This window comes from Streptomyces sp. NPDC094448 (genome assembly GCF_044763775.1).
In the GTDB taxonomy this organism is placed as follows: Bacteria; Actinomycetota; Actinomycetes; order Streptomycetales; family Streptomycetaceae; genus Streptomyces.
This window is the reverse complement of record NZ_JBIWGU010000007.1, coordinates 1-115,343: the sequence shown is the minus strand read 5'-3', so window position 1 is coordinate 115,343 and position 115,343 is coordinate 1. Positions and strand designations below refer to the sequence as shown.

General features: G+C 71.9%; 82 protein-coding genes, 1 tRNA gene and 1 pseudogene (1 of these 84 running past the window's edge). 37 read left to right on the top strand and 47 right to left on the bottom strand.

Translation table 11 applies throughout. From position 1 onward, the window contains the following. The 4 genes from iolD to ACIQ9E_RS15275 all read left to right on the top strand — a co-directional run. On the top strand, positions 1-1,648 hold the 3' portion of the coding sequence (iolD, locus tag ACIQ9E_RS15290) for a 3D-(3,5/4)-trihydroxycyclohexane-1,2-dione acylhydrolase (decyclizing) (RefSeq protein WP_403707002.1). 245 nt of this gene lie to the left of the window's left edge; 1,648 of the gene's 1,893 nt are visible here — the last part of the coding sequence; the start codon falls outside the window, past its left edge; its stop codon occupies positions 1,646-1,648. A gap of 88 nt (positions 1,649-1,736) precedes the next feature. Continuing rightward, a complete protein-coding gene (locus ACIQ9E_RS15285; RefSeq protein ID WP_403707000.1) occupies positions 1,737-3,239 on the top strand; it encodes a CoA-acylating methylmalonate-semialdehyde dehydrogenase in 1,503 nt (500 codons plus the stop codon). Between the two features lie 373 nt (positions 3,240-3,612). Further along, the gene (locus ACIQ9E_RS15280) at positions 3,613-6,495 is read left to right on the top strand and encodes an alpha/beta fold hydrolase (protein ID WP_403706998.1); all 2,883 of its coding nucleotides are present in this window, start codon (positions 3,613-3,615) and stop codon (positions 6,493-6,495) included. After that, positions 6,492-7,358, top strand: coding sequence for an ABC transporter permease (locus ACIQ9E_RS15275; RefSeq protein WP_403706997.1), 867 nt, complete (start codon positions 6,492-6,494; stop codon positions 7,356-7,358). Before ACIQ9E_RS15280 ends, ACIQ9E_RS15275 begins: the two co-directional genes overlap by 4 nt. Before the next feature lie 36 nt (positions 7,359-7,394). On the opposite strand, the gene ACIQ9E_RS15270 is transcribed toward ACIQ9E_RS15275, so the two are convergent. Both ACIQ9E_RS15270 and ACIQ9E_RS15265 read right to left on the bottom strand, forming a co-directional pair. Next, positions 7,395-8,267 carry a DNA-binding response regulator gene (locus ACIQ9E_RS15270; protein ID WP_403706995.1) on the bottom strand — a complete coding sequence of 291 codons (873 nt, stop codon included), beginning with the start codon at positions 8,265-8,267 and terminating at the stop codon, positions 7,395-7,397. Positions 8,268-8,547: 280 nt separating this feature from the next. Continuing rightward, entirely contained in the window at positions 8,548-9,345 is a 798-nt protein-coding gene (locus ACIQ9E_RS15265) for a class I SAM-dependent methyltransferase family protein (RefSeq protein WP_403706993.1), read from the bottom strand. Positions 9,346-9,996: 651 nt separating this feature from the next. On the opposite strand from ACIQ9E_RS15265, the gene ACIQ9E_RS15260 reads away from it, so the two are divergent. The 6 genes from ACIQ9E_RS15260 (at position 9,997) to ACIQ9E_RS15235 (ending at position 16,646) form a co-directional block, all read left to right on the top strand. Then, the gene (locus ACIQ9E_RS15260) at positions 9,997-10,518 is read left to right on the top strand and encodes a hypothetical protein (RefSeq protein WP_403706991.1); all 522 of its coding nucleotides are present in this window, start codon (positions 9,997-9,999) and stop codon (positions 10,516-10,518) included. Positions 10,519-10,571: 53 nt separating this feature from the next. After that, complete coding sequence (locus ACIQ9E_RS15255; protein WP_403706989.1) at positions 10,572-12,068, top strand: sensor histidine kinase; 1,497 nt, start codon at positions 10,572-10,574, stop codon at positions 12,066-12,068. Beyond that, positions 11,971-12,630: a response regulator transcription factor gene (locus ACIQ9E_RS15250; RefSeq protein WP_403706987.1), complete on the top strand. Its 660-nt coding sequence runs from the start codon at positions 11,971-11,973 to the stop codon at positions 12,628-12,630. Before ACIQ9E_RS15255 ends, ACIQ9E_RS15250 begins: the two co-directional genes overlap by 98 nt. A gap of 485 nt (positions 12,631-13,115) precedes the next feature. Next, positions 13,116-13,718, top strand: coding sequence for a carbonic anhydrase (locus ACIQ9E_RS15245; RefSeq protein WP_403706985.1), 603 nt, complete (start codon positions 13,116-13,118; stop codon positions 13,716-13,718). Between the two features lie 250 nt (positions 13,719-13,968). Further along, positions 13,969-16,122 (top strand): SulP family inorganic anion transporter, encoded by a 2,154-nt coding sequence (locus ACIQ9E_RS15240; RefSeq protein WP_403707402.1) that lies wholly within the window; start codon positions 13,969-13,971, stop codon positions 16,120-16,122. Further along, positions 16,119-16,646 (top strand): hypothetical protein, encoded by a 528-nt coding sequence (locus tag ACIQ9E_RS15235; protein WP_403706983.1) that lies wholly within the window; start codon positions 16,119-16,121, stop codon positions 16,644-16,646. Before ACIQ9E_RS15240 ends, ACIQ9E_RS15235 begins: the two co-directional genes overlap by 4 nt. A 173-nt stretch (positions 16,647-16,819) precedes the next feature. On the opposite strand, the gene ACIQ9E_RS15230 is transcribed toward ACIQ9E_RS15235, so the two are convergent. Next, complete coding sequence (locus ACIQ9E_RS15230; RefSeq protein ID WP_403706982.1) at positions 16,820-16,987, bottom strand: hypothetical protein; 168 nt, start codon at positions 16,985-16,987, stop codon at positions 16,820-16,822. Positions 16,988-17,228: 241 nt separating this feature from the next. On the opposite strand from ACIQ9E_RS15230, the gene ACIQ9E_RS15225 reads away from it, so the two are divergent. Both ACIQ9E_RS15225 and ACIQ9E_RS15220 read left to right on the top strand, forming a co-directional pair. Beyond that, complete coding sequence (locus ACIQ9E_RS15225; protein WP_403706980.1) at positions 17,229-18,407, top strand: sensor domain-containing protein; 1,179 nt, start codon at positions 17,229-17,231, stop codon at positions 18,405-18,407. Next, a complete protein-coding gene (locus ACIQ9E_RS15220) occupies positions 18,395-19,057 on the top strand; it encodes a response regulator (protein WP_403706978.1) in 663 nt (220 codons plus the stop codon). The genes ACIQ9E_RS15225 and ACIQ9E_RS15220 overlap by 13 nt, the downstream gene beginning before the upstream one ends. Positions 19,058-19,328: 271 nt before the next feature. Here the strand turns inward: ACIQ9E_RS15220 and ACIQ9E_RS15215 are convergent, their stop codons facing one another. After that, positions 19,329-21,884: an ABC transporter permease gene (locus ACIQ9E_RS15215; protein ID WP_403706976.1), complete on the bottom strand. Its 2,556-nt coding sequence runs from the start codon at positions 21,882-21,884 to the stop codon at positions 19,329-19,331. Continuing rightward, positions 21,881-22,810: an ABC transporter ATP-binding protein gene (locus ACIQ9E_RS15210; protein WP_403706974.1), complete on the bottom strand. Its 930-nt coding sequence runs from the start codon at positions 22,808-22,810 to the stop codon at positions 21,881-21,883. Before ACIQ9E_RS15210 ends, ACIQ9E_RS15215 begins: the two co-directional genes overlap by 4 nt. A 242-nt stretch (positions 22,811-23,052) precedes the next feature. On the opposite strand from ACIQ9E_RS15210, the gene ACIQ9E_RS15205 reads away from it, so the two are divergent. Beyond that, on the top strand, positions 23,053-23,625 hold the full coding sequence (locus ACIQ9E_RS15205) for an SgcJ/EcaC family oxidoreductase (protein ID WP_403706972.1): 573 nt from the start codon (positions 23,053-23,055) through the stop codon (positions 23,623-23,625). 21 nt (positions 23,626-23,646) lie between these two features. On the opposite strand, the gene ACIQ9E_RS15200 is transcribed toward ACIQ9E_RS15205, so the two are convergent. Further along, positions 23,647-24,819, bottom strand: a complete 1,173-nt coding sequence (locus ACIQ9E_RS15200) for a hypothetical protein (RefSeq protein WP_403706970.1) — start codon at positions 24,817-24,819, stop codon at positions 23,647-23,649. A 466-nt stretch (positions 24,820-25,285) separates the two neighbouring features. Here ACIQ9E_RS15200 and ACIQ9E_RS15195 point away from each other — a divergent pair, with 466 nt between their 5' ends. The 3 genes and pseudogenes from ACIQ9E_RS15195 (at position 25,286) to ACIQ9E_RS15185 (ending at position 28,594) form a co-directional block, all read left to right on the top strand. Further along, complete coding sequence (locus ACIQ9E_RS15195) at positions 25,286-26,191, top strand: NADP-dependent oxidoreductase (protein ID WP_403706968.1); 906 nt, start codon at positions 25,286-25,288, stop codon at positions 26,189-26,191. 79 nt (positions 26,192-26,270) lie between these two features. After that, positions 26,271-26,966 (top strand): annotated as a pseudogene (locus tag ACIQ9E_RS15190) (response regulator transcription factor); the annotation flags it as partial. Between the two features lie 227 nt (positions 26,967-27,193). Next, complete coding sequence (locus ACIQ9E_RS15185) at positions 27,194-28,594, top strand: ATP-binding protein (protein ID WP_403707400.1); 1,401 nt, start codon at positions 27,194-27,196, stop codon at positions 28,592-28,594. On the opposite strand, the gene ACIQ9E_RS15180 is transcribed toward ACIQ9E_RS15185, so the two are convergent. Beyond that, on the bottom strand, positions 28,557-29,063 hold the full coding sequence (locus tag ACIQ9E_RS15180; RefSeq protein WP_403706966.1) for an SgcJ/EcaC family oxidoreductase: 507 nt from the start codon (positions 29,061-29,063) through the stop codon (positions 28,557-28,559). The two genes, ACIQ9E_RS15185 and ACIQ9E_RS15180, sit on opposite strands and share 38 nt — an antisense overlap. 261 nt (positions 29,064-29,324) lie before the next feature. After that, positions 29,325-30,974: a DHA2 family efflux MFS transporter permease subunit gene (locus tag ACIQ9E_RS15175; protein WP_403706965.1), complete on the bottom strand. Its 1,650-nt coding sequence runs from the start codon at positions 30,972-30,974 to the stop codon at positions 29,325-29,327. Positions 30,975-31,414: 440 nt separating this feature from the next. On the opposite strand from ACIQ9E_RS15175, the gene ACIQ9E_RS15170 reads away from it, so the two are divergent. Next, entirely contained in the window at positions 31,415-32,947 is a 1,533-nt protein-coding gene (locus ACIQ9E_RS15170; protein ID WP_403706963.1) for a right-handed parallel beta-helix repeat-containing protein, read from the top strand. Positions 32,948-33,034: 87 nt separating this feature from the next. Here ACIQ9E_RS15170 and ACIQ9E_RS15165 read toward each other — a convergent pair whose 3' ends face one another. Together ACIQ9E_RS15165 and ACIQ9E_RS15160 are read right to left on the bottom strand one after the other, a co-directional pair. Further along, positions 33,035-34,267: a right-handed parallel beta-helix repeat-containing protein gene (locus ACIQ9E_RS15165; protein WP_403706961.1), complete on the bottom strand. Its 1,233-nt coding sequence runs from the start codon at positions 34,265-34,267 to the stop codon at positions 33,035-33,037. A 907-nt stretch (positions 34,268-35,174) separates the two neighbouring features. Beyond that, positions 35,175-35,247: transfer RNA gene (locus ACIQ9E_RS15160), tRNA-Arg, on the bottom strand. 313 nt (positions 35,248-35,560) lie between these two features. Between ACIQ9E_RS15160 and ACIQ9E_RS15155 the strand changes: the two genes are divergently transcribed. The 8 genes from ACIQ9E_RS15155 (at position 35,561) to ACIQ9E_RS15120 (ending at position 45,909) form a co-directional block, all read left to right on the top strand. Beyond that, on the top strand, positions 35,561-37,144 hold the full coding sequence (locus ACIQ9E_RS15155) for a dynamin family protein (protein WP_403706959.1): 1,584 nt from the start codon (positions 35,561-35,563) through the stop codon (positions 37,142-37,144). Positions 37,145-37,315: 171 nt separating this feature from the next. Then, positions 37,316-39,013 carry a GTPase gene (locus ACIQ9E_RS15150; RefSeq protein ID WP_403707398.1) on the top strand — a complete coding sequence of 566 codons (1,698 nt, stop codon included), beginning with the start codon at positions 37,316-37,318 and terminating at the stop codon, positions 39,011-39,013. Positions 39,014-39,179: 166 nt separating this feature from the next. Then, complete coding sequence (locus tag ACIQ9E_RS15145; RefSeq protein WP_403706957.1) at positions 39,180-39,677, top strand: single-stranded DNA-binding protein; 498 nt, start codon at positions 39,180-39,182, stop codon at positions 39,675-39,677. A gap of 685 nt (positions 39,678-40,362) precedes the next feature. After that, positions 40,363-41,763: an LAETG motif-containing sortase-dependent surface protein gene (locus ACIQ9E_RS15140; protein ID WP_403706955.1), complete on the top strand. Its 1,401-nt coding sequence runs from the start codon at positions 40,363-40,365 to the stop codon at positions 41,761-41,763. Positions 41,764-42,039: 276 nt separating this feature from the next. Continuing rightward, entirely contained in the window at positions 42,040-43,704 is a 1,665-nt protein-coding gene (gene ettA / locus ACIQ9E_RS15135) for an energy-dependent translational throttle protein EttA (protein ID WP_403706953.1), read from the top strand. Positions 43,705-43,839: 135 nt separating this feature from the next. Then, a complete protein-coding gene (locus tag ACIQ9E_RS15130; RefSeq protein ID WP_403706951.1) occupies positions 43,840-44,280 on the top strand; it encodes an acyl-CoA thioesterase in 441 nt (146 codons plus the stop codon). Continuing rightward, positions 44,277-44,978, top strand: a complete 702-nt coding sequence (locus tag ACIQ9E_RS15125; protein WP_403706949.1) for a hypothetical protein — start codon at positions 44,277-44,279, stop codon at positions 44,976-44,978. Before ACIQ9E_RS15130 ends, ACIQ9E_RS15125 begins: the two co-directional genes overlap by 4 nt. Before the next feature lie 157 nt (positions 44,979-45,135). Further along, positions 45,136-45,909: an IclR family transcriptional regulator gene (locus ACIQ9E_RS15120; protein WP_403706947.1), complete on the top strand. Its 774-nt coding sequence runs from the start codon at positions 45,136-45,138 to the stop codon at positions 45,907-45,909. A gap of 221 nt (positions 45,910-46,130) precedes the next feature. On the opposite strand, the gene ACIQ9E_RS15115 is transcribed toward ACIQ9E_RS15120, so the two are convergent. After that, a complete protein-coding gene (locus ACIQ9E_RS15115; protein ID WP_403706945.1) occupies positions 46,131-46,535 on the bottom strand; it encodes a globin in 405 nt (134 codons plus the stop codon). A 111-nt stretch (positions 46,536-46,646) separates the two neighbouring features. On the opposite strand from ACIQ9E_RS15115, the gene ACIQ9E_RS15110 reads away from it, so the two are divergent. Then, complete coding sequence (locus ACIQ9E_RS15110) at positions 46,647-47,654, top strand: methyltransferase domain-containing protein (protein WP_403706943.1); 1,008 nt, start codon at positions 46,647-46,649, stop codon at positions 47,652-47,654. Between the two features lie 181 nt (positions 47,655-47,835). On the opposite strand, the gene ACIQ9E_RS15105 is transcribed toward ACIQ9E_RS15110, so the two are convergent. The 14 genes from ACIQ9E_RS15105 to ACIQ9E_RS15040 all read right to left on the bottom strand — a co-directional run bounded on the left by ACIQ9E_RS15105 (position 47,836) and on the right by ACIQ9E_RS15040 (position 67,901). Continuing rightward, the gene (locus tag ACIQ9E_RS15105) at positions 47,836-49,257 is read right to left on the bottom strand and encodes an FHA domain-containing protein (protein WP_403706941.1); all 1,422 of its coding nucleotides are present in this window, start codon (positions 49,255-49,257) and stop codon (positions 47,836-47,838) included. Positions 49,258-49,326: 69 nt separating this feature from the next. After that, positions 49,327-50,685 (bottom strand): VWA domain-containing protein, encoded by a 1,359-nt coding sequence (locus tag ACIQ9E_RS15100; protein WP_403706939.1) that lies wholly within the window; start codon positions 50,683-50,685, stop codon positions 49,327-49,329. Positions 50,686-50,832: 147 nt separating this feature from the next. Further along, on the bottom strand, positions 50,833-52,602 hold the full coding sequence (locus ACIQ9E_RS15095) for a protein phosphatase 2C domain-containing protein (RefSeq protein ID WP_403706937.1): 1,770 nt from the start codon (positions 52,600-52,602) through the stop codon (positions 50,833-50,835). Positions 52,603-52,605: 3 nt separating this feature from the next. Beyond that, positions 52,606-55,293, bottom strand: a complete 2,688-nt coding sequence (locus ACIQ9E_RS15090) for a tetratricopeptide repeat protein (RefSeq protein ID WP_403706935.1) — start codon at positions 55,291-55,293, stop codon at positions 52,606-52,608. Next, a complete protein-coding gene (locus ACIQ9E_RS15085; RefSeq protein WP_403706933.1) occupies positions 55,290-56,648 on the bottom strand; it encodes a hypothetical protein in 1,359 nt (452 codons plus the stop codon). Before ACIQ9E_RS15085 ends, ACIQ9E_RS15090 begins: the two co-directional genes overlap by 4 nt. 27 nt (positions 56,649-56,675) lie before the next feature. Then, the gene (locus ACIQ9E_RS15080) at positions 56,676-57,725 is read right to left on the bottom strand and encodes a glutamate ABC transporter substrate-binding protein (RefSeq protein WP_403706931.1); all 1,050 of its coding nucleotides are present in this window, start codon (positions 57,723-57,725) and stop codon (positions 56,676-56,678) included. A gap of 11 nt (positions 57,726-57,736) precedes the next feature. Further along, positions 57,737-59,185, bottom strand: coding sequence for a hypothetical protein (locus ACIQ9E_RS15075; protein WP_403706929.1), 1,449 nt, complete (start codon positions 59,183-59,185; stop codon positions 57,737-57,739). Between the two features lie 488 nt (positions 59,186-59,673). Then, entirely contained in the window at positions 59,674-60,663 is a 990-nt protein-coding gene (locus tag ACIQ9E_RS15070) for an N-acetylglucosamine kinase (protein WP_403706927.1), read from the bottom strand. Beyond that, positions 60,654-61,919 carry a 6-phospho-beta-glucosidase gene (locus ACIQ9E_RS15065; RefSeq protein WP_403706925.1) on the bottom strand — a complete coding sequence of 422 codons (1,266 nt, stop codon included), beginning with the start codon at positions 61,917-61,919 and terminating at the stop codon, positions 60,654-60,656. The genes ACIQ9E_RS15070 and ACIQ9E_RS15065 overlap by 10 nt, the downstream gene beginning before the upstream one ends. Before the next feature lie 7 nt (positions 61,920-61,926). Beyond that, on the bottom strand, positions 61,927-62,805 hold the full coding sequence (locus ACIQ9E_RS15060) for a carbohydrate ABC transporter permease (RefSeq protein ID WP_403706923.1): 879 nt from the start codon (positions 62,803-62,805) through the stop codon (positions 61,927-61,929). 1 nt (position 62,806) lies between these two features. After that, positions 62,807-63,748 carry a carbohydrate ABC transporter permease gene (locus ACIQ9E_RS15055; RefSeq protein WP_403706921.1) on the bottom strand — a complete coding sequence of 314 codons (942 nt, stop codon included), beginning with the start codon at positions 63,746-63,748 and terminating at the stop codon, positions 62,807-62,809. A 17-nt stretch (positions 63,749-63,765) separates the two neighbouring features. Further along, positions 63,766-65,136, bottom strand: coding sequence for an ABC transporter substrate-binding protein (locus ACIQ9E_RS15050; RefSeq protein ID WP_403706919.1), 1,371 nt, complete (start codon positions 65,134-65,136; stop codon positions 63,766-63,768). A gap of 145 nt (positions 65,137-65,281) precedes the next feature. Beyond that, a complete protein-coding gene (locus tag ACIQ9E_RS15045) occupies positions 65,282-66,445 on the bottom strand; it encodes an ROK family protein (protein WP_403706917.1) in 1,164 nt (387 codons plus the stop codon). 346 nt (positions 66,446-66,791) lie between these two features. After that, on the bottom strand, positions 66,792-67,901 hold the full coding sequence (locus ACIQ9E_RS15040) for a mechanosensitive ion channel family protein (protein ID WP_403706915.1): 1,110 nt from the start codon (positions 67,899-67,901) through the stop codon (positions 66,792-66,794). A 295-nt stretch (positions 67,902-68,196) separates the two neighbouring features. Between ACIQ9E_RS15040 and ACIQ9E_RS15035 the strand changes: the two genes are divergently transcribed. After that, positions 68,197-68,733, top strand: a complete 537-nt coding sequence (locus ACIQ9E_RS15035) for an HNH endonuclease (protein WP_006349270.1) — start codon at positions 68,197-68,199, stop codon at positions 68,731-68,733. A gap of 77 nt (positions 68,734-68,810) precedes the next feature. Here ACIQ9E_RS15035 and ACIQ9E_RS15030 read toward each other — a convergent pair whose 3' ends face one another. Further along, positions 68,811-71,888, bottom strand: coding sequence for a beta-N-acetylglucosaminidase domain-containing protein (locus ACIQ9E_RS15030; RefSeq protein WP_403707396.1), 3,078 nt, complete (start codon positions 71,886-71,888; stop codon positions 68,811-68,813). Between the two features lie 418 nt (positions 71,889-72,306). On the opposite strand from ACIQ9E_RS15030, the gene ACIQ9E_RS15025 reads away from it, so the two are divergent. After that, positions 72,307-72,570, top strand: a complete 264-nt coding sequence (locus ACIQ9E_RS15025; protein ID WP_403706913.1) for a hypothetical protein — start codon at positions 72,307-72,309, stop codon at positions 72,568-72,570. 80 nt (positions 72,571-72,650) lie between these two features. Then, complete coding sequence (locus ACIQ9E_RS15020; RefSeq protein WP_006349274.1) at positions 72,651-72,896, top strand: hypothetical protein; 246 nt, start codon at positions 72,651-72,653, stop codon at positions 72,894-72,896. A gap of 92 nt (positions 72,897-72,988) precedes the next feature. On the opposite strand, the gene ACIQ9E_RS15015 is transcribed toward ACIQ9E_RS15020, so the two are convergent. Continuing rightward, on the bottom strand, positions 72,989-73,513 hold the full coding sequence (locus ACIQ9E_RS15015) for a MarR family winged helix-turn-helix transcriptional regulator (protein ID WP_403706911.1): 525 nt from the start codon (positions 73,511-73,513) through the stop codon (positions 72,989-72,991). Positions 73,514-73,676: 163 nt separating this feature from the next. Here ACIQ9E_RS15015 and ACIQ9E_RS15010 point away from each other — a divergent pair, with 163 nt between their 5' ends. Further along, positions 73,677-74,648 carry an EamA family transporter gene (locus ACIQ9E_RS15010; RefSeq protein WP_403706909.1) on the top strand — a complete coding sequence of 324 codons (972 nt, stop codon included), beginning with the start codon at positions 73,677-73,679 and terminating at the stop codon, positions 74,646-74,648. Here ACIQ9E_RS15010 and ACIQ9E_RS15005 read toward each other — a convergent pair. From ACIQ9E_RS15005 to pepN (ACIQ9E_RS14985), 5 genes are all read right to left on the bottom strand, one after another. After that, a complete protein-coding gene (locus ACIQ9E_RS15005) occupies positions 74,645-75,337 on the bottom strand; it encodes a GTP-binding protein (protein ID WP_403706907.1) in 693 nt (230 codons plus the stop codon). The genes ACIQ9E_RS15010 and ACIQ9E_RS15005 overlap by 4 nt on opposite strands. After that, positions 75,318-75,674 carry a DUF742 domain-containing protein gene (locus tag ACIQ9E_RS15000; RefSeq protein WP_403706905.1) on the bottom strand — a complete coding sequence of 119 codons (357 nt, stop codon included), beginning with the start codon at positions 75,672-75,674 and terminating at the stop codon, positions 75,318-75,320. The genes ACIQ9E_RS15005 and ACIQ9E_RS15000 overlap by 20 nt, the downstream gene beginning before the upstream one ends. Beyond that, positions 75,671-76,084, bottom strand: coding sequence for a roadblock/LC7 domain-containing protein (locus ACIQ9E_RS14995; RefSeq protein ID WP_040916308.1), 414 nt, complete (start codon positions 76,082-76,084; stop codon positions 75,671-75,673). Before ACIQ9E_RS14995 ends, ACIQ9E_RS15000 begins: the two co-directional genes overlap by 4 nt. Beyond that, positions 76,081-77,655: a sensor histidine kinase gene (locus ACIQ9E_RS14990; RefSeq protein ID WP_403707394.1), complete on the bottom strand. Its 1,575-nt coding sequence runs from the start codon at positions 77,653-77,655 to the stop codon at positions 76,081-76,083. The genes ACIQ9E_RS14995 and ACIQ9E_RS14990 overlap by 4 nt, the downstream gene beginning before the upstream one ends. A gap of 836 nt (positions 77,656-78,491) precedes the next feature. Further along, on the bottom strand, positions 78,492-81,071 hold the full coding sequence (pepN, locus tag ACIQ9E_RS14985) for an aminopeptidase N (protein ID WP_403706903.1): 2,580 nt from the start codon (positions 81,069-81,071) through the stop codon (positions 78,492-78,494). Between the two features lie 177 nt (positions 81,072-81,248). On the opposite strand from pepN (ACIQ9E_RS14985), the gene ACIQ9E_RS14980 reads away from it, so the two are divergent. Both ACIQ9E_RS14980 and ACIQ9E_RS14975 read left to right on the top strand, forming a co-directional pair. Next, positions 81,249-81,785, top strand: coding sequence for a DUF1203 domain-containing protein (locus tag ACIQ9E_RS14980; protein ID WP_403706901.1), 537 nt, complete (start codon positions 81,249-81,251; stop codon positions 81,783-81,785). A 188-nt stretch (positions 81,786-81,973) separates the two neighbouring features. Continuing rightward, positions 81,974-83,176, top strand: coding sequence for an MFS transporter (locus ACIQ9E_RS14975; RefSeq protein WP_403706899.1), 1,203 nt, complete (start codon positions 81,974-81,976; stop codon positions 83,174-83,176). 381 nt (positions 83,177-83,557) lie between these two features. Here the strand turns inward: ACIQ9E_RS14975 and ACIQ9E_RS14970 are convergent, their stop codons facing one another. From ACIQ9E_RS14970 to pepN (ACIQ9E_RS14955), 4 genes are all read right to left on the bottom strand, one after another. Further along, complete coding sequence (locus ACIQ9E_RS14970) at positions 83,558-84,592, bottom strand: aspartate-semialdehyde dehydrogenase (RefSeq protein ID WP_403706897.1); 1,035 nt, start codon at positions 84,590-84,592, stop codon at positions 83,558-83,560. Positions 84,593-84,950: 358 nt separating this feature from the next. Further along, a complete protein-coding gene (locus ACIQ9E_RS14965; RefSeq protein WP_403706895.1) occupies positions 84,951-88,289 on the bottom strand; it encodes a S8 family serine peptidase in 3,339 nt (1,112 codons plus the stop codon). A gap of 540 nt (positions 88,290-88,829) precedes the next feature. Then, positions 88,830-89,864: a hypothetical protein gene (locus tag ACIQ9E_RS14960; RefSeq protein WP_403706893.1), complete on the bottom strand. Its 1,035-nt coding sequence runs from the start codon at positions 89,862-89,864 to the stop codon at positions 88,830-88,832. Between the two features lie 576 nt (positions 89,865-90,440). Further along, positions 90,441-93,026: an aminopeptidase N gene (gene pepN, locus ACIQ9E_RS14955; protein WP_403706891.1), complete on the bottom strand. Its 2,586-nt coding sequence runs from the start codon at positions 93,024-93,026 to the stop codon at positions 90,441-90,443. 136 nt (positions 93,027-93,162) lie between these two features. Here pepN (ACIQ9E_RS14955) and ACIQ9E_RS14950 point away from each other — a divergent pair, with 136 nt between their 5' ends. After that, positions 93,163-93,804, top strand: a complete 642-nt coding sequence (locus tag ACIQ9E_RS14950) for a DsbA family protein (protein WP_403706889.1) — start codon at positions 93,163-93,165, stop codon at positions 93,802-93,804. A 216-nt stretch (positions 93,805-94,020) separates the two neighbouring features. Here ACIQ9E_RS14950 and ACIQ9E_RS14945 read toward each other — a convergent pair whose 3' ends face one another. The 3 genes from ACIQ9E_RS14945 to ACIQ9E_RS14935 form a co-directional block, all read right to left on the bottom strand. Beyond that, positions 94,021-94,656, bottom strand: coding sequence for a superoxide dismutase (locus ACIQ9E_RS14945; RefSeq protein WP_403706887.1), 636 nt, complete (start codon positions 94,654-94,656; stop codon positions 94,021-94,023). Between the two features lie 156 nt (positions 94,657-94,812). Then, complete coding sequence (locus tag ACIQ9E_RS14940) at positions 94,813-95,817, bottom strand: NAD(P)-dependent oxidoreductase (protein WP_403706885.1); 1,005 nt, start codon at positions 95,815-95,817, stop codon at positions 94,813-94,815. A 193-nt stretch (positions 95,818-96,010) separates the two neighbouring features. After that, positions 96,011-97,435, bottom strand: coding sequence for an amino acid permease (locus ACIQ9E_RS14935; protein ID WP_403706883.1), 1,425 nt, complete (start codon positions 97,433-97,435; stop codon positions 96,011-96,013). A 542-nt stretch (positions 97,436-97,977) separates the two neighbouring features. Here ACIQ9E_RS14935 and ACIQ9E_RS14930 point away from each other — a divergent pair. From ACIQ9E_RS14930 to ACIQ9E_RS14920, 3 genes are all read left to right on the top strand, one after another. After that, on the top strand, positions 97,978-98,562 hold the full coding sequence (locus ACIQ9E_RS14930; RefSeq protein ID WP_403706881.1) for a biotin transporter BioY: 585 nt from the start codon (positions 97,978-97,980) through the stop codon (positions 98,560-98,562). A gap of 144 nt (positions 98,563-98,706) precedes the next feature. Beyond that, on the top strand, positions 98,707-99,195 hold the full coding sequence (locus ACIQ9E_RS14925) for a ribose-5-phosphate isomerase (protein ID WP_403706879.1): 489 nt from the start codon (positions 98,707-98,709) through the stop codon (positions 99,193-99,195). Between the two features lie 86 nt (positions 99,196-99,281). Further along, positions 99,282-100,106, top strand: a complete 825-nt coding sequence (locus ACIQ9E_RS14920) for an Fpg/Nei family DNA glycosylase (RefSeq protein ID WP_403706877.1) — start codon at positions 99,282-99,284, stop codon at positions 100,104-100,106. Between the two features lie 40 nt (positions 100,107-100,146). Here ACIQ9E_RS14920 and ACIQ9E_RS14915 read toward each other — a convergent pair whose 3' ends face one another. Further along, the gene (locus ACIQ9E_RS14915; protein ID WP_403706875.1) at positions 100,147-101,370 is read right to left on the bottom strand and encodes a GNAT family N-acetyltransferase; all 1,224 of its coding nucleotides are present in this window, start codon (positions 101,368-101,370) and stop codon (positions 100,147-100,149) included. 239 nt (positions 101,371-101,609) lie between these two features. Here ACIQ9E_RS14915 and ACIQ9E_RS14910 point away from each other — a divergent pair, with 239 nt between their 5' ends. After that, the gene (locus ACIQ9E_RS14910; RefSeq protein ID WP_403706873.1) at positions 101,610-102,716 is read left to right on the top strand and encodes a PP2C family protein-serine/threonine phosphatase; all 1,107 of its coding nucleotides are present in this window, start codon (positions 101,610-101,612) and stop codon (positions 102,714-102,716) included. Between the two features lie 339 nt (positions 102,717-103,055). Here ACIQ9E_RS14910 and ACIQ9E_RS14905 read toward each other — a convergent pair whose 3' ends face one another. The 7 genes from ACIQ9E_RS14905 to ACIQ9E_RS14875 all read right to left on the bottom strand — a co-directional run. Further along, positions 103,056-104,165 (bottom strand): prephenate dehydrogenase, encoded by a 1,110-nt coding sequence (locus tag ACIQ9E_RS14905; protein ID WP_403706871.1) that lies wholly within the window; start codon positions 104,163-104,165, stop codon positions 103,056-103,058. Positions 104,166-104,224: 59 nt separating this feature from the next. Continuing rightward, positions 104,225-105,457, bottom strand: a complete 1,233-nt coding sequence (locus ACIQ9E_RS14900) for a PLP-dependent aminotransferase family protein (RefSeq protein ID WP_403707392.1) — start codon at positions 105,455-105,457, stop codon at positions 104,225-104,227. Between the two features lie 110 nt (positions 105,458-105,567). After that, entirely contained in the window at positions 105,568-106,743 is a 1,176-nt protein-coding gene (locus ACIQ9E_RS14895) for an alpha-hydroxy acid oxidase (RefSeq protein ID WP_403706869.1), read from the bottom strand. After that, a complete protein-coding gene (gene hppD / locus ACIQ9E_RS14890) occupies positions 106,740-107,888 on the bottom strand; it encodes a 4-hydroxyphenylpyruvate dioxygenase (protein ID WP_403706867.1) in 1,149 nt (382 codons plus the stop codon). The genes ACIQ9E_RS14895 and hppD overlap by 4 nt, the downstream gene beginning before the upstream one ends. 151 nt (positions 107,889-108,039) lie before the next feature. Beyond that, the gene (locus ACIQ9E_RS14885) at positions 108,040-108,981 is read right to left on the bottom strand and encodes a TauD/TfdA family dioxygenase (RefSeq protein ID WP_403706865.1); all 942 of its coding nucleotides are present in this window, start codon (positions 108,979-108,981) and stop codon (positions 108,040-108,042) included. Positions 108,982-109,083: 102 nt separating this feature from the next. Beyond that, positions 109,084-109,893: an alpha/beta fold hydrolase gene (locus ACIQ9E_RS14880; protein WP_403706863.1), complete on the bottom strand. Its 810-nt coding sequence runs from the start codon at positions 109,891-109,893 to the stop codon at positions 109,084-109,086. A 74-nt stretch (positions 109,894-109,967) separates the two neighbouring features. Beyond that, positions 109,968-115,343, bottom strand: a 5,376-nt coding sequence (locus ACIQ9E_RS14875) for an amino acid adenylation domain-containing protein (RefSeq protein ID WP_403706861.1), incomplete at its 5' end; no start/stop codon positions are given.

The following is a 115,343-nucleotide window of genomic DNA, read 5'->3' as shown; positions in this document are numbered from 1 at the left end:
GCGCAGGCTCTCCGCGCACGCCGTCACCACCTCCATCGGCCCGGGTGCCACCAATCTCGTCACCGGCGCCGCGCTCGCCACGGTCAACCGGCTGCCGGTCCTGCTGCTGCCCGGTGACACCTTCGCCGGCCGGCCCGCCGATCCGGTGCTCCAGCAGCTCGAAGTCCCGTACGCGGGTGATGTGTCGGTCAACGATGCGCTGCGGCCCGTCTCCCGGTGGTTCGACCGGATCACCCGCCCGGAGGCACTGATTCCGGCTGCGCTGGCGGCCGTCCGGGTCCTTGCCGACCCCGCCGAAACCGGTGCCGTGACGCTGGCGCTGCCCCAGGACGTCCAGGCGGAGGCGTACGACTGGCCGGAGGAGTTCCTCGCCGAACGCGTCTGGCGGGTGGCCCGTCCGCGCCCCGACCGCCGGGCCCTCGCGGAGGCCGCGCACACGGTTGCGGCGGCCCGCCGGCCGCTGCTCGTCGCGGGCGGCGGCGTCCACCACTCCGAGGCGGAGGAGGCCCTGCGCACCTTCGCCGACGCCACCGGGATCCCCGTCGCCACCACCCAGGCGGGGAAGGGCGCACTGCCGTACGACCACCCCTGCGAGGTGGGCGGAATCGGCCATACCGGTACCGCGACGGCCGATGAACTGGCCCGTACCGCCGATCTCGTCATCGGCGTCGGTACCCGCTGGTCCGATTTCACCACCGCCTCCTCCACCCTCTTCCAGAATCCGGCCGTCCGTTTCCTCAATATCAATGTGACCTCCTTCGACGCCCACAAGCTGGCCGGGCTCTCGGTCGTCGCGGATGCGCGGGCCGGACTGGAGGAGCTGACGGACGCGCTGGCGGCGGCCGGCGGACACCGGGTCCCGGAGGCGTACGCCAGCGGCTACGGGGAGCGCAAAGCGGACTGGGAGCGCTTGGTGGACGGCGCGTACACCCCCGCCGATTCCGGCGCGCGCCCCACCCAGCCCCAGGTGCTCGGCGCCCTGGACGCGCTGGTCACCGGGGACGACATCCTGATCAACGCGGCCGGTTCGCTCCCCGGCGATCTGCACAAGCTCTGGCGGGCGCGCTCCGCCGACCAGTACCACGTGGAGTACGGCTACTCCTGCATGGGCTACGAGATCCCCGCCGCCATCGGCGTCGCACTGGCGGCCCCCGGGCGGCCCGTCTGGGCCCTCGTCGGCGACGGTACGTATCTGATGAACCCCACCGAGATCGTCACCGCCGTCCAGGAGAACGTCCCGATCAAGGTGATCATCCTTCAGAACCACGGCTATGCGTCGATCGGCGGCCTTTCGGAATCCGTCGGCGCCGAGCGGTTCGGTACGGCCTACCGGCACCGCGCGGCCGACGGTACGTACACGGGCGGCCCGCTCCCGGTCGACCTGGCGGCCAACGCGGCCTCCCTCGGCCTCCGGGTGATCCGCGCCCGTACCGTACGTGACCTGCGGGAAGCCCTGGCCGAAGCCCGCTGGTCGGACGTGCCCACAGGTGTCTACGTGGAGACCGAAACGGCAGACACTGTGTCGGGCGCGCCCCCGGCGCAGGCGTGGTGGGATGTTCCTGTGGCGGAGACGGCGACCCGTCCCTCCGCGATCAGGGCGCGGGAGGAGTACGAACGGCGGATCGCCGCCCGGCGCCGCCATCTGTGATCCGGCGGCGCCTGCCGCCCGGTCCGCCCGGTGACCCCCGCCCGGCCCTCCGCCGGAACGTCCGCAGCTTGTGAAGGAGCCTCTCGCGATGACGAAGACCGTCAACCACTGGATCGGTGGCAAGACCGTCGAAGGCGCGTCCGGCAACTGGGGCGAGGTCACGGACCCCGCGACCGGTGCCGTGACCACCAGGGTGGCGCTGGCCTCGGCCGACGAGGTCGGGGCCGCCGTCGCCACGGCCAAGGAGGCGTTTCGGAGCTGGGGCACCTCGTCGCTGGCGGCGCGGACCGCGGTCCTCTTCCGCTACCGGGCGCTGCTGGACGCCCGCCGTGACGACATCGCGGCGCTGATCACCGCCGAACACGGCAAGGTGCACTCGGACGCGCTCGGAGAGGTGGCGCGCGGACTGGAGATCGTCGAACTGGCCTGCGGGATCACCACCCAGCTCAAGGGCGAGCTGTCGACCCAGGTCTCCAGCCGGGTCGATGTCGCCGCGATCCGCCAGCCGCTGGGGGTCGTCGCGGGTATCACCCCGTTCAACTTCCCGGCGATGGTGCCGATGTGGATGTTCCCGCTCGCCGTCGCCTGCGGGAACACCTTCGTCCTGAAGCCCAGTGAGAAGGACCCCTCGGCCGCGAACTTCCTCGCCGAGCTGGCCTCGGAGGCGGGGCTGCCCGACGGTGTGCTCAATGTGGTCCACGGCGACAAGGTCGCGGTGGACGCGCTGCTGGAGCACCCCGATGTGGCCGCGGTCTCCTTCGTCGGCTCCACCCCCATCGCCCGCTATATCCACACCACCGCGTCCGCCAACGGCAAGCGCGTCCAGGCGCTCGGCGGCGCCAAGAACCACATGCTGGTCCTGCCCGACGCGGATCTGGACGCGGCCGCCGACGCCGCGGTCTCGGCGGCGTACGGCTCCGCGGGCGAACGGTGCATGGCGATCTCCGCCGTCGTCGCCCTCGACTCCGTCGCCGACGACCTCGTGGAGAAGATCCGCGAGCGCGCCGCGAAGATCACCATCGGCCCCGGTACGGACCCCGCGTCCGAAATGGGCCCCCTGATCACCCGCGCCCACCGCGACAAGGTCGCCTCCTATGTGACCGGGGCGGCGGCCCAGGGCGCCGAGGTCGTCCTCGACGGCACCGGCTACACGGTCGAAGGCTACGAGAACGGGCACTGGATCGGGCTCTCCCTCCTCGACCGGGTCTCCACCGCCTCCGACGCCTACCGCGACGAGATCTTCGGCCCGGTGCTCTGCGTGCTGCGGGTCGCGACGTACGAGGAGGGCGTGGCGCTGATCAACGCCTCGCCGTACGGCAACGGCACCGCGATCTTCACCCGGGACGGCGGCGCGGCCCGCCGCTTCCAGCTGGAGGCCGAAGCCGGCATGGTCGGCGTGAACGTCCCGATCCCGGTCCCCGTCGGCTACCACTCCTTCGGCGGCTGGAAGGACTCCCTCTTCGGCGACCACCACATCTACGGCAACGACGGCGTGCACTTCTACACCCGCGGCAAGGTCGTCACGACCCGCTGGCCCGACCCCTCGGAGCCGCACGCGGGCGTCGACCTGGGATTCCCCCGCAACCACTGATCCCGGCCCCTGCTGATGTCGACGACCGCTGCTCCCGGGCGCGCAGTTCCCCATCGGGGCCGCCCGGACAGCAGCTCCCGGACGTCGTCGCAGAGCCTGCGGAAGACCTGCTGGATGCATCTGTCCACGGTCGTACGGCACTTCACCGGGATCCGGTCGCACCACCGGTGCTCCCGGGGTGCAGGAGTGCTGCCGTGCCGCATGGTGCACCAGCGGGTGGGTAAGGTCGCCGGGTTGCTGTCATCAGGGGTGATCCTCCGGGCGCGTACCACGGGCGGTGTACGGGGCGGGCGGCGGCTACCTCCGGGGGAGTGCGCGGGATTCCCCCTGGGGTCGCCGGTCGGGCGCGGCCGGTCCGCCTTAGGGTTTTCCCATGAAGATCCGACTTCCCCGGCCTCGCTCGCGCGGCCGGTGGCTCGCGGGCGCCACGGCCCTCGTCGCCCTCGCGGGCGGGGGCACCTGGGCGGTCGCCGCCGACGATCCGGGACCGGCCGTGCACCGCGAGGACGCGATGCGGCCGATGCCCGGGGCCCAGATCGACACCTCCTACTTCGTCGCCGGGGACCGGGACGCCCCCCGGCCCGCCGTGCTGCTCGGCCATGGTTTCGGCGGCAGCAAGGACGACGTCAGGAAGCAGGCGGAGGGGTTGGCCCGGGACGGCTACGCCGTGCTCACCTGGTCCGCCCGGGGGTTCGGGAAGTCGACCGGGCGGATCGGGCTCAACGACCCCGCCCACGAGGTGAAGGACGTCTCTCGGCTCCTCGACTGGCTGGCGGCGCGCCCCGAGGTCCGGAAGGACGCGGCGGGCGACCCCCGGGTGGGTGTCGCCGGTGCGTCGTACGGCGGTGCGGTCGCCCTGCTGGCCGCCGGGTACGACCGCCGGGTCGACGCCATCGCGCCCGCGATCACCTACTGGAACCTTGCGGACTCCCTCTTCCCCGGCGGCGTCTTCAAGAAGCTGTGGGCCGGGATCTTCTTCTCCACCGGATCCGCGACGGCACCGGGCACTGCGCCCGTGCCCGATACGGACGCCCCGGGGCGCCCGCCGGGCGGGAGCGGCCCCGCCGCCGCGGGCTGCGGACGGTTCCAGCCGGAGCTGTGCGCCATGTACGAGCGGGTCGCGGTCTCCGGGCAGCCCGACGCCGCGGCCCGGCAGCTGCTGGAGGCCCGCAGCCCGTCCGCCGTCGGCAAGCGGATCACCGTTCCGACCCTTGTCGTCCAGGGACAGTCCGACTCCCTCTTCCCCCTCGGCCAGGCCGATGCCATGGCCCGCCAGATCCGGGCCAACGGCGCCCCCGTCGCCGTCGACTGGATCAGCGGCGGCCACGACGGCGGCGACTCCGAGAGCGACCGGATCGGACAGCGCGTCACCTCCTGGTTCGACCACTATCTGAAGGACGACAAGGGCGCGGGGACCGGGCCCGCGTTCCGGGTCAGCCGCACCGGCGGGCTCGACTCCACCGACGGCGCCGCCCGGCTGCGCGGGGCGACCGCGGACAGCTACCCCGGACTCGCCGCGGGAGCGCGCCCGGTCACGCTCTCCGGACGGCCCCAGACCTTCGGCAATCCTGCGGGCGGCACCCCGCCCGCCATTTCGGCCGTCCCCGGACTGAGCGGGGGACTGGGCCAGTTCTCCTCCTTCGGCATCGGTCTCGGTCTCGACTTCCCCGGACAGCGCGCCCGCTTCGAATCGGCGCCGCTGGACCGGGCCCTCCAGATCACCGGATCGCCCGTCGTCCGGCTCCGGGTCACGTCCTCCACGGGGGAGGCCGTCCTCTTCGGCAAGGTGTACGACGTCGGGCCCGACGGCCGCAGCCAGGTCCTCCCCGCCCAGCTGGTCGCTCCCGTCCGGGTCGAGGGCGCCGAGCGGGGCAAGGAGGTCCGCCTGACCCTCCCCGCCGTGGACCACCGGGTCGACGCCGGGCACCGGCTGCGGCTGGTGCTCTCCGCCACCGACCTCGGCTACGCCTCCCCGACCGCCCCCGCCACCTACACCGTCGCCCTCACCGGCACCGGCACCGGCACCGAGACCGGACCTGGCACGGGCGCCGAATCCGCCTCCGGCACCGGCAACACGGCCGGGACCGGGGCACCGACCGGTCAGGCGGCCGGGAGCGCGACCGGGACCGGCAAGGCGACCGCGGCGGGCACCGGCACCGGCAAGGCAGCCGCGACCGCGGGCACCCTGATCGTCCCGACCGCGCCCGGTATCCGCACCCAGGCCGCGGGTCTGCCCTGGTGGACCTGGGGCCTGCCGGCCGCGGCCGCCCTGATCGCCGCGGGCCTGCTGCTCACCGCCCGCCGCCGTACCGCGGCGCCCGCACCCGACCCCGCCCTCGCCGATGTGCCGCTGGAGATCACCGGCCTCACCAAGCGGTACGCCGGAGCGGCCGACCGCTATGCCGTACGGGAACTCTCCTTCCGGGTCGAGAAGGGCCAGGTACTCGGTCTGCTCGGGCCGAACGGCGCCGGCAAGACCACCACCCTCCGGATGCTGATGGGCCTCATCCGCCCCGACGAGGGCGAGATCAGGGTCTTCGGCCACGCCATCCGCCCCGGCGCGCCCGTACTCTCCCGGGTCGGCGCCTTCGTCGAAGGAGCCGGCTTCCTCCCGCATCTGTCGGGCCGGGAGAACCTGGAGCTGTACTGGCAGGCCACCGGACGCCCCGCCGGAGACGCCCATCTGGAAGAGGCACTGGAGATCGCGGGCCTCGGTGATGCCCTGGCCCGCGCGGTGCGCACGTACTCCCAGGGCATGCGCCAGCGGCTCGCCATCGCCCAGGCCATGCTCGGCCTCCCGGATCTGCTGATCCTCGACGAGCCGACCAACGGTCTCGACCCGCCGCAGATCCGCGAAATGCGCGAGGTGATGATCCGGTACGCGGCCGGTGGCCGCACGGTGATCGTCTCCAGTCACCTCCTCTCCGAGGTGGAGCAGTCGTGTACCCATCTGGTGGTCATGGACCGGGGCCGGCTGGTGCAGGCCGGTCCGGTCTCCGAGATCACCGGTGGCAGTGACACCCTCCTCGTCACCACCGCGGTGCCGCTGCCCGATCCGGTCGTCGACAAGATCGGTGCCCTCCCGGGCATCGGGTCGGCCCACCGCGTCGACGAGGGGCTCCTCGTCCGGCTCGCCGGTGCCACCTCGAACGAGCTGATCGCCGAACTCGTCCGACTGGATGTGCCGCTGACCGGAGCCGGCCCCTACCGCCGCCTCGAAGACGCCTTCCTCACCCTGATCGGAGGGTCCGCATGAGCGGCCTCGCCCCGTCCACCGCGGCGGCGCCCGGCTACCGGCCCCGGAGCACCCTGCCGCTGCGCGTCGAGGCGGTACGCCAGCTGAAGCGCCGGCGGACGATGGTGATGGCGGCGGTGCTCGCCGCACTGCCGCTGATCCTCGTGGCCGCTTTCGCCATCGGAGGCAGTCCGGACGGCGGTGAGAACGACCGGATCACGCTGATGGACACCGCCACCGCGTCGAGCGCCAACTTCGCGGCCACCTGTCTCTTTGTCTCGGCGGGCTTTCTGCTGGTGATCCCGGTGGCGCTGTTCCACGGGGACACCGTTGCCTCCGAGGCGGGCTGGTCCTCCCTCCGCTATCTGCTGGCCGCACCCGTACCCCGGGCCAGGCTGCTCTGGTCCAAGCTCGCCGTGGCCCTCGGCTTCAGCGCGGCGGCGATCGTGCTGCTGCCGGTGATCGCCCTGGCCGTCGGGACCGTCGCCTATGGCTGGGGTCCGCTGAAGCTGCCCACCGGCGGCTCCCTGGACGCCGCCGACACCCTGCCACGGCTGGGGCTCGTCGTTCTCTTCATCTGCCTCTCTCAACTGGTCACCGCCGGACTGGCGTTCTGGCTCTCCACCAAGACCGACGCCCCGCTGGGCGCGGTCGGCGGAGCGGTCGGGCTGACGATCGTCGGCAATGTGCTGGACGCGGTCACCGCACTGGGCGACTGGCGGGAGATCCTCCCCGCGCACTGGCAGTTCGCGTGGATCGACGCCCTCCAGCCGCAGTTGGAGTGGGGCGGCATGGTGAAGGGCACCGCTGTGTCCGTCTCCTATGCCCTGGTGCTGTTCGCGCTCGCCTTCCGGGCCTTCGCCCGCAAGGACATCGTGTCCTGAGCCGGCCGGACCAGGGCCCAGGCGCCCGCCCGGCCGTCAGATCCAGCCGCGGCGGGCCGCCTCCACTCCCGCCCGGAAGCGGCTCGTCGTGCCGAGGGCAGCCATCAGCTCGCCCACCCGGCGGCTGTAGGTCCGCCCGGACATATTCAGCCGGGCCGCCGCCGCGTCGTCCGTCAACCCGGCCAGTATCGCGTCGAGCACCGGCCCCAGATGAGGCGGCGGCCCAGTCGGCAGCAGTCGTTGGACCGGATCCTCGCCGGTCTCCCACCAGGCCTGATGGGTTCTGACGAGGGCCTGGACCACCACCGGGTCCCGGATCAGCAGCACACCGCTGTCATCGGAGCCGGAGCCGGAGCCGGAGCCGGAGCCGGGACCGGAGCCGGAGCCGGGACCGGAGTTGGAACCAGGACCGGAGTCGGGGTCCGGGGCGAGGCCGGGGCCGGGGGCGAGTCCGAAGCCGATCGGCACGGCGGCGACCGAGCGGTCCGCGACGATTATCTTGAACGGGACGGACTCGGTGACCCTGGCCTCACCGAGACAGCGCCACGGCTCCCGCAACTGACAGAGCCCGTCCCGGGGGGCGATCCGGCGGATCCGGGTCGGGTGCCCGGAAGGCGCGCATCCGGGCGCTCCGCTTCTCAGGAAGGACTCGGGAATCCCCTGACCGAGCGCCGCGGCCGGATCGTCGAAACTGAGCAGCTCGTGCCGGGCCGACCCGACCAGGCTCACCAGCGCGGCTCTGATCCGGCTCACCCCCCGGATCCGCTGCAACTGCTCGACCTCGAAGTCGGCATGGTCCACCGGAAGGGAGTACTGGGTGCGCTGCGCGGGCAGGCCGCCCGGCCCGCGCACAGCGGACCGCGACACCTCCCGGCCGGGCGCGGAGCCCGGAACGACCGCCACCGCCATGGCTCATCATCCCCCGCCATTTCTCCGCCGTGGACTCGTCCCCTCGAATCCACGGACACTCCATGTACGCACACGATCTCACTCCGTGACAAGATCCCATGGGGAGTCTGGCGAGTCCTTGCCATTCGGGTGGATTCGCCCACCACGGTGGGAACCATGAGTGGCAATGCCTACGATGCCGGAACCTCTCCGCTGTGGCTGTGGCTGTGGCTGTGGCTGTGGCTGTGGCCGTGCCCGCCGCCGTGAGCCGTCGGTGACTCCGCCGTCGCCGCGCTCCCGGTCACCGCCGTGCTGTGGTGACGGTGAACAGCCCCACCGTCTCCCGCGTGCTCGTGACGCCGGAGTACCCCGCATCCCGCGCCCACCGCTCCGCCAGCTCCACGGAACGGCATTTCATCACCCACGGCACCCCGTCCCGGTTGGGCAGGACCCCGGCGATGAACTCCAGTTGCGGATGCCGGGTCTGGGTGGTGAAGACCAGTACCCCGCCCGGCGCCAGCAGCGCCCGCAGCCGCTCGACGGAAGCGGCGATCACCGCGTCGTCCAGCAGCAGTTCGTAGAGCCCGGACACGACAATCACGTCCGGCGCGGTCCCGTCGGCGAGCGGCGCCGGGTCCAGGGCGTCGCCGCGGGCGAAAGTGATGCCCGCCAACCCCCTCTCACGTGCCTGTTGTTCCCCCTCGGAGAGTCCCGCCGGATCGAGATCGCGGCACTCGACCCCGACCGTCCCGGCCGGGTGCTCCTCGACGAGATCCTGGAGATAGCGGCCCGGCCCCGACGCGATATCGAGGACCACGGCCCGGCCGCCCCGGTCGGCGATCTCCTTGCGCAGGACGTCCTTGAGCAGCTCCCGGCGAGCGCGGATGGCCCGCCAGCCGATGGCGTTCAGATAGCAGCGGTCGATGATCCGGCCGATTCCGAGGCTGCCCCGCGCCTTGTTCACGTACACGTAGTCCAGCATCGATCCGCTGTCGAAGCCGTGCCGGTAGCCGATGCGGATGCCTTCGCTCAGTCGCCCGACACTGCCCATCAGCAGGCGCATGGCCGCCCACTGAACGCTCTTCAGTCGATTCGTCATGGCCCAAGCGTCGGGCGGCCCGGGACCGCCGGACATCCGTACGGCTACTCGGCCGCGCGGTGAATGAATGCTCATCCATTCACCTGAGTAGGCCGCTGCGTGCTGCCGCCTGATGCCTGCCGGCTGCGGGTGAAGGCGCCGGGCGAGCCTCCCGGTGCGGACCCCGGCCGGGCGGTTCCCGACTTTGCCTCCCCTTGAATCATCGGGCGCTCCACGCCGTATCTCCCGACGACCGTGATCACAACTGACAAGGGGCTGAGGAATGTACGGCTTCGCAGGTCTGCCCGGCCCGTCACACCCATCACGCCCGTCACGCCCGTCCGGTCTGTTCGGTCTGCCAGGTCCGTCCGGTGTGTTCCGTGTATCCGGCTGGTCCGGCTGGTTCGGTGTGTCCGGCCCTTCGGGTCCGTCCGGGCCCTCGCGACCGGCGGGGTGGTGCTCGTGAGACGGCTGTGGAACCGGGTACGGCGACGGGGGCGGTCGTCGCCCGCCGGAACACCCCGTCCGGCTCCGTCCGCACTCCTCCCCGGCCCCGCACCCCGGTCCGTCCCGAGGGGCCCGAGCCCGGCCCCGGAGCCCCGGAGTCCGGTCATGGATGAGAATGCTCTCCTCTTTCACTCGCCTGTTCGATCAGGCACTCAGACTCTCCGCATGAGACTGAGGCGAGCGAATCTGGTGATCACCGCGGTGGCGGCGTTCGCGGGTGCCGGACTGATGGCCGGCCGGGTACTGACCAGCGAGCCCGAACCCCTGGACCTGGGCCCCGTGGTGATCGTCGAACGGTCCGGCGGCCTCGCCCCCGGCACCGGGGAGCCGCTGCCACCGGCGACCTCGCGCCCGCCGCGGACCGGCACCGGCGAGTCCGGCCCGTCAGCGGCCCGGAAACCGCGCCCCGCAGCCTCGGCCCCCGCGTCCACCGGCTCCCCCTCGCACCCCGCGCCGTCAAACGCTTCGCAGCAGCAGCCCCAGCGGACCTCCCCACCGCCGCGGAACCCGGGCGGCAGGCCCGTACCGCCCCTTCCACCGCCGCGCAGCGACGACGGATCCGGCCGCCCGCTGCCGACTGGCGGAGAGAGCGACGACGAGGAGAGCGACGGCGGGGAGAGCGACGGCGACGGTGACGCCGACCGGGGCGGCGGCCCGTCCGGTGACGACGAAGACGGGGCGGACTAGTGCGCCGGCGGCGCCGGCGGACGGCCAGCGCCCGCTCCCGCATCGTCGGCTGGATGATGCTGCTCGTCGGCGCGGCCCTCGCCGCGCCCGTCGTCGGCATCACCGTGGTCTGGCAGGCCCAGCTCGACGACCAGGTCGAAGCACGGCTCACTTGGGAGGCCAACCGGCTGCGGACCTTCGCCCAGACCCGTGTCCAGCCCGACGGGCGGCCCTACACCGACGGCGCCGCGCTGCTCAAGGAGTTCCTGCGGGAGAACATCCCCAACCGCGACGAGACGTTCTTCAGCATCGTCGACGGCCGGGCCGACCTGCGCAGCGCCGCCGAACCGCCGGTCCGGCTCGACCGGGACCCGGTGGCCGTCGCCGTACTCGCATCCGAGAAGTGGCGCGGCGAGACCGCCGTGGGCTGGCTGGACTCCTCCGTCGGCAAGGTGCGCTACGGAGTGGTGCCCGTGCGGGTCGCCGGGGATCCGAGGGACGTACGGCTGGTGGTACTGGAGTTCCGCGACCGGCAACTCCGCGAGGAGCGCCAGGTGGCCAGGATGCTGCTGGCCACCGGCTTCGGCGCCCTGGTCTGCGCCGGGCTGGCGAGCTGGCTGGTGGCCGGCCGGATCCTGGCGCCGGTCCGCCTGGTGCGCCAGACCGCCGCCGCGATCGGCGAATCCGATCTGACCCGGCGGCTCGACGTCCGCGGGGACGACGACGTCGCCGCACTCGCCCACACCTTCAACCACATGCTCGACCGGCTGGAACGGGCCTTCACCACCCAGCGGCGCTTCCTGGACGAGGTCGGACACGAGCTGCGCACCCCCATCACCGTCGTCCGGGGCCATCTCGAACTCATGGGCAACGACAGTGGCGACTGGGCCGTCGAAGGAGACGGCACCCGGGCCCTGGTCGTCGACGAACTCGACCGGATGAGCCGCATCGTGGACGATCTGCTGCTCCTCGCCCGAGCCGAACGGCCGGACTTCCTCGCGGTCGGCGAGACCCATCTGACCGATCTCATCGTCGACGTGGTCGCCAAGGCCCGAGCCCTCGGCAACCGGCACTGGCGGGTCGCCGCGGTCTCCGAGGCCACCGTCCTCGTCGACGGCCAGCGGCTCACCCAGGGCCTGATCCAACTGGCCGCCAACGCGGTCCTGCACACCCTCGACGGCGATCTCATCGAGATGGGCTCGGCGGTGCACGACGGACGGATCCTGCTCTGGGTCCGCGATACCGGCCCCGGCGTCGGCCCCGTGGACCGGGAGCGGATCTTCGGCCGGTTCGTCCAGGCCGGACGGGGCGCGTCACCGGCCCGGGCCGGTACCGGAATCGGGCTGGGGCTGGCCATCGTCCGTGAGATCGCCCAGGCACACGGCGGTACGGCATGGGTCGAGGACGCCGAGACCGGCGGCGCCCGCTTCGTACTGGACCTGCCCGCGCATTTCTCCTGGCAGAAGGGACATCATGCAACGGATACTGATAGCGGAGGACGAAGCCGGAATCGCCTCCTTCGTCGAAAAGGGGCTCCGGAGCAACGGGTTTGTGACGGCAGTCGTCGGTGACGGGCTCTCGGCCTACGAACACGCCAGGGCCGGGGACTGCGATCTGATGATCCTGGACCTCGGCCTTCCGGCGGTCGACGGGCTGACCGTCCTGCGCAAGCTGCGCGAACTGCGCGTAACGCTGCCGGTGGTGATCCTGACCGCCAGGGACAGCGTGTCGGACGTGGTCGCCGGGCTCGAAGGCGGCGCCGACGACTACCTCTCCAAACCCTTCGCCTTCGAGGAACTGCTCGCCCGGGTGAAACTGCGGCTGCGCGGCGACGGCGGCCCGGAGGCGTCCGTGCTGCGCGTCGGGGACCTCGTCCTCGATCTGCGGACCCGGCGGGTGCACGTCGAGGGCCGGGTGGCCGAACTGTCGGCACGGGAGTTCTCGCTGGCCGAGGTGTTCCTGCGCAACCCCGACCAGGTGCTGACGAGGGAACAGCTGCTCAGCCGCGTCTGGGGGTTCGACTACGACCCCGGGTCCAATATCGTCGATGTGTACGTCCGGTATCTGCGGCGCAAACTCGGCCCCGACCGGGTGGAGACCGTCCGCGGGGTGGGCTACCGCCTCCGGGCGTGACGCGCGGCCCCGTCGCCCCTTCGTGCCGTGCCTCCGCTCTCTCGTGGCCGTGCCTCCGCCCTCTCGTGCCGTGCCTCCGCCCTCTCGTGCCGTGCCTTCGCGCTGCCGGATGCAGAGCGGAGGCGTAACCGTGGCGGACCGACCCGCCGCGGGCCCCGTGCCCCTGTCCCGGCCGTACCGCGACTCCCGGCGCTTCGAGGCCCAGCCGCCCCACGGCCCGGCGACGTGCACCCCGACATCGTTGTCAGGGGCTCGCTGCCGCGGTGAGAACTCTCTCACTCGGATCTCACGGATGGTTCATCGCGTGGGCCCATGCTTCACGGCCAAGACATCCCCCGGATGTTGCAGCTGTCCCAGCCGCCCCGTACGTCCCGCGCCAGGCACGTGCCGACCCCTCGCACGGGCCGGCGGGCCGCGGACGGCGGCCGGTCCTCCTCTTCCCCCCGCGCCCCGCGGCGCGGGAGGCACCCCCCAAGGAGCGTGACATGAAGCGACTGCTCACCAATGCCCGGAACTTCCGCCACCGCATCGCCCCCGAGAGCGAGACCTTCCGCAGGTTCGCGGCCGGACAGACACCCGGCACCCTCTTCATCAGCTGCTCGGACTCCCGGGTCATCCCCGCACTGATCACCGGTGCCGTTCCGGGCGAGGTCTTCGAACTGCGCAACGCGGGCAACATCATTCCGCCGTACGAGGCCAAGCGGGAGTGCGCGGAGGCCGCGACCATCGAGTACGCGGTCGAAGTCCTCAAGGTCCACGACATCGTGGTCTGCGGCCACTCCCACTGCGGTGCCGTCGGCGCCCTCGCCAACGACCAGGATCTGACCGGACTGCCCGGCGTGGCGCAGTGGGTGGCCTTCGCCCGCCCCGCCCTGGCCCCGGTGCTCGGCACCCCGCCGGACGACGCCACCCTCGCCCGCTATGTCCAGCTGCATGTGACGGCCCAGTTGGCGACCCTCCGCGGCTATCCCGCCGTACGCGCCGCGCTGGACGCCGGCCGGCTGAAGCTGCACGGCTGGTACTACCGCGTCGACACCGCCGAAGTCCTCGAACTCGACGAGACACAGGGCGTGTTCCACCGCAACTGACACCTCCTCCGGGCCGAGCCCACGCCGAGCCCACCCGGACCCCCCACCCCCCACTCGCACCGGACCGCCGGACGCGACCCCACCGGACCCCCTCCCGGCGCGGTACCGGCCCCGATGCGGCGAAAGGAAACCAGTGTCCACTGATGGAGTACGTCCCGGTGCGGGACGCCATGCGCGAAGGAGCGGCGGCCGCCCGGCGGCGGGTTCACCGACGGCCTCCACGGGCTCCGGTTCCCTCGGCGCCGACCTGATGGCCTCGGTCGTCGTCTTCCTCGTCGCCCTGCCCCTGTGCATCGGTGTCGCGGCGGCGTCGGGCGTCCCCGTCGCCCTGGGCATCATCACCGGCATCGTCGGCGGTCTGGTCGTCGGCTTCCTGCCCGGCAGCAGCCTTCAGGTGAGCGGTCCGGCCGCCGGACTCGCCGTACTGTGCCTGGAGTTCACCACCGAGCACGGCGTCGGTCTCCTCGGACCCGTCGTCATGGTCAGCGGCATCCTCCAGATGATCCTGGGCACGCTGAAGATGGGCCGGATCTTCCAGTCGATCTCCCTCTCCGTGGTGCAGGGCATGCTGGCGGGGATCGGGGTGCCCCTGATCCTGAGCCAGATGTACGCGTTGGTGGACTCGAAGCAGCACGGTACGGCCCCGAAGAACGTCATGGGCCTCCCCGACCTGGTCAAGGACGTCCTGGGCGATCCTCAGCAGAGTGCCGCCCTGCTGCTCGGGGTGATGGCGGTGGTGATCTGCTTCCTCTGGTACAAGGTGCCGAAGCCGGTCGGCAAGGTGCCCGCGCCGCTGGTCGCGGTGGTGCTGGGCTGCGTGGTCGCCGCCATGCCCGGCTTCGAGGTCAAGAAGGTCGCCTTCGGCAATATGCTGGGCGCGGTCAACATCCCCGGTTTCGGCGATATCTCGGGACTCGCCGATCCCAAGGTGCTGATGATGGTGGTCACCTTCACGATCATCGCCTCGGCCGAGAGCCTGTTCAGCGCCGCCGCCGTCGACCGGATGCACACCGGCCCGCGCACCCACTACAACAAGGAACTGTTCGCCCAGGGCGTGGGCAACACGGTCTCCGGAGCACTGGGCGCGATGCCGCTCACCGCGGTCATCGTCCGCAGCGCGGCCAACGTCGGCGCGGGCGCCAGAACCAAGATCTCCCGCATTCTGCACGGCGTCTGGCTGCTGGGCTTCGGTCTGCTGCTGCCGGGACTGCTCGGACTGATCCCGGTCTCCGTCCTCGCGGGCGTCCTGCTCCACGCCGGCTGGAAGCTCTTCAACCCGCCGTCCTTTGTGAAGATGTGGAAGAAGGACCGCGGCGAGGGGCTCGTCATGTTCGTCACGACCGGGGCGATCGTGGCGACGGACCTCCTCGACGGAGTGCTCGGCGGGCTGGCGGTCGCGGTGGTCCTGACCGCGCTGCGGATGTCCCATATGACCATCCGTACGGTCCGGAACGGCGACACCGCCACACTGGAACTCAAGGGCAACGCCACCTTCCTGCGGCTGCCCAAGCTGATCGACGCGCTGGAGACCCTCGCGGGCAGTGCCCCCGGCCGCGAGCGGGTCGTCGTCGACGGGCGCGGGATCTCGCATCTGGACATGGCCTGTCAGGCCCAGCTCGAAGAGTGGGTGGACCAGCGGCGCAAGGCCGGGGGCGGCGAGGTGGAGCTGCTGCTGCCGGGCTCGGACGCCACGCCGGAGGGAGCCGGGGAGAGGATCCCGGTGGGCGTCACGGCGGCGGCCTCCCCGCCGGGGCTCTCCGAGGGGCTCGCGGCGGACGGTCCGGGCCGCTCACGGCGGTCCGAAGCGGCCCCGCAGCAACCGCAACGGCCCCAAGAGTCGCAGTACCCGCAGGACCCGCAGTACTCGCAGCCGGAGACGTACCGGCCGTACGCGCCGCAGCCGGGGTTCTCGTTCCAGCACACGATGGGCCAGGGGTACGCCCACGGCGCCGCTGCCCACGGGGCGCAGCACACCCGTCACCACTACCCGTACCTCCACGGCGCTTACAGCGGAACCGGACCGTCCTACGGACGCGGTTCCGGCCCCGGCCCGCGCTCCCAGGTCCATCTGCCGCACCCGGCACACCAGATCCACGAGTCCGATCAGCACCAGCACCAGCACCAGCACCAGCAGGGCCACCAGTCCCATCAGGGGCACCAGGGCGGTCAACCGGGCCGGCAGCCCCAGCAGCCCCAGCAGCCTCCGCAAGGACCGCAAGGACCTCAGGAGTACGCGTACGGACGACCGTTCGGCGGGCCCGGGTACCCGCCGCAGCCGGAAACCCCCGACGGCTCCGCGCAGCCCCCACAGGGCTACGGCCCGACCGGCGAGACCACCCCCGGCTACTGGGGCCCGGAGGACGACCGGGCCGTCCAGGCCTATGGCGAAGGGACACGGCGATGAAACGGCCCCTACGGCCCCGACGGCCCCTGAGGACCGTGCTGGCCGACGCGCTGCATCTGCGCGAGCGGAAGGAACACGGCGACGGCCGGCGCTACGGCCACCGGCAGCCCGCCACGGGCCGCGGCACCGGCGCCCGTCCCCCGCGCTGCGGTAGCGAACCCTGCGGTCTCGACCCGCTGTGGACCGCGGAGTACGGCGGCGTACGGGCGGACCGGCGCCGGATCGACTACCGGACGCCGGCGGGAGACGACCCGTGCCCCGGGACCGGAGCCGCCGCTTCCGGCAGGCCGGGGGAGGACTGCGGCGGGCCGGGGGAGGACACGCTCTTCCTCTTCCTGAAGTCGCTGCACCGGTTCCTCACGGCTCCCCAGGACGCGGCCACGGCGGGTACCGCCCTGCCGGGACCGTCGTCCGCGGCCGGAACCACGGCGGCCGCGGAGCGCCCGGACCATCGGGCGGCGCCTCCGGAGCACCGGACGGCACCGGGCCGTACCGGCCGGTCCCCGTACGACGGCACGCCATAGGCCGTCTCCGGCGGGAGCCCCCGCACGTCGTCCACGGCGCTCACCGTTCCCCGGGTCCGTGGACGGCCTTCAGGGCCCTGAGCGGTGACGCGCTTCCCCACTGGGCCCTGGAGAGCCCCTTCCGCTGTCCCCGTGCAGCGAAGGGGCTCTCTGCCGTCCGGTCCGGACCCGGCCTAACGCTTCTTCGCCGAGCGGGTCAGATAGAGCGCGACGCCCGACAGCACCATGACCGCCGCCGCGGCGATGTCCACAGCCGCCTGGGCCGGGCCCTCGAGGACGAAGTCGTTGACAAACCCGGCGGCAAGCGAGGCGGAGAGCAGGAACCAGAGCACGGGCTTCATCGGGATCGGGGACCTTCTTCCGTTCGGTAGGAGTCAAGCGGTATGCGGTGCGCGGTGCGCGGTATGCGGAGGCGTCAAGCGGTACACGGTGCGGCAGGTGCGACCGGGGCCGGTGACACCCACGATGCCTCCCCGCCCCGCTCCGGCGCGAACCGGCAGACCCCCCGCCCCGTGGTGGAGCCCGCTCCACCACCCGCCGCGGCCCCCGGGTCCGGCCGGCCCGTCGTTTACGCTGGTCGGCGTGGAGGAAACGGTGGGCCGGGCGTTCCGGGCGACGATCCGGCTGGGCCGTACGGCCCTGCTGGCGTACGCCACGATCTTCTACGGCGTCCTGCTGATCTTCACGGCCGTCGCCACCGCCCTGGTGGTCGGCGCGGGCGCCCTGCCCGAGACCGTCCTCTTCCAGCGCCGCGTCGCCGACTACAAGCGGAAGCTGATCGAGCGGTCGACCGGGGAACCGGTCGCGGAGGCGTACCTCCCGGTCACCGGCCCGCTCGGTGAGCGACTGCGCACCGTCGTCAAGGATCCCAGCACCCTGCGGGATCTGCGCTGGCTCCTGGTCCATGCCGTCTTCGGCTGGGCACTGTTCATCGTCCTGATCTTCGTCTGGTACTTCGGGCTGATGATCGACGGTTTCTGGAGCGGCACCCTCGGCCGCCGGGCCCGGGTCCTCCCGCTCCTCGAACGCCTCGCCGACTTCGACGACTCCTGGTCCCGCACCCTGCTCGAACCGACCCCCGGGGCCCATCGCAACGCCGTGCTCGCGCAGCGCGTGGCGCAGCTGACCGAGACCCGTGCCGGCGCGGTCGCCGCGCACGGCGCCGAACTGCGCCGTATCGAACGCGATCTGCACGACGGCGCCCAGGCCAGGCTGGTCGCGCTGTCGATGCGCGTCGGTATGGCCCGCAGGGCGTACGAAACCAACCCCGAGCTGGCCCGTAAGCTCCTCGACGATGCCCAGGACCAGGCCGAGGAGGCACTGGCCGAGCTGCGGCACGTGGTCCGGGGCATCCACCCGCCGATCCTGACCGACCGCGGGCTGGTGGGTGCGGTCCATGCCCTCGCCGCGGGCAGCGGGCTCGTGGTGACGGTCGCCGTCGACGGTCTCGACGCGCACGGTGACGCCGGTTCCCGGGCGCCCGCCGCCGTCGAGGCCGCCGCGTACTTCGTCGTCGCCGAGGCCCTGACCAACGCCGCCAAGCACAGCGGATCGGCCTCGGCGGCCGTCCGGCTCGCCCGGATCCCGCGCGGTCTGGCCGTCTCGGTGAGCGACGAGGGCACCGGGGGCGCGGACGAGTCGGGCGGCAGCGGACTGGCCGGTATCCGCCGCCGGGTCGCCGCGCTGGACGGGACCGTGGACATGACCAGCCCCGCCGGGGGCCCGACCGTGATCGAAGTGGAGCTGCCGTGCGTGTGGTGATCGCCGAGGACAATGCGCTGTTGCGGGAGGGCCTCGTCCTGCTGCTGACGTCCGCCGGGCACGAGGTCGCCGCCGTCGCGTCGACCGGCCCCGAGATCCTGCCCGCGCTCCGCGAGCACCGCCCCGACGTGGCGGTGCTCGATGTCCGGATGCCGCCCGGCTTCCGGGACGAGGGCCTGCGGGCCGCACTCACCGCGCGCCGCGAGATCCCCGGTCTGCCGGTGCTGGTGCTTTCGCAGTACGTGGAGGAGACGTACGCCGCCGAACTCCTCGGCGACGGCGCGGCCGGTGTCGGCTATCTCCTCAAGGACCGGATCGGCCGGGTCGACGAGTTCCTGGACGCCCTCGAGCGGGTCGCGGCCGGGGGTATGGCGCTGGACCCCGAGGTTGTCGCGGAGCTGATGAACCGCCGCCGGGACGATCCCCTCGACTCGCTGACCCCGCGCGAGCGGGAGGTACTCCAGCTGATGGCGGAGGGCCGGGACAACACGACCATCGCCACGCTGCTGACGGTCACCGAGCGTTCGGTGAGCAAACACATCGGCAATGTGTTCCTGAAGCTGGGGCTGTCGCCGCAGAACGACAGCGGGCACCGCCGGGTGCTGGCGGTGCTGGCGTATCTGAACTCGCCTTCGACGGCGCGGTCCTGAGCCTGTCCTGAACCGGCTGCGAAAAGGGGGCGGGGGCCGTGGCTGCGGCCCCCGCCTCCTGGTTTCCGGCGGTACGGATGTCCGCCAGGCCCAAGGCCGTCGCCCCGCCGGCAGACGGATCGGCGGGGCGACGGGGATCGGGGTCCCGGGCCCGGCGCGCGCTGGACCCGCGGGCTCCGGTTCCGGTTCCGGCTCCGGTTCCGGTTCCGGGCTCCGGTTCCGGTTCAGGGTTCTGATTCGGTCGCGGGCGCGGTCGCGGGCGCGGTCCGACTCAGTCCCGTACGCCCGCAGCCGCCACCGGCTCCGCCCGCAGCGCCGACCGGGTCGGCAGGCTGGTCGAGAACCAGCCCAGCAGGGCGACGGCACCGGCCACCGCGAGCCACACCACCGGCTCCACATGCGGTACGGGCCGCCCCGTCAGCGCCAGCGCGCTCCCCACCATCGGCGGCAGGGCGATCAGCGTGCCCAGCGCCAGCGCCGTGAGGACGACCACCCACGACTCCATGAACATCATCCGCCGGGTCTGCCGGGCGGTGGTGCCGATGAGCCGGAGCATCGCGAACTCCCTGCTCCGCGACGTCACCGTCATGACCAGCGTGTTCACCACCGCGATCAGGACATAGAGCAGCAGGGCCCCGTTGGCGATCAGACTCGTCCACGACTGATCGGCGTACGCGCCCTCCTGCGCCGCGGCGTAGTCGTCCGGGGACACCACCGCCAGCGTCGGCGTCCGCCCGGCCAGTTCACCGAGGGACGCGCCCGCCTTCGCCGGGCCGCCCGCCCGCTCATCGGCGGTCACCAGCAGGGCACTGTTCAGCCCGCTCGTGGTGTGCCGGATCAGCAGTTGGTGGGGGAGGGTGACTTCGCCGAAGCCCAGCCCGTTCCCGTAGACCGCGATCACCTTCAGCTTCTTCCGTACACCGTCCCCGAGGTGGAGATCGGCGGTGTCCCCGACATCGAGCCCCGCGGTGCCCGCGGCCATCCGGCTCAGGGCGACGGTGTCCCCGGTGAGACCGGTCAGACCGCCTTCCCGCACATCGAGGTCGAGCGCCTGCCCGAGCCCCGCCGGGTCGATGCCCTGGGCGCTGAAGGTCTCGGCCCGCGGCTTACCGGCCTCGTCGTAGTTGAGCAGCACCTGCGAGCGGGCGACAGGGGTAGCCGCGGTGATCCCGGGCAGGGCCCGTACGGCCTCGGTCAGTTCGGGCGACAGGCCCGTGCCGGGACCGCCACTGGTGAGGACCCAGTCCGCCACGACCCCTTCCGCCGTCTGCCGCTTCGCCTCCTCCTGGCCGGTGGTCAGCAGGGAGATCTGGAGCAGTGCCATCGCGGCCCCGAGCGCCAGCGGCACCACGGCACCGCTCAGCCGGCGGGAGTTGGCGGCGCTGTTCGCCGCGGCGAGATAGCCGCTGACGCGGGACCGGGAGAGCAGCGGACCGAGCAGCCGCGCCACCGCCTTCACCAGCACCGGGCCGATCAGCGCGGCTCCGACCATCAGCACCAGCAGCGCGCTGCCCGCCCCGGCGAGCGCGGCCTGCCCGGGGATCAGCAGGGGCAGTACGACGGCGGCGACCAGGCCCAGCGCGATCAGCACCAGACCGGAGAGCAGCCGGCCGCGGCCCAGCGCCGCCGGTTCGACCTGCGATTCGCCCAGCGCGTCCACCGGCCGGATCCGGGCCACCCGCCGGGCCGCGAGATATCCGGCGAGCCGGCCGCCGAGGACGCACAGTACGACGGAGGCGACGGCGGGCAGCGGATTGCGGGCCAGACCGAAGTCGGCGGGCAACGAGCCGGCCTCGGCGAAAGCGGCCCGCAGCCAGTCGGCGACGAGGAAGCCCTGGACGGCGCCGAGCAGCGAGCCGACCACCGACACCAGCAGTGTCTCGGCGCCGATCAGTTTGTGGATCTGGCGGGGCGTGGCGGCGATCGCGCGCAGCATCGCCAGTTCGCGGCGGCGCTGCTGGATGCCCAGGCCCAGGGTGGAGAAGACGACGAAGACGACGACGGCCAGCGCCGTACCGCCGAAGGCCGCGGAGAGTCCGACGAGGAATCCGCGCGACTGTCCGACGTCGAGGAACTCGACATCACCGACCTCACGCCCGGTGTGGACGTCCGTGCCGGGCACGGCCTTCGCGATCCGGTCCGCGAGCGCCGACGCGTCCGTACCGGGTTCGGCGAACACGCCGACGGCGGTCAGCCGGTCCGGGTGGGGCGAGAGTTCCGCGGCCCGCGCGTCCGTGAAGAAGACGGACACCTGCCGGCCGACGGGGCCGACGATGCCCGTGATCTCGTACGGTGCCGGGGTCGTGCCGACGGCGAGCCGGATCCGGTCCCCGACCTTCAGGCCCGCCGCGCGGGCCAGGTCCGCGTCGACGACGGCCTCCCGGCCGGTGCGCGGCGGCTCGCCCGCCGTCAGCTCGAAGGGGGCGAGGGCGGCGGACGACCAGCCGTGCCCGTACAGCGGATCACCGAGGTCGAGCGGGTGTCCCTGCCGGTCGGCGGCGCTCAGCGCGATCGTGCGCTCCCCGACCGCGCTCCGGACGCCCGGGACCTTCGCGATCCGGTCCGTCACCGTCGCCGACAGCCCCGCCCGCTCCGGGTAGACGGGGTCGAAGTCCTCGGCGACGGGCTTGGACTGCTCGCCGCCGACCACGACGGTCGCCCCGGCGTAGCGCTGCGGTTCGACGCCCGAGGTGAGCCCGGACACCAGCAGCACCCCGCAGGCGGTGATGACGGCGGATCCGAAGAACAGGGCGACGAAGGCGGCGACGAAACCGCCCTTGCGGTGTTTGATCGTGCTCCAGGCGATATCGAACACGGCGCGTCTCACCGGTCCCCGAGGTGGGTCATCCGGTCGGCGATCTGCTCGGCGCTCGGCCGGTGCAGGGCACCCGCGGGCCTGCCGTCGGCGAGGAAGACCACGGAGTCGGCGTACGACGCGGCCACCGGGTCGTGGGTGACCATCAGAACCGTCTGCCCGGTGTCGTCCACGATCTGCCGGAAGAGCTTCAGCACTTCCTTTCCGGTACGGGAGTCGAGGGCGCCGGTCGGCTCGTCCGCGAGGACCGCGTCGGGGCGGGTGACCAGGGCGCGGGCGATCGCGACCCGCTGCTGCTGGCCGCCGGAGAGCTGGGCGGGGCGGCGGTCGGCGTACCGGTCCATGCCGACCCGCCGGAGCACCTCGGCCAGCCAGGCGTCGTCGACGCGGGTGCCCGCGAGCCGGGGGACCAGGGTCACGTTCTGCCGGACCGACAGGGCCGCCATCAGGTTGTAGGCCTGGAAGACGTAGCCGATGCGCTCGCGGCGGACCGTGGTGAGTGCGGCCTCCTTCAGCCCGGAGAGTTCGGTGTCCCCGAGGTGGACCCGACCGCTGGTGGGGCGGTCGAGCCCGGCGAGGCAGTGGAGGAAGGTGCTCTTGCCGGAGCCGGAGGGGCCCATGACGGCGGTGAAGGTGCCGCGGGGGATGGACACGGAGATGTTGTCGAGGGCGGTGACCGTGTTCGCGCCGGTGCCGTAGGTCTTGGTCACCGACTCCAGGCGGAGGGCGGCGGGGGCGGTGTCGGTACGGGCTCCGCGGTACCGGCCGGGAGCCGTCTCCGTACCCGGACGGGCGGTTTCGTACGGGGCGGGAGGTGTCCCGTACTCCGTGCCCCGGTGTCCCGCGGCATGGCGGTCCGGATACGCCTCCGTGCCCGGGTGCGCACCCGGATATGCGCTCTGGTGAGCGTCCTGCGCGGGGTGCCAAGGCGATGTCATCTGTCCTGCTCTCTCGTGTCCGTCTGCGAGAGCAAGTCAACCGAGGGGCGGGGGGCCGCCACGAGCGGTCCTGCCGGTGTCTTCGTGGTGGAGCCTGCTCCACCATCGGCCCGGGGAAGGGCCGGGGGCAAAGGGCGGTATTGACCTCAAGCAATATTGAGGTTGCACGCTGTATCCGTCGCGGTCACCCGGCCGCGGCGGACACCGCGCACGGTCGCGCACGGTTGTGAAGGAGCCCCGCCATGAAGCCTCAGGTTGCTCAGGTTGCTCGGACTGCCCAGGTCGCCCAGGTCGCCCAGGTCGCTCAGGTTGCTCAGGTTGCTCAGGTCGCCGGAGTCGAGGTCCCGCAGGAGGATGTGGACGCGATCGTCGCGCTCGTCGCCCGGGTGGAATACGCCCAGCAGAACGCGCTCCCGGAGGTGTTCCTGAGCCCGTTCCGGCCCGACGCCTTCTGGACCACGGCGCACGGGAAACGGCTCACCGGGGCCGACGAGATCGGCGCCTTCACCCGTCAGGTACTGCCCGCCACCGCCGACCACGAGATCACCGCCTCGTACGCGGCCGAGCACATCCTCTTCATCCGCCCCGACATCGCCGCCGTCAAGGTCCGCCAGCGGCCGGTCACCCGGGACGGGGAGGCGCTCGACGAGGTGTTCCGGGGCCATGCGGACCCGTCCGCGCTGGTGGCCGAGCGGCCCGACGCGGTGCCCGGCACCCCGCTGTACGTCCTGGCCAAGGACGACGGCGAGTGGAGGATCGCGGCGGCGCAGAACACCAAGGTCATCGACCCGGAGACACTGGCAGCTCCGGCCTGACCCGGGTACGGGGTTCCCGGGTCAGCGCACCCCGGTCGCGGAGAGGATCTGCGGGTCGTAGCCGTTGCCCGACAGTACGGTGGCGGGCTCGCCCTGGCCGGCGGGCAGCTCGACCAGGGCGTTGACGCTGCCGCGCTGGTCGACCCGGCGGAACGACCCGCCGCCCAGCAGGACGTCGGTGTCCGAACCGGCCGTGAACGCGACGGTCCGCTCCCCGCCCGGGGTCGACACCCGGTGGTCGCGGGTGAGGGTGCACATCACCAGGGAGCCGCCGGACTCCAGGCGGAACACCGGCAGTCCGGCATCCGTGGCCCGATAGGTGTAGTCGCGGCGCAGCCCGTCGCCGGAGAGCCCCACGGCGTACGACCGCAGTCCGGTGGTGAACGGGCCCGACGCGAACTCCCGGTCGGCGGCGACGGCGGCCGGGGACGGCTCGCCGGGGACGGTGGTGGTCAGGGACGCGGCGAGGGTGTCGCACACCCGGCGGTCGGCGGCCGCCGACCCCGACATCCGGATGGCGCCCGCGGCGGCGCGGTCCAGCGCCGGCAGCATTGCGGTCCCCGGCCGGACGACGTCCTGGGGGTACCTGGTGTCCGGGAGGGGGGCGGCGAACTCCTCGTACCGGACCGACGGCGGCAGTGGCGGCGCGGGTTCGGGCCCGGTCAGCGCCGAACCCCCGACGGCCGCCCGCCACGGGCTGCCGGGCCGTTCCTGCACGAAGTAGTGGACCTCCGCCGTACGGTCCGTCTCCCGCCCCTCCCGCTTGCTGAACGACGCGAACCAGCGGGGGTACCCCTCGCCGTTCCGCGTGTCGGGTATCAGGAACGTCGGATTGCGGTAGCCCGCGAGCGGCAGCGCGGTACCCGACTTCCGGGCGACCGCGTACTGCGCGAGGGACTCGGCGAGCAGCGGACCGGTCTGGACCATGCGGATCGACGCGTCGTCGAGGGCCGCGTCCGCGGCCGCCTTGGTGTCCGCATAGTCCTGGAAGATCTCCCGGGCCTCCTGGGACCGGAGCACCATCGGCCCCGGGGCGGTGGGCGACGGGGAACCGGACCCGCCGGAGCCCGCGGAGCCGCCGGACACGGCCGCAGCGGAACAGCCCGTCGCCAGTGCCGTCAGCAGTACGAGACCGGCTGTCCCGAGCCGGGCGAAGGGGCGTATCACAGCGTCGTGCCTCCGGGTCGTGTACATCGCCCCTTCAGCGTAGGCGAGCCGCCCCCGGGGCCGGACCTCGCCGCCCGCGGCAGGGGCCGGGGGCCGGTCCGCCCTCGGCACGACAGCTCGCCGCCCGCTCGGTACGACAGCTCGCTACCCGCTCGGCGCGGAACCGCCGTCCACCGGGAGACGGGGGCCGGGACCGGGACCGGGGCCGGAACCGCCGTCCACACGGGGACCGGGACGGGGGCCGGCCCCGGCGCCCACATGGGGACCGCGCCCCCCTCGGAATCGGTACGCGCACTCGGCCCCGTGCTCACCTCGGAGCCGGTACGCACACCCCGCCGCCTCCCGCCCCCGTCTCCCCGTGAACCGTGTCCCCCTTTGGAGTGCCGAAGACCGGGCCCCGGGCGTGCTCCGCCCACCGGACCCCGTCCCCGGCCTACTCTGGCCAGCCGGTGACCGGCATGCCACGGCCGGCTGGAGAGGGCGAGGACCTGCGATGAAGGCCATCCAGTTCGAAGAGTTCGGCGGTCCGGAAGTGCTGGAGCCGACCGAGCGCGAGGTGCCCGAGCCCGGTTCCGGGCAGGTACGGCTGCGGATCGTCGCGGCCGGGGTCAACCCCATCGACTACAAGATCCGCAGCGGTTCGTTCCAGAGCGTCTTCCCCACCCTGCTCCCTTCTGTCCCGGGAGTCGAGGCCGCGGGTGTCGTGGACGCGGTCGGTGCCGATGTCCGCCATCTCGCCGTCGGCGACGAGGCGTTCGGTTTCACCGACACCGGCGCCTACGCCGAGTACGCCCTCGCCTCCGTGGTCGTGGCGAAGCCGCCGGAGCTGTCCTTCGAGGAGGCCGCCGCGCTCACCATCGCCGCCGAGACCGCGCAGCGCACGCTCGATGTGCTGGAAGTCTCCGCCGGGGAGACCGTGCTGATCCACGGCGCGGCCGGGGGCGTCGGTACCGCCGCCGTCCAGCTGGCGCTCGCCCGGGGCGCCCATGTGATCGGTACGGCGTCCCCGGCCCGCCACTCCGCACTCCGCGCCCTCGGGGTCACCCCCGTCGCCTACGGGGACGGACTGGTCGCCCGGGTCCGCGAGGTCGCCCCGGACGGGGTGGACGCCGTTCTCGACGCCGCAGGCAAGGGCGCTCTGCCCGACTCCATCGAGCTGCGGGGCGGTACGGTCGACCGGATCGTCACCATCGCCGACCCGGCGGCCGCCGACTACGGCGTCCCCTACTCCTCGGCGGCCGTCCGCGACCGTGACCAGCTCGCCGCGCACGCCGTCCTCGCCGCCGAGGGGCGGCTGCGGATCCCGGTCGCGGAGGTCTTCCCGCTTACGGACGCGGGGCGGGCCCAGTACGCCAGCGAACACGGCCACGCCCCGGGGAAGCTGATCCTCAAGCCCTGAGGGCCCCGGCCAACGGCCCATCGGCGCCCGCCACTCCGCCGTACCCCGCCCGCACATTAGTGTGCCCCTCGTGCATGTATTGCGGGTACTGCTGGTGGAAGACGACGAGCCGGTCGCGGAGTCGCTGCGACGCGGCCTGCTCCGCTACGGCTTCACCGTGAACTGGGCCACCACGGGCACGGCGGCGCTGGCCGTCACCGACCCCTACGACCTCGTCCTGCTGGACCTCGGCCTGCCCGATACCGACGGGCTCGACGTCTGCCGGGCGCTGCGCCGCCGCGGCGACGTACCGATCATCGTGATCAGTGCCCGCAGCGACGAGACGGACCGGGTGGTCGGCCTGGAGATCGGCGCGGACGACTATGTGTCCAAACCCTTCGGGGTACGGGAGGTGATCGCCAGGATCCGTGCGGTGATGCGGCGGGTCCGGCCCGCGCAGCAGGTGTACGGCGGACCTGACCGCTACGGCTCGCGGCTGCTGGTCGACCGCAAGGCGGCGCGCGTCCGGCTGGACGGCGCGGAGGTGGCGCTCACGCCCAAGGAGTACGACCTGCTGGCCTTCCTCACGGAGGAGCCGGGAGCGCTGATGTCGCGCGAGCAGATCATGGAGGCGGTCTGGGACGCCAACTGGTTCGGCCCGACCAAGACGCTGGACGTCCATGTGGCGGCGCTCCGCCGGAAACTGGCGGGCGCGGTGGTGATCGAAACGGTGCGCGGGGTCGGCTTCCGCCTCGTCGTCACGGACCCGGTCCCTGGTACGGACCCGGGCGCAGGCACGGTCCCGGGCCCGAGGACGTACCCGGGCCCGGCCCCGGACACAGACACGGCCCCGGACAAAGACACGTACACGTACACAGACACAGACACAGACACAGATACGAACCCGGACACTGCCCCGCACCCGCCACACCCCGCGCACCCCGCACGCCCCGCATGACGCATCACCCCCTGCGTGACGACGGCCCGCCCTCCGGTATCGCCGCCCGTGGCCGCCGGAGCGGTATGCTCCGGCGCCTGATCGTCAGCTATGTGCTGCTCGTCGGGGTGGCGCTGGCGGCGTTCACCGTGCCCGTGGCCTTCACCCTGACCACCCAGCTCCGTAACGACACGGAGGACTCGGTCCGCCGCGAGGCCACCACGATGGCCCTGCTCCTCGGCGGTGACGCGCCCGCGCGGCAGGCGCTGGACCGGGTCGCGGATGCCTACGCCGACGAGACGCCCGGGGTGGTCGAGGCGGTCTGGGCCGACGGAACGGCCGTACCGTCGCTGGGAAGGCCCGCCCGCCCGGACGATTCGGCCTTCCTGCTCGCCCTGCGCGACGGCCGGACCACCGTCGACTGGGGCGAACAGCCGGTCTGGGGGCCGGAGCTGGCCATCACCGTGCCCGCGCGGGCGCAGACCGGGGACCGCGCGATCGTCGGGGCGCTGCGGATCCGGTACGCCACGGACGACCTCAGCGACCGGCTCTGGAAGGTCTGGGGCTTCCGCGCCGTCCTCGCGGTCGGGGTCCTCGCCATCGCCGCGGGCCTGGGCGCGATCGCAGCCCGGCTGCTCACCAAGCCGCTGCGCCAGCTCAACGACATGGCGAGCAGGTTCAGCGACGGCGATCTGACGGCCCGCTCGCCCATCACGGGCCCGCGGGAGACCAGGACCCTGGCCCGCACCCTCAACCAGGGCGCGGAACGCCTCGACACCCTCGTCGCCGCGCAGCGCATCTTCGTCGCCGACGCCTCGCATCAGCTGCGCACCCCGCTGACGGCGCTGCGTCTCTCCCTCGACAACATCGCGGACGGCGTCGACGACGAGTTCGTCCGTGAGGATGTGGAGCAGGCGACCGCCGAGGTGGTCCGGATGAGCCGGCTGGTCAGCGGACTGCTGGTACTGGCCAGGGCGGAGGCCAAGGTGTCGACGCCGGAGCCGGTGCCGCTGCGCGAACTCGTCGCGGAGCGGCTGAGCGTCTGGCGCCCGGCCGCCGACGAGCGCCGGGTCAGGATCGTCCTCACCGGTGACGTGGACGACCGCCTGTACGTCCTCGCCGGCCCCGGCAATCTCGACCAGGTCCTCGACAACGTGCTCTCCAACGCCTTGGAGGTGTCACCCGACGGCGGCACCATCACCATCCGGCTGACGGCCGCCCCCGACGGCGACGAAGCCGTCCTGGAAGTCCTCGACCAGGGCCCGGGTATGTCCGCGGCCGAGCAGTTCCGCGCCTTCGACCGCTTCTGGCGCGGCCAGGGGCTCACCGGCCGCTCCGGTACGGGCCTCGGCCTCGCCGTCGTCCGGCGGCTGGTGACGGACGACGGCGGTACGGTCGGCCTGGGCGACGCCCCCGGGAGCGGCCTCCGGGTCCGGATCGGCCTGCGGATCAGCCGTCGGCCGGGAGCACCGAGGAGTGGTGGTTGACGATCAGCCATTTCCCGCCGCGCTTCTCGTACGCGTAGGTGTAACGGGCCACGACCTGCGACACCTTGCCCGTCGCGGGGTCCGTCAGATGGAACCGGTACAGGCCCGCGTCCACGGCCGAGTCCCGGTCCAGCACGTTGATCACCGTACGTATCTTCTCGCCCCGCGGCTTCTTGGCCAGGAAGTGTTCGAAGTAGTCGACGATTCCCGCCCGGTCGGTCCGGATCTGCGGCGAGACCGTCGGCAGCAGAACGGCGTCCGCCGCGTACCGGTCCGCGACGATCCGCGCGTCCCGGGTCTGGAGAGCCGCGTTCCACTGCCCGAACAGCGCCGCGATCTCCCGTTCGGCGGGCTTCCCCGGACGCTCGTCGTCGTCCCCGGCGCGGGCGACACCGGCTCCGGCGGCGACGGTGAGGGCAACGGCCGCGGTAGTGGCGACGACAGCGCGGGCACGGAAGGTTCGCTTCATCGAGTCTCCTGCTCGGTGGGGGGTGGGTGCTGCGGATCACCCCACGATCGCGCCCGCCGCATTAACGCCCGCCCAGCATCCGGGCAGCACCCGCCCAAGCCCCGGCCAAGTTCTCCGTCCCGGGCCGAAGCCGCCCCCGCGGCTTCAGGTTCCGTGGCCTCTCGGGTCCTGCGGTCTGGCAGGTTCCGTGGCCTCTCGGGTCCTGCGGTCTCGCAGGTTCCGCGGCCTCTCGGATCCCGCGGCTTCAGGTCCCGCGGCCTCTCAGGTCCCGAGGCCCGCGGGCTCCGGCCGCCCGGCGCCCTCCCCGCCCTCCCCGCCCTCCCCGGTACGCGGTTCGAGCCCCCCGGCGCCCGGTTCCGGCTCCCGTTCCGCGCGGGCCGGCAGCAGGGCCACCACCAGTACGGCGGTCGCGGCCGCGAGCCCCGCGCAGATCAGCGCAACGGTCGACATGCCCGCGGCGAAGGCGCCCCGGGCCGCGGCGGCCACCGCGGCACCCTGCTGCTCCACCGGCAGTTTCTCCGCGATCCGGAGCGCACCCGCCAGATGGTCCCCGGCCACCGTGCGGGCCGCCTCGGGCAGTGCAGGAGGCAGTTCCTCCGAAACCTCCCGCCGGTAGGTGGAGTTGAGGGCGCTGCCGAGTACCGCGACACCGACCGAAGCGCCGATCTGGCGCATGGAGTTGGCGAGGGCCGACCCGGCGCCGACCTGATGGGCGGGCAGCGAGCCGAGGATCGCCTCCAGGGCGGTCGGCATGGTGAACCCGAGGGCCGTGCCCATGACGGCGAGCGCGGTGCCGGTGACGGCGTAGTCGGTATCGGCGTCGACCGTGGCCAGCAGGAGCAGACCAGCGGTCCAGAGGACCATTCCGGTGGCGACGATCGCCTTCGTACCGAACCGGCCGGCGAGTGGGCCGCCGACCGCGGCGGCGACGATCAGGGTCCCGATCATCGGCAGCAGATGGAGCCCGGTCGCCATGGCGTCCTTGCCCTGCACCTGCTGGAGGAACTGCGGTACGGCGAACAGCACACCGAACAGGATGAACATCACCGCCGAGATCGCCACGCTCGACCAGGTGAACCGGGCGTTGCGGAAGAACCCGAGGTCGACCAGCGGATGAGTGGCCCGCCGCAGCCGTACCAGCAGTGCCGCGAGCAGGGCGAGTCCGCCGACGGCGGTGACCAGGACGACCGGGTCCGACCAGCCCCGGTTCGGCACTTCGATCACCCCGTAGACGAACGCGGACACGCCCGCCAGGGACAGCGCGGCACCGATCAGGTCGAGCCGTGGGGCGTGCGGATCCCGGGTCTCGGGCACGAGGAGCAGGATGCCGACGACGGCGACGACCACCACCGGAACGTTGATCAGGAAGATCGACCCCCACCAGAAGTTGCTGAGCAGCCACCCCCCGGCCAGCGGGCCCAGCGGCAGACCGAGCGCGAAACCCGCCGTCGCGACGGCCATCGCCTTGGAGCGTTCCTCCGGCGGGAACATCAGCGGCACGATCGACAGCGCGAGGGGAGTGATCGCGGCGGCCCCGGCGCCCATGACGGCCCGCGCCAGGATCAGGCCCTCGGGACTGTCGACACCCATGACCATGGCGGAGCCGATCCCGAACAGCAGCAGCCCGCCGACGAGGACGAGCCGTCGGCCGATCCGGTCGCCGAGTACGCCGAGGGGCAGGAGGAGCCCGGCGAAGGGGAGGGTGTAGCCGTCGGTGAACCACTGGAGTTCGGTGGTGGTGGCCTCCAGTTCGGTGGCCAGGGTGGGCAGGGCGACGGTCAGGATCGTGGCGTCGAGCCCGACGACCAGCAGGCCGAGTACCGGGGCCGCCAGGGCGAGCAGGCGCCGTCGTGCGAGGCCTTGGCCGGCGGTGGACGGATTGTGCGGTGCGGTGGTGCCGGATGGTGCCATCGGTGTGCTCCTCAGCAAGGAACGGACAGCGGACGAGGTACGGCCCGAGCGAACGGACGGCCTGCAACGGCACCCCACCCGGAACACTCCCGGGCCACCCGGATACACCCCCCATGGGTATATGCCGTCCGCGAAGTGAAGCGCATCTCGGCGCCCGCCGCAAAGGCTGCACCGGTCTCCGTTGTCATCTTCGTTAACGCTGCTCTGACCTGCGCAGATACATCCGGACTCCCGGATTCCGACCCTGGTCCCGCCCTGCACACCGCTCGGCTCCAACTTCTCCACCCGCAGTCCGACTTCTCCAACTCCTTCTCCAGCTCCTTCTCCAACTCCGCTGCGACACAGGGGAATTACGTGGTGATACCCGTTACCCGTCCTATGATCGCGCTGTCGAAGTCCGATTCAGAGCTGATTCATTCGAACGACGGAAAGGTTCACCTGTGCAGATTGCGGCTCAGCCCGGAGTGTTCAACGTCCGCGATTACGGTGCCACCGGAAACGGCACGACGATCGACACCACTGCTATGCAGTCCGCTTTCGACGCCGCCCGGCAGGCCGGCGGTGGAACAGTGGTCATCCCCGCCGGGACCTATGCCGTTGACAACTTCCTCGTGGTGTTCGGAAACACCACGATCTCCGCCTACGGGGCCACCGTCCGCTCGGTAGCCACGACGCGCGGGGTGCTGAGAAACTTTCTGACCGATGACAGCTTCCCCGGCTATGAGGGAAACTCGGGGATCACCGTCGAGGGCGGTATCTGGGACGGCAACGCGGCGCACGCGGGTGTGGGTACGGTCACCGGTACCACCAACGTCATGGCCTTCATCCACGCCCGGGACATCACGGTACGGGACGTGGTGATCCGCAATATCTCCTCCGCCCACGGGGTCGAGTTCAACGCGATCGACGGCGGCCGGATCCTCAACTCCCGCTTCGAGGGCTTCAAGGACAACTCGGTCGCGCAGGACCGGGGCTTCTCGGAGTCCGTCCAGATCGACATCGCCCGCTCCGGCAGCTCCTCGATCCCCCAGCACGGCCTGACGACCTGCCGGAACATCCTGGTCCAGGGCTGCTACTTCGGCCCCTCCAGCCGTCTGCCCGCGGCCGGACGGGCCATCGGCAGCCACACTTCGGACATCGACCGCACCTACGACAACATCCAGATCCTCGGCTGCCGTATCGAGGGCGCCACCCGGGAAGGCGTCCACGCCTTCTGCTGGCGCAACTCCGTCATCGCGGACAACGTCATCACCGGCACCGGACAGACGGCGATCCTGCTCACGGTCGCCGCCCCCGACCAGCGTACGAACTCCCATTCCATCGTGGTCAAGGGAAACGTCGTGACGGACTGCGCGGTCTCGGGAATCCGGGTCGCCGGGAACTCCGCAAACCGCATCACGGGCGCCGTCGTCTCCGGAAACACCGTGCGCAATATCTCCGGGAACGGCATCCATATCGCGGATGCGCCGGGGGCGATCGTCAGCGCGAACCATGTCGATACCACCGTGAGCACCGGGATCTACGCGGTGGATTCCGACGGTGTCTCCATCAACGGCAACACCACTCTCGCGACGGGCTCCAACGGTATCAATATCGCCGGCTGTCAAGGGGCGATCGCCTCCGGGAACACCGTACGGGAGACGAAGTCGAACCACGGAATCTACGTCGGTGACGGAGCACGGGCCGCCGCCGATGTACTGATTTCAGGAAACACCGTTCGCGCAGCGTCTGTCGCGGGGATCCGGGTGGCGGGCTCGGCCACGGACTGCACAGTCACCGGAAACCGGGTGAAGGGCATGACGGCGGCCCAGTTCGGCATCACGCTCAACGGGGCCGTCACCCGTGCGGCGATCGTCGGAAACGACCTCTCCGGAAACAGCTGGCCCGCCGCGAACGCGATCGTCCCGTCCACGGCGCTCCCGCGGGTGGACTGGTCCGGCGGTACGACCCTGCCGGGCCACAACCTGGTCTGAGTCCCGCGCGGCCCGGGGGCGCCCGCCCTGCTGTTACGCCCGACACGAACGCTGTGCCGGGCGTAACAGTCCCCTCTCTCTTATACGTCAGGGGGCGCAGACGACCCCTGAGCACTGCCCGGCCTGTGAATTGCCACTGGCCAGATTGCCGCCGCCGTCGATGTTCCCCGGGTCGGCGAAGATGCCCCAGCCGTTGTTGCCGCGGGCGGTGTTGGCCTGGATGGTGTGAGCGGACTTGGAGACCGCGATACCGCCGCCCTTGTTGGTGTTGGTGGTGTTGCGGATCAGCTTGTTGCCCGCCCCGGCGGCCGCGTCCCCGGTGACGTAGATGCCGCGTGCGTTGTTGGCGTTGGCCTGGTTGAGCTGGAGGTCGTTCCGGAGTGAGCCGCCCAGGCTGATCCCGTCTCCGGTGGTGCTGCTCGCGTTGTTCGAGTGGATCACGTTGCTGTCGGAGAAGCTCAGCTCGATCCCGCCGGTGTTCCCCCGGACGTCGTTGCCGTTGACCGTGTTGCTGTGGGCCGACTGGAGGACGATTCCGCTGTCGCCGGCGCCCTGGAGGGTATTGGAGAGGACCCGGTTCCCCGAGGAGTCCGAGACGATCAGCCCGGCGTCCGCGCTCCGGGCCGACGAGTTGCCCTGGACGAGGTTGCCGTTCGAGCCGACCCGCAGAGTGATTGCCGCATCGCCGCTGGTGCCGACGGTGTTGGTCAGCAGGGTATTGGCGCGTGAGCCCTCCAGGATCAGCCCGACGCCGCCGCTGCCGCTGATCCCATTGCCCTCGATATGGTTGCTCGCGGAGTTCTGGAGGTAGACACCCTCGCCCTGGTTGCCACTGATCGTATTGCCGGTGATCACATTGCCGTTCGAGGCCGCGGTGATCGCAATACCCCGGTGCGACTGGCGGTCGACGAGGTTGTTGCGCACACGGTTGTTGGTGTGAGCGTTGGTGAGCCCGATACCGGTGAATTCGTTGCTCTGTACGGCGATCTTCTCGACGATATTGCCGGTGGTGCCCGCGTTGAGCTGTACCCCGTGATCGAACTGCTGCACCCGGCCCTGAGTGACGCTGCCATTGGTGATCACAGCGTTCGCGAACCCGTTGTTCCGGATCCCGACGCCCAGACCGACGCCGTCAATGGTGTGTCCATTGAGGTCGATGGTGATACCGCTGCCGCCGACGATCAGGCCGTCGCCGGGACAATTGAGCAGATCGGCGTGGAGGACGACGCTGGTCGTCACCGTCTGCCCGCAGGTCAGATGTGCTGCCTGCGCCGTCTGCGCAGGCGCCGTCACACCCAACAGCGCTGCCGCTCCCACCACGGCCAACGACCTTGAGCAAATCGTCCTGGAAAGGCGGATCATGCCGAGACTCCTTCTGTCATGGCATTGCACACCGGCCTCCCGGACCCGGACGGGCCCTTGAGGATTGCGGCGGAACGGGGACGACGGCCCGCCTCCAGGACAGGGTCAAGGGAAAACCCTCAGAAGACTATGAGGTGGCAAAGAATGACTCAAGCCGGGTGCAGGTTGACCGAATCACCGGAACATCCGATCGCCCACGCCCCCCGTGTTGTTGCTTCCTGCCCCCTTTGGATCTTCTGGAAATCCTGCATTCCCGGCGAGACCGACAGCGGCAGGCAGGGGGACAGGGGCCGCCGAGCAGGCTCCGGCCAGGCAGCCCGTCCATCTGCCCGGACCGCGTCTCGCCCTGCGGGAGTTGAGCCCCTGCGACGTGGACGGAGTGTTCGCGGTCTACGGCAGCCCGGCGGCCACCCGCCACCTCGGCTTTGAGCCCCGCACCCGCGACCAGGTGGCCGCGATCGTGGAGCGGTCCATCGCTTCGGCGACGGTGAACCCGCGCCGACACGCTCGGCCTCCACCGGATCCGGGCCGCCCGGTCGCCGCTCAACGCCGCCGGTGCCGCGACGATGGCCGCCGCCGGAATGGTGGAGGAGGGCCGGATCCGTGAGCATGTCCACAAGGCAGGGGAATGGCGGGATTCCATCGTCCACGGGATCCTCGACCGGGAAGGGCGACAGGCTCGCACGGAGTAGCCGGCACCCTCTCAGGGGCGCCCCCGGGCTCTCCCCGGCCCACGCCGTATGCGTCCGCCGACGGCCGGACCAGACACCCGGCGCGCGGCAGGCCAAGGAGCTTGGCCTGAGCACGCCGGGCAGGTGGCCATGCGAAGGCCCCACCGGCATTCGCGCCGGTGAGGCTGCGTAAGCGCCCCCGGCAGGACTCGAACCTGCGGCCAAGCGCTTAGAAGGCGCCTGCTCTATCCACTGAGCTACGGGGGCCGGATCGTGGTGGCCGCGGAGAAACGGAGTGTGAGAGTCCGTGGCCGTGCCGGGGACAAGGATAAAGCTCCCGTTGCCTTGACCCCGTTGCTTCGCCTGCGTGGCTCGATGTGGAGGTTCGGTGAAGCGAACCGATAATCGCAGGCAGGTGCGATTCCCGCAGCGCTTTTCCCGCCTCCGGTCGAGCATGTTGTGCACTCGTTATACCTGCGCCGCACTCATCCCCTCTGTCCGCTCTGTCTGACCGGCGCGCAGACATGCCCATACGCTTCAAAATGGCTGAAAAATTGGGCATTCTTCACATGTGGTGACCTTGGATGCACGGCCTCAGTTGATCAATGCTCTGACCGCCCTTCGGGACCGGGTCGCCGCCGTGCGTCTGCCGCTGCCGCTGGCCGGGGCGCCCCGGGCCCGGCAGACGCGCGGAGAACTGCTTGCGCAACTCGACGACTATCTCGTACCGCGGCTCAAGGACCCGGGCGCCCCGCTGCTCGCCGTGGTCGGCGGGTCGACCGGGGCCGGGAAGTCGACGCTGGTGAATTCGCTGGTCGGGCGACGGGTCAGCGAGGCCGGGGTACTGCGGCCGACCACCAGGACACCGGTGCTCGTCTGCCATCCCGACGATCACCACTGGTTCAGCGGGACCCGGGTACTGCCCCGGCTCACCCGGGTCTGGCTGCCCCACCAGGAGGAGAACGAGGGCACAGCGGCCGCCGGACGGGCCGAGCTGCGGGTGGAGAAGGCGTCCGGGCTGCCCCGCGGGCTGGCCCTGCTCGACGCACCCGATATCGACTCCCTGGTGGTCGACAACCGGCTGCTGGCCGCCGAGCTGATCTGCGCGGCCGACGTATGGGTCATGGTCACCACCGCGTCGCGCTACGCCGACGCCGTGCCCTGGCATCTGCTCCGTACCGCCAAGGAGTACGACGCCACCCTGATCACCGTTCTCGACCGGGTCCCGCACCAGGTGATCGACGAGGTCTCACGGCAGTACGCGGCCCTGCTGACCAAGGCCGGACTGGGAGACGTGCCCCGGTTCACCATCCCCGAGCTGCCCGAATCCGCGGGCGGCGGCAGAGGGCTGCTGCCGAGGACCGCGGTCGCGCCGCTGTACGCCTGGCTCGCCCATCGCGTCGAGGACCCGGCCGCCCGTCAGCAGGCGCTCGGCCGGACCGCGACCGGGGTGATCGACTCCCTCCGGGCGCGGATGCCCGAGCTGGCGTCCGCCGTCGCCGGGCAGTACGCCGCTTCCGTACGGCTGATGGGCGCTGTCGAGGGGGCGTACGAGCGGGAGCGCGCCCGCCTCGACAAGCAGCTGGCCGCCGGGTCCGTACTCGCCGGCGACGCCCGGACCCGGTGGCGCGGCTTCCCCCGCGACAGCACCGCCGGTGAACTGCTGGACGCCCTGACCGGCAGCCTGTCCGCGCTGGTGCAATGCTCCGTGGCCGCCGCCGACGAGCGGGTACGGGAGGTCTGGCGCCGTGACCCCGCGGCGGCCGGGGTCGCCGCCGCACGCCCCGACCCGGAGGCCGCCGAGCGGCTGGGGATCGCCGTCCGGCGGTGGCGGCGGGAGCTGGAGGAACTGGCGGAGGAGGAGGTACAGGGCGTCGACCGGACCCCCGCACCCGACCCCGAGACGGTGGCCGCCCTGGTCGCCGCCGCCCTGCTCGGCGGGCGCCGGGCCCGATCCGCCGGTGAACGCCTCGCCGAACGGATCGGCGCCATGACCGCGCTCCGGCTCCGCGACCGGGGCGGCGAACTCCTGGGCGCGGCCATCGGCTCCGTACTCGACGGGGAACGCGACCGCCGCCTCGCACCGCTCGACGCCCTCGACATCTCCCCGGAACCGCAGGCCGAACTGATCGCCGCGCTGTCCCTACTACAGAAGGTGAGATGAGGCGTGGAGAACGACGAGCGGCGCTGGGACGACGGGCTCATCGCCCGCCGCGCGAACCAGGATCCCCGCCGGGAGACCGGCAAGAGGCAGGAGGAGAGGGGAAGGGAAGCGACGGGGCCGGAGGCGGAAAGCGAGGCGGAGCGACGGGAAGACCTCGCGGACGACGGGGAGATGACGGAGATGGAGTACGGCGGCGGGCTGCGCCACCGGCTCGACGCCCTCCGCGAACTCGTCGGACTCTCCCGCACCCGCCTCGACGACGACGCCCTCACCGAAGCCGGACGGGTTCTCGGCGAGGCCGCCACCCGCCGCCGGCTCTCCGCCCGGCACACCGTCGTCGCCATCGCGGGCGCCACCGGAAGCGGCAAGTCCACCCTCTTCAACGCCCTGGCGCAGGTCCCGCTCTCCGAGACCGGGCTGCGCCGCCCCACCACCTCGGCACCGATCGCCTGCGCCTGGTCGGAAGGGGCCGCGGGGCTGCTCGACCGGCTGGCGATTCCGCCCCGGCTGCGGCGCCGGCCCCTCGCGGGCGGGGCGGAAGAACTCTCCGGGCTGGTCCTCGTCGACCTCCCCGACCACGATTCGGCGCTGCGCAAGCACCGGGACCAGGTCGACCGGGTCCTCGCCCTCGTCGACGCCGTTATCTGGGTGGTCGACCCGGAGAAGTACGCCGACGCCGCCCTGCACGAACGCTACTTGCGGCCCCTCGCCGGGCACGCAGAGGTCACCTTCGTCGTCCTCAACCAGATCGACCGGCTGCCCCCCGACGCCGCCGACCAGGTCCTGGACGATCTGCGGCGGCTGCTCGACGAGGACGGCATGGCCCTGGGCGAACACGGCGACCCGGGCGCCACCGTCCTCCCCGTCTCCGCCCTCACCGGTACAGGCCTCGGGGAACTGCGGGAACTGCTCGGCGCCTTCGTACGGGACCGTACCGCGGCCGCGCGCAGGCTCTCCGCCGATGTGGACGCCGCCGCCCACGGGCTGCGCGGCGCCTATGTGGCCACCGGCCGTACGGGACTCGACGAACGCGCCCGTGAGGAGTTCGCCGACCGGCTCGCGGAGGCCGTCGGCGCCGACGCGGCGGGCGAGGCAGCCGAACGCGAGTGGCGCCGGCACGCCGGCCGCGCCTGCGGTACGCCCTGGCTGCGGCTGTGGCGTTGGTACGAGCGCAAGCGCATGCCCGGGGAGGCACGGCCCGCGGCCGGCACGCCCGCCGAGGAGGAGCTGACGGCGCGCCAGCGCGTGGAGCATGCGGTGCGTACGGTCGCCGACGAGGCCGCGTCGGGACTGCCCGCGCCCTGGGCCCAGGCCGTGCGGGAAGCGGCGGTACGGGGTTCGGACGGGCTGCCGGAAGCCCTCGACGAACTGGCCGTCAGGGAGGAGGCGGAGACCGGGAGGCGGCCGCTGCGCCCGGCCTGGTGGCCCGCGGCCGTACTGGCCCAGGCGTCGATGACGCTGGTGCAGATCTACGGCGGGCTGTGGCTGGTGGGGCAGATCGTGGGGGTGTTCCAGCCGGGATTGGTCCAACCGGCGCTGCTGATGCTCGCCGGGATCGTCGGCGGGCCGCTGGTGGAGTGGGCGTGTACGGCCGTGGTACGGGGCCCCGCGCGACGGTACGGGCAGGATGCGCGGCGCAGATTGCGGGAGGCGGCCGCGGGGTGCGGGCGGGCGATGGTGCTCGACCCCGTCGCGGGCGAGCTGATGCGCTATCGGGAGGTACGGGAGCAGTACGCGGCCGTTGCGGGCAGTACCACCCGTACGGCGCTGGGCGGTTCACGCGGAACCGGTGGCGGCCGGGGCGGGCGGGGGAGCGGGGGCGGGGGAGTTGTTCTGGGGGTGACGGGCTTTTCCACAAACGGCCGCTAGTCCACAGGGCCCGGCGGGGAATTCCCCCAAGGCCCAGCATGGGGTTCCGGCGCCGGGAGCGCCGGAACCGGCCGCGGCGGCGGAGCCCGGCCGGTGCGGGGCGGGTGGGCCGAAGGGGCTCGGCCGGGAATTGGGCCCGAGGGGGTCCGGAGGGGGAGTGGACGTCATGAGTGAGACGACGGTGACGCTGGTGGGCAACGCGGCGACGGGCGTGGAGTACCGGGAGACGGTCAACGGCCCGGTGGCGCGGTTCCGGATGGCGGTGACCCCACGGCGCTGGGACCGGCTGCGCAGTGTCTGGACGGACGGGCCCACGAGTTTCTACACGGTCTTCGCCTGGCGCGGGCTCGCGGCCAATGTGTCGGGTTCGGTATCGGTGGGCGATCCCCTGCTGGTCCACGGACGGCTGCGGGTGCGGGAGGTCGAGAGGAAGGGTGAGGAAGGGGGTGCCGCGGGACCCGTTGCCACTGCGGGACCCGGTGGCGCGGCGGGACCCGTTGGTGCCCGGGAGGCCGAGTCCGGGAGGGCGGGGGATCCGGGGCGCCGGGTCTTCGTCGACATCGACGCGATCGCGGTGGGACACGACCTCAACCGGGGTACGTCGGCGTTCCGCCGGGCCATCCGGCCCGTCACGGGGGCGGGCGCCCCGGCGGCCGGGTCCTGAGCGGGGGAGGGGGCACAAGCCCGCCCACCGGGCCGGTACGGCTTCCGCATCCTGAGACCGCTGCCGTCTGCGGGCGGGACGAGGTCCCCTCACCACCCCCCGGCGGGACGAGGCCCCCTCACCGCCCCCGGCGGGACCAGGCGTCCTCACCGATCGCGGAGGTCCGGTGACCGGCAGCCGCCGAAGGTTGCATTTTCTCTGCAACCCCCGTTCCCGGGTATGCCTTCACACCGTCTCCGGAAGTTCTCCGGGCGATTCACCGGACCTTCCCTGCGCATCCTTCCCATGTTTGTCCAATGGTGTTGCGAAAGCTGCGATTGCCGCACTGACCTGCGTGTTTAAGGCCAAGTGCACTCCGTTCAAGCCATTCTGGCGCAGGAGATTTGTCGATAAGGAAGGGGGTGGGGTGGTTGGTGCGGCCATCGGTGATAACGATTCCGATTCGGAATGGTTGTATGACGGTACGGCGGGGGATGCCGCTGCTTCGGCGTCCATAGGATTCCCCCGTACTCACGGGGCACTTGAGTCTGTAGGCGAGGCGCACTCCCCACACGCATCGTGCGCATCATGCAACGAGCCTCGCCCGGAGGGGATTTCTGTGTTTGCACTGTTCTCTGCGTCGTCCGCGCCGTCTGCGTCCGGTGGGCGCGGGCGGTCCGCCGCTCGCCGGGCCGCGGCCGCCGCCGTGGTGACGGGCCTGGTCGCGACCGGTGCTCTCACCGGTGCCGGTGCGGCCGCCGCCACCGACGGCGTCCAGCACGGGGGCGGCGCGGTCGCCACCCTGTCCGGGCTGAAGGTCTACGACACTGCTCTGCTGCACACACCGGGCGAGGCGCCGTTCAAGATGCCGGCCGGCCTCTTCGAGCTGACCGGCGACGGCGGCGGCACGCTGAAGACGTACTGCATCGACCTCCACAACCCGACCGAGGACGGCACGAAGTACCGGGAGACCCCCTGGGACGAGAGTGTCCTCAACAAGAACCCGAACGCGGGCAAGATCCGCTGGATTCTCCAGAACTCCTTCCCGCAGGTCGACGATCTGACGGCGCTGGCGCAGAAGGCCGGGGCCAAGCCCGGGTCGCTCACCGAGAAGACCGCGGCCGCGGGCACTCAGGTCGCCATCTGGCGCTACTCGGACAAGGCCGATGTCACCGCCGCCGACCCGAACGCGGAGCTGCTCGCCGACTACCTGGAGAAGGAGGCGACGGCGCTGGAGGAGCCCAAGGCTTCCCTCGCGTTCACCCCGCTCGCCGTCTCCGGGAAGCCCGGCACCCGCATCGGCCCGGTGACCGTCACCACCAATGCCGCGAAGGCGGCGCTGCAGCTGTCGCCCGACGCCGCCGGTATCGGCGTCAAGGTCGTGGACGAGGCGGGGAAGCCGCTGGACAGCGCCGTCGACCAGCAGAAGGTGTACTTCGAGGTTCCCGCCGACGCCCCCGACGGCACGGCGAAGCTGAACGCGAGCGCCGGCACCACTGTTCCGGTCGGCCGCGTCTTCGCCCCCCTCGAAGGCACCAGCCAGACGATGATCCTGGCCGGCTCCAGCAAGTCCGACGTCACCGCGGTGGCCGCCGCGAGCTGGGCCAGGACCGGCCCCGTCCCGGCCGTCACCTTCAAGGAGAACTGCGACAAGAACGGCGTCGACGTCACCGCGACCAACAAGGGCGACTCCCCGTTCACCTTCACCCTCGCGGGCGCGGAGCACACCGTCCCCGCGGGCGGCTCCAAGACGGTGACCGTGCCGGTCGAAGAGGACCAGGCGTACGACATCACCATCACCGGCCCGGACGGGTTCAAGGAGAACTTCAAGGGCGTCCTGGACTGCAAGCCGGCCGGCAAGCCGACCCCGAAGCCGTCGTCCGAGCCGACCCCGAACACCGCAGGCGGCACCAGCACCGGGGGCACCACGGGCACGACCGGCTCCACCACCACCGGCACCACCGGCTCGTCGACCGGCGGCGACCTGGCCGCGACCGGCGGCTCCAGCGCCACCCCGATGATCGCCGGGATCGCCGTCGCGCTGGTCGCGCTCGGCGGAGGCGCGGTCTTCTTCCTCCGCAAGAAGAAGGCGGCCGCCGGAGAGTAGTCGCCCTTGAGCGCGGAGTGAATCCGCGCCGGTCCGGAGAGGGCCCGTGAGTACACGGGCTCCTCTCCGGCCCCACGGCCCCGAGGAGCCTCACGGCAGCTCGGGGCCGTCCGCATTGCCGGCCCGGCGCCCCGAACCGTGGGCGGGCCGCCGGGCGAGGGCCCTGGGCGGACGGGCGGGCCGGGCGGCCGGGGCTGCCGGTTTCCGCCACGGCAGCGCGGTACGGCAAGATGGGGTGTATCTCTGCCCACCCACTTATCTGCCGGACGGTTTCTCTTGGCTGAGTACATCTACACGATGCGCAAGACGCGCAAGGCGCACGGCGACAAGGTCATCCTCGATGACGTGACGCTGAGCTTCCTGCCCGGCGCCAAGATCGGTGTGGTCGGCCCGAACGGTGCCGGTAAGTCCACCGTCCTGAAGATCATGGCCGGTCTGGAGCAGCCGTCCAACGGCGACGCCTTCCTGTCGCCCGGATACACCGTCGGCATCCTGCTCCAGGAGCCGCCGCTCGACGAGTCCAAGACCGTTCTGCAGAACGTCGAGGACGGCGTCGCGGAGATCAAGGGCAAGCTCAACCGGTTCAACGAGATCGCCGAGCAGATGGCGACCGAGTACACCGACGAGCTGATGGAGGAGATGGGCAAGCTCCAGGAGGACCTCGACCACGCCAACGCGTGGGACCTCGACGCCCAGCTGGAGCAGGCCATGGACGCCCTCGGCTGCCCCCCCGGGGACTGGCCGGTCACCAACCTCTCCGGTGGTGAGAAGCGCCGCGTCGCGCTCTGCAAGCTGCTGCTGGAAGCCCCCGACCTGCTGCTCCTCGACGAGCCCACCAACCACCTCGACGCCGAGTCGGTGCAGTGGCTGGAGCAGCACCTCGCCAAGTACGCGGGCACCGTCGTCGCCATCACCCACGACCGGTACTTCCTCGACAACGTCGCGGGCTGGATCCTGGAACTCGACCGCGGCCGCGCCATCGGCTACGAGGGCAACTACTCCACCTACCTGGAGACCAAGCAGACCCGTCTCAAGGTCGAGGGCCAGAAGGACGCCAAGCGCGCCAAGCGGCTCAAGGAAGAGCTGGAGTGGGTCCGCTCCAACGCCAAGGGCCGGCAGGCCAAGTCCAAGGCCAGGCTCGCCCGGTACGAGGAGATGGCGGCCGAGGCCGACAAGATGCGCAAGCTGGACTTCGAGGAGATCCAGATCCCGCCGGGCCCCCGGCTGGGCAGCGTCGTCGTCGAGGTCAACAACCTCTCCAAGGGCTTCGGCGAGAAGCTGCTGATCGACGACCTCAGCTTCACCCTGCCCCGGAACGGCATCGTCGGCGTCATCGGCCCGAACGGCGCCGGCAAGACGACCCTGTTCAAGATGCTCCAGGGCTTCGAGGAGCCGGACGCCGGCACCATCAAGGTCGGCGAGACCGTCAAGATCAGCTACGTCGATCAGTCCCGGTCGAACATCGACCCCAAGAAGACCCTGTGGGCCGTGGTCTCGGACGAACTCGACTACATCAACGTCGGCCAGGTCGAGATGCCCTCCCGGGCCTATGTCTCCGCCTTCGGTTTCAAGGGCCCCGACCAGCAGAAGCCCGCCGGCGTCCTCTCCGGCGGTGAGCGCAACCGCCTCAACCTGGCGCTCACCCTCAAGCAGGGCGGCAATCTGCTGCTTCTCGACGAGCCGACCAACGACCTCGACGTCGAGACCCTGTCCTCCCTGGAGAACGCGCTGCTGGAGTTCCCCGGCTGCGCCGTGGTCGTCTCCCACGACCGCTGGTTCCTCGACCGGGTCGCCACCCACATCCTCGCCTACGAGGGCGAGTCCAAGTGGTTCTGGTTCGAGGGCAACTTCGAGTCGTACGAGAAGAACAAGGTCGAGCGCCTCGGCGCGGACGCGGCCCGCCCGCACCGCGCCACCTACAAGAAGCTCACCCGGGGCTGAGGCGCCCCAGGGCCGCCCGGGACGCCGGGCGGCCCGCTCCGGGAGCCGCGGCCGCGTGACCGTTCCGGTCCGCACGGCCGCGGCTCCGTGAGTACAGAGAGCACGAGCAGACAGAGAAAGCGGGAACCGTCACCCATGGCCCGGCACATCTACCGCTGTCCCCTCCGCTGGTCCGACATGGACGCCTTCGGGCATGTCAACAACGTCGTCTTCCTCCGCTATCTGGAAGAGGCGCGGATCGACTTCATGTTCCGGCTCCGGCCCGGCGACGGCTCCCCCTCCTTCTCCGGGGGTTCGGTGGTGGCCCGCCACGAGATCGACTACGTGCGGCCGCTGGTCCACCGGCACGAACCGGTGACCGTCGAATCCTGGGTGACCCGGATCGGCGCCGCGTCCCTGACCATCGCCTACGAGGTCAAGGACGCCGAAGGCGCCTCCCAGGTCTATGTCCGCGCCTCGACGGTCGTCGTCCCCTACGACCTCGAAGCCGGCCGGCCCCGCCGGATCAGCGCCGAGGAACGCGCCCACCTCCAGCAGTATCTGGAAGGGGCCGACGAAGGCGCACTGGTCGCATGAGCGTGTCCGTGCAGAGCCTGAACCTCGCCGATGCCCGGGAGGCGGACGACCTCACCGCCTTCCTCGCCCGGCTGCTCCATTACGACCGGGCCGCCGCCGTCCGGGTCCAGGCCGGTGTACCCGGCGGCAGCCCGCAGCCCCATCTCGCGGTCTTCGGCCGCCCGCCGTCCTTCGAGGTACTCGCGGTCCGCACCGCCCGGCTCGGTTCCCCGGCCGCCCTCGACACCACTGTCTCCGCCGGTGAACTACTCGACGGTATCGACGGCTCCCGCTTCACCCTGCCCGCACCCGTCACCGGCCCGCCGTGGACCGGGGTGCTGCCGCCCCGCGGCGGCTGGAGCGAACTGCCCGGCCTTCCCGCGGTCGCCGATATGCGGGCCGTCGTCGCCGCCGCCGTCGCCGAGTTCCGCCGCCGCGACGAGCAACTGCCCCCCGAGCACCGCAACCGCGCCGAGCGCGACCGCATCGGGCGCGAGATCTGGTCCCGGGAGCTGCCCGGAGTACGGCTGCCGCTGCGCGCCGTGCACGCTGCGCACTCCCTCGGCTTCCTGCGCCCCGGCGCCCCCGTGGCGCTGCTGGCCGCCCCCGGTTCCTGGCTTCGCCTCCGTACCCCCTTCGGTTCCGTCGCGCTCCGCGCGGGCGGGCCCGGCGGCCCCGGTCTGGGGGCACTCGGCCTCACCCCGACCCGAAGCGGTTGAGCCCGGCGCGCGGGGGCAGATGCGCCGTACGGAGCCGCCGCGCCGTGTCCGGCGGGGCGCCCGGCGCAGGTCCGGGGCGTACGGAACGGCAGCAGGGCGCGTACGGCGACGGCGCGCCCGGCGGGACGAGCCCAGGGGGCACGGGGGTGGACGAAGGATGACGACGACGGACCGGGGCGCCGCCGCGGTGCAGTCCGTGGACCGGGCGGTGAGCGTCCTGGAGAGCCTGGCCCGGCACGGCGAGGCCGGAGTCACCGAGATCGCCGATGAGCTGGGGGTCCATAAGTCGACCGCCTTCCGTCTCCTCGGCGCCCTGGAGAACCGGGGCCTGGTGACCCAGGCGCGGGAACGCGGCAAGTACAGCCTCGGCGCGGGCCTGCTCCGGCTCGCGGGCGCGGCCGCCGGACGCCTCGATATCGCCCAGGAGTCCGCCCCGCTCTGCCGGGCACTGGCCGATGAGATCGGGGACACGGTCAATGTGGCGGTCCTCGACGACGACGCGGCCGTCAACGTCGCCCAGGCCAGGGGCGCCGCGTCGGTGACCTCGTACAACTGGATAGGCCGCCGCACCCCGCTGCACGCCACCTCCAGCGGCAAGGTGCTGCTCGCCCATGCGCCCGCCGCGGTCAGGGAGCGGGTGTTCGCCGCCGGGCCGACCGCCTACACACCGCAGACCGTCACCGCGCCCGCCCTGCTCGCGCGGCTGCTCGACGAGACCGTCGAACGGGGGTACGCGGTCGCCGTCGAGGAGTTGGAGACCGGTCTCAACGCGGTGGCCGCGCCGGTACGGTGCCACGACGGGACGGTCGCGGGCGCGCTGAGCGTCTCCGGCCCCGCCTACCGGCTCCGGACCGAACTGCTGCCGGAGATCGCGGAACGGGTGGTCGCCGTCGCCGCCCTGCTCTCCCGGCGACTGGGATACCCGGGCTGACCGCACCGCCGTTCCACCGCCCCGGTCACCATCCGGACCCGGGGCTACCGTCCGGGCCCGCCCCCGCTCCGGTCATACCTGTGGTCACGCCCGTGGACGGCTCGCGGGACCGGGCCCCTCCGACGCCGTCCTTCCGGCCCCCGTACCGCCGGTGCCCGCCCGGTGACCCGTGGTGGCCGGTGCGTGCGGTGCGCCCTCACGGGACCGGGCCGGGGCCCCTGTCAGCCTTCGGAGTTGATCATCGAGGCGGCGGCGTACGTCATGTAGTTCCAGAGCTGCGTCTCGTGCTCCGGCGCCAGCTCCAGCTCCTCCACCGCCACCCGCATATGCCGCAGCCAGGCGTCGTGCGCCGCCCGGTCGACCCGGAACGGCACATGCCGCATCCGCAGCCGCGGATGGCCGCGGTTCTCGCTGTAAGTACGGGGCCCGCCCCAGTACTGCATCAGGAAGAGCGTGAACCGCTCCTCGGCCGGGCCGAGATCCTCCTCCGGATACATCGGCCGCAGCAGCGGATCGTCCGCGACACCCTCGTAGAAGCGGTGAACCAGACGGCGGAAGGTCGGCTCGCCGCCCACCTGCTCGTAGAAGGTCTGTTCCTGAAGGGTGCCCCGCGGAATCTCGTTCACCCGTCCATCGTCTCAGATGACCGGGACCAGGACCGGGGTCCTAGGACCCGTCCAGGGCCCGCCCGGCCGTGGTGCTCGCGTCGGGACCGGCCGCGCAGCACAGTGGAGGGCATGGGGACCCTTCCGCAGCGGTACACCGAGCCCGCCGACGAAGCCCGCCGCGCGCTGGTGGACGCGATCGTCGCCGACGGCGGGCTGACGGACCCCGCATGGCGGCTGGCCTTCGAGGAGGTGCCCCGGCATCTGTTCGTCCCGTACTACTACGTCCCGGTGCCCGCGCGCCCCGGCCGCCCCGGCGGCTGGGAGCGGCTGTGGGGAGAGGATCCCGACCCCGTACGCCGGGAGCGCTGGCTGCGCGGTGCCTATACGGACGGACCGCTGGCCACCCGGGTCCGCGACGGCGCGCTGCTCTCCTCCAGCAGCCAGCCGTCGCTGATGGCACGGATGCTGGACGCGCTGGAGGTGCGGTACGGGGACCGGGTGCTGGAGATCGGCGCGGGCAGCGGCTACAACGCGGCCCTGCTCTGCCACCGGCTCGGTGCCGCCCGGGTCACCACCGTCGATCTCGACCCGGAGATCACCGAATCCGCCCGGACCCATCTGGCGGCGGCGGGCTACCGGCCCGCGGTGGTGACCGGCGACGGGACCCGGGGGGTGCCGGGGCGGGCGCCCTTCGACCGGATCGTGGCCACCTGCACGCTGCCCGTGATTCCCCACGACTGGCTCGCCCAGTGCCGGCCGGACGCCCGGATCATCGCCCCCGTCTCCACCGGCCTGGTCGTCCTGCGGGTGCGCGACGATGCCCGGGGCCGGTTCGCGGAGGGCCGTTTCCTGCGCACCCCGGCCTTCTTCGTCCCCCTGCGGGGCGCGGGCGGTGCCCCGGTGCTGCGGCCCAGGGGCCTGCCCCGCCCCGCGGTCGAGAACGAACTGTTCCGCTTCCTGCTGGCGCTGACGGCGGGCAGTCTCGACCCGCACGAGGCGCTGTCCCTCTGGCAGCGCGAGCGCCGGCCGCGCCGCGACCGGTTCGGGATCACGGTCGGCGAACGCCTCCAGTGGGCCTGGCTGGACGACCCCGCGGGCCCGTACGTCTGGCCCCTCGGGGAGGGCACGACCGGCTGAGCCGCAGATCGCCGGATACCGGCCGATACGGACAGATGCGGAACACTGCCGTCCTGTACGCGCCCGATGCGAGTCCGGTACGTGTCCTACGTGTCCGGTGCGCGCCCGATGCGAGTCCGGTACGGGACGGATCCGGCCGCGCGGGACGGCCCACGTCCGTCCCGCAACGCCCGGTCGCGGCTCAGCCCTGGTGGATGGTGATCGTCGTCCAGGCCCCGACATGGACCCGGTCGCCGTCGCTCAGCGGTACGGGGACATACGGCTGTATCGGTTCCTCGGCACCATTGAGCGTGGTGCCGTTGGTGGAGTTCTGGTCGACGACCGCCCAGGAACCGTCGGACTGCTGCACCAGCACGGCGTGCTTGTGCGAGACGCCCGGGTCCTCCGGCGGCACCGACAGGTCGATATCGGGGGATTCGCCGGTCGACTGGCGGCGCCGTCCGATGGTGATCTGGTTCCCGGTCAGCGGCAGACGCTGCTCGGGGGAGTACGCGGGCAGATTGAGGCTCCCGGCGTCCGGGCCGCTGCGCTGCATCATCGCCATGAAGTAGTCGCGGTCCGGACCGATGACCGCGGTCCAGGTGCCGGGCGCGGTGTAGCCGCCGGACGCGGTGGGCGGCGACTGGTGCTGCCCGGGTCCGGGGCCGCCCGGTCCGGGGGCCGGGGCGCCGCCGGACGCACCCGGGTGGCCGGGGATCGGCCCGCCGGGACCCTGCGGGCCGCCGTAGGGAGGCGGCGCCGGGGGCTGGTACGAGCCCGGCGGGGGGCCCTGCGGCGCGGGCGACGGCGGGCTCAGCGGCCAGTCGTCGACGGGCGGCGCACCCGCGCCGGGTGCCGCGGACCCCGTCCCGGGCGGGGGCGACTGCTGCGCCGGGGGCTGCTGGACCTGCGGGAAACCGGACGGCGGACCGGCTTGACCGCCGGACCCCGGGAAACCGGACGGCGGACCGGCAGGACCCCCGGGCCCCGGGAAACCGCGCGGATCGGGACCGCCGGGGAACGGCGGCTGCTGGGCACCCGGGAAACCGGGCGGCGCCTGGTGGCCGTGGCCCGGCGCCTCCTGGAGCGGTTCCGCGGGGCGGTTGAGCTGCGACGGACGCGAACTCTGGTAGTCGAAGGGGTCGTGGCCGCCGCCGGGGCCCTGCGGGCCGGGACTGCCCGGCCCCTGCGGGCCGCCCCCGGGACCGCCGGGGAAGCCCGGGATTCCGGCCGAACCGGGCGCTTGAGGCCCGCCGGGGCCCGGCTGCGGAGGTCCGGGCTGGTTGGTGAACCCCGCGGGGAGGTTCAGGCCGGGCCGCGGCCCGGTCGCCACCGGGGTGTACGAGGTCGCCGTGTTGGTCAGGAAGTTGTAGCGGCATTCCTCGCAGAAAGGCGCGTTGGCCTCACGGGGCGTACGGCACTGGGGGCACAGCTCGGCGTGCGCGGTGGCGTTCGGATCGCCGGGGCCCGCGAAGCTGCCGCCGGGGCCGGGGAATCCGTACCCCGGGGGCGGCGGAGGGGGCACCGCGCCCCCCGTGGGAGCGCCGGGGCCGGCCATACGGTGGCCACAGACCTCGCACCAGTCGTCGGAACCCGACTGGTGTCCGTTCGGGCAGGTCGGCATGGAGGCGCCTCCCCCTCTCCTGTCCGGCCCGCGGGCCGCTGCTTCATCCGTCGTGGCGGTGGTACGCGGCTATTTCTTGACGCGGACCGTTTTCGTCGAGCGCGTTTCGAGGGTCATCTCGTCGGCGTCGGCGACCTTTGCTTTCAGTCGCACAGTACCCGTCGCCGCATCGACCACGTCCACCACCTTCGAAAGGAGTTTCGCAGTGTCCGCGTTTCCGGACGCCTCGGCCAACTGGACGGCACGCCCCAGTTTCGCCGTCGCGCCGTCGATATCTCCCGACTTGCGGGCATCCAGCCCCTGCTGGATGACCTGGGCCAGTTCGGCCTGCCCCGTGTAGTGGGCGACTTGCGGGTTGATCGCGGTGGACGACGCCAGATCGTCCGTCCACACGGCCCGGACCAGCCCCTGGGAGAGGACCTGCGGGGTGCCGCCGTCGCCCGCCGGGACGATCAGCGAGACCCGGGCCGCCAGCATCTCCTGCCCGATACCTGCCTCGGGGACCCGTACACAGAGGTGGTAGTCGCGCGATTCGTCGCCCCAGGAGCCGGTGGGATAGTCCCCGGCCCGCGGGCCCGCCTCGGTGCGCCGGGCGGTGAGGTCCTCCACCGTCGGCGCCACCTGCTTGACGAAGGCGAACTCGACCCCGACGGGCGTCCACACCCGCAGGGAGACGTCCGCGACCTCCTTGCCCATCGCGTTCTCCATCATGGCGGTGAAGTCGGCCGCGAGATGGGCGGGGTCGGCGACGATGTCCGCCGTACCGAGGAGGGCGGAGGCGATACCGGTGACCTCCTTCACCTCCCAGTCGGTGCCCACGCCCCGGGCGTCGCAGGTGAACCGTGCCGCCACCGACTCCAGCGCCCCGTGCAGTTCGGCCGGGGACTCGTGTTCGTTCCGGCCGTCGGTGAGCAGGATGCCGTGGCGTATTCGGGCCCCGGCACCGGCGAACAGTTCGTCCGCGAGCCGCAGCCAGGTGCCGATCGCCGTACCGCCGCCCGCGGACAGCCTCCGCAGCGCGTTACGGGCATCGGCCCGGGTACCCGGCCCGGCGACCGCGAGACCGCCGCTCTCCGGATAGACCTGCCGGGCGATATGCGTTCCGGCGACGACGGCGAACTCGGTACCGTCCCGCAGGGTGTCGATCGCGGCGGCCGTGGCGTCGCGCGCGTTCCGCATCTTCTGCGGCGGATAGTCCATCGAGCCCGAACAGTCGACCATGATCACAACAGCGGCGGACGGCGCGGAGACGGGGATACCGGCCGGTGACGCCGAGACCCCCGACAGCGGCGCGCCGCCACTGGTGCCACCACCGGTCGAAGTGACCGTGACGATCGCACTGACCTCGCGGCCGCCCTCGGGGAGGAACTCGTTCTGGTAGACGTCGACGGAGAATCCGGGCACTCGCGATTTGGCGAAATTGGCCATCGGGGCGGCTCCTTGGGCGCACTCCAACACGGAACGGACGGATCGGACGGTGTGGCGGGGCCGACGACGGTGGCTCCGTCGAGAAAGGGGGGCGGCGGTCGCCCGGCAGTCACAACCGCGGACGCACCGGTGCGCACACGGATGCACTCAGGACCGGCCACCTCCCTGGCGTCCCACGGCGAACGGCAGGACCGCCACCGTCACATTGTCGTGGCCGCCGCCGTCGAGGGCGTGCCCGACCAGGGCCCGGGCGCTGCGCAGCGGCCACCGGGCGGCATCGGACGGCATGGCTCCGGCCATCTCCTCCGGTGTCTCGGCGTAGTTCCACAGACCGTCCGTGCAGACCACGACCACGCCGGACCGGTCGGGCTGGAACACGGCCGTGTGCGGATCCAGTTCGTACGCGTCGGCGCCCAGCCAGCCGGTGATCGCGTGGGCACGCTCGTCCGCGTACGCCTCCGCCTCGGTCATCAGGCCCGCCGCCACCATCTGGGCCGCCCATGAATCGTCCTCGGTGAGCCGGGCCGCGGGGCCCGAGCGGTCGTCGGGCACCCAGTAGACCCGGCTGTCGCCGACCCAGCCGACGATCAGCAGCCCGCTCGCCGAGACCGCGCCGACGATGGTGCACGCGGGGGCGTTCTGCTGGGGGTGGGTGTGGTGTCCGGCGGCGTCACGGCCCGCGCCCGGGGCGGCGAGCGCGTTCACGGCGGCCGCGGCGGCGACGATGGCGTCCCGCATGGCCTGCTGGGGATGCGTACCTCGCGGCAGCGAGTCCACCAGCACATCGCAGGCAGTCCGGGCGGCGGCCTGTGACGCCTCGTCGGGCCGGGTGGCCGAGGAGACGCCGTCGCAGACGATCGCGACGACCGCGGGCGAACCGTCCGGCAGGGCGGTGGCCGAGACGGCGAACGCGTCCTCGTTGCGGTGGTGCCGCAGTCCGCGGTCGCTGACCGCGGCGACCGTGTCCAGCTCCTCTTCCATATGGTCCCGTTCACGCGGCTGGGCGTGGCCGCAGTTCTCGCAGTAGCCGTCGGTGTCCACCCGTCCGGCGCGGCACGCCACGCACAGCTTGCCGCCGTTGCCGCCGCCGCCGCCGCTGCCGCTGCCGCTGCCGGGGGCGGGGGTCCGGGGATCCGGGGCGGCCCCGGGCCCCTCCCGTCCCGGACCCTGCTCCCCGGGTGCCGCACCCTGCGGAGCGGGCGGCCCCGCCGGGACCTGCGGCGCGGGCCGCTGGAGCGCGAAGTCCCCGGATTCCGCGGGGTCTCCGGCGGTCCCGGCGGTCCCGGCGGTCCGGGTGGTTTCCGTGTTTCCGGCGTTCGCCGGGTTGCCGGCGCTTGCGGTGTTTCCGGTGTTCACGGCGGTCCCGGCGTCCGGCGCGTCCACGGCGGACGGCCCGAGACGGGCCGTACCGGTGGTGTACGCCGTCACTCCCGCGGGCCTTTCGGACACCTCGGTCAGCGGGGTGTGCCCGGTCGCGGACGGCCCGAAGGACGGCTCCGTACGGGAATGCCCCACGCCCGCACCGGAGGCGGCGGCCCGCTGGTCGTGCCGGACGCCCGGGGCGGGGGAGCGGGCCCCGGCGGGCGCCGGGCCGCCCGGATCGGCGAGGGCCGAGATCCGGGAGCGCGGCTGCTCCTGCGCCCCGCCCGCCCCGGGCTCACCCGGACGAGCGACCCGGGGCGGACCCGGCGGTACGCCCGGCACCGGTGGTACGGGCGGAGCCGGTACGGCGGACGGCGGCGGAAGCGGTGTACCGATGGCGAGGGTCGGACGGTCGGCGGAGGGCGGCGGCACCGCCCCTCCGAAGGCCGGGAGCCCGGTTCCGCACCGGCCGCAGAAGCGGTCGTCGGACTCCACCGGCTCGCCGCAGCCGGGGCAGAAGGCGCCCCCGGCCTGCTGGAAGTTCTGCGACGGCATTGATCACACCCACGTCCGGGGGCGGAAGCGGTTGGCACGCTCCACCAGGTCCATGCGCTCCTCGCCCCGCTGGGCGAGCCGGGCGAGTACCCGGTAGGAGCGTTCCAGCCCGAAGCGGAGGCCCCGTTCGTCGAGGGGGCTGCCGAGCAGCGCACGGGATGCGCCGCCGGACGGAGCCGAACCCGCGGCGCCCGACCGGGCGGGCGGTGCTCCGGGACTACCGGAGAGTACCCAGTCCAGGGCCGTGCCGAGTACCTCGGTGGTGAGCAACTCCCGCCGGACCGCGTCCAGACCGAACTCCCGCAACGCCGTCACCTGCTCCGAGGCGGCCGTCAGATCGGCCGTCAGCTCCTCCTGCGGAAGGCGGCGGCGCAGCCGCGCCCGGACGGCGGCGACTCGCGCCGCGGTGTAGTGGATCGACGACTCCGGCACCGATTCCAGGGTCCGTACGGCACCGGCCCGGTCCCCGGCGGCGAGCTGCACCCGTGCCAGGCCGAACGCGGCACTGACATAGCCGGGATCGGTCGCCCACACCAGACGGTAGTACTCGGCGGCGTTGTCGAGCTGGCCGAGGACCTCGGCGCAGATGCCGAGGGCCAGTTTGGGTGCGGGCTCGCCGGGAAACGCGTCGTACACCGCGTCGAAGGAGAGCGCAGCCGTCTCCTTGTCGCCCGTCACCAGGGACGCCAGGCCGCGGTACCAGATGACCCGCCAGTCGTCGCCGAAGCGCTGCTCCAGCCGTTCGAGGACGGTGACCGCGGTCGCCCGGTCGCCCATGTCCAGCCGGGCCCGCACCTCCCGCAGTCCGGTCTCGCACGAGGCGGCGGGCGCGGTCGCCAGGGCGGCGATCAGTTCGGCGGGGGCCGCGGTGAGCAGCCCGGCGAGGAAACCGGCGTTGGGGTCGTTCTGGTCGACCCGGGGGACCGGCAGGGCCAGCGCCACCGCCGCGGTGTCCAGCGGGAGGAGATGCGGGGCGGGCCGGCCCGGCGGCCCGGCCGCGCCCGGCCCCGGTGCGCCGCCGCCCGGACCCTGGAGGGCGGGCGGGCCGGACGCCTGCGCCGGGATCGTCAGCCGGGCCCCGGTCGGCGCGGGCCTGCGGCCCCCCGCCGAGAGGCCCAGGAACCCGCGGGGCGCCGGTCGGGCGCCCAACCGGGAGACGTCGTCGGGGGATTCGGCGAAGATCTGGGCGTCCGTGACCTTCACCTCGGGCCCGAACAGGGTGGAGAGCGCCGGACGCGGCCGCCCGGTCTGGATGGCCACCACCTCCCTCAGCACACCCGTCAGCTGCTCCGCCATCTCCTCGGCCGAGGCGAACCGCCGGGCCGGATCCGGGTCGGTCGCCCGCACCAGCAGCCGGTAGAAGGATTCGTAGGTACGGAAGACCTCGACCTTCTCCGGATCGGGCAGGGAGTCCGCGTACACGTTGGTGTAGCCGGTGAAGTCGATGGTCAGCACGGCGAGGGTACGGGCGACCGTGTACAGGTCGGAGGCGACGGAGGGGCCGACCTCGGGCACCTCGGGGGCCTGGTAGCCGACGGTGCCGTAGATCGCCGACTCGTCGTCGTCCATCCGGCGGACCGCGCCCATGTCGATGAGCTTCAACTGGTCGTGCTGCTGGATGGCGTTGTCGACCTTGAAGTCGCAGTAGAGCAGATTGCGGCTGTGGAGATGGCCTAGGGCCTCCAGCGCCTCGATACCGTACGCGCAGGCCTGTTCGACCGGCAGCGGATCGCGGCGCCCGCCCGGGTCCCGCCGGGCGTTGGCGATCTCCTTGAGGGATTTGCCGCCGACGTACTCCATGACGATGTAGCCGTCGAGGGATCCGGTGCGCTGGTCGAGGTGCTCGACGAAGTTGTAGATGCGGACGATGTTGGCGTGTTCGATCTCGGCGAGGAAGCGCCGCTCGGAGATCGCCACCTCCATGGCGTCCTGGTCGCCCGTGTCGAGCAGGCCCTTGAGCACCACCCAGCGGTCGGCGACGGCGCGGTCGATGGCGAGATAGATCCACCCCAGGCCGCCGTGGGCGAGGCAGCCCACGACCTCGTACTGGCCGCGGACGATATCGCCCGGCTGGAGTTTGGGGACGAAGGAGTACGGATGGCCGCAGGAGGTGCAGAAGCCTTCCGTACGCCCGGGGCGGTCGCCGCGGGACCGGCCCACGGGGGCGCCGCAGTCCGAGCGGGAGCAGAACCGCTTGCGCTCCGGCACCTCGGGCTCGGCCATCACCGCGGACCGCGGTTCGGGCCGCGGCACCTCGGGAACGGACACCAGACCGGCACCCAGCCGGTTGCGGGCGGAGCCCCGGGTGGCGGAGCCGCTGGAGCGGACCGACACCGATCGCAGCGACGTACTCGACGTACTCGTCCCCGAGAGGGAGCGGGAGAGCCGCCCCGAGACCGACCGTTTCGATACGGAGGAGCGCGCCGACCGGGAGGAGCGCGCGGAACGCGCGGACCTGGCCGACCGGCCGGACCGCCCCGACCCCCCGGAGTGCACCGCCCCCTTGGCACCCGCGGCGGCGGACGCGCCGTCCGGGCGGGCGCTGCTCCGGCCGGGCGCCACGACGGGCGCCAGACCGCAGGTGTCGCAGTAGAGTTCGCCGCCGCCGACGTCGTCGTAGCGCCCCTCGCAGCCGGGCCGCTGGCAGGCCCCCGGGGCCGCGCCCGCTCCGCCGTTGCCGTTTCCGCTCACGCGTCCCCCCTGCGGTCGGCGGAGCCGGTCCCTCCGGGCTCCGTTGGCGTCAGCGCCTCCGCCGCGGCCCGCTGATAGCGCAGCACCGCCTGCTCGGCGACCCGCAGATCACAGGGCGCGCTCCACAGCATCCGGCGGGCCGCGTCGTACCGTTCGATCAGCACCGGGTCCTCCGCGAGCCCGTGCCGTGCCGTCTTCGCCCGGTAGGCGTCGAGCCGGCCGCGCAGCTCGGCCCGGACCGCGAGCGGGGCGGTCACCGCCGTCAGCGATTCGCGGGCCCGCTGCAGTTCTTCCTCCGCCTCCTGCTCCAGGGACTCCAGCAGGGGCGAGAGCCGGTGCCACTGGGAGTGTCTGCGGTACTCGGCGGCGGTGGCCAGCCGCTCCTGGAGTGCGGTCGGCGGCCCGCTGACCGCCGGCACCTCACTGGCCGCGATCTTCGCCAGCACTTCGCCGCGGGCCGTCCGCGCCTCACTCAGGGTGCGGTCGGCCCTGGACAGCATGGACCGCAGTTTGATCAGCCGCTCCTCCGAGTCCTGACGGACCCCGAGCACCGCTTCGATCTCCCGGCGGACGTCCTCCAGACCCCGGGCCGCCCGGTCGTAGCGGTCGGTGTCGGGGCGTCCACCGCCGGGCGCCGAACTCCCCCTCGCGGGCCGCCAGAACGCCAGCGGGTCGGAGATCACCTGGGCCCGCAGGGTGGTCAGCTCATGGGTGATCGACTCCAGGTCGTCGCCCGACGGATGCTCCCCGGGGCGCACCCCGACGGAGTGCGCCAGGGTACGGGTGCGCTGGAGTTCGGCGGAGAGCAGGTCGATCCGGGCGGGCAGGGCCGACCAGACCGCGTCCGCCGTCACCACCATGTCGAGGGAGTCCGCGTACAACTCGTTCATCCGGTCCACCAGCTCTTCGAGGGTGAAACGCTCGGAGAGCTTCGCGGGGCCGGTGACCGACAGTGCCGCGGGCCCGTTCGCCGCACCGGTCGTGGCCGGGTTCGCCACGGTTACGCTGGGGCCGCGCAGCCGCTCGGTCAGCTCCGCGAGATCCTCCCGGCTGGACCAGCGCCGCCGGGCCCTGATGTCCCGGATCCCGGCCAGCGCGGCCGTATAGGCGTCGAAGTAGCCCCAGAGCAGGGCTATCGACTGCTCGGCCGCGGCCCACCGGTCCCGGGTCACCCCGGTCAGTTCGGCGCCTTCGAGCAGCCGGCGTCCGGCATGGTCCTGGAGGGCGAGCAGGGACGATTCGATCGCCTCGTGCTCGGCGCCGAGCCGGGCCAGGGCGCGGTCGATCTCGTCCCGGTCCATCACCGGCCCCGAAGGGCCGCCCCCCGGGCCGGAAAGGGATCCAGCGACGCCCATCCATCACCTCTTTCGTCTCTGCCGGGGTCAGCCGGTGCGGTACTTGGGAGCGGGCGGCCCGGATATCTCGGGCAGATCGGCCTTCAGCCACTTCTGGTAGGCGAGGGCCCATTCCCCCTTGCGGTACTCCTCCAGTACGTGGTTGATCCGGCGCACCAGATCGTCCTTGCCGAGCTTGGTGGCCACGCCGTAGTACTCGGTGGTGAACGGTCTGCCGCCCTTCAGCGCCACCGCCGGGTCCTGGGCGGCCTGGCCGGCGGCGAGGGCGTTGTCCGTGAGGACCGCGTCGACGAGCCCCTGCTGGAGCCGGACGAGACAGTCGAGCTGATTGGGGACGGTCAGGATGTCCTCGTCGTCCGGGCGGCCGTCGCCCGGGTCCTTGAAGACCGCGCCGTATGCGTTCTTCTCCAGCGCCTCATAGGCCGTGGACCCCTCCGCCGAGCAGACCCGCTTGCCCTTGAGGCTGGCGTTGTACCCGGTGATGGGGGAGTTCTTGGAGGCGAGGATCTGCTGCCCGGCCTGGAAGTAGGCGGTGGAGAAGGCGACCTGCCGGATCCGGGCGCAATTGATGGTCATCGTGCGGACCACGATGTCCACCGTGCCGTTGTTCAGGGCGGGTATCCGCTGGTTGGTGGGGATGGCCCGGAAGACCACGGCGTTCTTCCTGCTGCCGAAGATGTTCACCGCGATCGCCCGCGCCAGGTCGATGTCGAAGCCCGTGATGGCCCCGGTCTCCGGATCGCGGTAGCCCCAGCGGTAGCTGTTCTGGTCGACGCCGACGATCAGATGGCCGCGCTTCTTGATGGCGTCGATGGTCGGGCCGTCGGCGGCGGACGGCGGCAGCGAGGCCTCGGGGGACTCGCACGGCTCGGCGGTGGCCGGGGCCACCCGGGTCACCCCGCCCGCCGGATCCGCCGTGTCCGGAGCGGCGATCGCGCTCCCCGCGTCCCGGGACAGCGGGATCAGCACCCCGGCAACCAGGGCACAGACGGCGGCCATCGCGGCCACCCCGCCCCAGCCCCGGGCGGTGGGACGCCGCACCGTGGCAGCGGTCCCGTCCCCGCCGGAATCGTTCATCACGCCCCCTCTCACCGGTACTCCGACAGTCTGCGGTTGATCCCGAGGACCGCGCCGAGCGCGGCCAGCACCCCGAGTGCGGCAGCGCCCACGGGCAGCAGTCCGAAGGCGCCCCGGCCGTTCTCCGCGGCCCGGGTGAACTCCCGCTGCTCGTGCGCCAGGGCCCGGTCCAGCGCGGCGTCCACCTCGTCGAACGACTCGCCCGTCGACTCCTCGGCGCCGATGACCTTCTTCAGCGCGCCCTCGTAGTCACCGGCCCGGTCGGTCCGGCCGGCCTGCTCGTGCCGGCTCTGCCAGGTGTCGAGGCTCTTGGCGGCCGCGTCCAGCGGGGCGCTGCCCCGGGCGTCGTCGGCCAGCCGGTGGGCCCGCCCGAGCGCGTCGGCCAGACCGCCCATGTTCTCCCGGTACTCCGTCTCGTACTTGTCGTTCTTGCCGTCGTCGGTGAGGACCGCGCCCCGGGCGACCAGGACGAGGTTCTCGTTGGCGCGGGCCTTCAGCGAACTGATCCGCGCCTCGTTGAGCGCCCGCAGGGAGTTCTGCCCGCTGGTACGCGCCTCGCCGAGCTGCGACGAGGCCACCGTGTGCGCGGCGACGAGCCACAGCAGCAGAACCGTGGACGCGGCCGTGGCGGCCAGCAGCCCCTGGCTGAAGACCCGGTTCGTACGGAGGTAGTTGCGCCGCTGGGCCACCCCGAGGGCGCCGAGCGCGACGACCCCGGCGAGGAGGGCGAACAGCGGCCAGGCGGTGGCGTCCTCGTCGTCGCGGTCCAGCCGCGCCGTCTCCGCGTCGTACAACTTCTGGGCGGCGGGGAGCAGGACCTTCGTCATCCGCTCGTTGGCGAAGCGCAGATAGGCGCCGCCCAGCGGCTTCCCCTGGCGGTTGTAGGCCCGGGCGGTCTCCACATAGCCCGTATAGACCGGGAGCTGTTCGTTGAGCCTGCGGATCTGGCGGCCCGACTCGCTGCCGGCTTCCGTGTGCGTGGCGGCCTTGACCAGCAGCCGGGACGCGAGGGCGATGTCCTTCTCGTACCGCACCCGGACGGCACGCGGCTCCGCGGCGGCGCCCGCGAGGAAGCCGCTGGACGCGGCGGTGTCGGCATCGGCGAGAGAACGGTAGACCAGGGCGGCGTCGGCGCTCAGCGGCTGACTGCGGCTGACCACGTCGCCGGCCGCGGCAGCCCGGTCGGACACCTCCACCGCGGTGACCGCTCCGAAGGCGATCACCAGGGCGGCCAGCACCGCGCCGACGATCCGCAGCTTCCCCGGCTCGGTCGTCGCCGCCGCGCGCAGCCGCGCCATCGCCTCCGCGGCGCCCACCGGTCCCGTGACCAGCCCGCCGTCGGGGCCCGGCCGGGAATCCGGCACCGGGCCCGATGGAACGGATCCGACGGATCCGGCAGGTCCGGATCCGGGCGCGGGAGCCGACGGGTGCGCGGTGCGCACGTTCGGCGGGTGTGTCACGTGACCTCCCCCTCGGTCGCCGACGGCGTCCCGCCCCCCCCCCGGCGGGTGGGGCCGACCCCCATGGCGAGAAGTATGGCGGCGATGGCCGCTGCGCACAGCAGCCTTGACTCGATCTTGCACCGGAGCCGCTCCCGGCCTTCCAGCCCACCGGAGCCGCTCCCGGGCCTTCCCTCCCAACCGGGCGCATCCTCGACCGGCCGCTTTTCTCACCGGCCGCATTCTCGACCGGCCGCTTTTCTCACCGGACGTACTCGCGGGCCGGACGGCCCGCCGGCCGCCCCCCCCCGCGCCGTATCTCATCGTGTATACGCACACGGTCGGCCCCCGGTTCCCTCTCCCCGGCCCCGGCGCGGGAAATGGCGACACCACGCCAACGGTGTTTCAACCCCGCACTCCCCACCCGGCGGCCGCAGCCCTGTCACCACCCCGGACGACGAGGAACGACGCGAGGGGTCCCGGAAGCTCCCGGGACCCCGGCGCGCTCCTCACACCCCGTAATGCCCGCGGATCCGCGCCCCCGCCTCCGGCGGCGCCCCCACCCCGTCCAGCCCCAGCAGGACCGCCCCCAGCACCGGCGGCGCCGTAAGCCAGCGCAGCCCCGCCTTCGGCGCCCTCACCGCCAGCGATTCGGCGATCCGGGCCTCCAGTTCGGGATGCCGGGCCGCGAGCACACTCCCGCCCAGCACCACCGGCACCTCGTCGTCCAGCAGCCCCAGCCGCTCCAGCGTCACCGCGGCCATCGTGACCACCTCGTCCGCGAGCCGCTGGACCAGCCCCATGGCCACCGGGTCCCCCTGCGCACTGGTCGCGAAGAGGACCGGGGTCAGCTCGTGCACCCGAGCGTACGGAATCGTCCGCCGGTGCAGCGCTTCGATCAGCGCCGCCATCGAGCCGAGCCCGAAGTGCTCCGGCAGCGTCCTGGCCAGCGCCGTAAACATGCCCCTGCCGTCCTCCGCGCGCGCGGCGTTCCACAGGGACTCCTCGGCGAGACCGAGCCCCCCGCCCCAGTCGCCGGAGATCTTGCCGATGGCGGGGAAGCGGGCGGTCCGCCCGTCCGGGAGCATGCCGACGCAGTTGATGCCCGCGCCGCAGACGACGGCGACGCCCCGCGGCTCGTCCACCGCGGCCCGCAGCAGCGCGAACGTATCGTTGCGCACCACCGTGGTGCGCCCCCAGCCCCGGGCGTGCAGCGCGGCCGTCAGCTCCGCTTCCTCCACCGGCAGATCGGCGTTGGCGAGACACGCCGAGACCTGCTCGACCCGGTCGACGGGCCGGCCCGCGGTGGCCGCCGCCTCCCGCGCCGCCGCCACGGTGCCCGCCAGGGCCTCCACAGCTGCGGCGACGCCGACCTTCGGCGGCTGGAAGCCCACCGCCGCCCGGGCCGATCCGAGCACCGAACCGTCCGCTCCCACGAAGACGGCGTCGGTCTTGCTGTTCCCCGCGTCGATCGCGAGGACCGCTGCGGTCACGCCCACGCCAGATGCTCCCGGTTGTGCGCGATCAGCTTGTCGGTGAGCTGCTCGGCGTAGGTGTACTGGCCGATCAGCGGATGCGCGAGCAGGGCCCGGAACACCCGCTCCCGGCCACCGCGCAGCGCCGCGTCCAGCGCGAGGTCCTCGTACGCCGTCACATTCGCGATCAGACCCGCGTACAGCGGATCGATCCGCGGCACCGGCAGTGGCGCGGCCCCCTTGGCCCCGACGGCTGCCTGTACCTCGACGACCGCGTCGTCCGGCAGGAACGGCAGCGTCCCGTTGTTGGTGGTGTTGACGACCTGGTACGGGCTGCCCGCGCCGCCCAGCAGCGCGGCGGCCAGATCGACCGCCGCCTCCGAGTAGTAGGCGCCGCCGCGCTTGGAGAGCAGTTCCGGCTTGGTGTCCAGCGACGGATCCCCGTACATCGTCAGCAGCTGCCGTTCCATCTCGGCGACCTCGGCGGCCCGGGACGGCTTGGTCCGCAGCTCCTCGACGACCTCGTCGTGGGCGTAGAAGTAGCGCAGATAGTACGAGGGGACCGTGCCGAGCCGGTCCAGCAGCGCCCGCGGCAGCCGCAGATCACCGGCAATCGCCTCGCCGTGGGCGGCGATCAGCTCCGGCAGCCGGTCCTCGCCGTCGGGACCGCCGATCCGGACCCCGGTCTCCCAGGTCAGATGGTTGAGCCCGATATGGTCGAGATGGACCTCGGAGGGCGTTACATCCAGCAGTTTCGCGAACTTGCGCTGGAATCCGATGGCGACGTTGCAGAGTCCGACGGCCTTGTGCCCGGCCGTCAGCAGCGCCCGGGTGACGATCCCCACGGGGTTGGTGAAGTCGATGATCCACGCGTCCGGATTGGTCCGGCGGACCCGCTCCGCGATATCGAGGACGACGGGCACGGTGCGCAGTGCCTTCGCCAGTCCGCCCGCGCCCGTGGTCTCCTGGCCGACGCAGCCGCACTCCAGCGGCCAGGTCTCGTCCCGGAGCCGGGCCTCCTGTCCGCCGATCCGCAGCTGGAGCAGTACGGCGTCGGCGCCTTCGACGCCCGCGTCCAGATCCGCGGTGGTGGTGATCCGCCCGCTGTGCCCCTGCTTGGCGAAGATCCGCCGGGCCAGTCCGCCCACCAGCTCCAGACGGTCCGCCGCCGGGTCGACGAGGACCAGTTCGCTGATCGGGAGGGTGTCCCGCAGCCGGGCGAATCCGTCGATCAGCTCCGGTGTGTAGGTGGATCCGCCACCCACGACTGCCAGTTTCATACGTTTCCTAGCCCTTCACTCCGGTCAGTGTGACTCCCTCGACGAACGCCCGCTGGGCGAAGAAGAAGACGAGGATCACGGGTGCCATGACCAGCACGGTTGCGGCCATGGTCAGATTCCAGTCGGTATGGTGTGCGCCCTTGAACGATTCGAGGCCGTAGCTGAGAGTCCAGGCGGCCGGGTTCTCGGAGGCGTAGATCTGGGGGCCGAAGTAGTCGTTCCAGGCGTAGAAGAACTGGAACAGCGCTACGGCCGCGATACCGGGCTTCGCCATCGGCAGGACCACCCTGAGCAGGGTCCGCACCTCGCCGCAGCCGTCGACCCGTGCCGCGTCCAGATACTCGTCGGGGACGGTCAGCAGGAACTGCCGCAGCAGGAAGACGGAGAAGGCGTCACCGAACGCCATCGGGACGATCAGCGGCCACAGAGTGCCCGCCAGATCCATCTCCTTCGCCCAGAACAGATACATCGGAATGATGATCACCTGTGGCGGCAGCATCATCATGGAGATCACCAGCATCATCGCGAGCCGCCGCCCGCGGAACCGGAACTTGGCCAGTGCGTAGGCGACCGGGATCGACGACACCACGGTCAGTACGGTGCCCAGCCCGGCGTAGAGCAGGGTGTTGCGCCACCAGGTGAGGAAGCCGGGCGTGTCGAGGACCCGGGTGTAGTTCTCCCACTGCCAGGTGCGCGGGACCAGGTCCCGGGTCAGTGCCTGCTGGTCGCTCATCAGCGAGGTCAGCAGGACGAAGACGAACGGCAGGACGAAGAAGAGCGCGGCGGCGACGGCGAGCGCGTGGACGCCTATCCAGTGGAGCACGGCACGGCGGCGGGCCGCGCGGGCGGCTGTTGTAGCTTGTCCGCCCCGGTGAGTGGCTGCCATCTCAGTCACCCGGCCCGATCAGTCCGCTGCTGCGGCGCATCAGCACCACAGTGAAAAGCATCGACAGTGCGAACAGGACGAGCGCGACGACGGCGGCCGAACCGTAGTCGAACCGCTGGAAGCCGATGTCGTAGACGAGCTGGGGGAGGGTGAGCGTGGACTTCTCGGGATAGCCGGGCTCGAACTGCTGCCCGCTGCCGCCGATGATCCCGGACGCGACCTTCCCGGCCACCAGCGGCTGCGTGTAGTACTGCATCGTCTGGATGACCCCGGTGACCACGGCGAACAGCACGATCGGGGAGATATGCGGCAGGGTGATATGACGGAACCTGCCGAAGGCCGAGGCGCCGTCCAGTTCGGCCGCCTCGTACTGCTCCTTGGGTACGTCCAGCAGCGCCGCCATGAAGATCACCATCAGATCGCCGATGCCCCAGAGCGCCAGCGCGGTGAGCGCGGGCCGGGACCAGTCGGGGTCGGTGAACCAGCCGGGGGCGGGCAGGCCCAGGGATTCCAGGACGGAATTCACCGGACCCGTACCGGGGTTGAGCAGAAAGACGAACGCCAGCGTCGCGGCGACGGGCGGGGCGAGATGGGGAAGATAGAAGAGGGTACGGAAGACTCCGCCGCCGCTTTTGATCCGGATCACCAGCAGTCCGACGCCCAGCCCGAACACCACCCGGCAGCCGACCATGACGACGACCAGCCAGAGCGTATTCCGCAGCGCGGGCCAGAACAGCCGGTATTCGGTGAAAACGTAGGTCCAGTTCTCCACTCCGTTGGGGACGGGCGGGCGGAATCCGTCGTACTTCATAAAGGAGAAGTAGACGGTCGAGACCAGCGGATAGGCGAAGAACAGCCCGAAGCCGATCAGCCAGGGCGACAGGAAGGCGACAGTGCGGAGCGCCGATCTACGGCGCTTCGAACGCAGGGTGCAGGTGGTCATCCGGGCCCGGTCCGCCGCTACTTCTGCTTCTCGATATCGGCGTCGATCTGCCGGGCCGTCTCCGCCAGACCGGCCCGCAGATCCTTCACCTTCCCGGATTCGTAGCGGTAGCCGAGGTCCTGGAGGGTGACCTGGTAGGCGCCGCCGTCGACCTGCGCGGGCGTGGTGTTCGACTTCGGGTGCTTCGCTATGTCGATGAACGTCCTGAACCTCGGGTCGAAGCGGAGGCCGGGGGATTCCAGGGCCTCGACGGTGGAGGGGATATTGCGGATCCCGTTGGCGAAGGCGACCACCGCGGCGGTGTCCGTGGTCATGTACTTCACCAGTTCCCAGGCCGCGTTCTGCTTTTTGCTGGTGGCTGCGATGCCCATGATCGTGCCGGAGAGGTAGCCCATTCCGTAGTCGGCGGCCAGTTCGTCGGCGACCGGCAGCGGAGCCGTACCGATCTCGAAGTCGACACCGGCGTCCTCGGCCATGCCGAGCCGCCATTCGCCGTCGAGCTGCATGGCGACGCGCCCGGTGTGGAAGGGGTGTTCGGCACCCCATTCGTCACCGAAGGTATTGCGGTACTTCTCCAGTTTCGCGAATCCGCCGAGGGAGTCCACCAGCCGCTTCTGGAAGGTCATCATCTTCGTGAAGGCGGGGTCCTTGGCGACGTTCGACTTCCCGTCGGCGTCGAAGTAGGTCGGGGACCACTGGGCGGCGTAGTGCATCGACGTGGTCTCGTAACCGTGGTAGTTCGGCATAAAACCGAGCTGCTCGTAGCCGTCGCCGCGGTGCCGGGTCAGTTTCTTCGCTATCTGCTCGAACTCGCTCCAGGTCTTCGGCGGCGCGGTGATCCCGGCCTTCCTGAACGCGTCCTTGTTGTAGTAGAGGCCGTAGGCGTCGTTGAGCAGCGGCAGGGCGCACTGGTTGCCGTCGAACCGGGTGTAGTCGAGGAGCGGCTGGTGGAACACCTTCGCCGCATCGATTCCCGCCTTCTTCAGAAATGGACCGAGGTCGACGAGGGCGCCCGTGTCGCAGAACTTCCCGACGCTGTCGGTGGTGAAGGACGCGATCACATCCGGCGCCTGGGAGCCGCCCGCCCGCAGCGCCTGCTGGATCTTCGCGTCCGTCATGTTCTTGACGGTCTTCACCGTGATGTTGGGGTGTCTGTCCTCGAAGCGCTTCACATGGTCCTCGATGGCCTTGACCTCGGCGGGTGCCGACCAGCCGTGCCAGAGGGTGAGGGCGGCCTTCGCCCGGGGGTCGTCATCCGCCGCGGAGTCGTTCGATCCGGTACAGCCCGCGGTGAGCAGGGCCAGGGCCGCGGCCAGGGCGAGGAGGGCGGTACCCCTGCCGCGAGAGCTGTGGAGGGAGTGGCTGGTGGTTTTGTCCGTACGGAACATGGCGGTGTCTCCTTGGGGCGGTCGGCCTGAACAAGGGGGGTCGGGCTGTCCGTGGGGAGAGGGGGAGAGGGTACGGAGACGGGGATGGGGATGGGCCGGATCGGGCGGACGGGTTCGGTGGGGCTTCGGTGGGCTTTGGCGGGCGTCAGCGGGCCGAGGTGTCGAAGACGTCGTCGCGGGTGGCCGCCAGCGCGCTCTCCAGCGCCCCGCGCAGCACGGGCCGTTCGGGTACGGCGGTCATGACCAGCTTCGGCCGGGGCGCGGCCAGTTCGGTCAGCTCCGCCTGGACCCGGGCGCGCAGCGGTTCGCCGCCTGCGGTGATGGCTTCGCCGGCCAGGACGACCAGCTCGGGGTCGAGGACGGCGACGACGGAGGCGAGACCGGTGGCCAGGGCGGTGGCGTAGGTCTCCAGCAGGGCGCGGTAGGGGCCGTCCTCCGCCGCGCCCGCGCGTGCCACCAACTGGGGGGCGACCTCGGTGTAGTGGCCGCCGCCGACGGGCGGGACACCGAGCTTGCGCGCCAGTTTCGGCAGCTCCTGGGCACCGGCCAGCTCCTGGAAACCGCCGCTGTTGGCCCGGGTGACCTGCCGGATCAGGGGCGTGCCGGGAACCGGGAGGAAGCCGACCTCTCCCGCGCCGCCGGTGAATCCCCGGTGCAGCCTCCCGCCGATGACCAGGGCGCCGCCGAGGCCCTCCTCGTTCCACAGCAGGACGAAGTCGTCGTGGCCCCGGGCCGCGCCCAGCCGCTGTTCGGCGACCGCGACGAGATTGACGTCGTTCTCCAGCTCGAAGGGCATCGGCAGCGCGGCGGCCAGTTCGTCGAGGAGGGTCGTGGAGTGCCAGCCGGGCAGATGGGAGGCGTACCGCAGCTGCCCGGTGGACGGGTCGAAGGCGCCCGGGGTGCCGATGACGAGCCGGTGGACATCGGAGCGGGTCAGCCCGGCGGCCCCGGCGGCGGCGTCGAGGGCTTCCGTGACCTGCTGTACGGCCCCGGCCGCCCGGACGCGGCCGGTCGCCAGCTCGTACTCGCCGACGACCGTGCCGGTGAGGTCGGCGACGGCGGCCCGGATACGCCGCGGGGAGACATCGAGCCCGGCGGCGAATCCGGCGCGCGGATTGACCGTGTAGAGCTGTGCCCCGGGGCCGGGGCGGCCCGCGGTGGTGCCGGTGGCGACGACGAGCCCCGCCGCTTCGAGACGTACCAGCAACTGCGACGCCGTGGGCTTGGACAGCCCCGTCAGCTTGCCGATCCTGCTCCGGGACAGGGGGCCGTGCTCCAGGAGCAGCCCGAGCGCGGCGCGGTCGTTCATGGCGCGCAGGACCCGTGGGGTGCCCGGGGTGCCGGGGACGCCTGAGGCCGTTCCGGTCACAGCGGCATACCTGCCCTTCGGCGACGGCAATCGTCACGACTTGTCGGCATAACGCAACCCGGACGACTGTTAGGAAACTTTCCTAATCGCGGTCGAAGGTATGACGGACCGGGGCGGGCGTCAATGGTGTGTACGCAGACGGGGCGGCCCGGTCGCGGGGTGCGGGACGGCGGCAAGGGGGCGGCGGCACCGTCCGCGCCGGACCTGCGACAGGGGCGGCCCCCCGGAGGAGTCCGCCCCTGCTGTCCCGCTCGTACGGCCCGTACGTACTGCCTCTGCCGTCCGTTTACTTCTGGAGGTTCGGGGGAGCCGGCGGTATCGGCGCCGCGGCCAGCGACTGCGGGGAGGTCGGGCTCGCCAGCGCGGACGGCGCCGCCATCGACGCCGAGGGATCGGCCGCGGCGCCCTCGGTCTCCGCCATCGGGATCCCGCCGACGATCCGGATGCCCGCCGCGTCGAAGGCCCGCTTGATGCGCCAGCGCAGCTCGCGCTCCACCGACAGGGCCTTGCCGGGCATGGTCCGGCCCGCGACCCGGATCGTCATGGAGTCCAGCAGCACCTCGGTCAGACCGAGCGTCTCCACCGGCCCCCACAGCTGCTCGTTCCACGGCTCGGACTTCGCCAGCTCGTCCGCGACCCCGCCGATCACCGAACGGACCCGGTCCATGTCCTCGGTCGGCCGGACCGTGACATCGACCGTGGCGGTCGCCCAGCCCTGGCTGAGGTTGCCGATCCGCTTGATCTCCCCGTTGCGGACGTACCAGATCTCGCCGTCGTCGCCGCGCAGCTTGGTCACCCGCAGACCGACCTCGACGACCTCGCCGGTCGCCACGCCCGCGTCGACGGTGTCCCCGACGCCGTACTGATCCTCCATGATCATGAAGACGCCGGAGAGGAAGTCGGTCACCAGATTGCGCGCGCCGAAGCCGATCGCCACGCCCGCGACTCCGGCGGAGGCCAGCAACGGCGCCAGGTTGATCTTGAAGGCGCCGAGGATCATCAGTCCGGCCGTGCCCAGGATCAGGAACGACGAGATCGAACGCAGGACGGAGCCGATGGCCTCCGACCGCTGCCGCCGCCGCTCCGCGTTGACCAGGAGCCCGCCGAGTGCGGTGCCCTCCACGGCCTGGGCGGAACGGTTCATCCGCTCTATCAGCTTGGTCAGCGCCCGGCGCACCAGCATCCGCAGCACCAGCGCGACCACCAGGATCAGCACGATCCGCAGTCCGGTGTTCAGCCAGGTGGACCAGTTCTCCTCCACCCAGCCGGCCGCGTTCCCGGCCTTCTCGGCCGCCTCGTCGAAGGTGACGGGGGCGTCGGAAGGCGGCTCGGACGGTGACGGTGTCCCCGCCGAGCGGGGCACGGCGAGGGCGATCGACGACCAGAAGCCGGTCACGGGGGGAACCTCCAGGCATGGCGTACAGCAGATCAACCACCCTAACGGCGGCATCCGGGCCGACCCCCTCCCTGCGCGGCGGGAGAGACCAGACTCACCCGGCGGCCCCGGAATCGCAGCCGGAACGGCGCCGGGAACATCCATCCGCCGCGCCGGTGGGGCTGGTGGTGTGGTTGAAAACACTTCGAGCCCGTTACCGCTACGTAGTGGCGTACCGACCTGCACTGAGGAGAAACTAAAAGCAGATCGTCCCGGCGCGAGCCACGCGTCGCCGGCGTACAAGGAGGCATCAACCGTGCCGCATGTCCTGGTCCTCAACGCGTCGTACGAGCCGCTCGGCGTCGTACCGCTCCGCCGCGCGCTCGTCCTCGTCCTGGAGAACAAGGCCCTCTGCCTGGAGGAGTCCGGCGCCTTTCTGCACAGCGCGACCCGTGTGATCGCAGCACCGAGCGTCGTCCGCCTGAAGCGGTTCGTACGGGTCCCCTACCGGGGGCCCGTTCCGCTGACCCGCAAGGCTCTCTTCGCCCGCGACGGCGGGCGCTGCATGTACTGCGGTGGCGTCGCAACCAGCGTCGACCACGTCATCCCGCGAAGCCGCGGTGGCAAGCACGTCTGGGACAACGTCGTCGCCGCGTGCCGTCGCTGCAACCATGTCAAGGCCGACCGCCACCTGCGCGAGCTGGGCTGGCGGCTGACGCATCAGCCCGCCCCGCCGAGCGGGCTCGCCTGGCGGATCATCGGTACGGGGCACCGGGATCCACGCTGGCTGCCGTATCTGCAACCGTACGGCGCGGAGGACGCGATGGCTCGGATCGACGGCGTTTCCGCCTGAGAACCGGAGCCATTTTTCGTTCCCCGGGCACGCGGGCCCGGGGGCTCTGCCGTGCTGCGGCCGGTCCGGCTCCGATCTCAGGGGCGGGCCCCGTCCGCCCGCTCTGTACCCGGTTCCGTGCCGGTGCCGGGACCTGCTCCGGGGCGCGGCCCCCGCTCCCCCGTATCCGTCCTCCCGGCCTCCTCGGCCCGCTCGGCCTCCTCGGCCTTCTCGGCCTTCTCGGCCTGGTCCGCGGCCACCGCGTACGCCTCGACCGCGAAGAGCGAATAGCCGAAGCGGGTCGCCCGCCGGTCGCCCTGGACACGGAGGAAACGGGTGCCGGGCGCGTCCATCCGGACCGTTTCGGTGCCGCCGCGGCCCGCACCGACCGTCGCCGCCGTCCGCCATGTCCGGCCGTCGGCGGAGATCTGGATCCGGTAGCCCGCGGCGTAGGCGTCCTGCCAGTGCAGGACGACCTTGCCCAGTCGTACGGCCTCCGGCAGCTCGGCCTGCCACCATGCGCCGTCCTCGTACCGTGACGACCAGCGGGTCCGGGGATCGCCGTCGACCGCGGCGGCGGCGGGGAACGCGGGCGTCTCGTCGCCCGACGAGGACGCGACGGCGCCCGTACCGGCCAGCAGGCCGGGGCCGCCGCTCCGCGGGTAGGCGCGGACCGTCAGGGTCTGCTCCGTACCGGCGAAGGACAGCGTGACGGGGTACGGCCCCGAGGACGCGCCCGCCGGAACGGTCACCTCGACCGGCACGGTCAGCGCCCGGCCGCGCGGGACGGTCACCCGCGCGGGCGCCTTCACCGCGATACCGGGCGGCGCCTTCACCGTGAGGGTGCCCGTCACGTCCCGCGGCCGCAGCGGGCTCAGCCGCAGCCCCGCCCGGACCGGCGCCCCGCCGATCTCTGCGTCTGCCGTCCGCTCGACGAGGGCCACCCCGGCCGCCGGTTCGTCCGTGTACCAGGGCACCAGGGCCCGTACCGCGGTCCCCGGTCCGCCCCCGGCCACCCGCAGCGCCTCCACCGGCAGCCCGCCCACCGCCGACTGGGTCCAGCCGGTCGGCGAGAGCACGCCGACCGTACGCCAGCCCTCGCCCGGAACCAGCGCCTCCAGACGGCCCGGGGCCGCCCCCGGCGCCCCGGGGACCGTCATCGCCGTCACCGACGCCACGGGCCGCGCCCGCTCCAGACGGACCACGCCCTCGCCGTCCGGGCGCGGACTCCGGGACACCCCCGTCCAGGCCGCCGCGGACGCGGCCACCCGGTCGAGGAACGGCTCCAGCACACCCTTGCCGACGACGGCCCGGCCCTTCGCGGGATCCGCACGGAGCGGCTCCAGGGCCAGAGACGCCTGCCAGGCCGCCGTTCCGTCGCCGCGGGCCTGGGCCCGGAGCAGGTCGACGGCCAGTTCGCCGGCCTGCCCGTAGCGCGCCAACTGGTCCAGCCACGGCCGTATCTCGTCGTCCAGCCTGCCGCCGGCGGTGTCCGCCAGCGCCTCCGGCGCCCGGCGCATCTCGGTGAACCGGGCCCGGAGCGCGGCCGCCGCCCGGTCGAGGCCCGCCGGAGCCGTACCGGCGGTCAGGGCGTCACGGAAGGCGTCGAGGTACGGGCGGAGATAGCCCGACTCGGTGTCCTCCAGGACCGACGAGGCGTGGTTCCCGGCGAGCACCCCGAGCGCCTCGCGCGCCGGCCGGTCGCCGTCCGCCAGTTCGTCCAGTGCCGCCCGCCACGATGCGCCGGGCTGGTATCCCCTGGGGTTCCAGGCGTAGTCCGCGGCCGTGAACAGCGGAATGCGGGACGCCGACGCCTGCTCCATCGCATTGGCCAGCAGCGCGGCCGAACCGGCCGCGACCGCGGGCTCCCGGCCGGTGTAGGGGCCGAGGAAGAGACGGTTCTGCGCGTAGTCGTTGACGGGGTAGTTGTCCATCGTCACCAGGGGGTGCCCGAACGCCTCGCGCGCCCCGGCGACCTGCCGCCCGGTGATCGTCCGCGGTACGACGCCGACCCCGGTCCACGCGATCTGCACGCGCGGGTCCAGTTCGGCGGCGAGCGCCCGCCGGTAGGCGGTCTCGCCCTCCCGGTAGAACTCCGTCGGCAGCACGGACAGGGGTTCGGCGCCGGGATGGCGCTCCGCCAGATGCCGGGCCACCGCACCCGCGACCCTCGCCTGGGCGCGCGCCGCCGCCTCGGGGCCGCGGCCGAAGGTCTCCGCGTCCTCGTCGCAGTGCCACTCGCTGTAGCTGACGTCCTGGAACTGGAGCTGGAAGGCACGCACTCCGAGCGCCCACATCGCGTCGATCTTCCGGTTCAGCGCCCGGACGTCCGCCGGGTCGGACAGGCACATCCGCTGCCCCGGCGAGACCGCCCAGGCGAGGACGGTGTGATTGCGCCGGGCCCGGTCCGCCAGCTCCCGGAACTCCGTCCGCCGTTCCGCCGGGTACGGGTCGCGCCAGCGGGCCTGCCGGAAGGGGTCGTCCCCGGGGGCGTACAGATAGCGGTTCTGTTTGGTGCGGCCCATGAAGTCGAGCTGGGCCAGCCGCTGCTCATGGCTCCAGGGGCGGCCGTAGAAGCCCTCGGTCGTTCCGCGTACGGCCGTACCGGGCCAGTCGCGGACGGCGACGCCGGCGATTTCGTACGGCCGTACGGTCCGCGCCGCCGCCCCTGTTTCTCTGTCCGCCGCTGTACCGCCCCGGACCAGCTGCCGCAGGGTCTGGACCCCGTGGAAGAGCCCGTCCGGGCCGGTGCCGTCCAAGGCCACCGTGCCGCGGCCGCCGAGCGCACCGGCCGCCAGCCGGTAGCCGCCGGACGGCAGATCGCCCTGACCGGCCATGCCCAGGGCCCGCAGCGCCTCCACGGCGCCGGGACCGCCGAGATGCACCACGGGACCCCGCCCGGGAAGCGTCGTATAGAGGGTGCTGACTCCCGTGTCGCGCAGCAGGCGATGGGTCGCTTCCACGGCGTACGGATCGGTGTCCGGGCCCGTCACCACGGTCGCCTCGGCACCCAGGGTCACGGCCGGGCCCAGTGGCTTCAGCGACTGGGGCCGGGGCCATACCGACGGTACGGAGCCGTCGTTGCGGCTCTCCGGGCCTGCCGGGGTACGCGGAACGGCGCCGGGCGGGCCGGGCGCGGCGACCGCGGTCTGGGCGCCGCCGAGGAGCCCGCCCATCACCGCGACGGCGACCGCCGCTGCCGTACCCCTGCCGGGACGCCTCCCCTGCGTCAGCCGCACGCCGACTCCCTCCCCACTCAGGACCGTTCCGGCCCATTCCCGGCTCATTTCGGTCCGGTTCCGTTCCTTTCGGAACCATGGGGTGCGATCTATTGATCACTCCAAGATCTCCGAACGGTAACGAGCCCATCACCCGTCGCCCGGGAGTGTCAATGCGCCTGGGGGATCCGCGGCTTATGCGGCCTGTGGGGCGCGAGGGGCCCTCGCCGGCCCGGTCCCCGGGGGCGGACGGGGCGGACGGGCGGCCAGTGAGGTTGGCGAGGTCGGTACGGATGGTGAGGTCGGTACGGATGGTGGCGGCGTCACGGGGTAGGCGCGCCGAGGACCGCGTACCGCCTTCCGAGGAGTGATGTCGATGACCGCGCCCGCCGCACACCTGCTGCTCTCCGCACTCACCGGGTGCGCGGAGCCCGCCGGCCCTGTCGCGTCCGCTGCTTCCGCCGGACGGTTGGGGCCGGTGCCGGGTGCCGAGGCCGCCCCGGGGCCGCTCACCAGCGAACCCCCGCTGTTCGGCCCCGCGCCGCTGACCAGCGAGCCGCCGCTCGTCGACATCCCGCCGCTGACCAGCGAGCCCACCGCCCATGCGACCGCCGGAGGAGGCTGCGCCCGCACATGGTGAAGGGCGTGCGGGGGAGCGCCGGAGCCCCGTACGGCACCCCGGGCGCGCGGCCCCGGGGGCGGTTCGCTACGTTGGGCACCGTGGACAAGAAGAACGCTCTGCGCACCGGCACCGTCGTGACCGGTACGACGCTGATGATGCTGCTCCTGTCGTCGCCCGCGCTGGCGCTGACCCGTGACGACGGCGACGACCCGGGCTCCGGCCTGAGCGTGGTCGAGACGCTGGGCCTGTTCGTGGTCGCGCCGCTGGCGATCTTCCTGGCCATCACGGCCGCGGTGATGGTCCTCGACAAGTCGACGGACCGGCCGAAGCGGCAGCGGGGCTGACCGCCCACAACTTCATGCTTCACCGAAGCAGCCCGGAGGCCGACCGCCACCGGGCTGCTTCGTCGTGCCTGCACACCGGGGGCAGCCGCCTGCTAAACGGCCATGAGCTTGCGCAGGAGCGCCCCCAACTGCTCCGCCTCCGCCGGGTCCAGCGCCGCGTCGACCGCCTCGCGCTGTAGCGCCAGCCCGGCCGCCACTGCCTGGTCGGCGATGTCCAGGCCCTCGGCCGTCAGGCTCACCCGCAGCCCGCGCCGGTCGTTCGGATCGGGGCTGCGGGCCAGCAGCCCCGCCTTCTCCAGCTTGTCGAGCCGGCCCGTCATCCCGCCGGTCGTGAGCATCAGCGTCGCCGAGAGTTCGCGCGGCGAGAGGGTGTACGGCATCCCCGAACGGCGCAGGGTCGCCAGCACGTCGAACTCGCCCCGGCTGATCCCGAACCGCCCGTACTCCTTCTCCATCCGGTCGCCCATGGTGCGCGCGATCCGGTAGATCCGCCCGAAGACGGCCATGGGCGTCGTCTGCAGATCGGGCCGGACCGCGGCCCACTGCTCGGTGATCGCGTCGACGGCGTCGCGCTGCGGGGCGGGGGCCTTGGCGGGGGCGGTTCTGCGGAGGGTCATGGAAGGAGTATCGGCCGGAGGTCAGTCCATCGCAAGTAAGTGACTTACGAGAGACCCTCTTGCATCTAAGTAGCTTACAAGTAAGCTACTTCCTGCCGAGGCACTGCTGGCACTGCTGAGGTATTCGGGGGATCGCCCCCGCCCTACCAGAGGAAGGCCCGCCGTGAACCGCGCCGCCGTCATCGCCCTCACCGCGCTCGCCCCGATCTCCTGGGGCTCCACCTACGCGGTCACCACGGAGTTCCTCCCGGTCGACCGCCCGCTGTTCACGGGCATGATGAGGGCGCTGCCCGCCGGACTGCTGATCCTGGCGCTGACCCGGGTCCGACCACGGGGCGACTGGTGGTGGAAGGCGACGGTCCTCGGCACGCTCAACATCGGGGCGTTCTTCCCGCTGCTCTTCCTCGCCGCCTACCGACTCCCGGGCGGCGTGGCCGCCGTCACCGGCTCCGTCGGCCCGATGTTCGTGATCGGACTCTCGGCCCTGCTGCTCGGGGACAGGCCGTCGACGCGCGCGATGCTCGCGGCGATCGCCGCGGCCTTCGGGGTGAGCATGGTGGTCCTGAAGGCGGGTGCCGCGCTGGACGCTGTGGGCGTCATCGCCGGGGTCGCCTCGTCGGCCTCCATGGCCGCGGGCACGGTACTGACCAAGCGCTGGGGCCGCCCCGAGGGCGTGGGCCCCTTGGTGATGACGGGCTGGCAGCTCACCGCGGGCGGACTCCTGATCACCCCGATCGCCTTCGCGCTGGAGGGCGCCCCGCCGGCCCTGGACGGCACCAACATCGCGGGTTACGCCTATCTCGCCCTGGTCAACACGGCGGTGGCCTACTGGCTCTGGTTCCGCGGCATCGGCCGCCTCTCCGCCACCTCGGTGACCCTGCTGGGCCCGCTCTCCCCGATCACGGCGGCCGTGGTCGGCTGGGCCGCCCTGTCCCAGTCCCTGACGGCCCTCCAGATCGCAGGCATGGCGCTGGCGTTCGCTGCCACGCTTGCGGGCCAGTGGCAGCCGCGTCCCACCGCCGTGCCGGCAACCGTGGTGCCCTCCGGCCCGGTCCCGGAGCCCGGCCCGGAACCGTCCGTGGGCCGTATCCGCGAGCCCGCCCCCGCCGTCCGTAGAGACGACGTCACCGTCTAGGACGCCGACGACTCCGTCGCCAGCGCCAGCCGTTGCAGATAGCGCATCAGCGTCATCAGCACATCGCGGCCCGAGCGGCGGAGCCGGGCGTCGCAGTCGACGATCGGGACCGAGTCCGGGAGGTCGAGGGCGGTGCGGATCTCCTCGACCGGGTAGACCGGGGCGTCCGAAAAGGAGTTCACGGCCACCACGAACGGCACCCGGCGCTCCTCCAGGCGGCCGATCACGTCGAAGCTGACCTCCAGCCGCCGGGTGTCGACCAGGACCACCGCGCCCAGGGCCCCTTCGAAAAGGCCCCGCCACAGGAACCAGAAACGCTGCTGGCCGGGGGTGCCGAAGAGATAGAGGACGAGTTCGGCGTTGATGCTGATCCGGCCGAAGTCCATCGCCACCGTGGTGGCGGTCTTCCGCTCCACGCCCTCGATGTCGTCGACCCCGACCCCGGCCTGGGTCATGGTCTCCTCGGTGGTCAGCGGCCTGATCTCGCTGACCGCGCCGACCAGGGTCGTCTTCCCGACTCCGAAGCCGCCGACGATGACGATCTTCACGGCGGCGGTCGTGGTGTCCGGGAGGACGTCCTCGGTACGGGGTCCGGTCGGCCGGTCCACCACCGCACCGGGCCCGCTCGCGGTGCCCGCGCGGACGCCGGCGTCGGTGGCCGCGGCGTCGTCAGAGCTGCTGTAGTCCATCAATCACTGCCTCAATCAGAGCGCGGTCGGGGAGGGGCGCACGCTGGACCGGTGCCCGCGCGGCGACCTGTTCGTCGACGAGGAGATCGCCGAGCAGCACGGTCACCACGCTCACCGGAAAGCTCAGATACGCGGAGATCTCCGCCACCGAGAGCGGCGAGCTGCACAGCCGGACGATGGCGGCCTGTTCCGGCGGCATCCCGTGCCGGGGGCCCGAGGTGGCCACGATCAGGGTGACCAGGTCGAGCGGAGCCGGGACCTGTGAGCCGTTGCGGCCGCCGGTGATGACGTAGAGCCGCTCCGGACTGCTGCCCTCCCAGTCTCCCGGTCGGCTCACGCGGACTGCCGATCCTGTCGCGGCGGTGCGCTCAGGTGCTCCCCGATGCGCAGCACCAGATCCCGCATCCGCTGGCCCATCAGCCCGGCGTCGACGCCCTCTTCGGCCAGGACGGCGAGGAAGGCGCCCGCGCCGGCGGCCATCAGATAGAAGAAGCCGCCGTTCATCTCGATGACGACGAGATGCATCCGGCCGTCGCTGCCCGGGAGTTCGGAGGCGACCGCGCCCGCCAGGCTCTGGAGGCCCGCGCAGGCGGCGGCCAGCCGGTCGGCCGTGTCGGGGTCGGAGCCGTGCTGGGCGATGCGCAGCCCGTCCGCCGAGAGCACGACGACGTTCCTGGTCTGCGGTACGCCCTCGGCCAGGTCCTTGAGCATCCAGTCCATGTTGGTCCGGTACTGCTGCTGCATCATGGCTGCGTACTCCCCTTGTTCGTCTGAGGGTCTTCGCCGGCGAGGCCGCTCTGGAACGCCGCGAGCCAGATTCCGGGCTGGACGGGGGGCGCCTCCTCCGGGGTTTCGGGCTGCTGGGCCTGCCGGGGCTGCTCGGGCCGCCGCGGCTCGGGTGGTGCCGTGACCGGGACGAGGTCGTAGGCGGGGGCCTTCCGCCGCCGCTGGGGCAGGCCGTTCGGCGTACGTTCGGTCACCACCGGCACTTCGTCGTCGTAGGCGGAGGGCGGAAGCACGGCGGCCGGAAGCGAGGGTGCCCGGAGCGAGGGGGCGGGCGGCGCGGCGGTGGGGCCGGTGGGCCTGCGCGGGCCTCCGCCGTTCCGCCGCGCCCGTTCCGCCGCCTCCACGGCCGGGGAAACGGCGGCCGCTGCGGGGTGGGGCCGGGGACCGGACGCGATGCCGATGCCGTGGGCCAGACCCGTGGCCGCCTTGGCGCTCGTGATCAGCTTCTTGGGCACGATCAGTACGGCGCGCACACCGCCGTACGCGGAGGAGCGCAGCGACACCTGGAAGCCGTACGCCTGGGAGAGACGGCCGACGACCGCGAGGCCCAGACGCGGGGTCTCACCGAGGTCGTTGAGGTCGATGCCCTCCTGCGCGGCCTTCAGCATCCGTTCGGCGCGCAGCCGGGCCTCCTCGCTCATGGAGACGCCGCCGTCCTCGATCTCGACGGCGATGCCCGAGTTGACGTCCACGGCGGTGAGATGGACCCGGGTCTGCGGCGGCGAGTAGCGGGTGGCGTTGTCCAGGAGCTCCGCGAGGGCGTGGATGAGCGGTTCGACGGCGGGGCCGACGACGGCGACCTCGGAGACCGAGTGGAGATCGACGCGCTGGTAGTCGAGGATCCGCGACATCGCCCCGCGGAGCACGCTGTAGAGCGGTACGGCCCGGCTCCACTGGCGGCCGGGACGCGCGCCGCCGAGTACGGCGATGGAGTCCGCGAGCCGGCCGACGAGCGCGGTGGCGTGGTCGATCCGGAGCAGATCGCCGAAGACCGCGGGGTCGTTGCCGTGCCGGTCCTCCATCTCCCGCAGCTCCTGGGCCTGCTGGTGGATGATCGCCTGGACCCGGCGGGCGATGTTGACGAAGGCGCGCTGGGCCGATTCGCGGAGGTCCTCCTCGGCGCTGACGGCGTCGACGACGGCGGTCAGGACGGACAGATACTCCGGCGGAAGGTCGATGCCCGGCATCAGGTCCTCGGGGAACTCGCCCCGCTGGAGCCGGGCCAGCAGATCGGGCAGCAGTTCGCGGACGAGCCGTGCGGCGGCCTCCTGGTTGCGGGCGATCACCGCCTCCCGCTCCGCGAGCAGCGCGGTCAGCCGGCGGACCTCGCGGGTCCGGCGTACGGCCGCATACGCGGCGGCTCCGACGGCGGCGACCGCGCAGGCGCCGATCCAGATCACGGCGGAACGTGCGGATACGGACACCAGGGACGCGGCGGTCGCAGCGGCAGCGGCGGTGACGACGACGGGCACAAGCCAGACGAAGCCGGCTGCGCTCCGCGGACTTCCGGTCGACGGTTTCTGTCGGACCATCTGCACCCTCAAACCATCGGAACGGGAATGATCATAGGACGACGGTCCGGAAGCATATCCCTGTCCGCTTACGGCTCGTGACTCTAGGTCAATGATTGGCGCGATGTGTACGTTGCGAATCGGCCAGGGCCCTCCGGCCTGCACAGTGGACAATCGAGCGACTGTTTTCGGCCATAGTGCGAGACATTGGCGCCCGGCCGGGCGGGGGTTGGGCCGCGGGGGCGCCGCCGGGGTGTCCGGGGCCGGGACGGAGTCCGCCGATGGAGGTGATTCCCCCCTCGCTGACCTGGCGTTCGACCGGTTCCGGGCGGCTCGGGCACCTTGCGGGCGGGGCGAGTGGAGGCCGGTACGCGGCTGAATCAAGGGTTCGAGGCGGGGGCGCCGGGTCTGTTCGAGTCCGCTGAGCGGTACCCGGCGGTCCGGGGTGTGCGCCCGCGCGGAGATCCGCCGCCCGGTGGTGGCGCACGGGCGGGGACTCCGTGGGGCCGGGGCCCGCCCCGACCGGTCCGGTCATCGGGCCCGTACGCACAAGCCTTCTACCGGCCAACCGGCAGCCGGGCCGGAACGGCGATTCCGGGGGTGCCGCGGAGCCGTACAGCACATGATCGACAAGGATTCGGCCGCCTCCGCCTTGCCGCGGTCATATCCCGCTGTCCCGCCCTGTTACTGCTGGTCACGACGGTGGGCCCGGTACGGAGAGGATCCGTACCGGGCCCACGAGTGCCTGACCGCGCCGGGGTGCGGCAGGGCCGGTCACAACGGTCGGCCGCCGGTCCGGCCGGTCCGGCAACGACGGCCGGTGGTGCCGGTCGCGCAGGCCGGCCCGTCCGGGGGCGTCAGCCCTGCGCGGCCGCCGCCTCGTCGGCCGCCTGCGCCCGCAGCGCCCGCTCGACACCCGCGCGGGACTCCGAGACCAGCCGCCGCAGCGCCGCGTTCGGCTCGGCCCGCTCCAGCCAGGCGTCCGTCGCGTCCAGCGTCGCCCGCTCCACCTGGAGCGAGGGGTACAGCCCGATGGCGACCTGCTGGGCCATCTCGTGGCTGCGGGACTCCCACACGCCCTTGACCGCCGCGAAGAACTTCTCCGTGTACGGCGCGAGCAGCTCGCGCTGGTCGGTCTGGACGAAGCCCCCGATCACCGCCTCCTGCATGGCGTTCGGCAGATCGTCGCGCTCCACGACCGACGCCCACGCCTCGGCCTTGGCCTCCGCCGTCGGCCGCGCCGCCAGGGCGGTCGCCGCGTGCCGCTCGCCCGCGGCCGTCCGGTCCCGCTCGTACTCGGCCGCGATCGCGGACTCGTCGATCCGGCCCGTCGCGGCCAGCCGCTCCACGAACACCCACCGCAGCTCGGTGTCGACCACCAGGCCCTCGACGGAGGCGTTGCCGTCCAGCAGCCCGGCGAGCAGTTCGAGCTGACCGTCCGTACGCGCCGCAGCGGCGAACGCGCGGGCCCACGCCAGCTGGTGGTCACTGCCCGGCTCCGCGGCCCGCAGCCGGGTCAGCGCCTCCCCGGCCCAGGTCCCCAGCAGCGCCTCGCGCGACGCGGGCGCCGCGTACAGGTCGATCGCCAGCTTCACCTGGCGGTGGAGCGACTGCACCACACCGATATCGGTCTCCTTGGCGATACCGGAGAGCACCAGCGCGACGTAGTCCCGGGTCGGCAGCTCGCCGTCCCGGGTCATGTCCCAGGCCGAGGCCCAGCACAGCGCCCGCGGCAGCGATTCGGCGAAATCGCCCAGATGCGCCGTGACGACCTTCAGGGACGCCTCGTCCAGCCGGACCTTCGCATACGACAGGTCGTCGTCGTTGAGCAGGATCACCGCGGGCCGCAGGGTGCCCTCCGGCAGCGGTACGGCGGTCAGCTCGCCGTCCACGTCCAGCTCGATGCGCTCGCGGCGGACCAGCTTGCCCGCGTCGCCGAGATCGTAGAAACCGATCGCGATCCGGTGCGGCCGCAGCACCGGCTCGCCCTTGGCCCCGGCGGGCAGCGCCGGAGCCTCCTGCCGTACCGCGAAGGAGGTGATCACACCGTCGGCGCCGGACTCCACCTCCGGGCGGAGGATGTTGATACCGGCGGTCTCCAGCCACTTCTGCGACCAGGTCCGCAGATCGCGCCCCGAGGTCTTCTCCAGCGCGCCCAGCAGGTCGCTCAGCCGGGTGTTGCCGAAGGCGTGTGCCTTGAAGTACGACTGCACACCGGTGAAGAACGCGTCCTCGCCGACATACGCCACCAGCTGCTTCAGTACCGAGGCGCCCTTGGCGTAGGTGATCCCGTCAAAGTTGACCAGGACGTCGTCCAGATCCCGGATCTCCGCCATGATCGGATGCGTCGACGGCAGCTGGTCCTGGCGGTACGCCCAGGTCTTCATGGAGTTCGCGAACGTGGTCCACGAGTGCGGCCAGCGCGAGCCCGGCGCCGCGGCCTGGCAGGCGATGGACGTGTAGGTGGCGAACGACTCGTTCAGCCAGAGGTCGTTCCACCACTCCATGGTGACGAGATCGCCGAACCACATATGGGCCAGCTCGTGCAGAATCGTCTCAGCACGGACCTCGTACGCCGCGTCCGTCACCTTCGAACGGAAGACGTACTGGTCGCGGATGGTCACCGCGCCCGCGTTCTCCATCGCGCCCGCGTTGAACTCCGGCACAAAGAGCTGGTCGTACTTGGCGAAGGGGTACGCGTAGTCGAACTTCTCCTGGAACCAGTCGAAGCCCTGCCGGGTGACCTCGAAGATCGCGTCCGAGTCCAGGAACTCCGCCAGCGAAGGACGGCAGTAGATGCCCAGCGGGACCGACTGCCCGTCCTTCTCGTACGTGCTGTGCACCGCGTGGTACGGACCCGCGATCAGAGCCGTGATGTAGGTCGAGATCCGCGGGGTGGGCTCGAACCGCCACACGTGGTCGGCCGGCTCCGGCGTCGGGGAGTTCGAGATGACCGTCCAGCCCTCCGGGGCCTTCACGGTGAACTGGAACGTCGCCTTCAGATCCGGCTGCTCGAAGTTGGCGAAGACCCGGCGGGCGTCCGGCACCTCGAACTGGGTGTACAGATACGCCTGCTGGTCCACCGGGTCCACGAAGCGGTGCAGACCCTCACCGGTGTTCGTGTACGAGCAGTCCGCGACGACCGTCAGCTCGTTCGCGCCCTCCTGGAGGTGGTTCAGCTCGATCCGCGCGTCCCGGAACACGGCCGCGACGTCGAGCCGCTTCCCGTTGAGCACGACCTCGTGCACCGCGGGCGCCACCAGGTCGATGAACGAGTGCGCGTTCGCCTCGGCACAGTCGAAGCGCACGGTCGTCACGGACCGGTAGATGCCGCCCTCCTGGGCGCCGCTGAGGTCGAGGTCGATCTCGTACGCGTGGGTCGTGAGCAGGCGCGCCCGCTGCTGCGCCTCCTCGCGGGTCAGATTCGTGCCAGGCACGCGGTGTCTCCTCGGTTATGTGGTGTTTGCGGCCATCCTTCCATGGGGTCCCCGCCGACCGCCCACGAGTACTCCCCGCGTGCGCCGCGCGCTCAGCCCCGGAGGGCGTACCGCTCCCCGGAGCGCGACGTCCGATATCCGCCGGAAACCCGTGCCGCGGCAGGCCAGGCTGGGCCCATGACCACCACCGACACCACGGGGGCCCCGGCTGCGGCGGCCCGCCGCTACCGGCCGCTGCCCATCGAACCGGCCGTCCTCACCCTGCTCCGCACCACCGACGACGCCGGACGGCCGTGCCTGCCGTACACCGACCACGAGGGCGGCGCCCCGCTCCGCTGCTGCCTGCGCAGAAGCCGTCCGGGCAAGTCCATCGCCCTCGTCTCGTACGCCCCGCTGCGCCGCTGGGCCGCCGAGTCCGGGGCCGACCCGGGCGCATACGACGAACAGGGCCCGGTCTTCGTCCACGCCGAGGAGTGCTGCGGCCCGCCCGCCGCGGGCCCGGATCACCCCTTCGTCCACCCGGGCGCCCTGCGGGTACTGCGCCGCTACGACGCCCGGGGCCGGATCAGGGGCGGCCGGCTGCTGGAGCTGACCGACGCACCGGACGGAGGTTTCGAGCAGGCTCTGGAGGAGGCGTTCGCGGACCCGGCGGTCGCCCTGGTCCATGTCAGGGCGGCGGAACACGGCTGCTTCCTCTTCGAACTGCGCCGCTAGTGCTGTGACGGCCCCGGGCCCTTTGCGGCAGGTCCGGGCGGGCGGCCCCGCCGCGGCCCGCGACCGGGCAGGGCGCGCCTCCGCCCCCGGGCGCGGGTGCGCGCCGGTGCCGGGGCGCCCGGTCCGGGACACGAAGGGATCGGCCAACCGCCGTTGTTCCGCACAGCCGACCGGCGAAGGCTTGGGGGATGACCCCCCATCGGACCCCAGGGGCGCCGCCGGGACCGCAGCGCACCCTTCACGACCGGGCCGCGGTGCTCGCCGTCGCCGCAGCCACCTTCACCGTCGTCACCAGCGAGATGCTGCCCGTCGGACTGCTCAGTCCGATGAGCGGCGACCTCGGTGTCTCGGAGGGCACCGCGGGCCTCGCCGTCACTCTCCCCGGCCTCGTCGCCGCCTTCACTGCCCCCCTGTTGCCCGCGATCGCCGGCCGCTCCGACCGGCGGCGCGTCCTGACCGGGCTGCTCCTGCTGCTCGCCCTCGCCAACGCGGTGGCCGCCCTGGCCCCCCGGTTCGACGTCCTGCTCGCGGCCCGGATCGCCGTCGGGCTGGCCATCGGCGGCGTCTGGGCCATCGCCGCGGGGCTCGCCCACCGGCTGGTGCCCCCGGCCGCCGCCGGACGTGCCACCGCCGTCGTCTTCGGCGGTATCGCCGTGGCATCCGTCCTCGGCATACCCGTGGGCGCCCTCATCGGCCACCTCAGCTGTTGGGAGTGGGGCTTCGCCGCCGTCGCCGCACTCGCCCTCGCGGTGGCCGGAGCGCTCCGCCTGCTGCTGCCGCCGCTGCCCCCGGAACGGGCCGTACACCCCCGGGAGACGGCCGCCCTGACCCGGATGCCCGCCGTCCGTATCGGCCTCGTCGCCGTCGCGCTCATGGTGACCGGCCACTTCACTGCGTACACCTATGTCAGGCCGGTCCTCGAAGGAGTCGACGGAGTGTCCGCCGGGGCGATCGGCGGACTGCTGCTGCTCTACGGCCTCGCCGGGGTCGCCGGGAACTTCCTCGGCGGTGCCGCGGCCGCCCGCTCGCCGCGCCGCGCCCTGCTCATGGTCTCCGCCGCCCTCGCCGCCGTCGTACCGCTGCTCGGACTCACCGGGTCGAGCGCCGCGCTCTCCATGGTGCTGCTGGTGCTCTGGGGACTGGCGTACGGGGGGCTCTCGGTCTCCGCGCAGAACTGGATGCTCGTCGCGGCACCCGGGGCGCGGGAGGCGGTTTCCGGTCTCTGCGCGGGCGTCTTCAACGCGTCGATCGCGCTGGGCGCGGCGGGCGGCGGCGCGGCGATGGACCGGTGGTCCACCGCGGCGGCGCTGCTGCTCGCGGGCGCGCTGGCGCTGCTGGCCGCGCTCACCCTGGCGGGCTCGCGGCGGGTCCCGGTGGCCGGGCTTTCCTGAGCCGGGGCGGGCGGGCCCGGGGTGCGGGCCCGGGGTGCGCGGGCTCGGGATCCGACAGCGACCGGGACCGGGGCCCGGGCAGGGACGGGGGACCCGCGCGGGGACAGGGGACCCGGGCAGGGACGGGGGACCCGGGCGGGGCCGTGACCGGACCCGTCCCGGCCCGAGCGCGGGGCCGTGAGCCCGCCCGAGCCCGCCGGGTGAGCACCGGGCCGCCGGGTGCGCTCCGGCGCCCGGAGCCGGGCCCTCACGCGTGACCGGGCCCCTCACGCGCGACCGGCCCCGGCTCAAGCCGGGGCCGGTCACGGTGCCGGGGCGCGCGGCGCGCGGCCCGTACGCGACTACGCGACTACGCGACTACGCGACTACGCGACTACGCGACTACCGTCCCGCGGACAGCTCGTCCGCGACCAGCTCCGCCAGCTGCACGGCGTTCAGCGCGGCGCCCTTGCGGAGGTTGTCGTTGGAGAGGAAGAGGGCCAGCCCGTGCTCGACGGTCTCGTCGGCCCGGATCCGGCCGACATAGGACGCATCCTTGCCCGCGGCCTGGAGCGGGGTCGGAATGTCCGACAGTTCGACGCCCGGGGCTCCGGCCAGCAGCTCACGGGCCCGCTCCACGCTCAGCGGGCGGTCGAAACGGGCGTTGACCTGGAGGGAGTGGCCCGAGTAGACGGGGACCCGGACACAGGTGCCGGAGACCTTCAGCTCCGGCAGCTCCAGGATCTTCCGGGACTCGTTGCGCAGCTTCTGCTCCTCGTCGGTCTCGGCGGAGCCGTCGTCGACGAGGTTGCCCGCGAGCGGGACCACATTGAAGGCGATGGGGCGCCGGTAGACCGCGGGCTCGGGGAAGGCGACCGCCTCACCGTCGTGGGTCAGGGCCGGGGCGTTCTCCGCCACCGCCTTGACCTGCCCGTCCAGCTCGGCCACCCCGGCCACGCCGGAGCCCGATACGGCCTGGTAGGTGGTGGCGACCAGGGTGACCAGACCGGCCTCCTCCGCCAGCGGCTTCAGCACCGGCATCGCGGCCATCGTGGTGCAGTTCGGGTTGGCGACGATGCCCTTGGGGCGGTTCCGGATCGCGTGCGGGTTGACCTCGGACACCACCAGCGGTACGTCCGGGTCCATCCGCCACGCGGAGGAGTTGTCGATCACCACGGCGCCCTGGCCCGCGACCTTCTCGGCCAGCGCCCGGGAGGTCGCGCCGCCCGCGGAGAAGAGGACGATGTCGAGGCCCGTGTAGTCCGCGGTGGACGCGTCCTCGACGGTGATCTCCCGGCCCTCCCAGGCGATCGTCGAGCCCGCCGACCGCGCCGAGGCGAACAGCCGCAGCTCGTCCGCCGGGAATTTCCGCTCGGCGAGGATCCTGCGCATGACTGTGCCGACCTGACCGGTGGCTCCGACGATTCCGACCCTCACGGAAACTCCTTCGTACGTTCCTGGACTGCCGCTCCATGATGCGTGTGCCCACGGCCGACTTGTCCAGTCCATTGTCCAAGGGGCGGAATGTGTGACGAGCGGAACAGCGCCCGGACCCGCCCCGGACTCTCTCCGGCGCCCCCTTTCGGCTCCTTCCCCGGGCTGTTCCCGGGGTGCCCGAAAAGGGGGGAGGCAAGCGGGGGCAGGGGGAAAGGGAGCGGGCGGGCGCCCGTCAGGACGCCCGCCCGCTCCGTACCGTACGGAACACTCCGCACCGGCCGCGGTGCCATGGACGGACCGCGGCGCGATGGACGGAAGGGGGTGCCCGGAGCCCCGGGCACCCCTCAGGTCCTCCCGGTTACGGGACGACCTGTCCGATCACCACGCTGCCGGTGCCCGCCGCCGTGCCGCGGGTGTTCACCAGCCGTACGTCTCCGAAGAACTGGCGCCCCTCGGGAGCCGGTCCCGCGACCACGACCTCCGCGTCGACCTGCGCCGACTCACCCGTGCCGAGCTTCAGCTGCCGGGTCTCGTCGACGGTGATCTTCCCGAGGCCGGGGGCGAAGAAGACGTCCCGGTAGTCGTACTCGGTGCCGCCCGGGGCGACGTCGTAGCCGTCGACCACGATCCGGTACGTGCCCGGAGCGGGCTTCACCAGGCTCACGGCCTCCTCCGAGTCCGCGTCCGCGGAGCTGGCGACCCGGGTGCCCGCCTGGTTGTAGACCGCCAGGTCGAGGTCCGCGTTCCGGTCGGAGGTGTTGCCGATGGCGACGTCGAGCCGCTCGACGCCCTCGCCGATCACCACGGTGGTCTGCTGGAGCTCACCCTTGTTGATGGCCGGCCGGGTCACCTTGGCGGAGCCCAGGGAACCGCCCGCGAGCCGTCCGTCGATCGGCGCGGTCTTATTGGTGACCTGCCACTGGACCGGAGCCGGAGTGCCGACCTTCACCTCGGGCAGTGTCTGCACGGCCGGGGTGAAGTCGGCGCCCAGCAGGGTGACGTCCAGCTGGTACGGGTTGTTCAGCAGCGGCGACGTCCGCCGCGACTCGACCTCGATCTCCCAGACGCCCGGCGCCGGCTCGTCGTACGAGCGCACGTCGGGGCGGCAGGTGTTGGCCGGGTTCGGGTAGTTCGGGTAGCAGTAGATCGTGGCGCTGTCCTCCATCTGCACCCCGTACGGGTGGATGGAGATGAACCGCGTCTGGCTGTCCTTCGCCAGCCCGCCGAGCGCGACCTCCAGGGTCTTCGCACCCGCCGGGACGGTGATGAAGTACGAGCGGTGGCTGTTGCGCTCCACCGAGCCGGACGCCGAGAAGGCGTAGGACGGGGCCGCCAGCGGAGTGGAGACCACGACGGTCGCCATGATCTGCTTGTCGACGCCCTCGGTGCGCGGGTCGTCCGCCTCCAGGATGGCGCTGTGGACGCCGTCGGACTGGGGACGGGCCTGCACGGTGACGGTGACCGGCTGGTTCAGCGGCAGCCGGACCCGGTCGCCGCCGAGCAGCCGGAAGGTGCCGTCGTTGTTCCGCCAGTCCAGCTCGTGCCAGACGGCACGGTCCGGGCCGGTGGTGCGGGTGACGGTGATGTCGTACGTCTTCGACTGGCCGGCCTTGAGGCCGCCCTCGCGGTCGTACAGACCGGTGCCGAAGCCGGGGGTCTTCAGCGCGAAGTCGATCGCGGTGTCGACCGGCGCCTTGACGGTGTACTCATGGGCGTCGACACCGTCCTTGACGGACTTCCAGGCCTCGACGGTGTCGATCAGACCGGCGCCCTGCTCGTGCGCCTTGACCCCGGGGATCTTGTTCGCGGTGCTGGTGAGGGCGGTCCGCAGCTTCGCCGGGGTGAGGTCGATACCGCGCTGCTTGGCGGCCGACAGCAGCAGTGCGCTCGCGCCCGCGACCTGCGGCGAGGACATCGAGGTGCCCTGGATCATGGAGTAGCCGGGCGGCAGTTCGTAGCCCGCCTCGCGGACCGGGCCGCCGGGCGACCAGGTCTGGGTGGTCTGGATCGCCGAGCCGGGGCCGGTGACGGTCGGCGTGAAGCCGCCGTCCTCCCGCGGGCCGCGCGACGAGAACGGCATCATCTGGTACTTCTTCGTCACCAGGGAGCCGTAGTTGGCGGCCCAGCTCTCCTTGGAGATGGAAGCGCCGACGGAGATCGCCTTGTCGGCGACGCCCGGGTCGCCCAGGGTGTTGGTGCCGGGGCCGTCGTTGCCCGCGGAGATCACCAGCTGGACGCCGTAGGTGTCGATCAGCCGGTTGTACAGCTCCGAGCGGGCGTTGTTGCCGTCGTTGAGCGCCGGCAGACCGCCGATGGAGATGTTGACGATGTCCACGCCCCGGTTGATCACCAGATCGGCGAGGCCCTCGGTGAGCGCGATATTGGTGCAGCCGCCGCTCCAGGAGCAGGCGCGGGAGGAGACCAGCTTGGCGCCGGGCGCGGCACCGTTCATCCTGCCGCCGAAGAGACCGTTGGCGGCGGTGATACCGGCGACGTGGGAGCCGTGGGAGCCCTCGATGACGCCGATGCTCGCGTAGTCGGCCTTGGCGCCGGTGGACGGGTTGTAGACGACGTCCTTGCGCAGCTCGATGACGAACGGGATGCGCTCGGCGATCGGGGTCGCCGGGTCGTCCTGACCGAAGTAGCCGATCTGGAAGCCGTTCTTGTACGGCTTCATCGCGGTGTCGTCGGTGAAGTCGGCGTTGTTGTTCAGATCCACCCGGACGGTGCCCTGGGCGGCGTCGTACAGCATCGCCCAGGTGTCGGTGGTGTCGCCGTCCCGGTTGAGGTCGCCGGCCATATCGCCGTTGCGGGTGACGGCCTCGGCGAAGATGTTGAACCGGTAGTTCCCGGCGGGCGCGGTGTAGGCGCGGCCGTTGACCGTGAACGACGGGCCCGCGACCTCCAGCCGCATCTGGCGCCAGGTGCCGTCGCCGTCGATGACCGGGTCGGTCGCGGTGACCCAGTCGACGATCTTGCGCTCGCCGGTGGTGGTCTTCTGGAGCGCGGGGTGGGCGATGTCGACGCCGGAGTCGAGGATGCCGATGGTGATCCCGCGGCCGTCGTACGTGGGGTTCTTCTTCACGAAGTCGACCGCGCCCGTCTCGAAGGACGGGTTGTACGGGTTCTTCGCGGGCGTCTTCGCGTCCGGCGCCGGGTAGCTGCGGACCTGCTTGCCGGTGGCTCCCTCGGCCGCCTTGACGGTGTCGGCACCCGGTGTCGGGTCGTCCAGCTTCACCTCGTGGCGGAGGTCGATGCCGTGGACGCTGGGGAGCTTGGCGGCGGTCTTGAGGGCGCTCTCCGCCTTCGCGGTGGGGAGCGTGGCCCGGACGTAGCCGAGGGCGTCGTACGTCTTGCCGACGCTCGCGCCGTCGACGCCACCGAGCTGGGCGGCGACCGCCTCGGTCGCACCGGGGGCGGTGGCGACCATGACGGTGATCTGCTTCTCGCCCTTGGCCTCGGCTTCGGCGAGGAGTTCGGCGTCCGCCGCGCCGAGCTTCTTGTCGGCGGCCGGTACGGCCTTGGCGCCGGTCGCGGTCCCGGTGCCGGGGTCGTCGACGGGCGCGGTCGCGAGGGCCGGAGCGGTACCGGCGGCGACCAGGGCGGTCACGAGCGACGCGGCGGCGGCGATCCGGGCCACCCGTCTGCGCCGGGTGGCGGAGCCTCCGGTTATGGGGCTCTGGGGTTCGGGGGTCATCGGCATCCCTGTGGGTGAAGGAACGGTTTCCCTGGGGTGGAGCAGTCGTCCGGATTGCGGTGCCGGACGACCGCTCAGCCTTTCGTACGGAGGAGGGGTTTGGGGAGAGCCCGCGCGGAATTGTGATGTGACCATGGCAGAAAATCGCCCCTGTGGCGGTGTCGTCAAGGGGAACAAGGAGGGAAAAAGCGGGAGTTGGCGCATGGACGTGCGTGGTGGGCGTGGTATGCGCGGTGTGCGCCTATGAACGGGGCGGGCGGGGCGGATGAGGTGACTGGCCGGATGGGCGCGGCGGCGGCGCGTTCGTGCCGTCGGCATTCGGCCGCGGCGGGGCCGGCGGGGCGGCCCGGTCGCAGGGCGGGGCCCTGCTCCGGGCCCTGCGCCCGGTCCCGGTCCTGGTCCTGACGCCGGTCCGGGCCGGTCCCGGTCCTGGTCCCCGTCCAGGCCGGTCCAGGCCGGTCCAGGTCCCGGTTCAGGTCCGGGTCGGTCCCGGAGACTTGTTCCGGGCCGGTGGGGCCGACCGGCCGGCCGTCGTCGCGTTCAGTGGGGGAGGACCACCACATAGGCCGGCGGATCGCGGTCCAGCGCGGCCAGCAGGGCGGTCCGGATCACGGCCGCCTGACGGTCCGGCTCGTCCCGCAGCTCGCGCGGCATCATCGGGATGACGGTGATCCCGAGCCGCTCCAGATGTTCACGGCGCGTCGCGCGGCCGGGCGCCTCGTTCTCCGGAGCGTCGCCCGCCGGGACCTCCAGGAGGACGGCCGTGCACTGTTCGGTCCAGTACGCGTCGACCCGGCCGAGCGGAGTGCCGCCGGGGAGCTTCAGGTCCACGTTCCAGAGCGGGTCGGGCAGGGCGTACGCGTACACCAGCGAATAGAGCCGCTCCTCGGCCCGGGACCTGCCCTCGGCGAGCAGCGCGTCCACCGCCCGCGCGACGGGCGGGCACCGCAGCAGCCGGGCCCGGTCCAGCTCGGTGACCAGGGCGGCCGGTTCGCAGTGCCCGCCGCCGACCGCCTCCGTCACCAGCAGCCGTACGGTACCGGGGTCCGACGTCTCCGCGACGGCGTCGGCGACGGCGCGGGCCACGGGGGCCACCGGCAGGCCCGTGACGTACTCCGGCTCCGGTACCGAAGCCGTCCGGACGATCCGGGCGAAGCCGGTCGAACGCAGTCGGCGGGTCCGTGGCACGAGAACGTCGATCCGGTCCAGTTCGCGCAGCGGGGGCGCGGTGGCGAACCCGTGGAGCGCGAGGGCGGCGAGCCCGGTGAGTACGGCCGCGGCCGGGCCGCGGGGCTCCGGTCCGGGCTGCCGCGGGACGACGGGCCGACCGGCGTACAGCAGGGTGCCGCGCAGCCGCTCCTCGCCCGTGGGCACGCCCCGGCGCAGCAGGTAGACGCCAGGCAGCAGCGACTGCCACGGCCCGCCCGGCCGGCACCGGGCGGCGAGCCGTGCCCCCGCGACGCCGTGCTCCCGCAGCTGGGCGGAGGACAGGACGCTCCGGTGTTCACCGGGTACGTCGAGGGGCGCGTCGGCGGGGGAGAGGGAGGGGGCCGGGGGGAGGGCGTCGGGATTCATGCGGAGGGAATGCCCGTGGTTCGGGGGCGGGATAACCCCTGTTACGCCCCCGTCGCCAAGCTGACACCCCGCCGCCCCAAAGTCCCGGCACGGACCCCCTCCGGGCGGGCCCGGCGCCCCGGGGCGCGGTGCCCGTTCCGGTGCGCTCCGGCCAGGGGGCCTTGCCGGGCGCGGCGCCTCTGAGGGAGCCGGGCCCGGGGGTCGAAGCCCTGGTCCGGTCAGGGCGCCCGTGGGTTGTGCCCACCCGTTCCGCCCCGGCGGAACGTATGCCCACAAGGGTGGCGCGCCGCGCCCCGAGGCCGTGCGGGCAAGGCACCATGCCTGTGCGGGCCCCACGGTGCGGCCCCCGCGGACCCGGGCGCAACGCTCGGGCCTCCACGGGGTCACACGCGCGCCCCCCCCCCGCAAGGCCCCTCGGGTCCCCGCCCCGCAACGGCCCCAGGGGTCCCGCACGGGCACGCGCCCGGACCATGCCCGTAGCGCCCGTAGCGCCCGTAGCGCCCGCGGGGCCACGCGCCCCGCAGGGCCACGCCCCCCAACCCCGCAACGCCCCCAGGGCACGTCCCCGCCCCGGGGCTACGCGTCCCGCGTCTGCGCGCGCAAGGCCCTCGACAGGTCGTCGTGCGCCTCCAGCACCAGCCGTCGCAGCGCCGGCGCCGCATCCGGGTGCTCCGCCAGCCACCGCTCCGCTGCCGTCTTCGCCGGCTCCCCCTGGAACGCGGGGAACAGGCCCGACACGATGCTCATCCCGATCTGGATGGACCGTTCGCTCCACACGCGCTCGACGGCCTCGAAGTACTTCGGCGCGTAAGGCGCCAGCAGCTCCCGCTGTCCCGACTGCGCGAACCCGGAGATCACCGCCTCCACCAGCGCGTTGGACAGTTCGTCCGACTCGACGACCCGCGCCCACGCCCGGTCCTTCACCTCCGCCGACGGCCGCGCCGCCAGGCACCTGACATGGTGCCGGGTCCCCGACGCGGTGTCGTCGCGCGCCAGCTCCGCGTCGAGCGCGTCCGCGCCGGCGATCCCGTGCGAGGCCAGCGGCTCCAGGAAGGCCCAGCGCAGCTCCTGGTCGACGTCGAGCCCGTCGATTTTCGCCGTACCGTCGAGGAGTCCGGACAGCAGCTGCAGATCCGCGTCCGACTCCGCGACGGTCGCGAAGAACCGCGCCCAGGTGAGCTGGTGCTGCCCGCCGGGCTCGGCGAGCCGCAGCTCCCGCAGTGCACCCTGGGCCAGCAGCCGCCCGCCCTCCGCGCGCCACTCCGGTGCCGCGTAGTGGACGAGCGCGATCCGGGCCCAGGCGTGCAGCATCTGGAGTACGCCGATATCGGTCTCGCGCCCGGCGAAGCGCAGCACCAGGCCGATGAAGTCACGCGCCGGCATCAGCGCGTCCCTCGTCAGGTTCCACAGCGCCGACCAGCACAGCGCCCGCGCCAGCGGGTCGGTGACATCGCCCAGATGCGAGCGGAGCGTCTCCAGCGACGCCTCGTCGAAGCGGATCTTGCAGTACGTCAGGTCCTCGTCGTTGACCAGGACGAGCGCGGGCCGCTCCGCTCCCACCAGCTCCGGCACCACGGTCCGCGCACCCGTGACGTCCGCCTCGGCGGACGCGTACCGCACCAGCTCTCCGTCCTCGTGCCGGTAGAGCCCGACGGCGATCCGGTGCGGGCGCAGGACGCCCTCCCCGCCCGGAACCCCGTTGCCCGGGTCCTGGACGACGGCCAGCTCGGTGATCCTGCCGCCCGCGTCGTGCGTGACGACGGGCGTCAGGGAGTTCACCCCGGCGGTCTGGAGCCACGCGCGCGACCAGGCCGTCATATCCCGCCCGGACACCTCCTCCAGCACCGACAGCAGATCCGTCAGCCGGGTGTTGCCGTACGCGTGCCGCTTGAAGTAGCGCCGGGCGCCTTCCAGGAACGCGTCCTCGCCCACGTACGCGACAAGCTGCTTCAGGACGCTCGCGCCCTTGGCGTAGGTGATGCCGTCGAAGTTGAGCTTGGCGTCCTCCAGATCGCGGATGTCCGCGGTGACCGGATGCGTCGACGGCATCTGGTCGGCGCGGTACGCCCACGCCTTCCGGTTGTTCGCGAAGGTGGTCCAGCCGTTGGTGAAGCGGGTCGCGCCGACCATCGCGTACGAGCCCATGAAGTCCGCGAAGGACTCCTTCAGCCACAGATCGTCCCACCACACCATGGTGACCAGGTCACCGAACCACATATGGGCCATTTCGTGCAGGATCACATTGGCCCGGCGCTCGTACGCCGCCCGGGTCACCTTCCCCCGGAAGATGAACTCCTCCCGGAAGGTGACGCAGCCCGGGTTCTCCATGGCGCCGATGTTGTACTCCGGCACGAACGCCTGGTCGTACTTGCCGAACGGGTACGGGTAGTCGAAGCGGTCGTGGAAGAAGTCCAGCCCCTGCTTGGTGACGAGGAAGACGTCGTCCGCGTCGAAGTGCCGGGCCAGGCCCTTGCGGCACAGGGCGCCCAGCGGGATCTCCAGTACGGTGCCGTCGTCCAGCGTCCGGGTGTAGAGGTCGGTCTCGTAGTGGTACGGACCGGCGACGACCGCGGTGATGTACGTGGAGATCGGCCGGGTCTCGGCGAACCGCCACACCCCGTCCGCGGCGTCCCGCTCCCCGGCGCCGTTGCTCCACACCGTCCAGCCCTCGGGCGCGGTCACCTCGAACCGGAACGGCGCCTTGAGATCGGGCTGCTCGAAGTTCGCGAAGACGCGACGGGCGTCTGCGGGCTCGTACTGCGTATAGAGGTACACCTCCCCGTCCTCCGGGTCGACGAACCGGTGCAGCCCCTCGCCCGTCCGGCTGTACGCACACTGCGCGTCCACGACCAGCACGTTCTCCGCGGCCAGACCGTTGAGCGCGATCCGGGTGCCGTCGAAGACGGCGGCCGGGTCGAGCGGCCGTCCGTTCAGTTCGACAGCGGTCACCGAAGGCGCGACCAGATCCGCGAAGCTGTCGGCGCCCGGCCGGGCGGAGCGGAAGCGGATCGTGGTCACGGACCGGAAGGTCAGCGGCCCTTCGGTGGTATCTCCCGCGGCCGTGGTCGCGGACGTGACGTCGAGGGCCACCTCGTACCCGTCGACGGACAGCAGCTCGGCCCGCTCGCGGGCTTCGTCGCGGGACAGATTCTCACCCGGCACGGGCACTCCTTCGTCTCTCGGCTCAACGGCCCGATCCTCCCATGGGCACCCCGACGCCCGACGGGGGGAATCGGCCGGTCAGCTCGCCGGTTGTTCAGGAGGAGGCACGACCGGCGCCGGTTTCCCGAGGAGAGACATGTCTGACAACGGCAGGACCCCCGTCGACTTCTGGTTCGACCCCCTCTGCCCCTGGGCCTGGATGACCTCCCGCTGGATGCTGGAGGTGGAGAAGGTGCGGGACGTCGAGGTCCGCTGGCATGTGATGAGCCTGGCGGTGCTGAACGAGGACAGGATGGACGAGCTGCCCGAGCAGTACCGGGAGGGGCTGAAGGACGCGTGGGCCCCGGTCCGGGTGGTGGCCGCCGCCCGCGAGCTGCACGGCGACGAGGCCGTCGGCCCGCTGTACACGGCTCTGGGCACCCGTTTCCACAACGAGGACCGGGGGACCGGCCGGGACACGATAGCCGACGCCCTGAAGGACGCCGGGCTGCCCGCCGAGCTGATCGACTACGCCGACCGGGACACGTACGACGCCGAGGTGCGCGCCTCCCACCAGGAGGGCATCGACAAGGTCGGCCAGGAGGTCGGCACCCCGGTCATCGCCGTTCCCGGGGCCGACGGCGAGCAGATCGCCTTCTTCGGCCCGGTGGTGACGCCCGCTCCGCAGGGGGAGGCGGCGGCCCGGCTGTGGGACGGCACGCTGCTGGTGGCGGCCACGCCCGGCTTCTTCGAAATCAAGCGCACGCGTACGGCGGACCCCGACTTCTCCAACCTCTGATCCGCAGCCGCAGCCGCAGCCGCACCCGCGCGGCCCGGCTCCTCTCCGGCGACCCGCCCCCGGCCGGGTCACCGGGGAACGGAAGGACCCCCGCGAGTCACGTCCTCGCAGGGGTCCTTCTTCTTTCCGCCCGCACGTGAAGGTTGAGAAGACGATCACGAGCAGGACGACGGGGTACGGCCGGGGCCCCGGCCCCGGCCGTGCCGGTTCACCCGGTCAGGGGGCGATCAGCGGGGTGCGCTCCTTGGCCTGCTCGTAGCGCTTGGCGACGTCCTGCCAGTTGACGACCTGCCACATCGCCTCGATGAAGTCGACCTTCTGGTTCTTGTACTGAAGGTAGAAGGCGTGCTCCCAGGCGTCGAAGACCAGGATCGGCACCGAACCCTGGCCGACGTTGCCCTGGTGGTCGTAGACCTGCTCCACGATCAGCCGGCCGCTGACCGGCTCGTAGGCGAGCACGCCCCAGCCGGAGCCCTGCGTGGTCGCGGACGCCTTCGTCAGCTGCGCCTTGAACTTCGCGAACGACCCGAAGGACTCGGCGATGGCGTCCCCCAGCTCGCCCACACCGTCCTTGTCGAGGGGCTCGCCACCGCCGTCGCCGGTCATGTTGTGCCAGTAGATGCTGTGGAGGATATGGCCGGAGAGGTGGAACGCGAGGTTCTTCTCCAGCCCGTTGATCGCCCCCCACGCGTCCTTGTCCCGCGCCTCGGCGAGCTGGTCGAGGGTGTCATTGGCGCCCTTGACATACGCGGCGTGGTGCTTGTCGTGGTGCAGCTCGATGATTTCCGGGCTGATCACCGGCGCAAGAGCGGCGTAGTCGTACGGCAGTTCGGGCAGCGTGTAGATGGCCATGGTGTGTCCGGTCCCTCCGGTGACGCTTATTGCACATTCTATGCAACTGCACGCTACCAGCGAGAACGGCCGACGCCGCGTCGTGCATTGGACCTAGTCCTCCGGTCGGGGGGGCTTGTCGGCCCGTCTCCGCACCGTGCCCGGAGACCGGGGGTGTTACGGGTGATCGCGCCCCACCGCGTAACGCCGTATCTCCGTGGCGATGAACGCTGCCGCCTTCCGGGCCACCTCCCGGCTCGCGCCGCCCACATGCGGTGTCAGCACCAGGTTCGGGGTGGCGAAGAGGCGGGATCCGGGGCGCGGTGGCTCCTCCTCGTAGACGTCGAGTGCCGCCGCGGCCAGATGTCCGCTGTCGAGCGCGTCGCAGAGGGCCTCGGTGTCCACGATCGCCCCGCGGGCCGTGTTCACCAGGACCGCTCCGCGCGGCATCAGGGAGAGTTCGTGCGGTCCGATCATGCCGCGGGTCTCACGGGTGAGCCGGGCGTGCAGGGTGAGCACCCGGGAGCGGACCAGCAGCGCCTCCAGGGACGCCGTCCGGGTGCCGTGGACCTCGCCGCGCGCATAGGGGTCGTACACCGAGACGGCGGAGCCGAACGCGCCCAGCACCCGGGCGACGCGGCTGCCCACCGCCCCGTGTCCGACGACCCCGACGGCGGTGTCCTCCAGCTCCGTACCGCTGTGCTCGTAGGTGTAGCAGGAGCCGTCCCAGTGGCCCTTCGAGGTGAGGGAGCTGTGCGCCTCGGGGATACGGCGCATGGCGCAGAGCATCAGCCCGAGGGTGAACTCGGCGGTGGCCGCCGCGTTGCGGCCGGGCGCGCAGACCACCCGGACGCCGCGGTCCCGCGCCGCCGCCACATTGACGTTGACGGGCCGGCTCCGGCAGAGCGCGATCAGCTTCAGCGCGGGCGCCGCGGCCAGCACCCGTTCGGTGAAGGGCGCCATCTGGGTGACGCACACTTCGACCCTGTCCAATGCGGCGATCAGGGCGTCCTCGCTGTCGCTGGCCTCCTCCACTTCGCCGACCGGACCGAAGGGCTCCAGCGGCCAGGGCAGGGTCAGCTCGGTGAGGTCGAGCGCCGCCGCGTCCGCGAGATCGCGTCTGAGGGCCTCGGCGATCAGGGCGTTGCGGACGAAGTGATCACCGGCAGCCAGGACTCTCATACATCGCCTCCGCGTATGCGGCGCGGGCCCACCGGTCCCTGACCCGATCTCCCGGCCGCCCCACCGTCCGTCGATCCGTCGATCCGTCGTTGGGGCATCGCCGTCCACCGGCGTGCGGGGTCGGTCCGTGCGATCCGTCGACGGGATCCGAGCTTGGAACCGCGGGGGCGGAGCGTCAATCCGTCGTACGGGACTATCGCTCCATGCGTGCGGACCGCTGCCGTGCGTAGCCGATCGCCGCGAGGACGGCCGTCAGCCCGCCGGTGTAGTAGAGCTGCGTACGGGTGTCCGGCTCCCGGGCCATCAGCAGGAAGACGGCCACCATTCCGGCCAGCGCCAGCCAGGTCAGATAGGGGTACGCCCACATCCTGACGACCAGCTTCGACGGGTCCTCCCGCTCGGTGCGGCGGCGCAGCACCAACTGCGAGACCGCGATGAAGATCCACACGACGAGGATGATCGCGCCGATCATCTTCAGCAGCCACATGAAGACGTCGTCGGGCCGCCAGTAGCTGAGCAGGACGCAGCCGAAGCCGAAGAGCGACGAGGCGAGGACGGCGTACCGCGGGACTCCGCCCGACGTCCGGCCGAGCTTCGCCGGTCCCTGGCCGCGGGCGACCAGGGAGCAGGCCATCCGGGAAGCCCCGTAGATGTTCGCGTTCATCGCGGAGAGCAGGGCGATCAGCACGACCACGTTCATGATCTGGTCGGCGCCCGGGATTCCGAGGTGGTCGAGGGTGGCGACGTACGGGCCCTTGGAGACGACATCGGGGTCGTTCCACGGAACGAGGGTGACGATGACGGCCATGGAGCCGATGTAGAAGACCGCGATCCGCCACATCGCGGTACGGACGGCCTTGGCCACGCCCTGCACCGGGTGCTCGGACTCCGCCGCGGCGATGGAGACGGTCTCCAGACCGCCGTACGCGAAGACGGAGGCGAGCAGTCCGACGATCAGTCCGTCGACGCCGTTGGGCATGAATCCGCCGTCGCCGGTGAGATTGGCCGTGCCGGGCGCGTCGGTGCCGGGCAGCAGTCCGGCGATGGCCAGCCCGCCGATCACCAGGAAGAGCGCGATCGCGCCGACCTTCAGAGCGGCGAAATAGAACTCGAACTCGCCGAAGTTCTTCACCGCCGCAAGGTTGGTGAGAGAGAAGACGATCATGAAGAGGGCGACCCAGGCCCACTCCGGGGTGCCCGGCAGCCAGCCCGTCATGATCTTCGCCGCGCCGATGCCCTCCAGTCCCACGGCGACGCAGAGCAGGAACCAGAACGCCCAGCCGGAGGTGAATCCGGCCCAGGGGCCGATCGCCCGCTCGGCGTGGACGGAGAACGAACCGGAGGCCGGATTGGCCGCCGACAGCTCGCCCAGCATCCGCATCACCAGCATGACCAGCAGTCCGGAGAGCGCGTACGCCACGACGATGGAGGGACCGGCGGCGGCGATGCCCGCGCCGGAGCCGACGAAGAGCCCGGCGCCGATGACCCCGCCGAGGGCGATCATCGACAGATGGCGCTGCTTGAGGCCGTGGGAGAGCGTGATATCGGCCGGGCGGCGCTCGCCGCCGTTCTGCCCGGTGGGTTCCGCCTGCTCGGCGGGGGCGGAGGTACGGGACATGGGACGCCCTCTTCGCTAGCGGTCGGGGTTCGGGGAGATTCCTCGGAGGGCCCACAGTCTGAGTGGGTGTACCGGCCAGAGGGAACGGGTGTCCGCTATACGGTCACCGGGCTCACACATCGTATCCACGGACTACCCGTGGGTAGCCTCGGATCCGGTCCGGCGCTCTTTTGGTGAGATCCTACAGAACCCGTCCCCTCCGGCCCCGGGGTCCGGAGGTCTGCTGGGCGCGTGACCAGCGTCACGTACCGCCCGAGGCGTGAACGACGCTTTGTGGGTTCCCCATGAACGGCTCCGGGTTCCCTTTGTCGGCGGCTGATGGTGAAGCGGTCCGGGACCGTCGGTTACGGTCACCGTGTCCCCCCGCCGACCGCCCCGTCCCGGCCCCATTCCCTGCCGTTCTCCGCCGTTCTCTGCTGTTCCCTGCTGTTCCCTGCTGTTCCCTGCTGTTCTCCGCCGCGCTCTGCCGCCGGGCGTCCGCCCGCCCCGCCCCACGCGCACCCCTTTCTTCCCGCCTTCCTCTCTCACCTTCCGGAGATCCGATGAGTACTGCCACCATCACCTCCCGTCCCGGCGCGGTCCTCGCGGACCTGATCCCCGCCTCCCGGGCCCGCGATATCGCACTCGTCGTCGGCGGCGCGGCCCTCACCGGTCTGGCCGCCCAGATCGCCGTCCCGATCCCCGTCTCCCCGGTGCCCGTCTCCGGGCAGACCTTCGCTGCGCTCCTCGTCGGCACCGCGCTCGGCGCCCGCCGGGGTCTGCTCTCCCTGGCGCTCTACGCGGTCGCGGGCGTCGCGGGCATGCCGTGGTTCGCGGAGGGCGAGTCCGGCTGGGGCATGCCGTCCTTCGGCTACATCCTCGGCATGCTGCTGGCGGCCGGTGTCGTCGGTGCCCTGGCCCGCCGCGGCGCGGACCGCTCCGTATGGCGTACGGCGGCCGCGATGGCTCTCGGTTCGGCGATCATCTACGCGATCGGCGTCCCCTATCTCGCGCTCGCGACCGGGATGACGCTCTCGCAGGCGGTCGCTGCGGGGCTCACCCCGTTCCTGATCGGCGACGCCGTGAAGGCGGCCCTGGCGATGGGCGCCCTGCCCACCGCCTGGAAGCTCGCAGGCCGCAAGGGCTGAGCCGGCCGCCCGCCCCGGGCCTGCCGCGGGATCCGGGCGCCGTCCGGCGCCCGTGCCCGAAGACCCGGCCGCCTGCCCGGCACCCGGCCGCCTGCCCGGCACCCGGCCGCCCTCCGGCGGCCCGGCCCGTGCCACACTCGGACCATGCGCGTGTACCTCGGTTCCGACCATGCCGGATACGAACTCAAGAACCACCTCGTCGAGTGGCTCAAGGCCCACGGCCACGAGCCCGTCGACTGCGGTCCCCATATCTACGACGCCCTCGACGACTACCCCCCCTTCTGCCTGCGCGCCGCCGAGCGCACCGCCGCCGACGCCGACAGCCTCGGCATCGTCATCGGCGGCTCGGGCAACGGCGAGCAGATCGCCGCGAACAAGGTGAAGGGCGTCCGCGCCGCGCTGGCCTGGAGCGAGCAGACGGCGGCGCTGGGCCGCGAGCACAACAACGCCAACGTCATCGCCGTCGGCGGCCGGATGCACTCCGTCGAAGAAGCCGTGAAGTTCGTGGAGATCTTCCTCAACACGCCGTACTCCGGCGAGGAGCGGCACACCCGCCGTATCGAGATGCTCTCGCGCTACGAGACCACGGGCGAGCTGCCGCCGATCCCCGAGGGGCACCCGCAGCAGCCGTAACACCTCCTCCGCGCCCCCGCCGTCCGCGGGGGCGCGGCCGTTTCCCGAAACCCCGTGCCGAGCCCGTCCCACCGAGGAGCAGTACCGTGCCCGAAGGGCATACGATCCACCGGCTCGCCGCCGACCACCGGGACCGGTTCGCCGGCCGTCCGGTGCGGGTGAGCAGCCCGCAGGGGAAGTTCTCCGACGCGGCCGCGCTGCTCGACGGCGGGACGCTCCACGAGACCGAGGCGCACGGCAAGCACCTGTTCCTCGGCTTCGGCGGCCGGGGCTGGGTCCATATCCACCTCGGACTCTTCGGCCGGGTCGACTTCGGTACGTCCCCGATGCCGCCGCCGCTGGACACGGTCCGGCTGCGGCTGGCCGTCCCCGGCGCCTTCATGGACCTGCGCGGCCCGACCGCCTGCGCCCTGATCACCGAGGCCGAGAAGACCGCGATACACGACCGGCTCGGCCCGGACCCGCTGCGCCCGCCCGGCGATCCGCTCTCCGGCTCCCCGGACCGGGCCTGGGAGCGGATCAGCCGCTCCCGGACGACGGTCGCCGCCCTGCTCCTCGACCAGAAGATCGTCGCGGGCGTCGGCAACGTCTACCGCGCCGAGGTCCTCTTCCGCCACGGCATCGACCCCTATCGCGCGGGGCGCGAACTGCGGCGCGCGGAGTGGGACGCGATCTGGGCGGATCTGGTGGAGCTGATGCACGAAGGCGTACGGCACAACCGCATCGACACCGTACGCCCGGAGCACACGCCGGAGGCGATGGGGCGCGCGCCGCGGGTGGACGATCATGGCGGCGAGGTCTACGTCTACCGCCGCACGAACCTGCCCTGCCATGTGTGCGCGACGCCGGTCAGAACCGCCGGTCTGGCGGCCCGCAATCTCTTCTGGTGCCCCGGCTGCCAGCGCCTCTGACCCTTTCCCCGCCCCGGGGCCCGGGGCGGGGGAGCGGTCGTCAGAAGTCGTGCGAGTGCCAGGGCGCCGTGGTGGAACCGAACGCCGCGTCGGCGCGGGCCAGTGACCCGGGCCGCAGCTCATGGACCGCGCCCGCCCCCGCCAGGGAGGTGAGCGACGTGCCGCCCAGGAAGGCCGCGCCCAGCGTCCGTACCGGAAGGGCCAGATCGGCCGGGTCCGCCGTACGCTCGCAGACCGCGCCGGAGCTGTCCGCCGACAGCTTCCAGCGGCCCGTGTTCCAGCCGCAGAACTCGTCCTCGACCTCCAGGACGATATCCACCGGCGCCGCGTAGTCCCGTGCCGTCAGCGCCGCGCCGACCTCGACCAGCCGGACGTACAGCCCGTCCCACTGCCGCAGCCCGCACCGCCGCACATCCGACACCAGATGCAGCAGCGGATCGTCGACCGGCATGCTCCGCTTCGTCAGCGTCGACGTCAGGTCGATGCCGAAGAGATAGCGCCACAGCGCCGCCCGCGACGCCGGGTCGTCGGCCTGCAGATCCTGCACCTCCACCGTGCCCGCAGGGCCCGACGCGTCCCACGCCGAACGGTTGCGGTACCGGGCGAACCCCGTGACCTCGCCGTCCGTCTCCGCGAGCACGCACAGCAGCGGCGCCGACGGATCGCCGTCCAGGATCTGGATACCGTCCCAGCCGGGCAGCCGGGCGATCATCCCCGGTCGCCGCGGTACCGCCCGCGCGTAGACGGCCTCGCACTCCGCCAGCGAATCCGTGAGCGGGGCCGTCCGTATCCGGACCGCGTCCGTGCCCTGCGGCAGCGGCCCGAGGCGCACCCGCGCGGTGTCGATCTCCGCCCGAAGGAAGCGGCTCGCCGCGCCGTAGCCGAAGCGGCCGTAGATCGCGGGCTCGGACGCCGTCAGCACCGCCAGCGGCTCACCCGCCTCCCGCAGATCGCCGAGCTGCCGGCGCATCAACGCACCGAGGATGCCGCGCCGCCGGTGGGTGGCCGCGACGCTGACCATGGAGACCCCGGCCATCGGCGTCGAACGCCCGCCGGGCACGGTGACCTCGAAACGGAACGAACCGGCGGTCCCCACACAGAGTTCGCCGTCCCGGGCGGCCAGCGCACGGCCCGGATCCGTGATACCCCGCACCGCCTCCTGGTGTTCGGGGCCCTTGGAAGCACCCCCGAAGGCGCCCTCCAGAACGCCGTACCACTCGTCCCATTCCATTGCGGACAGCACATGCAGCTCAGTACTGGTCATACGGTCATCCCTACCGCAGCGGACCCACGACTACCAGCGGGTTTTCCGCTGCCCCAACAGCCCCACAGGTGCCAGGGAGTGAGTCCGGTCATATGCCATGATGATCGGGCGATATATCGACAGTGCGATCCGATTTCGAACGCATTGTCTGAGGGGTCCCCCTGCACGAACGGCCGATGGGTCGATAGGGTCACACGACAATGGCCCACCGCAACGCAGCAGCGTCGATGAGGGCCCGGATGCGCAAAGCAGTGCACCGGGTCCGGGTCGCGCTGCGCAAATCCGCCGTCGATTACTTCCGCGGTGACGGCTCCGACACCATCGCCCTCGCCGGGCTCCTGCTCACCGTCCCCCTGCTGACCTGGGGCACCACCCTCAACTCCGAGTGGATCTCCCCGGCCGCCCTGGTCCTGCCGATCGTGGCCGGGGCCCTGCTGCTGCGCCCCGCGAGCCTGCTCGGGCTCTACGCCGCCTGTGCGGGCGGGCTGATCGTGGAGTCCTTCGCCCTCGGACCTTACGGGGACGGCCCGGCCCGAGTCACCCCGGGCATTGTGCTGGTCGTGGCCGCCTGCGGGTTCTTCGGGCTGCTCATCGCCCAGTTCCGGGCCCGGGTCGGAGTGCCCTGGCGGCGCGGCGGCACCATGCTCTTCGACCTCCGCGAACGCATCCGCGTCCAGAGCGCCCTGCCCAGGCTCCCCAAGGGCTGGCACCGCGAGATGGCGCTCCGCCCGGCGGGCGGCCAGTCCTTTTCCGGCGATTTCGTCGTCGCCGCCCGTACCAACGGCGGCCGGACCCTGGAGATCGTCCTCACCGACGTCTCCGGCAAGGGCATGGACGCCGCCTCCCGCGCCCTGCTGCTCTCCGGTGCCTTCGGCGGACTCCTCGGCTCGCTGCCCCCGCACGGCTTCCTGCCCGCCGCCAACGGCTATCTGCTCCGCCAGGACTGGGACGAGGGCTTCGCCACCTCCGTCCATCTCGTACTGGACCTCGACTCGGGCGACTTCGAGCTCTACTCGGCCGGCCACCTCCCGGCGCTCCAGCTCAGCGCGGGCAGCGGCATCTGGGAGGAGAAGGCCGCCGAGGGGCCGCTGCTCGGGGTGTACGACGGGGCGCAGTTCGACCCGGTGAAGGGGTCCCTGCGTCCGGGTGACGTACTGATGCTCTTCACCGACGGGCTGGTCGAGGCACCGGGCCGCGACCTCAGCGAGGGCATGGACCGGCTGACCGGCGAGGCCGACCGCTATGTCCACACCGGATTCGAAGGTGCCGCCTGGCATCTCATCGAAGCCGTCGCCAAGGACGTCAACGACGACCGGGCCCTGCTGCTGCTCTGCCGCGGCACCTGACGACTCCCGCTGAGGGGGTGCCTTCCCGGGATGCCCCCGGACCGGTGCCCGGACCGGTCTGCCGCGTTGGGAGAGCCGCGTCCCGCGTTCTCCGTCCTTCCCGGTCCTTCCTGGTCCTTCCCGGTGTCTGATCCGGGCGAGGCCTCTCCGTCGCCTCCCGGCGCCCGGTACGGGCGCGGCTTCTCCATGGTTCCCGGTGCCCGGTACGGGCGCGGCCCGCCCGGCAACCGGCCCGCGCGGGCGGAGCTGTTCGCGCGGTAGCGGCCCGGGGGGGGGGGGGGGGGGGGGGGGGGGCCCCCCGCGCCCCCCCCCCCCCCCCCCCCCCCCCCCCCCACCCCGTTATGCGCCCTGACCGCCCGGCCAGTCCGCGAGGCGTACCGTCCAGCCTCCCGTGCGCAGCTCGTCGGCGAGGGCACGGGCCAGCACGGGCAGCACCGCGAGCCGGGCCCGGCCCATCAGCTGATCGGACGAGTGTTCTATGTCGATGTCCTCGATGTTCACATCGGCCCGCGCCGCATCCGACAGCAGCCGCGCCAGCTCTCCCGGGCTGTCACCCACGGAGACCTCCACGGATGCGAAACCGGCATCCGGCACACCGTGCTTGCCCGGGATCCCCGCGCGCCCCTCCACACCCAGCTGGAGCAGCCTGGCCAGCTCCGCCGCCCCCTCGGCGGCCGTCTCGCCCCGCTCCTCGACGCGCCGCAGCGCCCCGGCCACCGCCGCCGCGTCCGAGGCCAGCGCCTCCAGCACATCGGCCACCGGACCGGCGTTCGCCGACAGGATGTCCGTCCACAGGGCCGGGCTGCCCGCCGCCGTTCTGGTGACATCGCGCAGCCCCTGCCCGGCCAGCCGCAGAGCGGACTCGCTGCCCTGAAGCAGCCGCGCCGCGGTGAGGCTCGCCACCAGATGCGGGACGTGCGAGACCAGCGCCACCGCGCGGTCGTGGGCCTCCGCATCGAGCAGCACCGGCGTGGCACCGCACAGGGACACCAGCTCCAAAGCGCAGTTCAGCGCGGGATCGCCGGTGTGCTCGGTGGGGACCAGCACCCACGGCCGGCCCTCGAAAAGATCGGCCCGCGCCGCGAGCGGCCCCGACCGCTCCCCGCCGGCCAGCGGATGCCCGCCCACCACGGTGGTCAGCTCGCAGCCCAGTGCCTCGATCTCCCGGCCCGGCAGACCCTTCACACTGGCCACGTCGGTATAGAAACGGGCCGCCCCCTGCTTCTGCAGACCGGCCAGGACCGGGGCCACCTGCACCGGAGGAACAGCGAGTACCGCGACGTCCGCCACCCCGGAAGGCTCCTGAGCCCGCCCGGCGCCGAGTGCCTCGGCCGTGTGCACGGCGGTCGGATCAGTGTCGAGCAGATAGGTGTCGACACCCCGCCGCCGCAGCGCCAGGGCGACGGAGGTACCGACCAGACCGGTCCCCGCTATGACCGCAGAGCGCATACGCCACCCCAATCCCCGTTCGGCTCCCCTCGGGAGCCCGAAGTCCATCCGATGCCACGTCAACCGATCCGGCGGGCCACGAGGGCGGCGAACCTCTCCAGCCCCAGGTCGATCTGTTCCTCGGTGACCAGACTGAAGGACAGCCGGATCTGACGGGCCGCCGCGGGATCCGAGCTGAAATGACACATCGGCGTCCACAGGACACCGTGGTCGCGGGCGGAGATCTCCAGCAGCTTGTCGTCGGCCGGGAACGGCACGTTCACCACGAGGAAGAACCCGCCCCGCGGCACATTCCAGCTCACCCCCGAACCTCCACCGGGCGGGAAGTGCCGGGACAGACCGGCCAGCAGCCGCCGCAGATGACCCCGGTACACCACGATCTCGCGTTCGTTGGCCCCGTACAGGTCGCAGCCGTGCGCCAGCAGCTTGCCCGCGATCACCGCCTGGGCGATCGGCGAGGTGTTCACCGTCAGCATGCTTTTGATCTTCGACAGCTGGTCGGCCAGCAGACCGACCCGGCCGTCCGCGTCGGCCACCGACTGATCAGCGACCAGATAGCCGATCCGCGCCCCGGGCAGACCGGTCTTGGCGAACGACCCCAGATACACCACCCGGCGCCGCGCGTCGAGCGCCTTCAGCGTCGGCAGCCGTACCCCGTCGGCACTGAAGTAGCCGTACGGATTGTCCTCCAGAAGCAGCAGATCCTCCCGCTCCGCGAGATCCAGCAGCGCATGCCGCGTCTCCAGGTCGAGACTGACCCCCGACGGGTTGGAGAAATCCGTCACCAGATAGCAGGCCCGCGGCCGCAGCCCACGCGCCCGCGCCTCGCGTACGACCGACGTAAGACTGTCCAGGTCCACACCACGAGGCCCGCCCACCACGTCCAGGACCGGCATGTCCAGGAGCCGGGCGGCCCCCGCCAGGCCCACGTAGCCCGGCGACACCGCGAGAACGACGTCCCTGTCGTCCGCCCGCAGCGCCCGCAGCACCAGGAACATCGCCTCCTGGCACCCCACGGTCACCACCACGGACTCGGGATCGGCCGAGATGCCCTCGTCCACCTCCAGATGGCGGACGATCAACTCGTGAACGATGCCCTTGGTGCGCCCGTACTGGAAGAGCACCCGGCGCACCTCGGCATCGTCGTAGCCCTTCTCCTCCTTGAGGTACCGCTCGAAACGCCGCAGATAGTCGTGGACGAGAGAGGTGTCCCAGAACCCCTCGAAGGGACGGCCGGGCGCGAACGACACCGCGTCCGGAAACCGCTGGGCGATCTCGTTGAGGAAGTTCATCGAGCCCAACGCCGGATCCTCGAGAGAGCTGTGCAGCACCGATGTGTGCAGCTGCGCCCCCTCCTGCGGACCGGGTTCCCGCCCGCTCGACTGCCGGGGAAGATCTGACGTCACCACAGCACCGGCCCTCCACTGCCCGCCGCGTCGTCGCCCAACGGCCCCCGCACGGTCCGCAGGTGCCGTGCCTCACCCACCTCGCGGCACCCTGCCAGCCCGATGGCGTCGCGCAACTCCTCCGCCAGCAGTCCGAGAACGCTGCGAGCGCCCTCCGCACCACCCGCAGCGAGCCCCCACAACAGCGGACGCCCGACGAGTACCCCGTTCGCCCCCGACGCCAGTGCCTTGAGGACGTCGATCCCACTGCGGATCCCACTGTCCAGGAGCACCTCGCAGCGCCCGCCGACAGCAGCGCACACCGCAGGGAGGGCGTCGATGCTCGCCACCGCGCCGTCCAGCTGCCGCCCGCCGTGGTTGGAGACGACGACGGCGTCCGCCCCGGACTCCACCGCCCGTACCGCGTCCGCCGGATCGAGCAGCCCCTTCACGATCAGCGGCAACCGGGTGCGGTGTCTCAGCTCGTCGAGATCCCGCCAGTTCAGCGACGGGGCGAACGCGACGCTCGTATGCGCCGCGAGGGCCGAGCTGCCCGGGACCGCCCGATGGGCCGCGGTCGCCGGGCCCGCCGTGAGATTGGCGGCGACGACATCGTCCGGCAGCGCGAAGCCGTTGCGCATGTCACGGAGCCTGCGGCCCATCCACGGAACGTCCACCGTGAGCATCACGGCGGCGCAGCCGGCCTCCTCCGCCCTGCGTACCAGGTCGAACGTGAGGGCGCGGTCGCGCAGCCAGTAGAGCTGGAACCAGGTCGTCGCCCCGGCCTCGGCCACCCGCTCCAGCGGGAAACTGCTCAAAGTGCCCACAGTGAAGGGAATCCCGGCTTCCTTCGCCGCACGCGCCGCCGCGAGTTCGCCTTCCGGGTGCACCAGCTTCTGGTAGCCGATGGGCGCGGTGGCCACCGGCATGGATACCCGACGTCCGAGCAGTGTCGTGCCGGTATCGCACTCCGACACGTCCCGCAGGGCCCGTGGCACGATCCGGATCCGTTCGAGGGCGGCCCGGTTGCCGGCGAGAGTACGCTCCCCGCCACTCCCGCCCGCCACGAAGTCGCGTACCGCGTCAGGGAGTACGCCGGCGGCGGCCCGCTCGACGTCACCGAGACAGACGCCGGCACCGGGGAGCAGGCCGCCTACGGGGCCCGCGGCGGGCGAGAGGCCATGGGCCGTCACCGAGACCAGCCGTTCTCCCGCTGCCGCTCCAGCTCCACGGCCTCGTACAGGGCCTTGATGTTGGAGGAGCCGAACGTCTTCGCGCCGAGCCTTTCGATGACCTCGAAGAAGAGCGTGCGCCGTGCGTGCGTCGCGCGCGTGAAGATCTGGAACAGCTGACCGGCGTGGTCCTCGTCGACGAGGATGTTCAGCTCTTTCAGCGCGTCCAGGCCGTGCCTGCGCAGCTCCACCCGCTGTCCGAGCAGTTCGTAGTACGTCGGCGGAGTACTGAGGAACTCCACTCCGCGGCCGCCCAGGGTACGCACCGAGCGGGCGGCATCGTCGCTGGAGAACGCGATGTGCTGCACTCCCGAACCGTCGTGGTTCTTGAGGAACTCGTCGATCTGCCCGGGGTCGGCCAGCGGGTCGGGCTGGATGACGGTGAACGTGATGTCGCCGGACCGGCTCTGCACCACCTTCGACAGCATGGCCTGCGAGCCGACGACGATACGTTCCTCGAATATCTCCGTGAAACCGAGGGCCTGCTCGTAGTACGTGATCGTCCTGTTCAGCTCGCCGATGTTCACACACACGGCGAAGTGGTCGATCTCCAGGAGCCCCGGATGGTCGGCCCCGGCCGCGGCCCCGGTGCCGTGCGCATCGGAGCCGACCGCGACGAAGCCCGCGGGGAGTCCGAGCGGGTCCTCGCCGTCCCGCTGCACCAGACTGTGCACCACGTCACCGAATCCGGACACGGTCGCGGTGGCGACCACTCCGGGGCCTTGGTGGCGCGCCGGTTCCTCGATCGGACGGGCACCGTGCGCCACGGCGTGGGCGAAGACCGCCGCCACGTCCGCGGTCCGCAGGGCGATGCGGGCCACCCCGTCCCCGTGGGAGTGGACGTAGGCGGAGGCGGGGTGTTCGTCGCCGGTGCCCTCCGTCAGCACCAGCACGATCCGGCCCTGGCGCAGGGCGACGCTGCGGAAACCCTGCTCGGGCGAGCCGGCGGTGCCGATGACGGCGAATCCGTACTCGCCCGTCCAGCCGGCGACCTTGTGGTCGAGGTTCTCGACGTAGATTTCTACATGGTCCAGCCGGAGGTCCTCCACGGGCGGACGGTCGTTCCCCGTCTCGTCACGACGGCCGGTGTTCGGTGTGCGGGTCATGGTGTGGGTGATCCTGTTCGTCCAGGGAAGAGGTGGGCAGGAGGGACGCAGGCGGACGCCGCCGGGTGACGTTTGGCGACGTCGGGTGACGTCCGGTTGTGCCGGGCGGCGTGGGACGGGCAGAGGAAGCCGGGCGGTCCGCCGGGCGGGCTCAGTCGGACATCGCGACCAGGATTCGGCGCGCACCGGTGAACGGCCGCCGACCGTGCGCCAACAGCACGTTGTCGATGAGCAGGAGATCCCCGGTCCGCCACTCGACGTCCACAGCAGCCTCCAGCCCCTTGTCCCGTACCTCGATCACGTACTCGGCCGGAATCGGACTGCCGTCGGCGAACCTCACGGACTGGGGAAGCTCCTCCTCCGGGAGGATCTGGGCGAGTTCGGCGGCCATGTCGTCGCCCAGGGCGGCCGGATGCCACTGGTCGGACTGGTTGAACCACACCTCGGCCCCCGTCACCGGATGGCGCACGGTGGACGGCCGGACCTGGGTCACCCGGAGACCGCCGTCCCCCAGCCACTCCCACTCCGCCTTCGTACCCTTGAGGAAAGCCTCGACCTCTGCCCGGTCACCGGTCTCGAAAGTGTCCTGCCAGCTCTTGCCGAGGCCCGCTCCGCCGTGGAGGTTCTGCGTGTAGCGCACCCCGCCGGCGAAGGCCTCACGGATCTCGGGGGCCAGCGACTCCAGCCAGACCGCACCGTCGACCACCGGGGTGGCGCCACCGGTGGCCGGTTCCTGTGCGGCGAAGAAGAGCAGCCGAGAAGGCCAGGCATAGGCGTAGGAGAGTTCGTTGTGCATGGAGATCGTCAGTTCGGACGGGTACTCCGTCGAGGTGTAGACGTTGCTGCCCACCTTGCTGCGCGGCGAGTTCCCATGGACGTACGCGAGCCGAGTGGGCAGCAGGAGGTCCATCACCGAATCGAGAGTTCCCTCGTCGACCCGGAAGCCGCGGAAGATCAAAGCCTTCTCACGGATGAGCATCTCGCTGATCCGCTCCTTGTCGCCGACGAATTCCGCGAGTCCGGCGGGCGTCGCCTCGACAGCGGCGCTCTCCGCGGTGATCTCCAGCGGCTGCCAGTCGCGGTGCTGAATCATGGAGCCTCGATTCTCTGTTTCGGGTTCGGTCGGCATGAGTGAGGGGAAGCCGGGCCGGCGGGAGGGGGGAGTGGGGGAGGCAGAAGCCGGTGGGCCGGGAGTTCAGGGAACTCGGCGAAAGAACTCCACGATGCTCTTGTTCACGGCCTCGGGATTCTCCAGATACCCGAAGTGGCCGCAGTCGGTGATGCGCTCGAACGTGGCTCGCGGAATAACCTCGGCCACTTCCAGACCCAGTTCGGGAGGCGTCACCAAGTCGTCCTGGAAGGCGATGACATGACAGGGAACCGATATCCCGCGATAAGCGTCGAGGCGCGCCGGTTCGGGTTCGACCGTCATATGCGCCCGCTCCCCAGGGGTGAAACCGGACGTGGCTTCGAGGATGTCCAGCCAGTCGCCGACGGAGACGTCGTCCGCAAGGGTGCGAGGAGACAGGTTCCGCATCGCCTGGACCACCGCGTCGAACCGCGGCGGCAGCTCCACTCCCGAGTCGTAGAGTTCGATTTCCACCGCACTCAGCGCCCGTCGCATGGCGTCCACCCGACCCCTGGTGGCCATGAGGACCATCTGGCGGACCAGCCGTGGATGCGACAGGGCCAGCTCCTGGACCACATAGGCGCCCATGGAGGTGCCCACGAGACGGCACGCGCCGAGCTCCAGGTACTCGGTCAGACCGACGAGATCACCTACGAGATCCTGCACCGTGAAGCCCTCGGCACAGACATCGGTCGGCGGAATACCACGGTTGTCGAAGGTGATGACCCGGTACCCCGCGGCTGTCAGAGCCGGGACCTGATGCAGATGCCAGGCCCGGCCGGAGGTTCCCGACCCCATGACGAGTACCACGGGTTCACCGGGACCGCCGGAGTCGGTGTAATGCAGATTTATTCCGTTCACGGGAATGATGGGCATGACGCTCTCCTACGGCTTCGGTTCAGGGGCCGATATCGCTGTCGACTCGATTTCCGGGTCCAGTCGGTCCGGGGCTATGCGTCCCAATCCGCTTGGAGTCGGTCGAGTTCTTCCTGACTGAGACCGGTGAGCGAGGCATCGACGTCGAAGTCCGCGATGGTAGGCGCGACGTCGGTGAACTGTGCGGCCCCCGCCAGCGCCGCGACGGTCCTGTACTCGAAGACGTCCCGCACGGTGAACACCGTGCCCGTACTCCGTGCCTGCGCGACGAGTTGCAGAGAACGGATGCTGTCGCCGCCGAGGTCGAAGAAGCTGTCGTCGATTCCGATGTGGTCGAGGCCGAGGACGTCGGCGAAGAGGGTGGAGAGGATTTCTTCCTGGGGGGTGCGGGGGGTGCGGCTGGTGGTGGTGTGGGTGGGGTGGGGGTCGGGGAGGGCTTTGCGGTCGAGTTTGCCGTTGGTGGTGAGTGGGAGGGTGTCGAGGGTGACGAAGGCGGAGGGGATCATGTAGTCGGGGAGGGTGCGGGCGAGGTGGCGGCGTAGTTCTTCCCCCGAGACCGCTGTGCCGGTGGTGGTGGTGTAGGCGGTGAGGCGGTCGTTTCGGACGTTCGCTACGGCTTGGGTGATGTGGGGGTGGGTCTGGAGCCGGGTTTCGATCTCGCCGAGTTCGATGCGGAATCCGCGGAGTTTGACCTGGTCGTCCGCGCGGTGGAGGTAGACCAGGTTCCCGTCGGGTGTCCAGTGGACGATGTCCCCGGTGCGGTACATGCGGGTTCCGGGCGGGCCGAAGGGGTCGGCGAGGAAGCGTTCGGCGGTCAGTCCGGGCCGGTGGAGGTAGCCGCGGGCGGTGCCGGTGCCGGCGATGTACAGCTCACCGGGTACACCCGCCGGGACGGGCTGAAGATGCGCGTCCAGGACGTAGACGCGGGTGTTCGCGAGCGGACGCCCGATCGTCACCGCCCCGTCCGCCCGGACGACAGCCGCGGTCGACCAGATGGTGGTTTCAGTCGGCCCGTACACGTTCGTTACGTGGTCCGCCGCTCCGGCCAGTTGTGTTGCCAGGTCTGAGGGGAGGGCTTCGCCGCCGACGAGGATTCGCACCCCGGCCAGCGCACTCGCATCCGCATCTGCCGCCATCGTCCGCCACAGGCTCGGTGTCGCCTGCATGACCGTGATCTGCTCGGTGGTGAGCAGGGCACTCAGTTCACCCGGCTCGTGGACCAGCCCGGCGGGAGCGATGACCACTGCGGCGCCTGCTGTGAGCGGGGCGAAGAGTTCCAGTCCTGCGATGTCGAATCCGACGGTTGTGACGGCCAGCAGCCGGTCTCCGTCCCCGAGTCCGATCCGCTCACGCATGTCCACCAGGAGGTTCGCCAGCGCGCCTCGTGAGACCACGACACCCTTCGGCCGACCCGTCGAACCCGACGTGTACAGAACGTACGCCGCCTGGCGCGCATCCGCACAGCCCGGCAGCATCACCCCCGCACCGGGCTCACGGTCTGCCGCCGCGGCCATCCACTCCTCGTCCACCACCACGACCGGTCGGGTTTCTTCCTGCATGAACGCAAGGCGTTCTGCGGGGAAGTCACCGTCCAGGGGGAGATATCCGCCACCGGCCTTCAACACCGCCAGGAGCGCAACGACGAGGTCGGCGGAGCGGGGCAGCATGACTGCGGCGTATGTCTCCTGGCCCAGTCCGGCTTCGAGCAGCAGCCGTGCCAGACGCTCACTTCGCGCATCCAGCTCTCTGTACGACACCGAAATCCCGCCGAAGACGACTGCCACGGCTTCCGGGACTCGTGCGACCTGTTCCCGGAAGAGGGAGACGGGGTCGGTGGCGGTGGAGAGGTGGGTGAGGGGGCCGGTTGCCCAGTGGTCGAGGACGGCTCGGCGTTCTTCGTGGTCGAGTACGTCGATGTGGCCGATGTGGGTGTCCGGTGCGGTGACGAGGGCTTCCAGGACCCGTACGAACCGCCGGCTCAGCAACTCCGCGCTCTCCTGATCGAAGAGATCCGCACTGAACTCCAACGCGGCTTTGATGCCCTCCTTGTCGCCCAATTCCGCGTAGGACAGGGAGAGGTCGAACCGTGAAGTACCCGTGGTGGTGGGGTGGTGTGCCGCTTTCAGATCGCCGAACTCCATGTCACTGGTGACCGTCGACGTCAGCACATTGGGGTTGAGCATGGTTTGGAAGAGGGGGTGTCGGGAGGGGGAGCGTTCGGGGTTGAGGGCTTCGACGAGGCGTTCGAAGGGGATGTCCTGGTGGGTGTAGGCGGCGAGGTTGGTTTCGCGGGTGCGGGTGAGGAGTTGGGTGAAGGTGGGGTTGCCGGTGAGGTCGGTGCGGAGGACGAGGGTGTTGACGAAGAAGCCGACCAGGTTTTCGAGGGTGTCGTCGGTGCGTCCGGCGATGGGGGAGCCGATGGGGATGTCGTTTCCGGCGCCGAGGCGGGAGAGGAGGACGGCGAGGGCTGCCTGGAGGACCATGAAGGTGCTGGCGTGTTGCTGGCGGGCGAGGTGGGTGAGGGCGGTGTGGAGGTGGGTGGGGATGGTGAAGGTGACGGTTCCGCCGCGGTGGGTGGGTATGGCGGGTCGGGGCCGGTCGGTGGGGAGGTCGAGTTCGGTGGGGAGTCCGGTCAGGGTGTTCTGCCAGTACGCGAGCTGGCGGGAGACCGTCGAGTCGGGGTCGTCTTCGGAGCCGAGGACGTCGCGTTGCCAGAGGGTGTAGTCGGCGTACTGGACGGGGAGCGGGGCCGGGTCGGGGGTCCGGCCGGTGGCACGGGCCGCGTATGCGGTGGTGAGGTCGTGGGCGAGGGGGGTGAGGGACCAGCCGTCGGCGGCGATGTGGTGCACGACCAGGAGCAGGACGTGCTCGTCCGGTCCCAGGCGGAACAGGGTGGCCCGCAGGGGCAGGTCCCGGGTCAGGTCGAAAGTCTCGCCCGCCGCGGCGGCCAGCGCCTCCTCCAGTCCGTCTTCGGTGACGGCCCGCACCTCCAGGTCCGGCCGCGCAACCCCGGCAGGACGCACCACCTGATAAGTACCACCGCTACTGCCGTCGCTGTCGGCACTACCGCCGTCATTGTCGGCGTGGGTGAAGACGGTCCGCAGTGCTTCGTGGCGTGCTACCAGATCTGTGAGGGCATCGCGGAGTGCTTGTTCGTCGAGGGTGCCGGTCAGGCGCAGGGCGACGGGGATGTTGTAGAGGGCGCTGTCGGGTTCGTACTGGTGCAGGAACCACAGCCGCTGCTGGGCGTACGAGAGCGGGATCCGCTGCGGGCGCTCCGCCCGCGCCACCACCGGCGTGCGTGCGGAGGCTGCTTGGGTGAGTTGCTGGGCGAGGCCTGCCACGGTCGGTGCCTCGAACAGGGCACGGACCGACAGCTCCGCACCCAGAGTGCTACGGACACGGGACACCAGCCGTGTAGCAAGCAGCGAGTGGCCGCCGAGGTCGAAGAAGCTGTCGTCGATACCCACCCGCTCCAGGCCCAGCACGTCGGCGAAGAGGGTGGAGAGGATTTCTTCCTGGGGGGTGCGGGGGGTGCGACCTGTCGTAGCGGTGTGGGTGGGGTCGGGGTCGGGCAGGGCCTTGCGGTCGAGCTTGCCGTTCGCGGTCAGTGGGAGAACATCGAGAGCGACGAACGCCGAAGGAATCATGTAATCGGGGAGGGTGCGGGCGAGATACCGGCGCAGCTCCTCCCCGGGTACCGCTGTGCCGGTGGTGTAGGCGGTGAGACGTTCCCCGCGGACGGTTGCGACGGCCTGGTCGACGTCCGGATGAGCCCGCAGCAGAGTCTCGATCTCACCCAGCTCGATACGGAATCCGCGGACCTTGACCTGATCGTCCGCACGGCGCAGATAGACCAGGTTCCCGTCGGGTGTCCAGTGGACGATGTCCCCGGTGCGGTACATGCGGGTTCCGGGCGGGCCGAAGGGGTCGGCGAGGAAGCGTTCGGCGGTCAGTCCGGGCCGGTGGAGGTAGCCGCGGGCGGTGCCGGTGCCGGCGATGTACAGCTCACCGGGCACACCCGCCGGGACGGGCTGAAGATGCGCGTCCAGGACGTAGACGCGGGTGTTCGCGAGCGGACGCCCGATCGTCACCGCCCCGTCCGCCCGGACGACAGCCGCGGTCGACCAGATCGTCGTCTCGGTCGGCCCGTACACATTCGTTACGTGGTCCGCCGCTCCGGCCAGTTGTGTTGCCAGGTCTGAGGGGAGGGCTTCGCCGCCGACCAGGATTCGCACCCCACCCAGCGCACCCACCGCACCCGCATCCGCATCCGCATCTGCCGCCATCGTCCGCCACAGGCTCGGTGTCGCCTGCATGACCGTGATCTGCTCGGTGGTGAGCAGGGCACTCAGTTCACCCGGCTCGTGGACCAGCCCGGCGGGAGCGATGACCACTGCGGCGCCTGCTGTGAGCGGGGCGAAGAGTTCCAGCCCCGCGATGTCGAATCCGACGGTTGTGACGGCCAGCAGCCGGTCCCCGTCCCCGAGTCCGACCCGCTCACGCATGTCCACCAGGAGGTTCGCCAGCGCGCCTCGTGAGACCACCACACCCTTCGGCCGGCCCGTCGAACCCGAGGTGTACAGAACGTACGCCGCCTGGCGCGCATCCGCACAGCCCGGCAGCACTACCCCCGCACCGGGCTCACGGTCCGCCGCCGTGGCCATCCACTCCTCGTCCACCACCACAACCGGCCGGGTCTCTTCCTGCATGAACGCAAGACGATCCGCAGGGAAGTCACCGTCCAGCGGCAGATACCCCCCACCGGCCTTCAACACCGCCAGCAACACCACCACCAGCTCCACCGAACGCGGCAGCATGACCGCCGCAAACCCCTCCCGGCCCAGCCCCGCCTCCACCAGCAACCCCGCCACACGCTCACTCCACGCATCCAACTCCCCATACGACACCGAAATCCCGCCGAAGACGACCGCCACGGCTTCCGGGACTCGTGCGACCTGTTCCCGGAAGAGGGAGACGGGGTCGTGGTCGGTGGAGAGGTGGGTGAGGGGGCCGGTTGCCCAGTGGTCGAGGACGGCTCGGCGTTCTTCGTGGTCGAGTACGTCGATGTGGCCGATGTGGGTGTCCGGTGCGGTGACGAGGGCTTCCAGGACCCGTACGAACCGCCGGCTCAGCAACTCCGCGCTCTCCTGATCGAAGAGATCCACACTGAACTCCAACACGGCACGAATATGTCCTGCGTGACCTCCGTCCGGAGCCTGGAGTTCCTGAAACGCGAAGAGCAGATCGAACTTCGACACAGCGGCGTCCGCGTTCACAGGACTCACGTTGAGTCCGGGGAACCGTCCGGCACTCGCTATGGCTGCCGGATCGACGTTGTGCAGGGTGAGCATGGTTTGGAAGAGGGGGTGTCGGGAGGGGGAGCGTTCGGGGTTGAGGGCTTCGACGAGGCGTTCGAAGGGGATGTCCTGGTGGGTGTAGGCGGCGAG

Coding starts and splice junctions, on each gene's coding strand:
- ACIQ9E_RS15285 (WP_403707000.1), top strand. CDS start 1,737: ATGACGAAGACCGTCAACCACTGGATCGGTGGCAAGACCGTCGAAGGC.
- ACIQ9E_RS15280 (WP_403706998.1), top strand. CDS start 3,613: ATGAAGATCCGACTTCCCCGGCCTCGCTCGCGCGGCCGGTGGCTCGCG.
- ACIQ9E_RS15275 (WP_403706997.1), top strand. CDS start 6,492: ATGAGCGGCCTCGCCCCGTCCACCGCGGCGGCGCCCGGCTACCGGCCC.
- ACIQ9E_RS15270 (WP_403706995.1), bottom strand. CDS start 8,267: ATGGCGGTGGCGGTCGTTCCGGGCTCCGCGCCCGGCCGGGAGGTGTCG.
- ACIQ9E_RS15265 (WP_403706993.1), bottom strand. CDS start 9,345: ATGACGAATCGACTGAAGAGCGTTCAGTGGGCGGCCATGCGCCTGCTG.
- ACIQ9E_RS15260 (WP_403706991.1), top strand. CDS start 9,997: ATGAGACTGAGGCGAGCGAATCTGGTGATCACCGCGGTGGCGGCGTTC.
- ACIQ9E_RS15255 (WP_403706989.1), top strand. CDS start 10,572: ATGATGCTGCTCGTCGGCGCGGCCCTCGCCGCGCCCGTCGTCGGCATC.
- ACIQ9E_RS15250 (WP_403706987.1), top strand. CDS start 11,971: ATGCAACGGATACTGATAGCGGAGGACGAAGCCGGAATCGCCTCCTTC.
- ACIQ9E_RS15245 (WP_403706985.1), top strand. CDS start 13,116: ATGAAGCGACTGCTCACCAATGCCCGGAACTTCCGCCACCGCATCGCC.
- ACIQ9E_RS15240 (WP_403707402.1), top strand. CDS start 13,969: ATGGCCTCGGTCGTCGTCTTCCTCGTCGCCCTGCCCCTGTGCATCGGT.
- ACIQ9E_RS15235 (WP_403706983.1), top strand. CDS start 16,119: ATGAAACGGCCCCTACGGCCCCGACGGCCCCTGAGGACCGTGCTGGCC.
- ACIQ9E_RS15230 (WP_403706982.1), bottom strand. CDS start 16,987: ATGAAGCCCGTGCTCTGGTTCCTGCTCTCCGCCTCGCTTGCCGCCGGG.
- ACIQ9E_RS15210 (WP_403706974.1), bottom strand. CDS start 22,810: ATGACATCGCCTTGGCACCCCGCGCAGGACGCTCACCAGAGCGCATAT.
- ACIQ9E_RS15205 (WP_403706972.1), top strand. CDS start 23,053: ATGAAGCCTCAGGTTGCTCAGGTTGCTCGGACTGCCCAGGTCGCCCAG.
- ACIQ9E_RS15200 (WP_403706970.1), bottom strand. CDS start 24,819: ATGTACACGACCCGGAGGCACGACGCTGTGATACGCCCCTTCGCCCGG.
- ACIQ9E_RS15195 (WP_403706968.1), top strand. CDS start 25,286: ATGAAGGCCATCCAGTTCGAAGAGTTCGGCGGTCCGGAAGTGCTGGAG.
- ACIQ9E_RS15185 (WP_403707400.1), top strand. CDS start 27,194: ATGCTCCGGCGCCTGATCGTCAGCTATGTGCTGCTCGTCGGGGTGGCG.
- ACIQ9E_RS15180 (WP_403706966.1), bottom strand. CDS start 29,063: ATGAAGCGAACCTTCCGTGCCCGCGCTGTCGTCGCCACTACCGCGGCC.
- ACIQ9E_RS15175 (WP_403706965.1), bottom strand. CDS start 30,974: ATGGCACCATCCGGCACCACCGCACCGCACAATCCGTCCACCGCCGGC.
- ACIQ9E_RS15150 (WP_403707398.1), top strand. CDS start 37,316: ATGACGGAGATGGAGTACGGCGGCGGGCTGCGCCACCGGCTCGACGCC.
- ACIQ9E_RS15145 (WP_403706957.1), top strand. CDS start 39,180: ATGAGTGAGACGACGGTGACGCTGGTGGGCAACGCGGCGACGGGCGTG.
- ACIQ9E_RS15130 (WP_403706951.1), top strand. CDS start 43,840: ATGGCCCGGCACATCTACCGCTGTCCCCTCCGCTGGTCCGACATGGAC.
- ACIQ9E_RS15125 (WP_403706949.1), top strand. CDS start 44,277: ATGAGCGTGTCCGTGCAGAGCCTGAACCTCGCCGATGCCCGGGAGGCG.
- ACIQ9E_RS15120 (WP_403706947.1), top strand. CDS start 45,136: ATGACGACGACGGACCGGGGCGCCGCCGCGGTGCAGTCCGTGGACCGG.
- ACIQ9E_RS15110 (WP_403706943.1), top strand. CDS start 46,647: ATGGGGACCCTTCCGCAGCGGTACACCGAGCCCGCCGACGAAGCCCGC.
- ACIQ9E_RS15105 (WP_403706941.1), bottom strand. CDS start 49,257: ATGCCGACCTGCCCGAACGGACACCAGTCGGGTTCCGACGACTGGTGC.
- ACIQ9E_RS15100 (WP_403706939.1), bottom strand. CDS start 50,685: ATGGCCAATTTCGCCAAATCGCGAGTGCCCGGATTCTCCGTCGACGTC.
- ACIQ9E_RS15095 (WP_403706937.1), bottom strand. CDS start 52,602: ATGCCGTCGCAGAACTTCCAGCAGGCCGGGGGCGCCTTCTGCCCCGGC.
- ACIQ9E_RS15085 (WP_403706933.1), bottom strand. CDS start 56,648: ATGGGCGTCGCTGGATCCCTTTCCGGCCCGGGGGGCGGCCCTTCGGGG.
- ACIQ9E_RS15080 (WP_403706931.1), bottom strand. CDS start 57,725: ATGAACGATTCCGGCGGGGACGGGACCGCTGCCACGGTGCGGCGTCCC.
- ACIQ9E_RS15065 (WP_403706925.1), bottom strand. CDS start 61,919: ATGAAACTGGCAGTCGTGGGTGGCGGATCCACCTACACACCGGAGCTG.
- ACIQ9E_RS15060 (WP_403706923.1), bottom strand. CDS start 62,805: ATGGCAGCCACTCACCGGGGCGGACAAGCTACAACAGCCGCCCGCGCG.
- ACIQ9E_RS15055 (WP_403706921.1), bottom strand. CDS start 63,748: ATGACCACCTGCACCCTGCGTTCGAAGCGCCGTAGATCGGCGCTCCGC.
- ACIQ9E_RS15050 (WP_403706919.1), bottom strand. CDS start 65,136: ATGTTCCGTACGGACAAAACCACCAGCCACTCCCTCCACAGCTCTCGC.
- ACIQ9E_RS15045 (WP_403706917.1), bottom strand. CDS start 66,445: ATGAACGACCGCGCCGCGCTCGGGCTGCTCCTGGAGCACGGCCCCCTG.
- ACIQ9E_RS15030 (WP_403707396.1), bottom strand. CDS start 71,888: ATGGGCGGGCTCCTCGGCGGCGCCCAGACCGCGGTCGCCGCGCCCGGC.
- ACIQ9E_RS15025 (WP_403706913.1), top strand. CDS start 72,307: ATGACCGCGCCCGCCGCACACCTGCTGCTCTCCGCACTCACCGGGTGC.
- ACIQ9E_RS15015 (WP_403706911.1), bottom strand. CDS start 73,513: ATGACCCTCCGCAGAACCGCCCCCGCCAAGGCCCCCGCCCCGCAGCGC.
- ACIQ9E_RS15005 (WP_403706907.1), bottom strand. CDS start 75,337: ATGGACTACAGCAGCTCTGACGACGCCGCGGCCACCGACGCCGGCGTC.
- ACIQ9E_RS14995 (WP_040916308.1), bottom strand. CDS start 76,084: ATGATGCAGCAGCAGTACCGGACCAACATGGACTGGATGCTCAAGGAC.
- ACIQ9E_RS14990 (WP_403707394.1), bottom strand. CDS start 77,655: ATGGTCCGACAGAAACCGTCGACCGGAAGTCCGCGGAGCGCAGCCGGC.
- ACIQ9E_RS14980 (WP_403706901.1), top strand. CDS start 81,249: ATGACCACCACCGACACCACGGGGGCCCCGGCTGCGGCGGCCCGCCGC.
- ACIQ9E_RS14975 (WP_403706899.1), top strand. CDS start 81,974: ATGACCCCCCATCGGACCCCAGGGGCGCCGCCGGGACCGCAGCGCACC.
- ACIQ9E_RS14965 (WP_403706895.1), bottom strand. CDS start 88,289: ATGACCCCCGAACCCCAGAGCCCCATAACCGGAGGCTCCGCCACCCGG.
- ACIQ9E_RS14960 (WP_403706893.1), bottom strand. CDS start 89,864: ATGAATCCCGACGCCCTCCCCCCGGCCCCCTCCCTCTCCCCCGCCGAC.
- ACIQ9E_RS14950 (WP_403706889.1), top strand. CDS start 93,163: ATGTCTGACAACGGCAGGACCCCCGTCGACTTCTGGTTCGACCCCCTC.
- ACIQ9E_RS14945 (WP_403706887.1), bottom strand. CDS start 94,656: ATGGCCATCTACACGCTGCCCGAACTGCCGTACGACTACGCCGCTCTT.
- ACIQ9E_RS14940 (WP_403706885.1), bottom strand. CDS start 95,817: ATGAGAGTCCTGGCTGCCGGTGATCACTTCGTCCGCAACGCCCTGATC.
- ACIQ9E_RS14935 (WP_403706883.1), bottom strand. CDS start 97,435: ATGTCCCGTACCTCCGCCCCCGCCGAGCAGGCGGAACCCACCGGGCAG.
- ACIQ9E_RS14930 (WP_403706881.1), top strand. CDS start 97,978: ATGAGTACTGCCACCATCACCTCCCGTCCCGGCGCGGTCCTCGCGGAC.
- ACIQ9E_RS14925 (WP_403706879.1), top strand. CDS start 98,707: ATGCGCGTGTACCTCGGTTCCGACCATGCCGGATACGAACTCAAGAAC.
- ACIQ9E_RS14915 (WP_403706875.1), bottom strand. CDS start 101,370: ATGACCAGTACTGAGCTGCATGTGCTGTCCGCAATGGAATGGGACGAG.
- ACIQ9E_RS14910 (WP_403706873.1), top strand. CDS start 101,610: ATGCGCAAAGCAGTGCACCGGGTCCGGGTCGCGCTGCGCAAATCCGCC.
- ACIQ9E_RS14905 (WP_403706871.1), bottom strand. CDS start 104,165: ATGCGCTCTGCGGTCATAGCGGGGACCGGTCTGGTCGGTACCTCCGTC.
- ACIQ9E_RS14900 (WP_403707392.1), bottom strand. CDS start 105,457: ATGAACTTCCTCAACGAGATCGCCCAGCGGTTTCCGGACGCGGTGTCG.
- hppD (WP_403706867.1), bottom strand. CDS start 107,888: ATGACCCGCACACCGAACACCGGCCGTCGTGACGAGACGGGGAACGAC.
- ACIQ9E_RS14885 (WP_403706865.1), bottom strand. CDS start 108,981: ATGATTCAGCACCGCGACTGGCAGCCGCTGGAGATCACCGCGGAGAGC.
- ACIQ9E_RS14880 (WP_403706863.1), bottom strand. CDS start 109,893: ATGCCCATCATTCCCGTGAACGGAATAAATCTGCATTACACCGACTCC.